Origin of the sequence: Dyella nitratireducens, assembly GCF_014642835.1 — a bacterium.
Lineage (GTDB): Bacteria > Pseudomonadota > Gammaproteobacteria > Xanthomonadales > Rhodanobacteraceae > Dyella_B > Dyella_B nitratireducens.
In genome coordinates, this window is the sequence record NZ_BMJA01000002.1 from 398,891 (window position 1) to 486,219 (window position 87,329).

The 87,329-nt window shown below is 60.4% G+C and carries 79 protein-coding genes (1 of these 79 cut by a window edge); 42 read left to right on the plus strand and 37 right to left on the minus strand.

What is annotated here, in order from left to right; translation table 11 throughout:
* From IEX75_RS12760 to IEX75_RS12770, 3 genes are all read right to left on the minus strand, one after another.
* Positions 1-109 carry the beginning of an aminoglycoside phosphotransferase family protein gene (locus tag IEX75_RS12760; RefSeq protein WP_188794687.1) on the minus strand. Its footprint begins 905 nt before the window's first position, so only the first 109 of its 1,014 coding nucleotides appear in the window; it begins with the start codon at positions 107-109; the stop codon falls past the left edge of the window.
* Positions 110-238: 129 nt separating this feature from the next.
* On the minus strand, positions 239-1,579 hold the full coding sequence (locus tag IEX75_RS12765; protein WP_229720806.1) for an ammonium transporter: 1,341 nt from the start codon (positions 1,577-1,579) through the stop codon (positions 239-241).
* 25 nt (positions 1,580-1,604) lie between these two features.
* Positions 1,605-1,943, minus strand: coding sequence for a P-II family nitrogen regulator (locus IEX75_RS12770; RefSeq protein WP_188794688.1), 339 nt, complete (start codon positions 1,941-1,943; stop codon positions 1,605-1,607).
* A 253-nt stretch (positions 1,944-2,196) separates the two neighbouring features.
* Here IEX75_RS12770 and IEX75_RS12775 point away from each other — a divergent pair, with 253 nt between their 5' ends.
* The 7 genes from IEX75_RS12775 (at position 2,197) to IEX75_RS12805 (ending at position 8,344) form a co-directional block, all read left to right on the plus strand.
* Entirely contained in the window at positions 2,197-2,655 is a 459-nt protein-coding gene (locus IEX75_RS12775) for an SUF system Fe-S cluster assembly regulator (RefSeq protein ID WP_188794689.1), read from the plus strand.
* Entirely contained in the window at positions 2,652-4,118 is a 1,467-nt protein-coding gene (sufB, locus tag IEX75_RS12780) for a Fe-S cluster assembly protein SufB (RefSeq protein WP_229720807.1), read from the plus strand. Before IEX75_RS12775 ends, sufB begins: the two co-directional genes overlap by 4 nt.
* An 87-nt stretch (positions 4,119-4,205) precedes the next feature.
* A complete protein-coding gene (locus tag IEX75_RS12785; RefSeq protein ID WP_188794690.1) occupies positions 4,206-4,556 on the plus strand; it encodes a DUF2442 domain-containing protein in 351 nt (116 codons plus the stop codon).
* A complete protein-coding gene (locus tag IEX75_RS12790; RefSeq protein ID WP_188794691.1) occupies positions 4,553-5,002 on the plus strand; it encodes a lysozyme inhibitor LprI family protein in 450 nt (149 codons plus the stop codon). The genes IEX75_RS12785 and IEX75_RS12790 overlap by 4 nt, the downstream gene beginning before the upstream one ends.
* 1 nt (position 5,003) lies before the next feature.
* Positions 5,004-5,777 (plus strand): Fe-S cluster assembly ATPase SufC, encoded by a 774-nt coding sequence (gene sufC / locus IEX75_RS12795; protein ID WP_188794692.1) that lies wholly within the window; start codon positions 5,004-5,006, stop codon positions 5,775-5,777.
* Positions 5,774-7,087, plus strand: coding sequence for a Fe-S cluster assembly protein SufD (gene sufD, locus IEX75_RS12800; protein ID WP_188794693.1), 1,314 nt, complete (start codon positions 5,774-5,776; stop codon positions 7,085-7,087). The genes sufC and sufD overlap by 4 nt, the downstream gene beginning before the upstream one ends.
* A 9-nt stretch (positions 7,088-7,096) precedes the next feature.
* Positions 7,097-8,344, plus strand: coding sequence for a cysteine desulfurase (locus IEX75_RS12805; RefSeq protein WP_188794694.1), 1,248 nt, complete (start codon positions 7,097-7,099; stop codon positions 8,342-8,344).
* On the opposite strand, the gene IEX75_RS12810 is transcribed toward IEX75_RS12805, so the two are convergent.
* From IEX75_RS12810 to IEX75_RS12820, 3 genes are read right to left on the minus strand one after another with little or no spacing between them, the layout of a single operon-like run.
* On the minus strand, positions 8,275-8,781 hold the full coding sequence (locus tag IEX75_RS12810; protein WP_188794695.1) for a hypothetical protein: 507 nt from the start codon (positions 8,779-8,781) through the stop codon (positions 8,275-8,277). The two genes, IEX75_RS12805 and IEX75_RS12810, sit on opposite strands and share 70 nt — an antisense overlap.
* Entirely contained in the window at positions 8,778-9,347 is a 570-nt protein-coding gene (locus tag IEX75_RS12815; protein ID WP_188794696.1) for an RNA polymerase sigma factor, read from the minus strand. Before IEX75_RS12815 ends, IEX75_RS12810 begins: the two co-directional genes overlap by 4 nt.
* Before the next feature lie 15 nt (positions 9,348-9,362).
* Positions 9,363-9,704, minus strand: a complete 342-nt coding sequence (locus tag IEX75_RS12820) for a hypothetical protein (protein ID WP_188794697.1) — start codon at positions 9,702-9,704, stop codon at positions 9,363-9,365.
* Positions 9,705-9,912: 208 nt separating this feature from the next.
* On the opposite strand from IEX75_RS12820, the gene IEX75_RS12825 reads away from it, so the two are divergent.
* From IEX75_RS12825 to IEX75_RS12845, 5 genes are all read left to right on the plus strand, one after another.
* Positions 9,913-10,281, plus strand: a complete 369-nt coding sequence (locus IEX75_RS12825; protein WP_188794698.1) for a hypothetical protein — start codon at positions 9,913-9,915, stop codon at positions 10,279-10,281.
* Positions 10,282-10,324: 43 nt separating this feature from the next.
* On the plus strand, positions 10,325-10,864 hold the full coding sequence (locus IEX75_RS12830) for a GNAT family N-acetyltransferase (protein WP_188794699.1): 540 nt from the start codon (positions 10,325-10,327) through the stop codon (positions 10,862-10,864).
* Positions 10,861-11,178 (plus strand): non-heme iron oxygenase ferredoxin subunit, encoded by a 318-nt coding sequence (locus IEX75_RS12835; RefSeq protein WP_188794700.1) that lies wholly within the window; start codon positions 10,861-10,863, stop codon positions 11,176-11,178. The genes IEX75_RS12830 and IEX75_RS12835 overlap by 4 nt, the downstream gene beginning before the upstream one ends.
* A 503-nt stretch (positions 11,179-11,681) precedes the next feature.
* On the plus strand, positions 11,682-15,686 hold the full coding sequence (locus IEX75_RS12840) for a non-ribosomal peptide synthetase (RefSeq protein ID WP_188794701.1): 4,005 nt from the start codon (positions 11,682-11,684) through the stop codon (positions 15,684-15,686).
* Positions 15,679-16,989 (plus strand): glycosyltransferase, encoded by a 1,311-nt coding sequence (locus IEX75_RS12845; RefSeq protein ID WP_188794702.1) that lies wholly within the window; start codon positions 15,679-15,681, stop codon positions 16,987-16,989. Before IEX75_RS12840 ends, IEX75_RS12845 begins: the two co-directional genes overlap by 8 nt.
* Positions 16,990-17,109: 120 nt before the next feature.
* Here the strand turns inward: IEX75_RS12845 and IEX75_RS12850 are convergent, their stop codons facing one another.
* The 4 genes from IEX75_RS12850 to IEX75_RS12865 are packed head-to-tail and all read right to left on the minus strand — an operon-like array spanning position 17,110 to position 21,404.
* Positions 17,110-18,015 (minus strand): HlyD family secretion protein, encoded by a 906-nt coding sequence (locus tag IEX75_RS12850; RefSeq protein ID WP_188794703.1) that lies wholly within the window; start codon positions 18,013-18,015, stop codon positions 17,110-17,112.
* Between the two features lie 10 nt (positions 18,016-18,025).
* On the minus strand, positions 18,026-18,781 hold the full coding sequence (locus tag IEX75_RS12855; protein WP_423373020.1) for an ABC transporter ATP-binding protein: 756 nt from the start codon (positions 18,779-18,781) through the stop codon (positions 18,026-18,028).
* On the minus strand, positions 18,778-19,911 hold the full coding sequence (locus tag IEX75_RS12860; RefSeq protein WP_188794705.1) for an ABC transporter permease: 1,134 nt from the start codon (positions 19,909-19,911) through the stop codon (positions 18,778-18,780). Before IEX75_RS12860 ends, IEX75_RS12855 begins: the two co-directional genes overlap by 4 nt.
* Positions 19,911-21,404: an efflux transporter outer membrane subunit gene (locus IEX75_RS12865; protein ID WP_188794706.1), complete on the minus strand. Its 1,494-nt coding sequence runs from the start codon at positions 21,402-21,404 to the stop codon at positions 19,911-19,913. The genes IEX75_RS12860 and IEX75_RS12865 overlap by 1 nt, the downstream gene beginning before the upstream one ends.
* 172 nt (positions 21,405-21,576) lie before the next feature.
* Here IEX75_RS12865 and IEX75_RS12870 point away from each other — a divergent pair, with 172 nt between their 5' ends.
* Positions 21,577-22,278 carry an HAD-IB family phosphatase gene (locus IEX75_RS12870; RefSeq protein WP_423373019.1) on the plus strand — a complete coding sequence of 234 codons (702 nt, stop codon included), beginning with the start codon at positions 21,577-21,579 and terminating at the stop codon, positions 22,276-22,278.
* 248 nt (positions 22,279-22,526) lie between these two features.
* Positions 22,527-23,936: an aspartate aminotransferase family protein gene (locus IEX75_RS12875; RefSeq protein ID WP_188794707.1), complete on the plus strand. Its 1,410-nt coding sequence runs from the start codon at positions 22,527-22,529 to the stop codon at positions 23,934-23,936.
* 179 nt (positions 23,937-24,115) lie between these two features.
* Here the strand turns inward: IEX75_RS12875 and IEX75_RS12880 are convergent, their stop codons facing one another.
* Both IEX75_RS12880 and IEX75_RS12885 read right to left on the minus strand, forming a co-directional pair.
* Positions 24,116-25,501, minus strand: a complete 1,386-nt coding sequence (locus IEX75_RS12880; protein ID WP_188794708.1) for a sensor histidine kinase — start codon at positions 25,499-25,501, stop codon at positions 24,116-24,118.
* Positions 25,502-25,596: 95 nt separating this feature from the next.
* Entirely contained in the window at positions 25,597-26,271 is a 675-nt protein-coding gene (locus tag IEX75_RS12885) for a response regulator (protein ID WP_188794709.1), read from the minus strand.
* A gap of 237 nt (positions 26,272-26,508) precedes the next feature.
* On the opposite strand from IEX75_RS12885, the gene IEX75_RS12890 reads away from it, so the two are divergent.
* Complete coding sequence (locus tag IEX75_RS12890) at positions 26,509-28,731, plus strand: M1 family metallopeptidase (RefSeq protein WP_229720810.1); 2,223 nt, start codon at positions 26,509-26,511, stop codon at positions 28,729-28,731.
* 11 nt (positions 28,732-28,742) lie between these two features.
* Positions 28,743-29,627 carry a hypothetical protein gene (locus tag IEX75_RS12895; protein ID WP_188794710.1) on the plus strand — a complete coding sequence of 295 codons (885 nt, stop codon included), beginning with the start codon at positions 28,743-28,745 and terminating at the stop codon, positions 29,625-29,627.
* A gap of 79 nt (positions 29,628-29,706) precedes the next feature.
* Here the strand turns inward: IEX75_RS12895 and IEX75_RS12900 are convergent, their stop codons facing one another.
* The 4 genes from IEX75_RS12900 to IEX75_RS12915 form a co-directional block, all read right to left on the minus strand.
* Entirely contained in the window at positions 29,707-30,249 is a 543-nt protein-coding gene (locus tag IEX75_RS12900) for an REP-associated tyrosine transposase (protein ID WP_229720811.1), read from the minus strand.
* A 116-nt stretch (positions 30,250-30,365) separates the two neighbouring features.
* Complete coding sequence (locus tag IEX75_RS12905) at positions 30,366-30,908, minus strand: GNAT family N-acetyltransferase (protein ID WP_188794711.1); 543 nt, start codon at positions 30,906-30,908, stop codon at positions 30,366-30,368.
* Positions 30,905-31,384: an SET domain-containing protein-lysine N-methyltransferase gene (locus tag IEX75_RS12910; RefSeq protein WP_188794712.1), complete on the minus strand. Its 480-nt coding sequence runs from the start codon at positions 31,382-31,384 to the stop codon at positions 30,905-30,907. The genes IEX75_RS12905 and IEX75_RS12910 overlap by 4 nt, the downstream gene beginning before the upstream one ends.
* Before the next feature lie 106 nt (positions 31,385-31,490).
* Positions 31,491-31,844 carry a ComEA family DNA-binding protein gene (locus tag IEX75_RS12915; protein ID WP_188794713.1) on the minus strand — a complete coding sequence of 118 codons (354 nt, stop codon included), beginning with the start codon at positions 31,842-31,844 and terminating at the stop codon, positions 31,491-31,493.
* 264 nt (positions 31,845-32,108) lie between these two features.
* Here IEX75_RS12915 and IEX75_RS12920 point away from each other — a divergent pair, with 264 nt between their 5' ends.
* The 5 genes from IEX75_RS12920 (at position 32,109) to IEX75_RS12940 (ending at position 37,478) form a co-directional block, all read left to right on the plus strand.
* Complete coding sequence (locus IEX75_RS12920) at positions 32,109-33,530, plus strand: M20 family metallopeptidase (RefSeq protein WP_188794714.1); 1,422 nt, start codon at positions 32,109-32,111, stop codon at positions 33,528-33,530.
* Entirely contained in the window at positions 33,527-34,222 is a 696-nt protein-coding gene (locus IEX75_RS12925; protein WP_188794715.1) for a YggS family pyridoxal phosphate-dependent enzyme, read from the plus strand. Before IEX75_RS12920 ends, IEX75_RS12925 begins: the two co-directional genes overlap by 4 nt.
* Before the next feature lie 256 nt (positions 34,223-34,478).
* A complete protein-coding gene (locus IEX75_RS12930) occupies positions 34,479-35,213 on the plus strand; it encodes a C40 family peptidase (protein WP_188794716.1) in 735 nt (244 codons plus the stop codon).
* A 218-nt stretch (positions 35,214-35,431) separates the two neighbouring features.
* Positions 35,432-36,085, plus strand: coding sequence for a rhomboid family intramembrane serine protease (locus IEX75_RS12935; protein WP_188794717.1), 654 nt, complete (start codon positions 35,432-35,434; stop codon positions 36,083-36,085).
* Positions 36,086-36,110: 25 nt separating this feature from the next.
* Positions 36,111-37,478 carry an amino acid permease gene (locus IEX75_RS12940; protein WP_188794718.1) on the plus strand — a complete coding sequence of 456 codons (1,368 nt, stop codon included), beginning with the start codon at positions 36,111-36,113 and terminating at the stop codon, positions 37,476-37,478.
* Positions 37,479-37,593: 115 nt separating this feature from the next.
* Here IEX75_RS12940 and rapA read toward each other — a convergent pair whose 3' ends face one another.
* From rapA to IEX75_RS12995, 11 genes are all read right to left on the minus strand, one after another.
* Positions 37,594-40,434, minus strand: coding sequence for an RNA polymerase-associated protein RapA (gene rapA / locus IEX75_RS12945; RefSeq protein ID WP_188794719.1), 2,841 nt, complete (start codon positions 40,432-40,434; stop codon positions 37,594-37,596).
* A gap of 126 nt (positions 40,435-40,560) precedes the next feature.
* Positions 40,561-41,022 carry a type IV pilin protein gene (locus tag IEX75_RS12950; protein WP_188795663.1) on the minus strand — a complete coding sequence of 154 codons (462 nt, stop codon included), beginning with the start codon at positions 41,020-41,022 and terminating at the stop codon, positions 40,561-40,563.
* Between the two features lie 68 nt (positions 41,023-41,090).
* Positions 41,091-45,317 carry a PilC/PilY family type IV pilus protein gene (locus IEX75_RS12955; protein WP_229720812.1) on the minus strand — a complete coding sequence of 1,409 codons (4,227 nt, stop codon included), beginning with the start codon at positions 45,315-45,317 and terminating at the stop codon, positions 41,091-41,093.
* A gap of 17 nt (positions 45,318-45,334) precedes the next feature.
* Positions 45,335-45,913, minus strand: a complete 579-nt coding sequence (locus tag IEX75_RS12960) for a pilus assembly PilX family protein (protein WP_188794720.1) — start codon at positions 45,911-45,913, stop codon at positions 45,335-45,337.
* Between the two features lie 29 nt (positions 45,914-45,942).
* Positions 45,943-46,692, minus strand: a complete 750-nt coding sequence (locus tag IEX75_RS12965) for a PilW family protein (RefSeq protein ID WP_188795667.1) — start codon at positions 46,690-46,692, stop codon at positions 45,943-45,945.
* 3 nt (positions 46,693-46,695) lie between these two features.
* Entirely contained in the window at positions 46,696-47,244 is a 549-nt protein-coding gene (pilV, locus tag IEX75_RS12970) for a type IV pilus modification protein PilV (RefSeq protein ID WP_188794721.1), read from the minus strand.
* Complete coding sequence (locus tag IEX75_RS12975) at positions 47,241-47,855, minus strand: GspH/FimT family pseudopilin (protein ID WP_188795669.1); 615 nt, start codon at positions 47,853-47,855, stop codon at positions 47,241-47,243. The genes pilV and IEX75_RS12975 overlap by 4 nt, the downstream gene beginning before the upstream one ends.
* A 277-nt stretch (positions 47,856-48,132) precedes the next feature.
* Positions 48,133-48,819 carry a Fe2+-dependent dioxygenase gene (locus tag IEX75_RS12980; protein WP_188794722.1) on the minus strand — a complete coding sequence of 229 codons (687 nt, stop codon included), beginning with the start codon at positions 48,817-48,819 and terminating at the stop codon, positions 48,133-48,135.
* A 249-nt stretch (positions 48,820-49,068) separates the two neighbouring features.
* Positions 49,069-51,321 carry a TonB-dependent receptor gene (locus IEX75_RS12985; RefSeq protein WP_229720813.1) on the minus strand — a complete coding sequence of 751 codons (2,253 nt, stop codon included), beginning with the start codon at positions 51,319-51,321 and terminating at the stop codon, positions 49,069-49,071.
* A 329-nt stretch (positions 51,322-51,650) separates the two neighbouring features.
* Positions 51,651-52,493 (minus strand): substrate-binding periplasmic protein, encoded by an 843-nt coding sequence (locus IEX75_RS12990; RefSeq protein WP_188794723.1) that lies wholly within the window; start codon positions 52,491-52,493, stop codon positions 51,651-51,653.
* A 240-nt stretch (positions 52,494-52,733) separates the two neighbouring features.
* Positions 52,734-54,860, minus strand: a complete 2,127-nt coding sequence (locus tag IEX75_RS12995) for a M13 family metallopeptidase (protein WP_188794724.1) — start codon at positions 54,858-54,860, stop codon at positions 52,734-52,736.
* A 598-nt stretch (positions 54,861-55,458) separates the two neighbouring features.
* Between IEX75_RS12995 and IEX75_RS13000 the strand changes: the two genes are divergently transcribed.
* The 4 genes from IEX75_RS13000 to IEX75_RS13015 all read left to right on the plus strand — a co-directional run bounded on the left by IEX75_RS13000 (position 55,459) and on the right by IEX75_RS13015 (position 61,215).
* Positions 55,459-55,650, plus strand: coding sequence for a hypothetical protein (locus IEX75_RS13000; RefSeq protein WP_188794725.1), 192 nt, complete (start codon positions 55,459-55,461; stop codon positions 55,648-55,650).
* A gap of 228 nt (positions 55,651-55,878) precedes the next feature.
* Positions 55,879-57,441, plus strand: coding sequence for a phospholipase C (locus tag IEX75_RS13005; protein ID WP_229720814.1), 1,563 nt, complete (start codon positions 55,879-55,881; stop codon positions 57,439-57,441).
* A gap of 375 nt (positions 57,442-57,816) precedes the next feature.
* Positions 57,817-59,499, plus strand: a complete 1,683-nt coding sequence (locus tag IEX75_RS13010; protein ID WP_188794726.1) for a phospholipase C — start codon at positions 57,817-57,819, stop codon at positions 59,497-59,499.
* A 99-nt stretch (positions 59,500-59,598) separates the two neighbouring features.
* On the plus strand, positions 59,599-61,215 hold the full coding sequence (locus tag IEX75_RS13015) for a multicopper oxidase family protein (protein ID WP_229720815.1): 1,617 nt from the start codon (positions 59,599-59,601) through the stop codon (positions 61,213-61,215).
* Between the two features lie 252 nt (positions 61,216-61,467).
* On the opposite strand, the gene IEX75_RS13020 is transcribed toward IEX75_RS13015, so the two are convergent.
* Both IEX75_RS13020 and IEX75_RS13025 read right to left on the minus strand, forming a co-directional pair.
* On the minus strand, positions 61,468-63,267 hold the full coding sequence (locus IEX75_RS13020) for a M14 family metallopeptidase (RefSeq protein WP_188795676.1): 1,800 nt from the start codon (positions 63,265-63,267) through the stop codon (positions 61,468-61,470).
* 2 nt (positions 63,268-63,269) lie between these two features.
* Complete coding sequence (locus IEX75_RS13025; protein WP_188794727.1) at positions 63,270-63,938, minus strand: DUF502 domain-containing protein; 669 nt, start codon at positions 63,936-63,938, stop codon at positions 63,270-63,272.
* A 104-nt stretch (positions 63,939-64,042) separates the two neighbouring features.
* On the opposite strand from IEX75_RS13025, the gene IEX75_RS13030 reads away from it, so the two are divergent.
* Both IEX75_RS13030 and IEX75_RS13035 read left to right on the plus strand, forming a co-directional pair.
* Positions 64,043-64,567: an RNA polymerase sigma factor gene (locus IEX75_RS13030; protein WP_188794728.1), complete on the plus strand. Its 525-nt coding sequence runs from the start codon at positions 64,043-64,045 to the stop codon at positions 64,565-64,567.
* Positions 64,568-64,584: 17 nt separating this feature from the next.
* Positions 64,585-65,238 carry a hypothetical protein gene (locus IEX75_RS13035; RefSeq protein WP_188794729.1) on the plus strand — a complete coding sequence of 218 codons (654 nt, stop codon included), beginning with the start codon at positions 64,585-64,587 and terminating at the stop codon, positions 65,236-65,238.
* Positions 65,239-65,295: 57 nt separating this feature from the next.
* Here IEX75_RS13035 and IEX75_RS13040 read toward each other — a convergent pair whose 3' ends face one another.
* Both IEX75_RS13040 and trxA read right to left on the minus strand, forming a co-directional pair.
* Positions 65,296-65,748, minus strand: coding sequence for a DUF4442 domain-containing protein (locus tag IEX75_RS13040; protein WP_188794730.1), 453 nt, complete (start codon positions 65,746-65,748; stop codon positions 65,296-65,298).
* A gap of 62 nt (positions 65,749-65,810) precedes the next feature.
* A complete protein-coding gene (gene trxA / locus IEX75_RS13045; RefSeq protein WP_188794731.1) occupies positions 65,811-66,683 on the minus strand; it encodes a thioredoxin in 873 nt (290 codons plus the stop codon).
* A gap of 93 nt (positions 66,684-66,776) precedes the next feature.
* Between trxA and IEX75_RS13050 the strand changes: the two genes are divergently transcribed.
* From IEX75_RS13050 to IEX75_RS13065, 4 genes are read left to right on the plus strand one after another with little or no spacing between them, the layout of a single operon-like run.
* Positions 66,777-67,427, plus strand: a complete 651-nt coding sequence (locus IEX75_RS13050) for a paraquat-inducible protein A (protein ID WP_188794732.1) — start codon at positions 66,777-66,779, stop codon at positions 67,425-67,427.
* Entirely contained in the window at positions 67,424-68,047 is a 624-nt protein-coding gene (locus IEX75_RS13055) for a paraquat-inducible protein A (protein WP_188794733.1), read from the plus strand. Before IEX75_RS13050 ends, IEX75_RS13055 begins: the two co-directional genes overlap by 4 nt.
* Positions 68,040-69,740, plus strand: a complete 1,701-nt coding sequence (locus tag IEX75_RS13060) for a PqiB family protein (RefSeq protein ID WP_188794734.1) — start codon at positions 68,040-68,042, stop codon at positions 69,738-69,740. The genes IEX75_RS13055 and IEX75_RS13060 overlap by 8 nt, the downstream gene beginning before the upstream one ends.
* Entirely contained in the window at positions 69,737-70,348 is a 612-nt protein-coding gene (locus IEX75_RS13065; protein WP_188794735.1) for a PqiC family protein, read from the plus strand. The genes IEX75_RS13060 and IEX75_RS13065 overlap by 4 nt, the downstream gene beginning before the upstream one ends.
* An 82-nt stretch (positions 70,349-70,430) precedes the next feature.
* Here IEX75_RS13065 and IEX75_RS13070 read toward each other — a convergent pair whose 3' ends face one another.
* Positions 70,431-71,357 carry a Rieske 2Fe-2S domain-containing protein gene (locus IEX75_RS13070; protein ID WP_188794736.1) on the minus strand — a complete coding sequence of 309 codons (927 nt, stop codon included), beginning with the start codon at positions 71,355-71,357 and terminating at the stop codon, positions 70,431-70,433.
* A 349-nt stretch (positions 71,358-71,706) separates the two neighbouring features.
* Here IEX75_RS13070 and leuS point away from each other — a divergent pair, with 349 nt between their 5' ends.
* The 4 genes from leuS to nadD are packed head-to-tail and all read left to right on the plus strand — an operon-like array spanning position 71,707 to position 76,610.
* Complete coding sequence (gene leuS, locus IEX75_RS13075; protein WP_188794737.1) at positions 71,707-74,340, plus strand: leucine--tRNA ligase; 2,634 nt, start codon at positions 71,707-71,709, stop codon at positions 74,338-74,340.
* A gap of 4 nt (positions 74,341-74,344) precedes the next feature.
* Positions 74,345-74,938: an LPS-assembly lipoprotein LptE gene (locus tag IEX75_RS13080; RefSeq protein ID WP_188794738.1), complete on the plus strand. Its 594-nt coding sequence runs from the start codon at positions 74,345-74,347 to the stop codon at positions 74,936-74,938.
* A 12-nt stretch (positions 74,939-74,950) separates the two neighbouring features.
* A complete protein-coding gene (gene holA / locus IEX75_RS13085; protein ID WP_188794739.1) occupies positions 74,951-75,961 on the plus strand; it encodes a DNA polymerase III subunit delta in 1,011 nt (336 codons plus the stop codon).
* Positions 75,962-75,974: 13 nt separating this feature from the next.
* Positions 75,975-76,610 carry a nicotinate-nucleotide adenylyltransferase gene (gene nadD / locus IEX75_RS13090; protein ID WP_188794740.1) on the plus strand — a complete coding sequence of 212 codons (636 nt, stop codon included), beginning with the start codon at positions 75,975-75,977 and terminating at the stop codon, positions 76,608-76,610.
* Between the two features lie 157 nt (positions 76,611-76,767).
* Here nadD and msrB read toward each other — a convergent pair whose 3' ends face one another.
* Positions 76,768-77,394, minus strand: coding sequence for a peptide-methionine (R)-S-oxide reductase MsrB (gene msrB / locus IEX75_RS13095; protein ID WP_188794741.1), 627 nt, complete (start codon positions 77,392-77,394; stop codon positions 76,768-76,770).
* Between the two features lie 20 nt (positions 77,395-77,414).
* On the minus strand, positions 77,415-79,139 hold the full coding sequence (locus tag IEX75_RS13100; RefSeq protein ID WP_188794742.1) for a cytochrome c biogenesis protein DipZ: 1,725 nt from the start codon (positions 79,137-79,139) through the stop codon (positions 77,415-77,417).
* 216 nt (positions 79,140-79,355) lie between these two features.
* On the opposite strand from IEX75_RS13100, the gene IEX75_RS13105 reads away from it, so the two are divergent.
* Positions 79,356-79,937 (plus strand): RNA polymerase sigma factor, encoded by a 582-nt coding sequence (locus IEX75_RS13105; RefSeq protein WP_308422137.1) that lies wholly within the window; start codon positions 79,356-79,358, stop codon positions 79,935-79,937.
* Positions 79,938-79,942: 5 nt separating this feature from the next.
* Positions 79,943-80,605 carry an NrsF family protein gene (locus IEX75_RS13110; RefSeq protein ID WP_188794743.1) on the plus strand — a complete coding sequence of 221 codons (663 nt, stop codon included), beginning with the start codon at positions 79,943-79,945 and terminating at the stop codon, positions 80,603-80,605.
* A gap of 25 nt (positions 80,606-80,630) precedes the next feature.
* Here IEX75_RS13110 and shc read toward each other — a convergent pair whose 3' ends face one another.
* Complete coding sequence (gene shc / locus IEX75_RS13115) at positions 80,631-82,637, minus strand: squalene--hopene cyclase (RefSeq protein WP_229720816.1); 2,007 nt, start codon at positions 82,635-82,637, stop codon at positions 80,631-80,633.
* Positions 82,638-82,953: 316 nt separating this feature from the next.
* Here shc and rsfS point away from each other — a divergent pair, with 316 nt between their 5' ends.
* From rsfS to IEX75_RS13135, 4 genes are read left to right on the plus strand one after another with little or no spacing between them, the layout of a single operon-like run.
* Positions 82,954-83,343, plus strand: coding sequence for a ribosome silencing factor (rsfS, locus tag IEX75_RS13120; RefSeq protein WP_188794745.1), 390 nt, complete (start codon positions 82,954-82,956; stop codon positions 83,341-83,343).
* A 13-nt stretch (positions 83,344-83,356) separates the two neighbouring features.
* Positions 83,357-83,827 carry a 23S rRNA (pseudouridine(1915)-N(3))-methyltransferase RlmH gene (rlmH, locus tag IEX75_RS13125; RefSeq protein WP_188794746.1) on the plus strand — a complete coding sequence of 157 codons (471 nt, stop codon included), beginning with the start codon at positions 83,357-83,359 and terminating at the stop codon, positions 83,825-83,827.
* 36 nt (positions 83,828-83,863) lie between these two features.
* Positions 83,864-84,316: a GNAT family N-acetyltransferase gene (locus tag IEX75_RS13130; protein ID WP_188794747.1), complete on the plus strand. Its 453-nt coding sequence runs from the start codon at positions 83,864-83,866 to the stop codon at positions 84,314-84,316.
* A gap of 53 nt (positions 84,317-84,369) precedes the next feature.
* Positions 84,370-84,945: a Maf family protein gene (locus IEX75_RS13135; protein WP_188794748.1), complete on the plus strand. Its 576-nt coding sequence runs from the start codon at positions 84,370-84,372 to the stop codon at positions 84,943-84,945.
* A gap of 41 nt (positions 84,946-84,986) precedes the next feature.
* Here IEX75_RS13135 and IEX75_RS13140 read toward each other — a convergent pair whose 3' ends face one another.
* Positions 84,987-85,793, minus strand: coding sequence for a CPBP family intramembrane glutamic endopeptidase (locus IEX75_RS13140; protein ID WP_188794749.1), 807 nt, complete (start codon positions 85,791-85,793; stop codon positions 84,987-84,989).
* Positions 85,794-85,804: 11 nt separating this feature from the next.
* Positions 85,805-86,200 (minus strand): MAPEG family protein, encoded by a 396-nt coding sequence (locus IEX75_RS13145; RefSeq protein ID WP_188794750.1) that lies wholly within the window; start codon positions 86,198-86,200, stop codon positions 85,805-85,807.
* 100 nt (positions 86,201-86,300) lie between these two features.
* Between IEX75_RS13145 and ypfJ the strand changes: the two genes are divergently transcribed.
* A complete protein-coding gene (gene ypfJ / locus IEX75_RS13150; protein ID WP_188794751.1) occupies positions 86,301-87,164 on the plus strand; it encodes a KPN_02809 family neutral zinc metallopeptidase in 864 nt (287 codons plus the stop codon).
* Positions 87,165-87,329 lie beyond the last annotated feature (165 nt).

The window sequence follows — 87,329 nt, forward strand, 5'->3', positions numbered from 1 at the left end:
TGCGAAAGCTGGCGTCGGAGGAGGCGGGTTCGAGTGTTAGCGAAGGATCGCCAAGCGCTGCGCGCGTCCAGGCGAGGCGGGCAGCAGAGCGATCGGTGGTGCTTTGCATAGGGAGATTGGTTGCGGACACGCGCAAAGCTTAGAGCCTGCATGCATCAAACGCACCGTGCGTAATGTTTGTCTCCCAGAGATCAACTCCCTCCCCTGTAAGCAGGGGAGGAGAAAATGAGATGCAACATCAGGACAGGTTGTACGCCCGTTCCTCATGCTCCGCGATATCCAGGCCCACCTGCTCCTGCTCAGGCTCAATACGCAAACCAAGCGTCACATCCACCAGTTTCAGGATCACCCAGCTGAGCGCGCCGCTCCACACGATGGTGAAGCCCACACCCTTCGCCTGAATCCACAACTGCAACAGCGGCGAGGTCACGGCGCTATCGAAACCGCCCAGTTTGGGCGCAGCGAATACCCCGGTCAGCAGTGCGCCGATGATGCCGGCTATCGCGTGTACACCGAAGACGTCCAACGTATCGTCATAGCCCAGCTTGTGTTTGAGGCGCGTCGCGGTGAAGAAGCACACCGCACCCGCTGCGAAGCCGATGATCAGCGCTCCGGCAGGCCCTGCCGTGCCCGCTGCCGGCGTGACCGCCACCAACCCGGCTACCGCACCCGACGCGGCGCCGAGCACGCTGGCGCGCTTGTGCACGAACCACTCCACCGCCACCCAGCCGATCACCGCGGCAGCCGTAGCGATCTGCGTCACCAGCATCGCCATGCCGGCGTTGCCATTGGCGGCTACCGCGGAACCGGCGTTGAAGCCGAACCAGCCCAGCCAGAGCAGGGCTGTGCCGATCACCGTATAGCCCAGGTTGTGTGGCGGCATATGCGTATGCGGCCAACCCCGGCGCTTGCCGATCACCAGGCAGGCGACCAGCCCCGCGATGCCAGCATTGATGTGCACCACCGTGCCGCCCGCGAAATCCAGCACGCCCAGATCGCCCAGCAGCGAACCCGGACCGCTCCACACCATATGCGCGATCGGGAGATAGACGAACGTGAGCCACAAGCCGGAGAACCACAGCATGGCGCTGAATTTCATGCGCTCGGCATAGGCGCCGATGATCAGCGCCGGCGTGATGATGGCGAAGGTGAGCTGGAACATCACGAACACGCTTTCCGGCACCGTCTGGTAAAGCGTGTTGGGTGTGAGCCCCGCCAGCATCACGCGGTCGAAAGCGCCGAGGAACGAATGCCAGTTGGTGACACCCGCGTGCATGCCTTCGGTGCTGAAGGCCAGCGAATAGCCGTACGCCATCCACAGCACCGTCACCAAGGCGGTAAGGGCCAGGCACTGCATCATCACCGATAGCAGGTTCTTGGCCCGCACCATGCCGCCGTAGAACAGCGCCACACCGGGAATCGTCATCATCAGCACGAACGCGCTGGCAACGATCATCCAGGCGGTGTCGCCCGCATTGAGCGCCGGTGCAGGCGTGGCCTGCGCAAAAGCCGGCATGGTCAACCCGGCTGCGAGTACGGCGGCGGCAAGCCGCAAAACATGTCGATACTTACCCATCATCCCCCGTTCCCCGTTTTCCCGCATGTCAAAGGGCATCTGCGTCCACTTCCTGCGTACGGATGCGAATCACCTGTTCCAGGTCGCTCACGAAAATCTTGCCGTCGCCCACCTTGCCGGTCTTTGCCGCGCGGATGATCGCCTCGACGGCCAGCTCGACCTGGTCGTCGGCCACGGCAATCTCGATCTTCAGCTTGGGCAGGAAATCGACGACGTACTCGGCGCCGCGGTACAGCTCGGTGTGGCCGCGCTGCCGGCCGAAGCCCTTCACCTCGGTCACGGTCATGCCTTGCACGCCGGCTTCGCCCAGGGCCTCGCGCACATCGTCCAGGGTGAAGGGTTTGATGATCGCGGTAACCCATTTCATGCGCGGCGGCTCCAGATGGTTTTGTTGCAACACAGCAGATTGCGTGCCAAGCGCAGCATGGGCTCAGCGGATCGCTTAGTGGCGCCAGTTCCTGGCATGTTGATGGAGCGCGGGCGAGCCATATGCGAACAATCTGGTGCATTCATTGCTCCATCATGGTGCAAGCCGTATACGGCCGCTTGCCGGCTATTTGACCGTTTCGTGTCGAATCAGTACCATTTCAGTCCGAATTAAGCGGTGTCCTCCTTTCCCTATGTTTCGTGTCAGCCGACTGACGGACTACGCCACCGTGGTGATGACTTGCATCGCCGCGCACCCGGGCGATGTCGTCAGCACGGCCCAGATCGCCGAAGAGGCGCATCTGGAACTGCCGACGGTCAGCAAACTGCTGAAGTCGCTGGGGCATGCCGGGCTGGTGGACTCCTTCCGCGGCGTCAACGGCGGCTACCGCCTGGCGCGGCCGGCGCAGGAGATCAGCCTGGCTGACATCGTCGAGGCGATCGAAGGCCCGCTCGGCATGACCGAATGCACCCTCAGCGAAGGCCAGTGCGAGCGCGAAGCCCAATGCGGCGTGCGCGGCAGCTGGCAACGTATCAACCACGTACTCGACAACGCCCTGCGCGCGATGAGCCTGGCCGACATGCTGCACCCCGCGCCGCCGGCCGTTGCCACCGTGGCGCTTACCGAATTGAAAGGCAGGACAGCATCATGACCATCGAGAACGATAGCCCCGTCGTGCTGCGCGACAACGCCGAAGTCGCTGCCGCGCTCGGCCGTCGCTACGAAGCCGGCTTCGTCACCGAGATCGAAACAGACAGCCTGCCGCCGGGCTTGTCGGAAGACATCGTGCGCCAGCTGTCGGCATTGAAGGGCGAGCCGGCGTGGATGACCGAGTGGCGCCTGAAGGCCTATCGCCACTGGCTGACCATGCCGATGCCGAACTGGGCCAAGCTCAACATCGCGCCGATCGATTTCCAGGCGATCAGCTACTACGCCTCGCCGAAGAACAAGCCGAAGTCGCTCGACGAGGTCGATCCGAAACTGCTGGAAACCTACGACAAGCTCGGCGTGCCGCTGCATGAGCGCGCCAAGCTCGCGGGTGTGGCAGTGGATGCTGTATTCGACTCGGTGTCGGTAGGCACCACGTTCCGCAAAGAACTGGCGGAAGCCGGCGTGATCTTCTGCTCGATGAGCGAAGCCATCCGCGAACATCCAGAACTGGTGCAGAAGTACTTGGGCAGCGTCGTGCCGACCGGCGACAACTACTTCGCCGCGCTCAACTCGGCCGTGTTTTCCGATGGCTCGTTCGTGTTCATCCCGAAGGGCGTGCGCTGCCCGATGGAACTGTCCACATACTTCCGCATCAACGCCGGCCACACCGGCCAGTTCGAGCGCACGCTGATCATCGCGGAAGAGGGTGCCTACGTTTCCTACCTGGAAGGCTGCACCGCGCCGATGCGCGACGAGAACCAGCTGCACGCTGCGGTGGTGGAACTGGTCGCGCAGGAAAAAGCGCAGATCAAATACTCGACTGTGCAGAACTGGTATCCCGGCGACGAAGAAGGCCGCGGCGGCATCTACAACTTCGTCACCAAGCGCGGCGATTGCCGCGGCGATGATGCCAAGATTTCCTGGACGCAGGTGGAAACCGGTTCGGCGATCACTTGGAAGTATCCGAGCTGCGTGTTGCGCGGCGACCGCTCGGTGGGCGAGTTCTACTCGGTGGCGCTCACGCACCATCGCCAGCAGGCCGACACCGGCACCAAGATGATCCACATCGGCAAGGGCACCAAATCCAAGATCGTGTCCAAGGGCATCAGCGCCGGCAAAAGCTCCAACAGCTATCGCGGCCTGGTGAAGGTGGAAAAGGGTGCCGAAGGTGCACGCAACTACACGCAGTGCGATTCGCTGCTGATCGGCAAGAAATGCGGTGCGCACACCTTCCCCTACATGGAAGTGAAGAACCCCACCGCCATCGTCGAGCACGAAGCCACCACCTCGAAGATCTCCGACGACCAGCTCTTCTACTGCCGCTCGCGCGGCATCAGCGAGGAGGACGCGGTGTCGATGATCGTGGACGGCTTCTGCAAGCAGGTCTTCCGCGAGCTGCCGATGGAGTTTGCGGTGGAGGCGAAGAAGTTGTTGGAGATTTCGCTGGAAGGAGCGGTGGGCTAACCCTTCTTCTGCCTCTCCTCTGGAGTGGGGGCGAATCTCGCGACAACGCTGCTTCTTGGCAATGAATTAAAAGACAAACCATTCGTTATGACTACATGCGTTACAGCAAGCGCAGCCCCTCACCCCAACCCTCTCCCCGGCGGGGAGAGGGGGGCTGCATCGTGGCGCGTGGTGGCTGTTACAGCCATGCCTGCTTATCGCCTGGATGTGCGTTTTCGCGATGGGACGTCCGGTATTGTCGATATGTCGGCCCTGGTGAACAGCGATTCAGCGGGTGTGTTTCTGTCGCTTCGTGAGCCGGCCGTGTTCTCGGCGGTTCGAATCGAGTTGGGCGCCTTGGCATGGCCTGGCGAGATTGACCTTGCACCCGATGCGCTCTATGCGTCGATCAAAGCGAAGGGTGACTGTGTTCTTTCTGCGGAAGGAGTCGTGCAATGAAAGCCGTATCGATGTTCTTGCTGATCCTCGCACTTCCCGTCAGTGCGCTTGCGGCAGGTGCGGACGTTGCTTGCTACGCAACACCTTCGCAAGCCGGCCTCAATGCCTGTGCTGCTTCCGAATTGACCAAGGCAAACCAGCAGCTCAACAAGGTGTGGAAGGCCATCCTGGTCAAATACAAAGACCAGCCGGTGTTCCTGGAAAAACTCAAGGCGTCGCAAAAGCTGTGGCTGCAATTCCGGGATGCGGAAGTCGCCGCGCATTTTCCGGTGGGCAAGGGTGAAGATCCCTCCGCTCAATTCGGTTCGGTTTACCCCATGTGCGTGAGCCAGTTGCAAACGGACCTCACGCAGCAGCGCACCCAGCAACTGCAAGCTTGGCTAAATGGCGCACAGGAAGGTGACGTGTGCGCGGGTTCCATCAAAAATTCTGCGGATTTGAAGTGACATGCTGAAGATCGAAAACCTGCACGCCCGCGTCGAGGGCAAGGACATCCTCAAAGGCCTTACGCTCACGGTGAACCCGGGCGAGGTGCACGCCATCATGGGGCCGAACGGCGCCGGCAAGTCGACGCTGGGTAATGTGCTGTCCGGGCGCGATGGCTATGAAGTCACTGCCGGCTTCGTCAGCTTCGAAGGCCGCGATCTGCTCGCGCTGGAACCGGAAGAGCGCGCCGCCGCCGGCGTGTTCCTCGCATTCCAATACCCGGTGGAAATCCCCGGCGTGAACAACACCTACTTCCTGCGTGCCGCGCTCAACGCACAGCGCAAACAGCGTGGCGAGGCGGAACTGGATTCCATGCAGTTCTTGAAGCTGGTGCGCGAGAAGTTGAAGATCATGCAGATCTCCGACGAGCTCTTGCATCGCGCCGTCAACGAGGGTTTCTCGGGCGGCGAGAAGAAGCGCAACGAGATCTTCCAGATGGCCGTGCTGGAGCCGAAGCTGGCGATTCTCGATGAGACCGACTCAGGCCTCGACATCGACGCGCTCAAGCAAGTGGCGCAGGGTGTGAACGCATTGCGTTCGCCGGATCGCGCCTTCCTGGTCATCACGCACTACCAGCGCCTGCTCGACTACATCGAGCCGGATTTCGTGCACGTGCTGGCGGATGGCCGCATCGTGGAGAGCGGCGACAAGACGCTGGCGCTCAAGCTGGAAGAACATGGCTATGCCTGGGTCGCCGAGCGCGACCCTGCTTTGACCAGCGAGGCGCGTGCATGAGCCAGTCGCCGGCATCCGTGCCTTTTATCGACGCGTTGCGCGAGGCATCCAGCCTGCGTTTGCCCGGCAGCGGGCTGGCCTGGCTGGATACGGCGCGGCGCGAAAACCTGGAGGCGTTCATCGCGGCAGGCTTGCCGGATACGCGCGCGGAAGCGTGGAAGTACACCGCGTTGCGCGCGCTGGCGCAGCGGCGTTTCGCGCTGGGCGATTCGGCGGCGGCTACGCATCCGGTCGACTCCTATGCGCTGGCGTTGCCGGGCATGGACGGTCCGCGCCTGGTGTTCGTCAACGGCGTGTTCCGCGCCGATCTGTCGAAGCTTGAAGCACTGCCGCCTGGGCTGTCGCTGCAGCCGCTTTCCAAGGTGCTGCAGAACGATCCTGAGCCGCTGCGCTTCGCACTCAGCCGCCATTACCGAGAAGCCGGCGACGCGTTCGCGCGGCTCAACGCAGCGCTGGCGGGTGATGGCGTGGTGTTGCGCGTGGCGGCGGGCGCGCGTATCGGCAAGCCGATTCATCTGTGTTTTGTGGGTACGCCTGCGCAGACCGATGTCGCCTGGCATGTGCGCAACGTGATCGAACTTGGCGAGGGCGCCGAACTCGACCTGGTCGAGCATCATCTGGCCACCGCACAACACAAGCACCTTGGTACGCTGGTGAGCGAGATCATGGTGCGCGACGGCGCCAAGCTGCAGCACACGCTGTTGCAGAACAGCGGCGATGAAAGCACCTTGATCCGCCGCGGCAGCGTGCATCTCGGTGCCAAATCGCAAGCCATGCTGCACGTGCTGGAACTGGGCGGTGCATTGGTGCGCCATGACCTGCACGCCGAACTACGTGGCGACGAAGCGCGTTTCGATACGCGCGGCGTATTCGTTCTGCGCGGTCGCCAGCATATCGATACGCAGCTCTCGATCAACCATCAGGCGCTCAACACCGCTTCCGAATCCATCTGGCGTGGCGTTGCGGACGAGCGTGCACGCGGCGTATTCCGTGGCGCGATCGTCGTGGCGCAAGGTGCCGACGGCAGCGATGCCAGCCTCAACAACAAGAACCTGTTGCTGTCGCCGCTGGCCGAGATCGACACCAAGCCGGAACTGGAAATCTACGCTGACGAAGTGAAAGCCGCGCACGGCGCCACCGTCGGCCAGCTCGACGAGCGCGCGCTGTTCTATCTGCGTTCGCGTGGCCTGCCGCAAGCCGAAGCTCGCGCGCTGCTCACGGCCGCATTCTGCCGCGCCGTGTTTACGGCGCTACCGAACGAAACGCTGCGCGATCACTTCTCCAACGCCTTGCTCGCGCATCTGCCCTGATTTGCCGATATGAACCTCAAGCCCAGCCATCCCTCCACCCACTTCGATGTACAGCGCGTGCGCGCGGATTTCCCGCTGCTGTCGCGTACCGTGCATGGCAAGCCGCTGGTGTATTTCGACAACGCCAACACCAGCCAGAAGCCGCGGCAGGTGATCGAAGCGGTCGACAGGCACTATCGCGAACACAACGCGAACGTGGCGCGCGCAGTACATCAGCTGGGCGAGGAAGCCACGGCTGCGTACGAGGACGCGCGCGACAGGCTGGCCGGGTTCATCAACGCCACCTCGCGCAACGAATTGGTGCTCACCTCCGGCACCACGCAATCGATGAATCTGGTGGCGTACAGCTATGCGCTGCCACGGTTGCAGCCGGGTGATGCCATCGTCACCACCGTGATGGAACATCACGCCAATATCGTGCCGTGGCAGCTCGTTGCCGCGCGTGCAGGCGCGACGGTGAAAGCGGCGCCGATCGATCAGAATGGCGAGCTGATCCTCGAGAAATTCTTCGAGCTGCTCACCTCGGATGTGAAGCTGGCCTGTGTCGCCCATGTGTCCAATGTGCTGGGCACGGTGAACCCGGTGCGCGAGATCGCACGCGAATGCCGCAAACGCGGCATTCCGCTGGTCGTGGATGGCTCCCAGGCGCTGCCGCATCGTCCGGTGGACGTGCAGGCGCTGGGCTGCGATTTCTATGCGATTACCGGCCACAAGATGCTGGCCCCCACCGGCACCGGTGCGTTGTGGGCGAAGCGAGAACATCTGCAAGCCATGCCGCCGTTCTTCGGCGGTGGCGAGATGATCCGTGAAGTGCGCTTCAATGGCACCACGTTCGCCGATCCGCCGCACAAGTTCGAAGCCGGCACGCCGAACATTGCCGGCTTCGCCGGCGTGGGCGCAGCGATCGATTATTACCAGGGCCTCGGCTTCGATGCGATCTGCGCGTGGGAGTCCGAGTTGCTTGCCTACGCCACTGAGCGCCTGCGTGATATCCCCGGCGTGCGTATCTTCGGCGAAGCCAAAGAAAAAGAACCGGTGATTTCCTTCCTGATCGAGGGCGCACAAGCCACCGATATGGCAACGCTGCTCGACCTGGAAGGCGTGGCGGTACGTTCAGGCCACCATTGCGCGCATCCGCTGATGCAGTTCTACGGTGTGCCGGCAACGCTGCGGGCATCGCTCGCGTTCTACAACACGCGCGAGGAAGTGGATGCGTTTATTGCCGCGCTGCTGAAGGTGCGCAAATTGCTGATGTAATGAAGAAGGCGATGTTGGGGTTTGCACCCCAACCTACGAGTCACAGCTGGCAGCTTGCCAAGCAGCGCAGGCAACGTGAAACAGATCGCCAGCGCCACCAGCCACGGGTTGGACAGCCAGGCCTGCAACAGGCTGCTGTAGCGCACGATCAGTCCAAGCAACACAACGGCCAACGTGCCGAGCAACGCCCAGCTCAGGTAAAGCTCCAGCCGCATAGTGTCGGCTGGGCGACGACGAATTTCCTTGGCGACCTGGCTGGCGAAATCGGGCGGCAAGTCTTCGTCCAGCGGTTGCCGCAACGCACGTACGACAGCTCGATAACGTTGCAGTGTTGCATCATCGCGGGCGTCCAGCCCGAGACGTTCGGCTCGAGCGGCTTGTTCCTGCAACGCCCATTCGCGTTCCATGGCGTCATCGCGTGGTGTTTCGTGATTCATGGCGACACCCCATATACAGTCTCCAACTGCTCGCGCAAGCGAAGCCGCGTGCGGAACAGATGGCTCTTGATCGTGCCGGTCGCAAGCCCGGTGATATTGGCAATCTCGTCGATGGACAGCTCGTCCAGATGATAAAGCGTAAGCACGGTGCGTTGCAGCGGGGGCAGGGCTTCAATGGCCCTGTGCAGGCACGCCGCAACTTCACTGTCGCTATAGGCGGTTTCCAGGTCGAAACCATCGCTCAGGTTCTCGACCGGATCGAGTGAGTCTTCGCCCCGGCCGGGATCGAGCACCGTAATGCGCTTTCGTTCCAGATAACGCAGCGCCACGGTATAAGCGATACGTCCAATCCAGGACTTCAAGCCGCTTTCGTAGCGATATTGCCTGAGATGCTGATGCACGCGCAGAAACGTCTCCTGGCATAACTCGCGTGCGTCCTCCGGATGACGCACCATGCGATAGATGATGTGCCAGCACAACCCCTGATACTCGCGCACCAGCCGTTCGAACGCACTGGGTGCGTTCGCCAACACAGCTTCGACAAGCTGTCGATCCTGATGGCTCATCCGCTGTGATGCCAATCAGCTGAAACGTCGTGCGAGCATGAAGAACAGGAGAGAACCAAGGCCGAAGGCGCCCAGCAGCATCGCCACCACGCCTGGATTGATCTCGTTCCAGCCCATGGCCTGGATGATGCCAAAGCCGACGGCTTCCATGAGGGTGAGAATGCCCCAGCGCAATGCCGACATCTGGTCGCGATGCGCATCGCCGTGCACCACGGATTCCACCAGTTCCTTCGAACTGCAGACCTGCAGCATCTTGACACGCAAGCGTGCAGTCACCAGCAGTCTCACGGCGTACGTAATACCAAAGGTGATACACAGGAACAGCACGATCGGAATGATCTCGCCTTTGTCCATCATCTACTCCCGATAAAGCGCGTCGAACACGACGCCAGTGAGTATAGAGATACGGCCGGCAGCCGATCGGTTGCAGGCGAATGCCCCGCAACCGTTTTCCCGCCAGGCGCATCTACCTTCCTGTAGCCCGCAACCCCTAGCAGCCATCCATCCCGCCGCATGCCATGCATGCCGGCCAAGGGTTTGCTGCGCCTTTCATAAGGAGATCGTCATGCGTTCTTGCTTAGCTGCGTTGTGCCTTGCCAGTCTTCCCCTCACGGTGCTGGCCGATTCGTTGCATACCCTCGAAGTGATCAACGACACCCGCAGCAGTATCGACTCGTTTGCGGTGGCTCCGGCCGGAAGCGGGCGCTGGACCGAGGTGCGCTTCAAGTCACCGATGCAAGAGTCCTGGTTCGACTACGAACTTGCCGTAACGGTGCAATTCCACGACGACGAGGGCTGTTTTCGCGATCTGCGCACCATGTTGTCGGACGGGCGCCGAATTTTTGCCCGCAACTTCAATATCTGCCAATACGATAGCTATCGGCCTGGCATACGCTTTCGCAACGGTCATCCTGGTTCGCGGATCATGCCGTAACCCAACCTATCAGGCTTTAGCCGGCGCGGATTATCATGGATGGATGAATACCGTCATCGCTCCTGTTTTCCGCCAGGCCGTCGCGGCCGACATCGATGCCATCGTCGCCCTCGTCCAATCCGCCTATCGCGGTGATTCCAGTCGCCAGGGCTGGACCACCGAGGCCGATCTGCTCGACGGACAGCGCACGGACCCCGCCGATGTGGCACAGGTACTTGCCGGTCCGGACAGCGCCGTGCTGCTGGCCTATTTGGATGGCCAGCTGCTTGCCTGCTGCCAGGTGGAACGGCATGGCGAGTCGGCGTATTTCGGCATGTTCGCCGTGCATCCGCCACGCCAGGGCGGTGGGCTGGGCAGGCTGGTGCTGGAAGAGGCAGAGCGGTACGCGCGGCAAACCTGGCGGTGCAGGGCCATGCACATGAAGGTCATCGACGTGCGCAGCGATCTGATGGCCTGGTATGAACGCCGTGGCTATCGCCGCACTGGCGAATACTCGCCTTTCCCTTATGGCGATGAACGCTTCGGCCTTCCACGCCGCGACGATCTCAAGTTCGAATTGATGGTGAAGGACCTGACGGCATGAGCGAGGCATGGGTGGAAGTCGGTACGCGTTCCGAACTGCTGCCGGGTGAATTCAAAGTCGTGTGGGACGGCGACACCGCCATCGCCGTCTTCAACATCGACGGCGATCTCTATGCGGTCGAGGATATCTGCACGCATGACGGCGGCGAACTTGCCGGCGGCGACATTCATGGCCACGAAGTGGAATGCCCACGTCACGGTGCGCGTTTCGATCTGCGTACCGGCGCGCCTACGTGTCCGCCGGCGTATGAGCCCATTCACCGTTTTCCCGTCAAGGAAGAGAGCGGACTGATTTGGACGCGCGATGATCGTTGAGCGCCATGCTCAGTCATCTGTTTGCAACGAATGCACTTGCTTTGTGCCTTGGTTCTCAAAACAAGCACGCGTGTGTGAGCTGTTGACAGATCTTTCATCCATGGATTGCTACACCGCAACATAAGTTTGTTGATGTTCGCAAGTGGAGTGATGTTGCACACGTGGATACGCGCGTGTGTGGCGGAGTAGTCAAGACGCGAGTCGGTCCCCATCGCGTCTCACGTAAGCAGGTCAAGTGGATGACGTTTGCCGGCTGCGTGCCGGTGACCGTCCTTTTTGCAGCACCCATCGTGCAAGCGTTCCTTTCATGGCTGATATCAGCCGTGACGGCCTGCTTGCGCCATGAAAAGAGAGCGCAGTCCGATGCGCCGGGAAGCATGTGCTTAGGGGTAACAACGATGAATCACGAGTGCGAGTGCAACGCAGGCGGAGCAGGCACGTGCGAGTGAGAGCGTAAGTCGCCAGCCGGACCTGAGTGTGCGCATTCGCAAGGAGATTGCGCCATGAGTCACGAGTCACCTGTGTCGCTGCCGTTGACGACTGCCCAGCGTGGATTGTGGGTAGGCCAGAAGATCGGCGCGGCAGATGCCACCTTGAACATCGCCGAGATGCTGGAAATTTGTGGACCTGTGCAGCCAGATTTGTTCATCCGTGCGTTATGGCAGATCACTCGCGAAGCCGAAACGCTGCGCGTTAGCGTGGTCGAACATCAAGGCCGTCCACGGCAGATCGTGCGGCCGGTCTATGCCGGTGAGTTTCCCTATCTGGATGTCAGCCAGGAAACCGATCCACGCGCAGCAGCCGAAGCGTGGATGATGGAAGAACTGTGCCGACCTGTGGATCTGGCCAACGATCCCCTGTGGGTGAGTGCGCTGTTCAAAGCGGCGGACGATCGCTACTACTGGTACCAGCGCGCGCATCATGTGATTTACGACGGTTACAGCGGCGGGGTGGTCGCGCGCAGACTGGCCGAGCTCTATAACGCCTATGTGGAAGGGCGCGAACCGGAAGCATGCGATTTCGGTTCCTTGCAGGAATTGATCGAGGCCGAAGCCGCCTATCGCGATTCGGATCGGCTGCGGCGCGATCGGGATTACTGGAAGGAAAAACTCAGCGACTTGCCTGAAGCCGGCTCGTTGTCGCGCCTTGGACCACACAGCAGCATGGGTGGCCTGCGGCGCAGTACCGGACATTTATCCATCGACACCGTGCAGCGGTTGCGCGAACTGGGCAAGCAGACCTCGACCAGCTTGCCGCAAATCCTGATCGCTCTGGTGGCTGCGTACTATCACCGTGCCACCGGTGCACATGACCTGGTCATCGGCATGCCGGTCTCCGGGCGCATCAATGCAACCTTGCGCAAGACGCCGGGCATGGTCGCCAATATCGTGGCCATTCGCTTGCGCTTTACACCCGAAACGACGGCGGTCGATTTGTTCACCCAAGTGGCGCAGGTGGTCAGGCAAACGTTGCGCCACCAGCAATATCGTTATGAGGATCTGCGCCGCGATCTCGGCATGATCGGGCAGGGCAAGCACATCGCCTGGCTGGGCGTGAATATCGAACCGTTCGACTATCAGCTGACGTTCGCCGGTGCCCGCGTGATTTCGCACAACGTGTCGAACGGTTCCGGCGAAGACCTTACCGTGTTCGTCTACGACCGCGGCGACGGCAGCGAGTTACGCTTCGACTTCGATGCCAATCCAGTGCTGTACAGCATGGCCGATCTGGATGAGCATCGCCGCCGCCTGGGCACGCTGGTGGATGGCGTGCTGGCGGAACCGAACCGTCCCCTTGGTGAGATCGATATCCTCGGCATCGAGGAACGTCGGCGCTTGCTGTACCAATGGAACGACACGGCTGCGCCTATCGCACTGGAAAGCTTGCCGGCACTCGTGGCACGGCATGCAACGTTAACGCCGGATGCGCCGGCCGTATTTTTTGAAGACCTTGTCGTGACCTATCGCGAACTGCACGAGCGCAGCGTGCGGCAGGCGCGGCAATGGATCGCCGATGGCGTGCTGCCCGGTGACATGGTGGCCGTGATGCTTCCGCGCAACGAGCAATGGCTGGTTGTGCTGCTGGCGATCATGCGCACGGGAGCCACCTTTCTGCCGCTCGATCCGGATGGGCCGCCGGAGCGCATTGCGATGATGCTGGACGATGCCTCGCCCATCGCCCTGATCGCCACGCCCGCACTGTGCGAGCGCTTCGGTCTGGGCGGCATGCTGCTGCTGCACCCGGAGGATCTGGATATCGCGTTGGAGGGGAATACCGAAGAACCGGATTTGTCGCGGTCTGACGGTACGGCTTATGTGCTCTATACCTCCGGCTCGACCGGACGTCCCAAAGGTGTGGAGGTCACGCATCGCAATCTGTGCAATCTGCTGCAAGGCATGCGCACGCAGCTTGTGCTTGCCCCAGGCGATCGTTTTCTGGCCATCGCGACCATGGTGTTCGACATCGCCTTGCTGGAGCGCTTCCTGCCGTTGACGGCGGGTGCAAGCGTGGTGATCGCAGGTGGCGAAACGGTGCGTCATCCGCCCAGCTTGCTGCGTCTGCTGCAGCGTCAGCGTGCGACGCACATGTGGGCGACGCCTTCGCTCTGGCGTGTACTGCTGGCTGGTGCGGATGCCCATCTCGACGATTTGCACGTGCTCATAGGCGGTGAAGCCTTGAGCGCGGAGCTGGCCAAGCAGCTGTTGCAGCGCGCTGGACGCGTGACGCAGCTTTATGGTCCGACGGAAACCACCGTTTTATCCACCGCCATTGAGTTGAAGGAGGTGAGTTCCAAAGCGCCGCCGATCGGCCGCCCCATTCTCAACACACGGTTGTATGTGCTGGATCAGCATCAGCAGATCGTGCAGACGGGCGCTATCGGTGAGCTCTACATCGCCGGTGCGGGTGTTGCGAAAGGCTATCTCAACCATCATCAGCTGACGGAGGCGCGGTTCCTGGCAGATCCGTTCGCGGACGATGGCAGCCGCATGTATCGCACCGGCGATCTGGTGTACTGGGACAACCACGGTGTGCTGCATTTCGTTGGACGCGCCGATGGTCAAGTGAAGATCCGTGGCCATCGCGTCGAACTGGGGGAGATCGAATGCCAGTTGGTCCGGCACCCTGCGGTGGCCGAAGCGGCGGTTGCGGCGCATCGCGAGGAAGATGGCACCCTGGCGTTGGCGGGCTACGTGGTGATGCGCGAAGGCCAGTCAAGGATGGCCGATGAGCTGCGCAGCTACCTGGCCAAGTTTCTGCCCGACTACATGCTCCCCGCGCACTTCGTGGAACTGGATGGCTTGCCGCTGACACCCACCGGCAAGCTGGACCGCAAAGCGTTGCCGGCACCCGTGCGTACGCAGCGCGTCGCCTACGCCGAACCTGTCTCGGATGTGGAAAAGAAACTTGCCGCGCTATGGCAGCAGGTTTTGGGCGTGGAACGCGTCGGCCTGCACGACAATTTCTTCCAGTTGGGTGGTGATTCTTTGAGTGCTGCGGAAATGATTGCGCGCTTTCCGGAGTATTTCGGCATGGAGCTGCCGCTGGCCAGCCTGTTCGAAGCGTCGACCATCGCGGGCCTTGCTGCGTATTTGCAGCGTGCCGAAAGCAAGAGCGATCCATTGGGCATCGTGCTGCCATTGCGCATATCGCATCGCGAACGCCCCTTGTTCTGCCTTCACCCGGCCGTGGGCCTCGGCTGGGGGTATACCGGTTTGTTGCGCTATCTCGATGACAAGGTGCCGGTGTACGGCCTGCAGTCGAGCGGATTGCGCGGCGGTGTGCCGCTACCCGGCAATATTGCGCACATGGCCGCCGACTATCTCGCGCAGATTCGGCGCATTCAACCGGAAGGCCCTTACCGGTTGCTCGGCTGGTCACTGGGTGGACTGATCGCACACGAGATCACCGCGCAGCTGCAGGCAGATGAGCAGGCAGTGGAATTCCTTGCCTTGCTGGATGCCTATCCGTTCGTGGTGGATGGCACGCCATCACATGCCGATTCGAGGGAGGAAATCAGGGCAATCTTGCGATTCCTGGGCTTCCATCGCCATGCAGAACATCCGCCTGCCGATCTGGCTGCATTGACCGATCTGCTGTGCAGGGAATACGGCGTATTCACGATGCCGCTGGTGCAGGAGATCTCTCGCCATAATCCGCAACTGGTCGAGCACGTTTCCGCCGTTACGCTCAATAACCTGCGTCTGGCACGCAAACACGTACCGCGGCAGATCGATGCCGATGTGATGTTCTTCCGTGCCGCGCAGAAGGAGGCGGTCGACCTCAGTGCGCAGTTGTACGACCGGCCCGAAGCCTGGCGTCCCTATGTCGATGGTCGGCTGGAGATACATGAGATTGCGTGCCACCACCAAAGCATGCTGGATGCGGCACCGGCTGCCGAGATCGGGCGTCTGGTTACGCAGCGGCTGCACGGGTTGCAGACGATTCGTGGGCGATCCACTCAAGCCGTCCGGAATGCGCCTGCAGGGAGCATGGCCGCGTATGCCTGAGTCCAACGCACCGATTGCGATCTTCACCATCGGCACGCAAGGCGATATTCGCCCTTGCGTCGCCCTGGGTGTTGGCCTGCAGCGTGCGGGTTACCCGGTGCGGATCGTCACCAGCGACAACTTCGAAGGCATGGTGCGTGCGGCGGGGTTGGCCTTTTTTCCGCTGACGGCGAATTTCCAGACGCTACTCGATTCCAATCGCGAGATCGCCGACAAGGGATTGGACATGTCGGCGATGGCGCGCATCTCCCGCCACTTTTACAGCGAGTGGGCCACGCATTGGGCACGCGAAGGCATGGCGGCAGCGCAAGGCGCAGGCTTGCTGATAGGCGTCGCCAACAGCACCTTGCTGGCCAAGGCCGTTGCCGAGGCACAGGGCATTCCCTTCGTGGGCGCGCAGTTGCAACCGCTGACGCCGTCACGCTACATGTCGCCGCTGGTGCTGGTCGGCGGACGCAAGCTGCCGCCTGCCTTGAACATGGCGGCGTACAACGTATTGCGGCTGCTGGTGTGGCACGTGATGAAACCGGCCATCAACGACATCGTGCGTCCGCAACTCGGTTTGCCGAAATATCCGTGGTACGGGCCGTATTTCAAGAATCGGCATCATCGGGTGCTTTACGGCTTCAGCCATCACGTCGTGCCAAGACCGGTCGACTGGCCGGATACCGCGCAGATCACCGGTTACTGGTTTCTCCGCCAGCCGGATTGGCAGCCGCCGGATGCGCTGCGTGCCTTTCTTGATGCAGGACCCAAGCCGATCTACGTGGGTTTTGGCAGCATGGTGAGTACGCGTGCCGAGTCGTTCACCGCGATCGTGCTGGATGCCGTCCGGCGCAGTGGGCAGCGCGCCGTGCTTGCGACGGGCTGGGGTGGTTTGGCCGGTGAAGATGGTACGCAGGATGGACAGATTTTCTTTACGCGCGGCGCGCCGCACGACTGGCTGTTTCCGCGCATGGCAGCTGCCGTTCACCACGGTGGCGCCGGCACCACGGCGGCGGCGGTTCGCGCAGGGATTCCTTCGGTGATCGTGCCGTTCTTTGGCGATCAGCCGTTCTGGGCGCGTTGTTTGCAGCGGGAAGGCGCGGCACCGCCGATCGTGGAGCGGCGTTCCATGCGTGCGGATACCTTGCTTGCAGCGATCGATGCGGCGCTGAAGCCATCCATGCGCAAGGCAGCTGCGTCGCTAGGGACGAAAGTGCGTGCGGAGGATGGGGTCACGGAAGCAATAGTGTGTCTGCGCAACTGGGGCGTATTGAAGCCAGTGCACGATGAGGAACTGGTGTTTGCGTTGGCAAGGTGATGTGCAGGCTGTCGAATCCGCATAGCGATCATGCATCACTTTATCCATGATGTCTCCGGCCCACACCGGAATCACGACGAGACAAGATGGACGCTTATGGCAAGTGTTGCGACAAGCGCATCACTTCGGCGCAAACCTCACCAGTACGCGCTGGCCGATGCGCAGCGGCATCGACGGCGCCTGATCGAACGTCAGCACGCATTCCACCGAGCGCGTATTGGCACGCACCTGCGGATCGTCTTCCAGCGTGCTGGCGCCGAACACCTTGCCGATGCGCAGCACGTGCGCCTTCAACGGCGCCATGCCGCTGCCGCTGTCGTCATCCACTTCCGCGGCCATGCCGTCGTGCACGACGCCGACAAACGACTCGTTGAGCTCGGCGCGCACGATGCGCGGTGAATCGGGCAGCATCACGAAGATGGGACCGCCCGCCGGCGATACCGTGCTACCGGGCTGCACCATGCGTTGCACGATCTCGCCGTCGGCCGGTGCATGCAGGCTGCGCAGTTCCAACTGGTAATGGGCACCGGCCACTTTCTGTGCGGCGAGCGCTGCGTTGGCGCGCGCGTTGGTCAATTCGGTCTGGGCTTGCTGCGCGGCTTCACGAGCATCGTCTGCACTCTGCACGTCGCCCGCGCCTGCCCTGGCAGCTTGCTGCAGTCGCGAGGCCCGCTGTTCGGCCGACTTGGCGCGCTCCTCCAATGCACCGATCTGCGCAGTGGCTTGCTGCTGTTCGGCGAGTGCCGTATCCAGGGCGAGCTTGGCAGGTTCCAGGTCGAGCTGCGCCAGCAGCTGTCCTTTGTGCACGTGATCGCCTTCGTGCACGTCGACCAGCGCGATGACGCCTTCGCTGGGCATGGTGAGCTTGAGCAGACCGCCTTCGATGTCGATACGTCCACGCGCTACCGCTGCATAAGTCTGTGTGGCAGCAGCGCTGGGTGTCGCCGGAGCATCGTCCTGCGAGCAGCCGGCGAGCAGCGCCGCGGCAAGCAGGGTGAGCGGAAGACGGAGCGGGCGCAGGGTCATGCTTGGGTTCTCAGCGGGGCTCAGTGGCGGTGGCAAGTGGCGAGGGTGGAACATGGTCGCTCAGAATGCGGCCGTCTTCCATCGCCAGTACTCGGTCGGCGTGGTGGACCAGGCGCGGGTCGTGGCTGACGCATAGCACCGTGGTGCCGTGCGTGCGGGCAATGCGGTGCAGGATATCGATCACGATCTGCCCGTTGGCGGCGTCCAGTGCGCTGGTGGGTTCGTCGGCGAAGAGCAGTTCCGGCTCTTTGGCGAGTGCGCGGGCGATAGCGACACGCTGCTTTTCACCGCCGGACAATTCGGATGGCAATAACCGCATGCGCGGACCGAGGCCGACTTCCTCCAGCGAATCCACCGCACGCTTGCGTACCACGTCCTTGGCCAGCCCCATGTAGCTCAGCGGCAGTTCTACTTGCTCCAGCGCGGTCAGTGCCGGAAACAGATTGAAACCCTGGAACACGAAACCGGTGTGCTGCAGGCGGAAGCTTTCCAGTGCGCGCGCGCTCAGGCCGCTCAGATCATGGCCGAGTGCGTGCACCTGGCCCGAGTCGGCGCTTTGAAGGCCACTCAAGATAGCCAGCAGCGTGCTCTTGCCGCAGCCGGAAGGACCGGAAATCAGGGTGAGTGCACCGGCTTGCACATCCAGCGTGAGATCGTGCAGCACGGTGCTTTCGATGCGGCCGGAAACGAACGTCTTGCGCACGCTGCGGGCGTGCAGCGTGACCGTGTTGGTGGCAGTGGTTGGAGCCGATAGGGACATGCTCATCTCAGCAGGCTCGCCGGATCGGCACGGCGCAAGGTGCGCACTGCGGCCAGGCCGGAAACGATGGCGAGCGCCATGCTCAACGCCAGGCAGGTGATGGCCGTGATCGGATGCAATTCCATCGGCACACTGCGGTTTTTCGCGATGACCAGCAAAATCAATCCGATCACGATGCTGCACACCAATCCCAGTGCTCCCACCCAGAAGGCTTGCTCCATCACCACCTTGCGCAGCGAGCCACGGCCGACGCCCAGTGCATTCAAGGTGGCGTATTCGCGGATCGAGCCGATGACCGCGGCGATCAGCGTCTGGCTGGTGATCACCGAGCCGACCAGGAACACGATGCCGGCGAGGAATAGCACACCCGCGCCCGCGCCCGTGTCGAACATCCAATACAGGCTCGATTCGCGCGCGAACGCATTGGCCGTCCAAACGGTATAAGGCCCGAACGCATTGGAGCCGTTCAAGCGTTTCGCCACGATCCGTGGTTTCACGCCGGGGCGCACCTTGGCGATGAAGTAGGTCATCATGCCGGCATCGTCGGGCGAGACGTCCAGTACGCGAGCCGTTTCCAGCGATGCGACGATGTTGACGCCACCCAGTGCGCGCAGCCCCTTGCTTACGCCGACTACTTTTACGCGCTGACCATTGATGGCGGCAGTGCCGCCGATGCTTACACCTAGGCTGTCCAAATCCGCTTCATCCACGATCACCGCGCCGGGCTCGCTCAGGCGTGCGCGTAGCGCGGGAGGAAGCACGCGCGAGAACATCATGCCGTCGGGGCGCGCGTCGATGCCGGATACGAACACCGACACGCCGCCGGTATCGCTGGGGCCGCGCCAGTCGGCATCCACCCAGCGAAACGGTTCCACTTTCACCACATCCGGGTCCATGCGCAGGCGCATCGCCACGTCTTCGCTGATCGGCCGGCCGAGATTGACGCTCTGCGTGCCCGGATAACCGGCCCACAGGTCAGCGGAGGAACGGGTGATGTACACGCTCGCGCTGCCGAAGATGCCCATCACCAGCGCGGCCTGCAGCAACTGCAGCAAGCTGGCGAAACCCACGGCAAGAATCGCCGGCAGAAAACGGCGCCATTCATAGATCAGGGTTTTGCGTGCCAGCGCCACCATTACTTGGGCCCTTGCTTGTTGCCGAGCGCCTTGTAGTCGGCGGTGACATTGACCGGCGGCAACGGTGCGCCGCCCAATGCCTTGTACAGCGACACGTAAGCGAGGTCGCGTTCGGCACGCGCGGATACCAGTGCGAGCTGTGCGTTCTGCTGTGCGATCACGGCATCTTGCAGATCGAGCGTGCTGGAAAGGCCAAGGCTGCGGCGCTTGTTCAGCGCGGTCACGTTGTCGTCGAGCGCCTGTGCAGCCTGCTGGGCCGAGTTCTCGCGCTGATGCGCCTGCTGCAGATCGCCCATCGCGGTTTCGGTTTCGGCGACGCCTTGCAGTACCGCCTGACGATAGGCGTACACCGCGGCGAGCAGTTCATGTTTCTGCGAGTGCGCCTTGGCGACGCGCATGCCCCAGTCGAACAGCGGCACGTCCATCACCGGGCCGGCTGAGAAAATGCCGTCACCGGAACGAATGAAGTTGTGATGGCTGAGCAGGTTCACCGACCAGTCCAGCGAGGCGCCCAGTCCGATGTGCGGATAGATGTCCGCCCGGGCAATACCCGCTTGCCCAGCCGCACGCAGCACCTCGGCCTCCGCCGCAGCGATCTCGGGACGCGTGCGCAGCAGCTCGGCCGGCGCGTGCGTCATCTGCCAATCGCCCAGTTGTGGTTGGGTGCCACCGTCCAGCCACGCTGGATCCGGCTCGCTTTGGCCGAGCAGCACGGCCAATTGCTGCGCATTGGCATTGATGGCCCGTTGCGGATCGATCAGCGCCATGTCAGAACGCGCCAGTTCTGCTTTGGCCGAGGCGACCTCGGTGGGAGAGGCGAGCTTCAAACGCTCGCGCACTTCAAGCAGATGCAGTTTCTCGCGGTTCGCGTCGCGCGAAGCGGTCAGCAAGCTTGCCTGTTGCTGCGCCGAGCGCAGCGAAATCCAACAGCGCGCCACTTCGGCTACGAGCGTGACGTAAGCGCTCTGCAAGTTTGCCCGGGCTGCATCGAGATTGCCGGCGGCGAGCCGGTGCGTACTTTTCAATGCGCCGAAAAGCGGCAGTTCCCACAACGCATCGAAGCCCACGATGAAGTAGGAGGCGCTGGCGTCGGGCTCGATCACCTGGTTGGTGTCCAGACGCAGGTTGGGCAGGAACGGGTCGTTGGTGTGTCGATACAGCGTGCGCACCGCTTGCAGTCGCTCGGTGGCAGCCTTGATGTCCAGGTTATTGCCCAGCGCGCGCTTCTCCAGCGCGTCCAGCTCAGGGTCGTTGAAGGCCTGCCACCAATACCTGAGGTCCGGTTGAGCGGGGCTTGGGGCATTGACCACTGGCGCGTTGCGCCATGTTTGCGGTACCGGCGGCTTCAGGGCCGGCAAGGGGGCCGCGGCGCAGCCCGCCAGCGCAGTCAGCACCAGCGCGGCGAACAGGCTTAGAGCAGAGGAGGCATGACGCGGTGCGGGATCGAGCACGGGCTGGGAACCGTCGATGAAAGGCGTGCAAAAGCTAAGCATACCGGCTCAGCCTAAGATTTGGCTTATTCCTGTACGCGTCGGTTTCGTTTCTGTCTTGTCCTTCGCCAGGCCGGCCGGCGTTGACAAGGCAAGGAACGGGAAAATGATGGAAAGGAGACCGAAAGGGGGGGCTCGTCAAGATGCACTTTGTCTTGTGTGGGAGTGGGTGCGAGTGGCTGCTTGGAACATCCTGTGCGATTTCGACGGAACCATCTCCGTCGAAGACGTGATCGATTCGCTGCTGGATCGTTTCGGCCGCCCTGGCTGGGAAGCGTTGGAGCAGGATTGGCGTGCTGGCCGCATCGGTTCGCGCGAATGCATGAGCGGCCAGGTGGCCTTGCTCGACGTGGGCCGCGAAGACCTGGATACCCATCTGGACGGCTTGTGGATCGATCACGCATTCCCCGCTTTCGTGGCGCGCACGGTCGAGCTCGGCACGCCGATGCGTATCGTGAGCGATGGCCTCGACTACGCCATCCACCGCATTCTTGGGCGCTACGGTCTGGATAATCTCCCGCTGGCCGCGAATCACCTGGCGCCGGGTGTCCCGCCGCGTCAATGGCAGCTCACCTCACCGTTCCAGAGCGAAGGTTGCCGCAGCGGCACCTGCAAGTGCGCATGCGTGGCGCAAGCGCGCGAGGGCGGCGGCAAGACGTTGTTGATCGGCGATGGCGCATCGGATTTCTGCGCGGCTGATCGTGTGGATTTTGTGTTCGCCAAACACCGCTTGATCGAGCATTGCCGCGCTTCCGGCATTCCGTATGTGCCGATCACCGGTTTTGAAGATGCGCTGGAACTGCTGCCGCGTTTGCTGGATGGCAGTTTGCTGGCCGAGCACATGCCGCGGGTATTGCCGGCGGTTTCCAATTTTTGATCATGAAGAACGATGTGCTCTTTTCTGTTTGAGCGTAGAAATTCGTTTCTTCGTGATGTTCGATTTTTCCGCACCGTCATTCCGGCGAAGGCCGGAATCCAGTTTCAATAAACCGTGCGAAGCACTCAAAGCCGGTTTTGTGTCCTTCGGACAACGTGTTTCAACTGGATTCCGGCCTTCGCCGGAATGACGACAAGGCGAGAGCAGATGTCGCCGAACCGCTTTCCATCCATTCCTTTTTCTCTTGCATGAATACCTACGATCCCAACGCCGCCTCCTACGTCATTCCCGACGACGAACTTCTCGCCGACGAAGCGCAATACAGCTCCTTCGGCGATACCGTGCACTACGTCGATCCGCCGAAGATTTTCCGCCACGGCCAGGGCAGTTACATGTACGACACGGCCGGCGTGCCGTTCCTGGATCTGCAGATGTGGTATTCGGCGGTCAACTTCGGCTATAGCAACAAGCGCCTCAATGACACGTTGAAGCACCAGATCGACGTGCTGCCGCAAGTCGCCAGCCAGTATCTGCACCAGACGCGCATTGAGTTGGCCAAGACCATTGCGGTGGATGCGCAGAAAAAATTCGGATTGAAGGGCCGCGTGCACTTCAACGTCGGCGGTGCGCAGGCGGTGGAAGACTCGCTCAAGCTCGTGCGCAACTACAAGAACGGCAAAAGCCTGATGTTCGCCTTTGAAGGTGGTTATCATGGCCGTACGCTGGGTGCGTCATCCATCACGTCCAGCTATCGCTATCGCCGCCGCTTCGGCCACTTTGGCGAGCGCGCGATGTTCATTCCGTTCCCGTATCCGTTCCGTCGCCCGAAAGGCATGACGCCGGAAGAATATTCCGATCATTGCGTGCGCCAGTTCGCGCGCTTGTTCGAAACCGAATACAACGGCGTGTGGGATCCAAAGGTCAGTCAGGCTGAATACGCTGCTTTCTACGTGGAGCCCATCCAGGGCACCGGCGGCTACGTCGTGCCGCCGCGCAATTTCTTCAAGGATCTGAAGAAGGTGCTGGATCAATACGGCATCCTGATGGTGGTGGACGAAATCCAGATGGGTTTCTGGCGCACCGGCAAGCTATGGTCGATCGAGCATTTCGGCGTGACGCCAGACGTGATCGTATTCGGCAAGGCGCTTACCAATGGTTTGAATCCGCTCTCCGGTTTGTGGGCGCGCGAGGAGATGATCAATCCGACCATCTTCCCGCCTGGTTCCACCCACTCCACGTTCAATTCCAACCCGCTCGGCACGTCGCTGGGCCTGGAAGTGATCAAGATGGGCTACGAGCTGGATTACGAAAAAACCGTGCCGGAAAAGGGCGCTTATTTCCTCGAAGGTCTGAAGGACCTGCAGAAGCGCCACAAGGAAATCGGCGATGTGGACGGTTTGGGCCTGGCGCTGCGTGCCGAGATCTGCACTGACGACGGTTTCACGCCGAACAAGGCACTGTTGGACAAGATGGTCGACATCGGCCTGGCAGGGGACCTGGAGCACAACGGCAAGAAGATCGGCCTCGTGCTGGACGTGGGCGGCTGGTACAAGAACGTGATTACGTTCGCGCCGTCGTTGGACATCAGCTACGAAGAGATCGATCTGGCCATGGCGCTGCTCGATCAGTTGCTCACGAAGGCGAAGAAGGCGATGTGACGCTTTCACTCCTGCTCATCTTCGATGGGGGAGTGAAGAGTAATCTCGCTGCGCAGCATGTTTATGGCCGTCATGCCGCTTTTGCAGGAATGGCGGCATCAAAACAAAGATCAGGTTTTTGTCGATGTTCCCATGCAGGGGAAGCTGACAAACACGGCGGCGCTCAGCGCCGCCTTTTTTTAGGTTTGGTCCGCTGCGGGGAAAATGATTTCCACGCGCAAGCCGCGTCCGTCGCTGCCGCTGCGATAACGCACGCGCGCCTCATGCCACTCCGCAATCCGTTGCACGATCGCCAGCCCTAGTCCGCTGCCTTGCTCCTCGCTGCCGGGTACGCGGAAGAAGCGTTCGCCCAGGCGCTCGATCCATGAGGGCGGCACACCGGGGCCGTTGTCTTCCACCGCAAGGCAGATGTGTCTGTTTTCGCGATCAAGCGATACGGTCATGACGCTGCCGCGGCCGGCATAGCGCAAACTGTTGTCGATCAGGTTGTCGAGCAGCTCCTGCAGCCGATGGCGGTCGCCGTCGATATGCAGCGGACCGGCGGGGCCTTCGTAGCCCAGGTCGATATGGGCGGCCAGCGCTTCGTGTACGCGCTGGCCGACCAGTTCGGGAATCAACGTGGCCAGATCCAGCCGCTCGGTATCACCCGCCTCGTGCTCCGCGGTTTGCGCACGCGTCAGTGCGAGCAGTTGGCTTGAGGTGCGGTTGGCGCGCAGGATCAGGCGCTGGATGTGATTGAGTGCATCTTTGATGGTGGTTGGATCGGAGCTGGCTTGTGCGCGTTCCGCATGCACGCTCAAACCTGCCAACGGCGTGCGTAATTGATGCGCGGCGTCGGCGATAAAGCGTTCGTGCAAGGCGAGCATGCCGCGCAGGCGCGCGAACAGGCCATCGATGGTGCGTGTAAGCGGGAGGATTTCCACCGGCACGTCGGCGTCACCGATAGGTGCCAGGCCGTGCTCACGGTTGGCCAGCTGATTGGTGAGCGGTTCGAGCTGGCGCAAGCTCGTACTCACACCCAACCAAACCAGCAGAAATGCCGCAACAATCAGCAGCGCCTGCGCGGGAATGCTCAGAAGCAAGATTTGCCGCGCTTCCTGGTGCCGGTCGTGCAGGGTTTCAGCGATGGTCACCTCCAGCTGGTCATCCGGTTCGCGCGGATTGACCATCTGGATGCTGGCCGCGCGCAGCGCATGTCTTTCGATCTGGATGTCGTAGAGCTGCGGTGCATGCCCATCGGCGAACAAGCCACGGGGAGGCTTAAGCACGGGGTTGCCGGCGATCAGTCCGTGATGTTCGCTAAACACGCTGAAGTAATTGCGTCCTTCCGGCTCGTATTCCAGCAGGAACTGGGCTTGCGGCGTGACTTGGCCATCCGGGCTTTTGTTGGTCATCAGCTGCACCAGGGTCAGCGTGTCGTTGACCAGATTCACATCGTGCACGTGGTTGGCGTAGATCAGCGCACCCAGGTAGGTGATCAAGCTGTTCAACAGCAGCAGTGCGGTGAGCGGGACCAGCAGCGTGGTCAGCAGGCGCCTGCGCAGGCTTTGGCGTCTAGCCCGCATGTCTCACACTGCTCCTGCTGCGGCAGCCGGCCTACTCGCCCTCGCTACGGAAGAGTGTGAGAAAGACGGGCTGTGGTGGCGCCACCGGCGCTGGCTCATGCTTCCTTGACCTCTTCCAGCAGATAGCCCAGTCCACGGATGGTGCGTACCTGCGTGCCGGAATCGGTGAGCTTGCGGCGCAGGCGATAGATGGCGATATCCAGACCGTTGTCAGTGAGTTCCTGATCCCAGCTGCACAAGGCTTCGATCAGTTGCGCGCGGCTGGTGACGCGATCCGGGCGAGCAGCGAGCGCTTCGAGCAGGCCGAATTCGCGTGCGGTGAGTTCCAGCGGCTTGTCGTCCACCCAGGCGCGATGGCCGGGCAGATCCAGGCGCAGGCGGCCGATGGTGATTTCCGGCGCACCCTGGGTGGTGTAGCGCCGCAACAAGGCGCGTACACGTGCTTCGAATTCGGCCAGGGCGAAGGGCTTCACCAGGTAATCGTCAGCGCCCAGATCCAGTACGCGTACGCGCTCACGCAGGCCTTCGCGCGCGGTGATCACCAGCACCGGCAAGCTGCTGCCGCGTTTGCGTACACGCTGCAATACTTCGCTGCCATCCAGCCCCGGCAGGCCAAGATCGAGCACGAGCAGGTCATAAGGTGTGTCTTTCAGTGCTGCGTCTGCACGCACCCCGTCGACCACGTGATCGACCGCATGGCCGCCCTGACGCAGCGCCGCGCTGACGCCGGCGGCAATGGAGGGGTCGTCTTCGGCAATCAGGATGCGCATGGTCGAAGGGCTCCGGCAGGCCTTGAGTGTTGCAATATGGCCATGATTTTCAGCGAGTTCCGGTCGAGTTGGCTGAACAGTTGGATAGGTTGGGTTAGCGCAGCGTAACCCAACAAAGCCGCATCGAACACGTTGGGTTACGCTGCGCTAACCCAACCTACGCCATGACGTTTGGCGGATGTCTTGGTTGTCGCGTTTGGCGCACGCTCGTTCTTCAACGTGTAGGGGAGACCATCGATGAGCTTTGCAATGGGCAGTAGCGGGCGATGGCTCGCGGCTTGCGTCATGCTGTGGTCGTGCCAGGCGATGGCGCAGACCACGGCACCCGTCGCGCCACAGACCAGCGCAGCATCGGCGGCGACGGCACAAGAAATTCCGTTTGCGCCTGCGCACGACACCATCATCACCACGCAGAGTGCACCGAATGCATGGGGCGGCGAGCGCACCGGCAACGAACCGACGCTATCCGATCGCGTGGTCAGCTACACCATCGACGCGGACCTGGATGCTGCCAAGCATGCTGTCACCGGCACGGAGCACATGACGTGGCGCAATCGCAGCGATCGCGAGGTGCATAGCGTTTATTTCCACCTTTACCTCAATGCTTTCCAGAATGAAGGCAGCACGTTCTTCACCGAGCGCAAGGTGCTTACCGCACACGGCAGCTCGCGCGGCAATGCGGAGCTGGAGAAAGGCCAGTGGGGTTGGGTTCGCCTGCAGAGCGTGCAACAGAACGGCACGCCGGTGACGTGGAGCTTCGTGCATCCGGACGGTGGTCCGTCGACGGATGAAACGGTCGTGCGCATCGATCTGGCACAGCCGGTGCCGGCGGGTGGCACGCTGGCGCTGGATATCGATTTTCTCAGCCAGCTGCCGCGCGTGGTGGAACGCACCGGATGGTGGGGTGATTTCAATCTGGTGGGCCAATGGTTCCCGAAGATCGGCGTGCTTGAGTTGCCCGGCGAGCGCGGTGCCACGGAGGTGCGCTGGAACGTGCACGAGTTTCATTTCGAAAGCGAGTTCTATGCGGATTTCGGCTTGTATGACGTGCATCTGACGGTGCCCAGCGATTACACCGTGGGTGCGGTCGGCAAGCTGCAGGGCACGCCGGAGCAGAAGAACGGCAAGACCACCTATCACTTCGTGCAAGGGGATGTGCACGATTTTGCATGGGTGGCCGCTAAAGGCTTCAAGACGATGGACGGCACGTATGAAGGGCCAGGCAGCCCGAAAGTGGCGGTGCGCGTGATTTACCCTGCGGAATACGAAGCGAGTGCAGCACCTACGCTGAAATCGACCATCGATGCGCTCGGTTATTTCTCGCGCACGCTGGGCGCTTATCCGTATGAAACGGTCACGGCGGTTATTCCGCCCTATAACGCGGATGAAGCAGGTGGCATGGAGTATCCAACCTTCTTCACTTCCGAGGGCTATAAAGTGGTCGAGCCCGATACGGCGTATCAGATGCTCAGCGATTTCGTGAATATCCACGAATTCGGCCACGGTTATTTCTACGGCATTCTCGCGTCCAATGAATTCGAGGAGCCGATCCTGGACGAAGGGCTCAACGAATATTGGGACAACCGCATGCTGCGTGAGCGCAAGCAGGACCTGGTGCTGGCCACACCCTTCACCAAGTCATTGGGCATCACGCCGCGCATCAGCGGCTTTGCTTTCGAACGTGCGACCGCGACGCTGTTCCATCCCGCCGATCCGCTCGCGCAGAACAGCTGGGATCGTCTCTCCGGTACCAGCTACGGCACCGTTTATTCACGCACGGCCACGGCCATGCATGATCTCGAGGAGCGCCTTGGCCGGCCGGCATTGGAGAAAGCCTTCAAGCTCTACTACCAGCGCTGGCACTTCCGTCATCCCTCGGTTGCGGATTTCCGTGCTGCGCTGATCGATAGCTCCGGTAATGCCAAGGATGTGGATGCCATTTTCAATGAGTACGTCTATGGGACGGCTTTCATCGACGACAAGGTGGCCGACATCGACAGCTACGAAGTGCAGCCGCAGGCGGGCGTGACCTGGAAGGATGGCAAGCAGACCGAAGTCGATGCCGAGGAGCTCGACAAGCAAATCGACAAGCAGCGCAGTGACTGGGAAAAGGCGCACAAGGACGCCAAACCGGGTGCGCCTGGCCCGTTCCCCTGGCACAGCACGGTGACGGTGACACGCGATGGTGCGTCTGCACCAGAGTTGCTGCGCGTGACCTTTGAGGATGGTACGCACGAGGACGTCACGTGGAACGATGACCGACGCTGGGCACGCTTCGAGTTCGTCAAGCCAAGCAAAGTCGTATCGGCAGAGCTTGATCCAGACCAGCACGACTTGTTGGATCGCGGCCGGCTCAACAATAGCCAGACCACGGAGCCGGATGGTGCCGCATCGCGACGCTGGACGGCCGATGCCGCCGCGTTGATGCAAAGTATCTCCGCCTTGCTGACAACCTTGTGAGGGCCGCCATCATGTCTCGTTCCGTAAGCTTTGCGGCGCTGTGGTCCGGCATGCGCGCTGCCGTGCAGTGGCGATTGTTGTTGCTGTGGCTGCTGATCATGCTGATTCCCGCCACGCTGTTCGTCTTGCCGCTGTGGAAGATGCTGGGCGGGTTGCTCGATACCTCGGTACATTCGGCCGAATGGGCGCAACAGTTCAATGCCATCATGTTCACCGACGTGGTCACCAGCTTTTTCGATCACCCGCAATGGCTGGCGACGGGCTTCGTCGTTGCATTGGTCTGCAGCGTGTTGCTGTCGCCATTTCTGGCCGGCATGGTGATCGGCAGCGGCCGGGCAGGGCGAGTGCTGGGCTTTGGGCCTTTGCTGCAGAGCGGCCTGGTGGAATACGGCCGCATGTTCCGTTTGTTGCTGTGGTCGCTGATTCCCTACGGCGTGGCGATCGGCGTGCACTTGTTGGGTACGCACCTGGCGGATAAGCATGCAGAACAAGCCGTGCTGGAATCGCAGGCAGATCGGTATGCCCACGTGGCGCAATGGATATTCTTGATCGTGTTCGTGCTGATGCAATCGATCGTGGAATCGGCGCGGGCGGCGTTCATTGCCGATACCTCGCTGCGTTCGGCAACACGTGCGATGTGGCGCGGCATCAAGCAGCTGTTCAAGCAGCCGGTGAAGACCTTGCTGTTCTATTTGGCGGTCACGTTAGTGGGGCTGATACTGGCGTCCGTGTTTGGCTTGCTGCGCATCCATGTGACGGCCGTAGGCGTGGGTGGATTTGTGCTGGCTTTGTTGCTTGGTCAGCTGATCGTGCTTGCCGCCGGCTGGATGCGTACGGCACGATTGTTTGCACTGGCGGAAGTGGCGCGTGTCGTCATGCCAGCGCGAATTGCATAGTAGCGGCGTAGGTTGGGTTAGCGAAGCGTAACCCAACATTTCAGAGCGACATTGTTGGGTTACGCTTTGCTAACCCAACCTACGTTTTACCGCATTGCTTCACCTTTCTGGCCAGCATCATCAGGATCGCACGCCCAATTAAGGGTGATAAGCCCTCGCCGTATATGTATCGGTGTATGGATGAGTAGGGCCAATCACTTGCTCTGGCTACGTGGCCGTGTTTGACGGGATTGATGTGTACGTAATCAACATGGCTCTGCAAATCGCTTTCGTCCCGTATCTGATGTTCCCAAAAACGGCGCTGCCAGATTTCGCGTTCACCCTTGTGTTGTCTTGAAGAACGGATCACCTCTTCTCGTTCGACGGACTTTGAAAAATGCTGCTTTATTAGTCGCCAGCGTTTTGAATAGTCAGGATCATGGTCCGGCATGCTCCAGATGGCATGCATATGCTCGGGGAGTACGACCCAGGCGATGATATGGAAGGGATGGTGTGTTTTTACGTGTCTAACTGCTTGTCGGAGAGTATCGATTCGATCAATAAGCAGTGAGCTGGTGCGATTTGCGAGATTGACGGTAAAAAAGTAGGCGGCACCTGGCGCTTTGATGCGTCTGTAGCGCATTCGTCTCTCCTTAGACGTTGTTGTACGTAGGTGTAGGTTGGGTTAGCGCAGCGTAACCCAACGTTGCTTCGATCGAAGATTTGTTGGGTTACGCTTCGCTAACCCAACCTACGTACTCACGCAAAGGCGTGGCGCCGGAAGTCGCGGTGCGGTGGGTAGTAGGCAAAAACATGGTTGTCGCTACCGAAGAAATCGATGTCTTCGATGTGTTCGCCACCGAGCCGTTCGGCGACGCGATCAGAGGCTTCATTACCGACACGCACCAGACTGATCACGCGCTGCAACTGCAAGTGGTTCCAGGCGTAATCCAGGATGGTGGTGCCCGCCTCGGTGGCGTAGCCATGGTGGCGATGGTCGGGTTTGAGCATCCAGCCCATTTCCACGTCCGGCCAGCCCTCCGGATGCAGCAGTCCTGCGCGGCCGATGAATTCGCCGGTGGCTTTCAGTTCCAACGCCCACATGCCGTAGCCGCGCAATTGCCAGTGACCAATCAACATGGCTAGCGAACGCCATGCATTGGTGCGGTCCAGCGGCAGGCCATCGCCGATCCAGCGTGTGCTCTCCGGATCGGCAAGCATCGCGGCGTAGTCGTCAAAGTGGCGTTCGGTCAGCGCGCTAAGGCGGAGGCGTTCGGTCTCAAGGGTGGGAATCTCGATCATTGCTGGTCAATCGCCAAGCTCGCACTATCCAGCACTCTGGCCAGGGCACGGGTGCTGGTCATCAGGCTCTCGTCCCAGGGCAGACCCACAATTTTCTCACCGGTGGCGGTGTCGATGAAGTCTTCCTCCTGCCCGGGCGGCAGCAGGTGACGGTAATCCACGGTGATCTCGCTGCCGGCGGGCAGGTCGTGCAGGGCGAATACAAAGCCCAGGTGCCATAGGCCCGTCGGGGCAAAGCTGTGATTGATGTAGCACTCGTCCGGCCACTCCGGTGACAGCGTGTAGCGGTCTTCGAACCAGCGGGCGCTGGCGTACATCTGGTCGGGTTTAGCCAGCAGTTCATCCAGCCGGTAAGTGCGCTCGATGGTGTCCGGCGCGGTGATGATGCGCCCAGTTTCCACGTCTTCTTCCAGAAACAACCCCTTGCCCGCACCACGGATCGTGGAGGCATCAATGCGATAGCGGGGCAGGATCATGGTTGGTTGGCGGCGGCGGATAAGGTTTCGGCGCGGCGGAGTGTAGCGCAAGCGATGCATGAAGATACGACCCGCGCAAGCGGGCCGTATCGAGGTTTCCGAGCGATTAGTCCTGAGTGGCCTCTGCCGTGGCCGCTTTGGACTTTTTGGCGTGTTTGGGCTTGGCCGGTGCATCGGCGGGCGCCTTCGCACCCTCGCCACTGAGCAGGATCGCGTCGTGATTGCGCTCCAGCGTGGCAGGGCCGATGCCCTTTACCTGCGACAATTCGTCCGCGCTCTTGAACGGGCCGTGCTCGTCGCGGAAGGCGACGATGGCTTTCGCCTTGGCCAGGCCGATGCCGTCCAGCGACTTGGCAATGGTCTCGGCGTCCGCGGTGTTGATGTTGACCGGCGTTGCAGCGAAAGCGGGCAGCGCGAGCGACAAGGCCAAGCCGGCGATGGCGGCGAGTTTTTTCAGCATGATGGTTCTCCCTGAGGTATGAGTGAGCGGCTTTTTCCTGCCGCGCATTCACTTTGCGTTGTTGCATACGTGGGAGCCCAGTCGGTGAAGCGCGTACCGAAATAGCTGAGTTGCGCCCCTGTGAGTGTCATCCAGACACTGTCAAGGTTGTGAGCGCGGATATCGCACCGTTGTGACGAAGCGGTGCGGCATGTTCTCCTGCAGCAAGAGTTGCGATGCTCCGCGCTGTTAAAATCGCGCTTTCCTTTACCTCATGGAGTCCGTATGGATACCGCGCGCATCACTCGTTACATCAGCGATCTGTGGGATGCCGACATCGTTCCGCAATTGGTGGACTACATTCGCATACCCAACAAATCGCCGATGTTCGACAAGGATTGGGCGGCGCACGGTTACATGGATGCAGCGGTGAAGCTGATGGAGACCTGGGCGCGCAGCAAGCTCTCGCAACTGCCGGGTGCCACGTTGGAAGTGGTGCGCCTGGAAGGACGTACGCCACTGATCTACATCGAAGTGCCGGGGCAGAACGACGATACGGTGGTGCTGTACGGCCACCTCGACAAGCAGCCGGAGATGACCGGCTGGGCCGAAGGCCTGGGTCCGTGGACACCGGTGCTTAAGGGAGACAAGCTCTACGGCCGCGGCGGCGCGGATGACGGCTACGCGATCTTCGGTTCGCTCGCTGCCTTGCTCGCCCTGCAAGAGCAGGGTATTCCGCATGCGCGCTGCGTGGTTTTGATCGAGGCTTGCGAAGAGTCCGGCAGCTACGACTTGCCGCATTATGTGGATCATCTTGCACTACGCATCGGCAATCCGTCGCTGGTGGTGTGCCTGGATTCCGGTTGCGGCAACTACGACCAGCTATGGCTCACCACCTCGCTGCGTGGCATGACCGGCGGCGAACTCACCGTGCAGGTGCTGGAAGAAGGCGTGCACTCGGGCGATGCATCCGGGGTGGTGCCTTCCAGCTTCCGCATCCTGCGCGAGTTGCTGTCGCGGTTGGAAGACCCGGAAACCGGCGACATCAAGCCGAAGGAATTGCATGTGGAGATTCCGCCGCAGCGTATCGAGCAAGCCAGGGCGGCTACCGGCGTGCTCGGCAAGGCGGTGTACGAGAAATTCCCGTTTGTCGCGGGCATGCAGCCGGTCACGGAAGACCTTGCCGAACTGGTGCTCAACCGCACCTGGCGCCCGCAACTGGCGGTGACGGGTGCCGACGGGCTGCCATCGCTGGAAAGCGCTGGCAACGTCTTGCGTCCGAAGACCAGCGTAAAGCTCAGCCTGCGCCTGCCGCCGACGCTGGATGGCGCCAGGGCCAGTGTCTTCGTGAAGCAACTGCTGGAGAAGGATCCGCCCTACGGCGCCAAGGTCAGCTTCAAGCTGGAGAAGGACGGCAGCGGCTGGAACGCGCCGCAGCTGTCACCGTGGCTGGAACAGGCGGTGGCCGAAGCCTCGCAGCATTACTTCGGTGCGCCGGCTGCGTACATGGGCGAGGGCGGCACCATTCCCTTCATGGGCATGTTGGGCGCCAAGTTCCCGCAGGCGCAGTTCCTGATCACCGGCGTGCTGGGGCCGCATTCCAACGCGCACGGCCCGAACGAATTCCTGCACATCCCGACTGGCAAGAAAGTGTCGATGGTGGTGGCCGACGTGGTGGCGAAGCATTTCCAACAAGGCGCGCGATGAGCGATATCGCCGCCAATTGGGCTGCGGTGCGCCGGCGGGTAGACGCGGCTTGCCGCGAGGCGGGCCGCAACCCGGCGGAAGTATCCGTACTGCCAGTGAGCAAAACCTTCGGCGCGGATGTGGTCCGGGCCGCACTGGGGCTGGGCCTGTATCGCTTCGGCGAAAACAAAGTGCAGGAAATTCGCGAGAAGGCGGCTGCCTTGGCTGGCGAGACGATCGACTGGGTGGTGATCGGCCACCTGCAAACCAACAAGGCCAGGGACGTGGCGCGGCTGGCCAGCGAGGTGCAATCGCTGGACCGGCTGGAGCTGGCCGAGGCGCTGCAGCACCGCCTGGACGTTGAAAATCGTAGCCTCGACGTGCTGGTGCAGGTCAAGACCGCCCGCGAGGAGACCAAGCAGGGTCTACCCGCGGACGCATTACCGGACTTCCTCCAGCAACTGCGCGCCTTCCCCAGGCTGCGTGTGAAGGGCCTGATGACACTGGCAACTCTTTCCGAGGATACGGGGGAGGTGCGGGCGTGCTTCCGCCAACTGCGTGAATGGCGCGACCGCTGTGCTGCGGAAGGGTACGAGCTCCCGAAGCTTTCCATGGGCATGAGCGGCGATTTCCCGCTGGCGATTGCCGAAGGCGCCACCGAGGTGCGGATCGGAACCGCTATTTTTGGTAGCCGTTCGTACGCCTCTGCATGAGACTTCGCCCGCAAAATCCGTAAATGTTCCGAAAAATTTTTGAGCGAGCGCTTACAGGTAAACCTAAGTTTCTTCTGATAAGCCTTGTAAATCAAATGGTTGAAGTGATTCAAAACGGAAATTCGACTTTCCAAACGATAGGGTTCAGTTAACCTGATCCGAACAAGTCGCCGATAGGGCTTTGTTACCTTCACTGCTTCGTCACGGCCGCCGCAGGGGGCGACGGCCGGACTGGTAACCGCCCAGAGATCACCGAATGCCAAACACGCGACTTGTACTCGCCGCGCTTGCCACGGCTATGTGCTTTTCAGGCACCGCTTTCGCCGCCGACACGAGCAGCAGCATTCAGGCCCAGGTTTCCGGAAAGTTTTCCTCCGTCTTGATGAGCCCGCTGGCCGCCTTCACGCCCGCCGCGGCAATGGCCCAGTCCACGCTTCCCACCCAGCTTCCCTTCACCACGGTGACGTCTGCCAAGGACATTACCGCCGGCAATGCCGCTGCCAAGGCGGATGATGGCGACGACGCTGCGCAGTTCAGCGATGCCAAGACCAGCCAAGGCCTGCGCGACATGCTGATCGGTTTGGCGATGGAGCTGCGCCACGTGCGCTACGTGCGCGGTGGCCGTGATCCTTCCACCGGTTTCGATTGCAGCGGCTTCGTCCGTTACGTGTTTGAACGTGCCATCGGCCTGCAGTTGCCAAGCAATTCGGCCTCGCAGTATCTGGTCGGCAAGATCATTCACCGCGACGACATGCAGCCGGGCGACTTGGTGTTCTTCCGCAACACCACCACCAGTCGCCATGGCCGTAGCAAGGGCGGCATCTCGCACGTGGCGATCTACATTGGCCAAGGCCGCTTTATCCATTCTCCGCGCCGCGGCGAGTCCGTGCGCGTGGACAATCTCTCCGACAGCTACTGGGCCAAGCGCTTTGCCGGCGCCCGCCGCCCGGAAGCCATGGCCCAGATCGATGCGGGCGCGCACAACGGTTGATTTTCCGGTAATGACGCTTGTGAAAGGCCACCCTCATGGGTGGCCTTTTTTTGTTTGTTGTGCGCGTCGCGACGCGTAGGTTGGGTTAGCGCAGCGTAACCCAACAAGTCCCAGTCAAAGCAGTTGTTGAGCTATGCGGTGCTGGCGCCAGCATTGGTTGGGTTACGCTGCGCGAACCCAACCTACGTGCTCATTACAAACCTAGAAAACTCGCCCTTATGCCCACCCGTCTTCCACCCGTCACGCTTTATCTGCTTATCGCCAACATCGTGGTGTTCCTGCTGCAGCAAGTGATGCACGACACCTTGGTCGCGCATTTCGCGCTATGGCCATGGGGGCCGGACCAGGTGGCGCAGTTATCAGACGGCAGCATCACGGCGATCGGCTTCCGGCCGTGGCAACTCGTTACCTATGCTTTTATGCATGGCAGCATCCAACACATCTTTTTCAACATGTTTGCGCTGTACATGTTCGGCGGTGCCATCGAGCAGACCTTCGGTGCCCGCCCTTTCACGCTTTATTACTTCGTGTGCCTGATCACCGCCGCGCTGACGCAGCTGCTGGTGGTGAAGTACTTCACGCACGGCTTCGAGCCTACGCTCGGCGCATCCGGCGCCATCTTCGGGCTGCTGCTGGCGTTCGGCATGCTTTACCCGCACGAGCGCCTGATGCTGATCTTCCTGCCGATACCCATTCCTGCATGGCTGTTTGTGATCGGCTATGGCGCCGTGGAGCTGGTGCTGGGCGTGGGTGGATGGCAGGCGAACGTTGCGCATTTCGCCCACCTTGGCGGTATGCTGGGCGGCTTCTTGATGATCGAGTATTGGCGCGGCAAGTTTCCAATTAAACCCAAACGCCGTTTGATGCGCTGAACCATTTCCATAGGGCGGGAAAACCATGACGCAACACTTGCAGCGCCGGCTGATGCCGCGCCACATCACCTTCATGGCGCTGGGCATGGCCATTGGCACGGGCCTGTTCCTCGGCTCGGCCAGCACCATCCAGCTGGCCGGCCCTTCGGTGTTGTTCGCGTATATGTTTGGCGGCCTGATGATCTTCATCATCATGCGCGCGCTGGGCGAAATGGCCGTGCATGATCCGGTCGCCGGTTCGTTCAGCAGCTACGCGCATCGTTACCTGGGGCCGTTCGCCGGCTACGTCACCGGTTGGAACTACTGGTTGCTGATGGTGGGCGTAGGCATGGCCGAAAGCACCGGTGTCGGTATCTACATGAGGCAGTGGTTTCCCGACTTGCCGCAATGGATCTGGGTGCTCGGCAGCGTGGTGATGATCGGTTCGTTGAATCTCATGGCGGTGAAGGTGTACGGCGAGATGGAATTCTGGTTCACCATGATCAAAGTGGTGACCGTGGTGCTGATGATTCTGGGTGGCGCCGGCATGATCTGGCTGGGTTGGGGCAATGGCGGACACCCGGTGGGCCTTTCCAACCTGTGGAGCCATGGCGGGTGGTTCCCTCATGGATTCGTGGGCATGGTGTTGGCGTTGCCCGTGGTGGTGTTCTCGTTCGGTGGCATTGAAACGGTCGGCATGGCAGCGGGCGAAGCTTCGCAGCCGGAACGCACCATTCCGCGTGCCGTCAATTCAGTGTTGTGGCGCATCCTGATTTTCTACGTGGGTGCGCTGTTCGTCATCATGGCGATCTATCCTTGGAACCAGATCGGCACCCAGGGCAGCCCGTTCGTTACCACCTTCGACAAACTCGGTATAGCGCAGGCGGCGGGTGTGATCAATTTCGTGCTGATCACTGCCGCGTTGTCCGGCTTCAACAGCACGACTTTTAGCGGCAGCCGCATGCTCTACAGCCTGGCCAACAAGGGGCAGGCGCCGGCCTTCCTGGCCAAGGTGAGTACACATGGCGTGCCAACCCGCGGCGTATTGGTCTCGCTGGCGTGCCTGCTGATCGGCGTGGTGCTCAACTACGAGCTGCCCAAGCGCATTTTCGAGACGATGATGTCGATCCTCTCGTTCAATACCGTGTGGACGTGGTCGATGGTGCTGATTGCGCACTTCAGCTTCCGCCGCCGCTTTGGCAAGACCGCGTTTCCGCTGCGTGGCTGGCCGATCACGAGCGCCATCTGCTTGGCGTTCCTGATGTTCGTGCTGGTGATGTTGGGCTATCACCCGGACACGCGCGTAGCGTTGTACGTGGGCGCGGCGTGGGTGGTGTTGCTCACGGTGGCGTATTTTGTATTCGGCATCGGGAAGCGGATGGCGGTCGCTGCAGTGGATGCGAATGCGGCTTGATGGCTGCGTGATTTATTCTTCTCCGTGGAAATTTACCAATATGGCCGCCATTCCCGCTCTGGCGGAAATGGCGGCCATAAGGAAACAGAAAGTTCTTGGTCCGGAGCAGAACGGCTTATCGCAACGCCAGAAAATCCGGACTCACCACGAACCGCACCGCATCCAAGCGCAAACGCGCCTGCGGTAGTGCTTCGAGCAGCGCCGAGCGCTCCTCTTCCACACGCACTATTTCCGCTTCGCTGATCGACGGATTCACCGCACGCAACGCGTGCAAGCGCGCCAATTCCGCATCCAGCGTTTCCCTGGCTTCCGTCACGGCAGCGGCAATACTGCTTTGCGCACGCAAGCTTGCCGCAGCCTCCGATTTTTCCAGCATTGGCGGCACCAGCTTGGCGAGGAATTTGCGGTAGCGAGGTACTTCGATCGTACGATCGCCCGCTTTGCGCACGGCCATATCGCTGGGCTGAAAGCTTGGCCGTTCGGTGAGCTTGGTATCGATGGTGGCCATGATCGGCTGCGTGGGCAGGAAACGCTCCGCATCCAGGCTACGTTCTGCCACGCATTCCAGCACGTATACGGCCTGCAATAGCGCATTGCGTGGCGGCAGCGCGTCGTCCACCATGAAAGTTGCATTGCCTCGCTCGTTGGAAAGCACCAAGTCGATGGCGCCGGCGATCATCGGATGATCCAGGCGCAACAGCGGCAATTCTTCGCGCGAGAGCGCGGTATCGCGGGAGAACGTCACCGAGACCGGGCCTTCGGCAAAACCGGGCAGGGCATCGGTGGAAAGGTATTGCGGATCGAGCAGCAGCACGTTGGCGCTGAGTTCTTCCGCGTGGATGCCGAAGGACTCCAACAAGCGCTGCTGGAAAGCATCGCGCGACGGATCATCATCTTCACGGCGGAATGCCTGCGCCAGTTCGTCCGAATGCAAATCGCGGCTTGCCGCCAACTCAAGCAAATGATCGCGACCGGCACGCATCAGCTCGGCCATCTGCTCGTGCGCAGCGCGCGTTTCGGCGAGCAGCACATCCAACTCCTGATCGCGTTGATCGTCTCCGCGTGCATGTTCTTCAGCAAGCTTCGCCAGGGTTTCACCGAAACGGCGCAGCAATTCGCGGCCGTCGGCAGGGCTGGTGCGGAAGGCATCGATGCCTTCGTCATACCAGCGCGCCAGCACATGTTGTGCGCTATCGGCCGCGGCAATGATATGGATGCTGATGTCCTGCTTCTGCCCAATGCGATCGAGACGACCGATGCGTTGCTCGAGCAGATCCGGATCCAGCGGCAGATCCCACAACACCAGGCGATGCGCGAACTGGAAATTGCGTCCTTCCGAACCGATCTCCGAGCAGATCAGCAGGCGCGCGCCATCCGGTTGAGCAAAATAGGCGGCATTACGGTCGCGCTGCACTATTCCCAAGCCTTCATGGAAACGCGCAATGCCAGCGCCAGTACGCGTACGCAGCGCTTCTTCCAATGCCAGTACCTTGGGCTGGCTGCGGCAGATCAGAAGGAATTTGTCTTGCGGATGGCGCTCGAGCAAAGCTACCAGTGTGTCAATGCGCGGGTCGTTGGCGTAATCCACTTCGAGCACCGGTGGCGGTTGCTGGATGTCTGCGTGGAATTCGACAAGTAGTGCCTGACGTGCGGTTTCATCCAGACGCTCGGCATCGACCAGTTCCCACACCGGCACGCGTTTCGGAAAGCCACCAATGCTGGCGCGGCGATTGCGGAACATCGAACGGCCGGTGCCATGGCGATCGATCAATGCCGCCAGCAGTTCGCGGCTGTGCTCTGGCTTGGTGGTATCGGCAAGGCAGGCTTGCAGCGCTGCATCGCCCTCGAAGGCTTTGCGCAACTGAGCCAGCTCGGAAGTTTCAAGTGCTGTGCGTGCCAGCAATTTGTCGGCGATGTGTGAAAGTGCCTGGAAGTGTTCCGACTCGGCGAGATAAGCGTTCAAATCGTGATAGCGCTGCGGATCGAGCAAGCGCAAACGGGCGAAGTGGCCGCTGCGGCCGAGTTGCTCCGGCGTGGCGGTCAGCAGAATCACACCGGGTGTTGCTATGGCCAATTGCTCCACCAGGGTATAGCGCGGACTGGCGCTTTCCGGTGTCCACGCCAGATGGTGTGCTTCGTCCACCACCAGCAAATCCCAACTTGCGTCCAATAGCTGCGCAGCGCGCTTAGGATTGTGTTCCAGGAAGCCGAAGTCGGCGATGACCAGTTGCTCATCTTCAAAAGGATTGGCGTCGCTGCCTGATTGCTCCAACGCCTCGCAGCGCTCTTCGTCGTAGATCGCAAAGCTCAGATTGAAACGGCGCAGCAGCTCCACGAACCACTGATACACCAGCGTATCCGGCAGCAGCACCAGCACCCGCGATGCGCGGCCGGCTGCAATCTGGCGCGCAATGATCATGCCCGCCTCGATCGTCTTGCCCAGGCCTACTTCGTCCGCCAGCAACACGCGTGGCGGACGACGTGCCGCGGCAATGCCCGCCACCCGCAGCTGATGCGGTACCAGTCCGATCCGCGCAGAAGTCAGGCCCCAGCTTGGCGAACGCCGGGCCTCTGCCCGGCGCTTCAGGCTCTCCAAGCGCAATTCGAAATGAGGCACCGGGTCGGTACGCCCGCCAATCAGCCGATCATCCGCCTGGCTGACACTCTGCTCATCATCCAGCTGTCCCTCGTGCAGCTCGCGCCCTTCGCCGCGATAGACCAGCAACCCCTCGCGCTCCTCGACCCGCTCCACGAGAAAGGCAATCCCCTTGCCAGCCACCCGCTGCCCGGCCCGAAACTCCGCCCGCACCAGCGGCGCGGAATCCACTGCATAAGGGCGTAACACCCCCGACTTGGCAAACAACACCTGTACCCCGCGCCCTTCGACGCGCAGTACGGTGCCCAGGCCGAGCTCAGGCTCGGCGGTGGAGATCCAGCGTTGACCGGGTGTGAACATCAGCCTGCATTGCGTGGTTTCGAGGGGTGTCGATTATCCGCGCAACGCTTCATGCTGGCTATGCCTCGTTGTAACAGAGGCGGTATTGGACAGGGAGGCTTGTTCAAAGCCCCCCAAGTTTCTTGCTTACCAACAACTGGTCCCGCCGCTACCAGTCGCGGTTGCTCCGGTGTTTGTCTGATTGCCGAGGTAGTCGATCTGGTAAGTCCCGCATACATCACCGGCCTGGGTGCTGGTCGATACCGGCGTTGCCGTGGCGGTGTAAGTTGAAGCGGTGGTACCACCGGAGGCAGGGGCAGTGATCGTCACGCTGTAGTAGTCCTCACCGGTGTTGTTGGGGACTTGGATGGTGTTGCTGGTCACGTTTGAATAGCCAAGCGTAGCCATCTCAGCGGTGTAATAGTTATTGGTGGAATAGAACGTTTCTTCACGCCGCGCCAGGTCGAGCAATGCCGACTTGGCGGACGATTCGCGCGATTGCTGGATCTGCTTTTTGTAAGCAGGAATGGCAATCGCAGCGAGAATGCCAACGATTGCCACCACAATCATCAGTTCAATCAACGAGAAGCCATCGTAATCGCGCCACATTACGCGTGTGGCGCGACGATGACTGGGTGCTTTGTCGAATGTCTTAGCCATTGCCATATCACCTTGTCTCAGCGCAATTGCAGCCACGTCAACCGCTGCCCGGTTTGTCCGCCGGGGGGGTTGATCTGATTGACGGTACCAACACCCGAAACGGTCTGATTGACCAGATAAGGTTGGCCTTTCGCCGTCACTACTGACGGACTGCCTACCGCACTGAGTGCGATGCCGCTAATGGAGCCGCTGATCACAACGCCCGTGGTATCGGAGAAGAAGGAGTTGGTGAAGCCGCCGCCCGTTGCCGGATTCAACGCCATCGTCCAGCCCGCCGTTGTCACCACGGTGCAGCTCAGCGGGGAGTTGTTCGCCGGAATCGTCGTATTCACGATAAAGGCACCTTCGGATTCGATCGGGCTGTAGATGACCTGTTCGGTCTGATTACTGCCGCCCACCCAGGACACGCCGTTATAAGCAGGCAGGTTCAGATACCAACCGAACTGGCTACCGGCTACGTTAACGAGGTTACCGCTCGAATTGGTCGTTGCGCACGTTGAGCCTTCCATGCATACGGTGTTCTCGCTCACCGTGCGATAGCCCAGGATGGTGGAAGTGGAGCTGCTTGATGTCGTGGTGCTGGTTATCGTCTGTTGTTCCAGGTTGCTTTGCGTAATAGGCGAAGATGCCGTGGGTGTACCTGTCGAGCCGACACTCAGGCCGGCATAGCCTGCGCCTGCTGTACCTGCCACCCCCATGCCCCAGTCCCAAATGCCGTATAGCGTTTGCGGTCCGCCCGAATAGGTGGCGCTGGACGTTACGGATTGCGGCTGGATGGAGCCAGTGCCGAATTCCACCAATACGTAAGGTGTATTGGAGCTTGAACTCGGCTCCGTCGTTGCGACCACGACCAACTGGGTGGTAATCGGCTGCGGACTGATCACCGTGTAAGTGGTGGTGTTGCCACTCGTCGTACTGGTGGTGCCGTATGCATAGGTGGATTGTTGCGACGGTGCCACCGGCGACAGAACGGTAATCGTCGGTGTCGATGTGGTGGTGGTCGTGGTACCGCCGCTGGTTGTCGTGGTGGTGGTGTACACCGTCTTGATCGGCGGCGTGGTGAACAATGGTGTGGCTGAGCTGTTCCCGTAGCTGGAAACCCCCCAGTTGGCAGGGTTGCTGCTGGTCAGGTCAAAACGCCAGATATTGCCGTACGCGTCGCCTGCATAAACGTAGTCGGCAATGTGGTCGCCATCGAGGTCGACGGCGGAGACATAACCAATGCCGTTGGGATTGCTCGCACTGCCCACACCCGTATCCAGGAAATAGACGGTCGACGAGGTTTGGCTGCTAGCGCTGATGGCACCGTTGCCGTTGATCAACATGACATAGATGCCGGCATGGCCTGTGACGCTGTTGAAGCCGTTACCGAAGATGATCGCCCACCCGCCATTGTGCAGGCGGCGGATCTCCGGCGTGCCGACGGTCTGGCCTAGCGACTTGCCGCACACGCTGCTGGATGTATCGGTCTTGCATACGAGTGTAGTGGCGACCGAACTGCCTGTAACGGCCGTACTCCACTCGCCAATCACGCTGCCGGTGCCGAAAGCGTTGGTACCGAGATCCGTGATATCAAGCGCGAAGATGGCATTGCCGCCGACACCCAGTCCACTTACCAGCCAGGTGTGCCAGGCGTTGCCGTAGAACAGGTCGCCGGTACCCGGTGTGGCATCCATGTAGAAGTTGTGCGCGTAGTTGACGGAGGAGTAATCCAGCGTCGAGGTGGCAGCGTTGTGGATCGTCGACAGTACTGCGCCCGGGATATAGGCAAGCACTTCCTTGCCGTCGTTCGCGGTGCCGTTGGCGCAAAGGTTATAGATGCCGTTGGTGTTTTGGCTTGCACATGCATAGGTACCGTCGGTGTTGTAGTAGCCGGACTCAAAACCATGCATGAAACCGTCGTTCGAACCCACATAGACCACGTTCAAGCGCTTGGCTTCGCCGTTGGTGCCGCCGCCGGCGAAGGTTCCATAAGTAATGGCGCCAGTTGCGTTCTCAGCCATCGTTTGTGTGGGGTAAAGCAGGTCCGACCAGGTGTTCGGATAAGGCGACAATGGTGGTCCCACCCAAACGGGGCTGGAGTCGATGATGTCGCCCAGCACGCTGGTACGCGCACGGAAATTGTCGTAAGACCCCGCCGCATTGACCACCGACTTGCCTGATTGGGTCACTTCGTTGGTGCGATCGCCACCCAGGTAGGCGACGCGGTCCTGCGCCACCTGACTGGCGTTTGTGACGCCACTGTCATTGGAGCCCAGCCAGCTTTGTTCGTTCGTGGTCAGGCGACCCCAGCTAAAGGGCGCAGCGCCCGCGCTGGAGGCATTGTCATTCGGGCCGCCAGTCCAGGTCACCATGTTGCGACTGCCAGTCCCTTGTGCCGTCATGCCGGTTTGACCGGTTGCCGTACAGCTACCACCGGTGAGGACACATGAAGCGTCCCAGTTCGCCGCGCTTGAAATCGATACCGTGCCAGTGGTGGCGTTGTAGACGAGATTCTGCGAATCCAGCTCGCCCCACCAGTTGTTGGGATGGTAGTAAGCCAGGTACACCTGCGTACCGGTTTGCACTTGGCCGGTCTGCTGGGTGTTGATACCGGCCGAGCTGGCCGATACGTTCGCCGGCGTGGCCTGGAAGCAGGTGATCTCGTGAACGTTTTGGCTGCCGCCGGTGGAGCCACCGAAGCCAAACAGGAAATTCGCCGGCATGGCGCCATTGGACGAAGAAATATCTTGTGAGGTCAGCACGGGCACATAGTTGCCGCCGTTGTAGCTGTACCACAGGCTTAGCAGACCGGTCTGAGTGATTTGCAGCTTGTACGCGATAGGTGTGGCGGTAGCACGCGTCAATGCGTTTTCGTTGGCGATCGGTGTTGTACTGGGCAGATTGATGTAAGCGTTAGGAATCGCCGGATAGTCGGGAATGGTCGCTACGTTGGTGTTAGTTGTTGTTGGAGTGACGCTAACGGGATAGTAAGAACCACTGATCAGTGCGAACGGGGTGCCTGTGCCGGTGTAGTTGTCGTTTTGGGCTTGCGTAGTCGATGCCAACGTTGAGCCCGCAGTCGCATAGCTATAGGTTGTCGTCGTTACGGTCCCCGAAATACTGCAGACTGTCCCATCGTTAGGGTCGGTATAGGTAGAAGGCGTTGGCGTAAACTTCTGGCTCGATACTGATTGATTCTGCTGATATAGCTGTGTTCCTGCCGATAGCAGGATCTGACTTCCGGTCAACGGGCCCGCTCCACCCGTTGATGTGGGTGCGGGTTGATCGTTGCTGCAAGTACTTCTGTGGCCACTCACCTTGGTATAGGTGTAAGAAGTGGTAACCAGATTGGTGTATGCGTTGTTGGTCAGGTAAGAGTACGTATACGTGTAATAAGCGGGGCCGTAACGGTAAGTGCCACCATTCAAGCACGTAGCCTGCACATCTGATTCGCTGGCCTGCGAGTTATAAGTCTGTAATGTCGTGAGGTTGACGTTGCCGTAGCCGCGCAAGCCAATGCGTTGAGGCTGATACTGCACGCCATTGCCGCCATTGCTATTGGTTGCCTGCTGGCCGGTCGCTGTGTTGTCACCGTTATAGGTATAGCCAAGGCCGGTCACCGAACCGTTGAGATAGTTGCCGTACTCATCCATGCCCAGGCCGATATACCCGCCCACCATACCGTCATAGGGGTTGTTGACGTTCGAACAGCTATAGCCAAGGCTGCCGCCGAATGCGCCAATTTGGGGGGCGTAGGTCTTGGTGCCATTGCTGGTTGTGGATGAAACCTTGGAGGCATCCAGCAGGTAAAAACCGATACCGTCAGCACCATCGCCTGCGCCACCGCCCCCGTTGCCGGTGTAGGCGTAGGTGGTAAAGGTGACCTGGATGCCTTGGCTCGACGAAAACGGTGTGTTCGAAATAATGGCGCCGTTCTGGCTGCCATAGCAGTTGCCACCCGGACCGCCCACGCAACCGTTGGTCAGTCGCAGTGCACCGCTGCCTGCGCTGTCGACATTGTTGGTCAGGCCCGCCTGGGTTTGACCGCTGTAATAGCTAAGTCCATTGCAGGCAGGAATAGTGCCAGTACCGTTGCCAGCGGTCAGGCAAGCTCCGTTGGAGGGAATCCAGTTCAGGGCGGCTGACGTGCCGGTAAAGCTGTCCTGCACGACATTGGTAGAAGTTTGTGCATGGGCCGCGGGCCACGCTGCCGCAAGACCGATAAGTGCGAGCCAGCTTGCGAATATCCGAATGGTTTTCATGTGATTCGACCCTGTATTTATGGTCCGCAAGACAAGCACTTGGTATTGGTCGACAACTCATACGTGCTCTGCACCACCGCAATGGCACTGGGCGTGCTGCCATAGCTCAGGGCGGTGACTTGATAGATCTGGCCGGCACCACCCGGTGCCGCACCGAGGTACTGGTAGTAGTACTGCGGGTTGGCGTAATACGAGTTGTTGCTGCTCGTCGTCGATACGGTGATAGCCGGTTGCATGCTGGTGTACGCCTGGTAAGCGGCCAGTGTGGTGACGCCAGTTGCCGACGTGGGGTTTGTAATGCTGTATGCGTTCGTGCAGATCGTCAGCGTGGTGAACACCGTGCCTGATGCACAACTGGTCGATGAAGGCAGGCTCGCTGCGTTATGTACCAATACGTATTCGGCGTACTGCAGCGTGCTTTGCGCAAGTTGGAATGAACGCCCCTTTTCCTTGGTGTTCGAAGCAACGTTTTCCTGCAGGGTGAAATTGTGATACATGCTGACAGCCAGCAACGTCATCACGATCAGCATCAACAGGCTGGCGATCAGCACGAAGCCGCCTTCTTTTTGTGCTCTGGTTTTGAGGGTGCTTGGCATGGAAGTTCTCTTGATCGTCACAGCGGCAATCACTTCGCCTGCTGTGGCAGCGAAACGATTCGACTAATCACCGGTAGCGTCGATGACGTTTGGCCGGCTTGGCCAGGTAGCCCGTATAACGGGTTTACAAAGGTGAGTTGCAAGTTGACTGACTGTACATAGCCCCACTGAGCAGAGGACATCTGGTCGGCAGTCAGGTATTCAACGACCGAATTGTCTTGTTGCGAGCTGGATACGCCGTAGTACACCTCGAAGCCCTTGACACCCGTAACGATCGTTTGTGCCGTATTGCTGTTGACGGAGCAGGTCAAATTGTTATTAGTGATCTGAAAGGTGTTGGTGACTACCGTTTGTGCGGTATCGGTCTGGCCCAGGCAATCAAGCGTATTGCCCGAGGTCGGATCAGCCATGAAACGCAGCGCCAGCGTGTCGTTAGTCGGGTTCGAGCTCGAATGGGTGCCGTAAATCACCTGTCCCGCGGTGGCGAATGTGCTGTTGGTAATAAAAACGTTGGTCTGTGTGTAGGGCGTGCTGGGTGGGCTGGTACCGTAGTTCGCCGCTACGGGGTAATAGCCAGCCGTTTGCACGGCGTTACCCAGAATGATCAGCGCCATGCGCTGGTTGTCCTGCACCTGCGCCAACTGACTTTGTGCCGAGAACGTTTGGCGCGTCTGAAACCATACGGCGAACAGGCCGGCGAGCAGGAATGTGCCGATGAGCAGTGCGATCATCAGCGAGATCAAACTCAAGCCGCGCTGGTTATGACGATGCATATTCATGGCTCAGATCTGGTTGACCAGCGTGTAGGACATGGGTATCGACGTAGCAGTGGTGGCGTTTTTGGTGCCACTGTTGAGTGCCGCCGCGGACTTCTCTGACCAGGTGATGTTGATGCTGCAACCTACTGGTGCGCTCGATTTGCACGTGATGGTGGCGCTTGCACCGGGTACCTGCCCGAGCAATTGATTTGCCCATTGCTGCACGTCATAGCCAGCCAGAGTGGTGGCTGTACAAGTGGTGTTGAGGCAACCGCCAGATGGCGCGGAGGGGGCGTTGCTACTAATGACCGGCGTCGTAGGGCTGCTGGAGGAAGGGGTGATGGTGAAAGTAGGTGAATTGTTGGCCCAATAATCAGGGTTGGCACTCATGGCATCGGCCAGGCTACGCGCCTGGATCGCCACCAGCGATTCAAGTTGCGAGCCGTGCGTACTGGATAGCGCCGAAGCCTGCATGGCAGCAATGCCAATCAGGCCGATGGAGAGAACCACTAGCGCAACCAGCACTTCCAGCAGACTGAAGCCGCGCGCCCGATGGCGATCAAGATGGATCATGGGCAAGCCCCCTGCTGGCTATTCTGTTCGGAATCCACAGTGATGTTGCCGGCCTCGGACAAGATCACACAGCGGCGCCAGGTCGCGTTGTTGGTGGCGTCGTGCAAGGTCAGCGTGCCGGTATTGCCGAAATTGGTCGCGGTACCGAAGCTGTTTGTGCCGCCCATGCGGTTGAAGGTGATGCCAGTCGTCGTGCCCGCCGTTGAGGAATACACCAGGGTATCGCTACCGGTGAAGGGGCCATGGATGCGCAGCAGCGTGTCACCGCTGGTGGTGAAGGTTTGATTGTTGGCGGTATCGATAAAAACGATCCAGCCAGTGTTCCACTCGGTGCTGTTGGCGCAGGCAGGGGTCGTGGTTGACGGTGTGGCGGTAGGGTTGGCCGAAGGACAGATGGTTACTGTCAAGCCTTGCTTGATCGCTGCAGAACGCGCCAATTCGATGCTGGTGGCCAGATCATTGATCTCGCCAGCCATCCTGCCTTGCGTTGTAACGCTCTTATAGGAAGGAATGGCAAGAGCAAGCACAACGGCGATGATCGCTATCACCACCATCAACTCGACGATGGTGAACCCTTCCGTCGGCCTGCGATGCGCCCGCATCGTACTCATTGACCGCCCCTGTATCGCGTTGGCTAGCGCTCGTTTGTATTTACCGGACGAGGTCCGGTCCCCTGTTTACCCTGGCGGGCCTGCCGGCTATGTGCCAGGCGTTGTCACCAAGGGCTAAGCATGTAAGTCTCGGGACAATTATCTTGTAGGGGTGCACTGAATTGAACGACCGCTGGTCGGGGGAAAAGCGCCGCCTGTCGCCGAAATGTTGACGCACATCAAAAAGACACGGCGCTGGGATGCGTCAAAGGGCCAGCGCGGAGCTGGTCGCAGGCGTTCAGACGTCTGACCACATCCGCAGCAGGTTGTGATAGACCCCGGTAAGTCGCACACGCGCAGCATCATCCGCATTCGTCGCAGCAAGCCGCTGTATCGCGTTATCCATGTCGAACAGCATCGTGCGCTGCCCATCATCACGCACCATGCTTTGCACCCAGAAAAAACAAGCTAATCGCGTGCCTCGTGTGACGGGATTCACGCGATGCAGGCTGCTGGCCGGATAAAGAATCATGTCGCCGGCAGGGAGTTTTACGGTCTGCGTGCCGTAGGTATCTTCGATCAGCAGTTCGCCGCCGTCATAGCTGTCGGGTGATGCCAGGAAGAGGGTGGCGGAGAGATCGGTGCGGATTTTTTGGCCGGTGCCTGGGAGGAGGCGAATGGAGCCGTCGACGTGGTTGCCGAAGTGCATGCCGCCTTGGTAGCGGTTGAACATCGGTGGATAGATGCGGTTGGGTAGTGCTGCGCTGATGAAGAGCGGGTGGCGTTCCAGTGAGGCGAGCACGATGTTGCCGAGTTCGATGGCGAGCGGAGAGCCTTCGGCGAGTTGTTGGTTTTGTTTGACGTGGACGCCCTGGTGGCCGGCGGTGATGCGGCCGTCGGTCCAGGGGGCGTCGGTGGCGTCGAGGCGTTGGCGGAAGTGGGCGACTTGGTTGGTGGCGAGCAGAGTGGGGATGTGGACCAGCATGTTGAAGTCCTTGTAAATATCGACTCTGAATTTAGGGCTAGCTGAAAGGCACCAAGTTGCCTGACGTCATTCCGGCGAAGGCCGGAATCCAGTTTTAATAGGTTGTGCGAAGCACTCAAAACCTTTATGTCGTGCGCTACGCACGTCATTCTTGACTGGATTCCGGCTTTCGCCGGAATGACGATTCGCTCTGACATAGCATGGATGAGGATATTAAGTCCGGAGCCATTGTCAGCGCTGTAAGAGACGTTAAAACTTATAAGTAAACATTGCCAACGCCGTACGCCCAATCCCCGGTACCGCACGCCCACCATCCGACGGAATCAACGCATCGAAATAATGCTTGTTGGCGAGGTTCAACAGATTGAGCCGAATGTCGTAGGTCGGTTGATGGTACGCCACCATGGCATCCCAGCGCGTGTAGCCGCCTACGCTGGTCTTGTCCGTATTGGCGGCAAAGCGTTGCGACATGTAAGTGGGGCCGCCACCGGCTTCCCAGTGCTGCGCGAAGGTATAGGTGGTCCATGTGGTGAAGGTATGGCGTGGCGTGTTGGCGGGCACGTTGCCCTGGGTGCCATCCAATGCCTTCACGATTTTGCCGTCCATGTAGCTGTACCCGGAGAATATCTGCCAGTGGTCGGTGACATGCCCAACGGCGCTGAGTTCTGCACCGCGCACGCGGATGTTGCCGTCCAGCGTGTACTCCCCCGACGATGTCTGCGTGCGCGCGTTGGTCTGGTCCAGGTTATAGAGCGCAGCGGTAAGGCCCAGCATGTCATCCGCCAGGTTCCACTTGCCGCCGATTTCGTAGGAACGATTCTTGGTGGGCGCAAGGTTCTGCGTGCCGCTGGTGAGCGTGAGCTGTTCAAGTACCGGATCGAACGAGGTGCCGTATGACACATAGTAAGACTGCTTTTCGCTAGGCTGATAGATCACGCCGCCGCGCACGCTGGTGAAATACACCGTCTGCTGCGCGTATGCAGGCGCGGAAATCGTGTTGCTGATGTGCGCATCGAAGCGGTCACGGCGCACGCCAGCCACGACCATCCAGTGATCGTTGAACTTGATGGTGTCGTTGGCGTAAACGGCAGCTGTTTTACCGACCGATTGCGCATAGTTGCCTACCGTGGTGGTGACGTTGGAAGGCGTGGCTTCTTGCACGGGATCCAGCAAGGAAAGCAATGGCAGACCATTCCGCGTGTAAGCCTGGTTGTTGTAGGTTTCGCGCGCCAGCTCCATGCCCGTGACCAGCGTGTGCTCCCACGTACCTGTGGAGAATTTGGTAGTCAGGTCAGTCTGGCTGTCCAACAGTTTGTCGTGAATGACGCGATCGTGGCTGGCAAGCTGCGCGTACAAATCCTGCAGCGGCAGGTTGGTGGGATTGCCGAGCGTCTTGTTGAGCGTCACGCCGCTGGCAGTAACGATGCTGTTGGCGGCGGTTTCACGCGCATCGGTGCGGTAATCGCTGTATTGCAGCTGCGTGCGCAGGCTGATGCTGTCGGAGAACGTGTGTTCCAGGCGTGCATTGAAGGCGTTGACGCTCTGCACGGTGCGGTCATCGGTGAGGCCGTACCAGTTTTTGGGGTTCACATGCGCCGGACGTCCATTGATCGGCGGCAGGCCGTAGTCGGGCATGTCGTGGTTGCGCTGAATCAAGGCCGATAGCGTGATTTGCGTCGGTGTGCCGATGCCAAAGCGCACCGCGGGCGCAATGCCGCCGTCGCGATTGTTCAACACGTCGCGCGTGGTGTGCATGTCTTGCCCGTAAATGTTCAAGCGTGCGGCAGCGGTGTCCGACAGCGGTTGATTGATGTCACCCGTCAGGCGGTAGCGATCGCTGGTGCCCACGGTTGCGCTGATTTCTCCAAAGGGTTTCAGCTCCGGCTCCTTGGTCACCTGGTTGATCACGCCACCGGTGGAGCCGCGGCCAAACAGCATGGAAGAGGGGCCTTTCAGCACTTCGACGGCGTCGAGATCGAACACATCGCGGTAATACTGGCCAGGGTCGCGGAAACCATCCAGATAGATGTCCGTACGCGCAGTAAAACCGCGCAGATTGATGTTGTTGCCGATCTGTCCGCCTTCCGCGGCGCCGATGGTGATGCCGGGAACATTGCGTAACGCATCCTGCAGCGACGTGGCGCCTTGCGCTTCCATTAGATCGCGATTCACTACCACCACGGTCTGCGGGATATCGCGCAGCGATGTCGGCATTTTGGCGCCCACGCTGGATGTGTCGGTGGTGTAGTCGTTACCGATAACGCTGCCGGTAACGTGCACCGGCTTCAGGGTTCGCGAATCGGGCGGCGTGTCGCTGGAGGAAGGGGTAGTTTGCGCGTGGGCGGCAACGGGAAGGCTCAGGGCCAGCAGCAGGGCGGTTTGCAGGGGTGAAGTGCGGAAGTTAGCGGGCATGGGCAACGATGTCGGCAAGGTGGGAAGGAGCAGAACCGGCTTGGCTGGCTGCTTGAGTGCGCTGCGGCGAATGCCTTTGACGCGTCTCAATCCCGCTTGCCGCCACGAAAGGCGTTCTGCAAATGCGAATCGTTACTATTCTTACATGCGGTTAGATAGATGTGAAGCGGTTTGTAGGCCCTCACCGGAATGGAGGGGCTGTTCAAAGAAGGCGAGTAAGTGGCTATACGCGAAGAAAAAAACATCCGCCACGCTTGGAGGTGGCGGCGCTGAGGCTAATGCGTATGTTTGCTGGTGCCGGACGGGGGCGGCAGCAATCAGCGGCGCAAGCGTCTATTCGGCTGGCGAAAGTCGAGGGGGCGGTGATGGCCAGAGACCCCGGAGACCCCGGCGTCGCCGGAGTCTCTGGTCCTAAAGCCTCACTGCATCAATTGCACCCAAACCGCATGGTGGATCCAGAAATCCTCGCGTGACCGAATCCAGCCGGAGGCCTGCTGGTAAATCAGCCATGCATTGATCACGTCGAGCAGATCGTCATCGCTGCGGCGTACGGCGAATCCATGGGCTGTCCTGCCATACGTCTGCACGTCGAGCGTACGCAACTGGTTTGCATAGGTTTTCGCCAAAGCAGTCGGCACCGGTTCTTCGGCCATGAATCCATCCAGCTTGCCGTTGCGCAGATCCTTGATGGCCTGTGCTTCGTCCTGCACTTCGACGATTTTGCTTTGTCCGAAATAATCTTTGGTGGTGGCTGCGGTTACCGTTCCCGACAACACACCGATGGTGTGCGAGCTGCCGCTTTGCAGCTTGGTGGCATCGTCCATGCCGATGGCTTGCCGGTTCACCACCATGCCCAAGGCATAGTCGCCATAGGGATGGCTGAATTTCAACAGCAGCGCGCGTTGAGGTGTGATGCTCAACCCCGAACTCAATAGATCGAAGCGATGTGCGCGCAAGTCATCAATCGCGTGCTCCCAGGTGGTGGGAACGAATTCGAGCTTCCAGTTCATGTCTTGTGCAAGCTGCCTGAGCAAGTCGATTTCCAGGCCGCTCCATTGCCCGCTGCTATCGCGGAATACCCAGGGTGCATTGATGGCGACACCTGCTCTCAGAACACCGCTCTTCTGGATGGCGGCCAGGCTGTTTTCTTGCGCCTGGGATGCGGCCGGGTGATCCGCGGCCAATGTCGTGCAAGAAATGTGAAAGAGCCCGAGTGCAACAACAAACAACATCAACCGCCGACATGCACCAAGTAAGTTCATGGCGAAATCTCGCTATGGTGGGTAGGGATGTGATGGATCGTGTAGCGGCTTGATGATTGAGCGATGGCGGAGTGAACGCAAGCGGGCCGCGTTTGACGATTGTAGGTTGGGTTAGCGCAGCGTAGCCCAACGGTCGAGGCGGCATCGTTGGGTTACGCTGCGCTAACCCAACCTACAGCTAAAGAAAAAGCCCTGCATTTGCGTGCAGGGCTTTAGTTTCTAGTTCGAAGATCGCGCGACTTACCAGATCTTCACCTGCTTGTCGCCATCGCGAACCATGGCATCGCCAGTCTTGCACTGGAACGCTTCCGAAAACGCTGCCATGTTCGATGGTGCGCCAATAGCGCGCAGCGAAGCAGGTGCATGCGGATCGATGTTGAGGTACAGCTCGGCCTGCTTTTCACGTGTGTTGTTGCGCCACACGCGTGCCCAGCTCAGGAAGAAGCGCTGATCCTGGGTGTAGCCGTCGATCTTGTCCTGTGCCTCGCTCGGGTTCTTCTTCAGCGCATCCTGCAGTGCGTCGTAAGCCACATTCAGGCCGCCGAGGTCGGCGATGTTTTCGCCCAGGGTCAGTTGGCCGTTGACGTGCAGGTCCGGCTTGTCCTTGAGCGGTGCATAGCCGTTGAACTGGTCGACCAGCTTGCCGGTGCGTGACTTGAACTGCGCCTTGTCCTGCGCCGTCCACCAATCGGCCTTGTTGCCGTCGCCATCGAACTGCGAACCCTGGTCGTCGAAGCCGTGGCTGGATTCGTGGCCGATCACCGCGCCGATGCCGCCGTAGTTGATCGCGTCGTCGCCGCTGGCATAGAAGAACGGCGGCTGCAGGATCGCGGCCGGGAAGTTGATGGTGTTGGTGCTGGGGTCGTAGTAGGCATTCACCGTTTGCGGCGTCATGCCCCACTCGGTGCGGTCGGTGGGCTTGCCGATGTGGCCGATGTCGTACTGGTAGTTGAATTTGGCGGCGGCCTGCACGTCGCCGTAGTAGTCGCCCTGCTTGATGTCCAGGCCATCCCAGCTACGCCAGTGGTCCGGATAGCCGATCTTGGGCAGGAACTTGCCCCATTTGTCCAACGCCTTCTGCTTGGTGGCATCGCTCATCCAATCCAGATGCTGGATGCGATCCTTCAGTGCGTCACGCACGTTGGTCACCAAGACCTCGGCACGCTGCTTGGCTTCCGGCGTGAACTCCTTGGCCACATACAGCTGGCCCAGTGCTTCACCCATGGAAGCGTTCACGGCGCCCAGCACGCGCTTCCACAGCGGCTTCTGTTCCGGCTGGCCGGACAGCGTCTTGCCGTAGAAGTCGAAGCGGTTGTCCTGGAAGGCGGTGCTCAGGTACGGCGACGCACCGCTGATGGCATGGAAGCGCAGGTAAGCCTGCCACTGCGAGATCGGTGCGGTGGTCATCAGCTTGTCGAATGCGGCGAAGAACTTCGGCTGCGACAGCGAGAAGCCCTTGTCGATGGTCACGCCCTGAGCCTTGAAGAAATCGCCCCAGTTGAAGTGCGGGGTGATCTTGTCCGCTTCGGCCACGCTCACGAAGTGGTATTGGTTGTCCAGGTCGCGCATTTCCGTGGGCGAGAGCGAGGCTTGCGCCAGCTTGGTCTCGAACGCCAGCACGTCATCGGCCTGCTTCTTGGCATCCGCTTCGGACACGCCGGTCAGCGCCAGCGACTTGGCGATATAGCCTTTGTAAGCGTCGCGGATGTCCGCGTATTTCTTGTCGGTGTAGTAGTCCCGTGTGGGCAGGCCCAGGCCATCCTGGTTGGCGTAGCCGATCTGGATCTTGGCATCCTTGAAGTCGGCGCCAGAGCCGAAGTCGAATACCTGGTTGTCGCCCTCGGCGAAACGGTCGGTGATGTACTTGGCCAAGTCGCTCGGCGTCTTCAGCGCATCGATCTGCGCCAGCTGCGGCTTGATCGGGTCGTAGCCGAGCTTGTTGACGGTGTCCTGGTCCATGCCGGCCTGGTACAGGTAGCCAATCTTCTGCTCGATCGAACCCGACTTGGCCTGTGAGGCATTCTTGGCTGCGGAGTCAACGATGTCGTGCTGGGTGTTCAGGCTCTTCTCGGCCAGCGCGTCGAACGCGCCCCAGCGGGTGCGGTCCTGCGGAATGGGATTGGCGGCGATCCACTTGGCATTGACGAAGCTGTTGAAGTCCTGGCACGCGTTGATGGCGGTATCCAGTTCGCTGGCATCGAACACGCTGACCGGCTTGGCGGCGCTGGCGGTGGTGGATGCAGCGGCGGGCGCGGTGGACGCCGGGGCAGGGGCCGGTGCCTGGGCTTGTTCCTGCTTGCCGCAGGCGGCCAGGGCAAAGGCGACGCTGGCGGCCAGCAACAGTGGCTTCAAATGCTTGATGGTCATGTATATCCCTCTGTAAAGAGTCGAATGATTCGCCCGCAGGCGGTCCCAGCTATGGCTGGCCGCGCAGTGGACGTTCCCCGGGTATCGCGGCCATGACTCTCCAAGCTAGGCCAAAGGTCACGGGGGACACAGTGTCAAAGGTCAGGGTAGGGGTGTAGGTACAGGCAACGACTATTTGTACGTCATGGCTATGAGTTGCCGGCGAACAAGCAAGCGAGCCCAGAGCTCTTGCACCGTGTTACGGGCAATTAACTGCGATTTCGGTAAAGTTGCCGACCGGGAACGACGCATGCGCAAATCACAGGTGGGAGCAAAGGCCTACACAGCCCTCGCGCATTCGTGTTTATCCCGGTAGATCGCCGCAGCAACGAGGGGGCCTGAGCGCGTAGCAGGGTTTTTGCTTCAGGTTTTTGGGAACGCACGGCTGGCGTTCTCATGAGAGCGATCGTGGTTTGTGGGCGTTGCGTACTGCAACAAGCACCACGTACGTCACGCGCGATGCAAAGCTCTGTACGGTCTTCACATGCAATGCCAGCGGCCGCTCGCGATGCGAACGGCCATCCATCGCGATTCCAGTGAATCAGTAAGGAGAATGGCCATGCTTAATGACGAAGAGCAGCTGTTAGCCCCTTATCTCGTACTTCTCCTCGGGAAGTTGACGGGATGGAACTATCCAACCGGTGATGGCGGCGATCCGGTCACTTCAGCGATTGAGCGGCTGCCCCGCCCGGAATACATCGCTCCTAACTCGAGCAAATCCTTTATTTCTCCACATCATTGCCTGGGATAAAGCGGGGATCGCCATACCCACGTGCGCTGTTGATTCAACAGCACCCGGGTGTCGTCGCATCGTTGTTATGAGGCTGTCATCGCCACTGCCTATGGTCGCGCATCACGCTGAGGAGAGCGTGCCCATCGATCGTTATCGGAGCCTGCCTTGCGTTTACGTCCTGCCGTTTGTCTTGCTGCTTGTTCGCTTGTTGTCTTTTCGGCTCTCGCGTTGGCTGCTCCGGAGTCCGTGGCCGATGTTCATTCGCGGCATACGCATAAGCCCACATCCACGGCCACGCCGATCAAGCACCTGGTGGTGATCTATCAGGAGAACGTCTCCTTCGATCATTACTTCGGCACCTATCCGCATGCCGCGAACGCGTCGGGCGAGCCACCGTTTTATGCGGAGCCGGATACGCCGAAGGTCAATGGCTTCACCAAGGAACTGCTCAACAACAACCCCAACGCCAACAACGCGGCCAACGGCAAGGGCGCGATCAATCCATTCCGCCTGTCGCGTGCACAAGCTGCAACGGCGGACCAGGATCACGACTACATGCCGGAGCAGCAAGCGTTCAACAACGGCGCGATGGATCTGTTCCCGAAATACACCGGTTCCGGCGAAACCCTGCCTGGCGGCACGCCTGAGCAGAACAGTACCGGCCAGGTGATGGGTTATTACGACGGCAACACCGTCACTGCGCTGTGGCATTACGCACAGCATTTCGCGATGAGCGACAACAGCTATGGCACCACGTTTGGTCCATCCACGCCGGGGGCGATCAACCTGGTTTCCGGCCAGACCAACGGCGTTAGTGATCAGCTTGCCGCCGCCGGTGATGTCGTGGCGGATGGCCAGGGCGGTTACACGTTGATCAGCGATGCCGACCCGATCGACGACGTATGCTCTCCCTCCAGCGGCTCGCGTGTACGCTTGAGCGGCAAGAACGTAGGCGATCTGCTCAGTGCCAAGAGCATCACCTGGGGTTTCTTCGAAGGCGGCTTCGATCTCACGGCCGTGAATGCGAACGGCACCACGGGCTGCAAGCGCAGCACCACCTCTACCGTTACGCAGGTAACGAAGGTGGATTACATCCCGCATCACCAGCCATTCCAGTACTACGCCAACACTGCCAATCCGACGCATGCGCGTCCGACGTCGGTGGCGATGATCGGCCACAACGGTGACGCGGCCCATCACCAGTACGACATCAACGATTTCTACGCCGCGGTGGAAGCGGGCAACATGCCGGCGGTGAGTTTTCTCAAGGCACCGGGCTACCAGGACGGTCATGCCGGCTATTCCGATCCGCTGGACGAACAGCAGTTCGTCGTGCATGTGCTGAACTTTTTGCAGAAGCGCCCGGAATGGCGCGATACCGCGGTGGTGATCGCCTATGACGATTCCGACGGCTGGTACGACCATCAGACCGCGCCACAGGTGAATGCATCGCATAGCAGCCAGGATGCGCTCAATGCCCTGGGCGTATGCAACGGTCGCAGCACGTTGCCGGGCGTGAATACCACCGAGCCGGTGCAGGGACGTTGCGGTTACGGCCCACGTCTGCCGCTGCTGGTGATTTCACCGTGGGCACGTCGCAACTATGTGGATCACACCATCACCGATCAAACCTCCATCACGCGCTTTATCGAGGACAACTGGCTCGGCGGCCGGCGCATGGGTGGTGGTTCGTTCGATGCAATGGCCGGCAAGCTGGACGCCATGTTCGATTTCAGCCATTCATCTTTGGAAAGTCGCCGTTTGCTTCTTGATGAGACGACCGGCGAACCTGTTGGTGCAAGTCGCTAAGGATTTTGGGGCGGAGTTATTTCTTCTCCCCTTCATGGAGATAAATCTACGCTGTCATTCCGGCGAGAGCCGGAATCCAGTTTAAGTATGGCGCGCGAAGCGCACAAAACCTCTTTATGTTGAGTGCTTCGCACAACATGTTTGTACTGGATTCCGGCCTTCGCCGGAATGACGAGCATGCAAGATGTCGTCTCGCGGCGAACCGCGGGTCTGTGGGTAGGGAATCAAGCGTCGGCAGTGAATGTTTCTTATGCCGATTGTCAGCGTGCGCTGATTTTGTGTCAGTGCGCTGCGCTTTGTTACCGCATTGTCACACCGGCTGCCTAAGGTCATCGGCGCGCGCTGATGGAGCGTGTCGACCACTAAGGAGGTCTCATGCGCAGTCGTCTTTCCATTTGTCTTGCTGTTGCCTTGCTCGCGTTATCCACGGGTTGTTCGGCACTGCAAAACACGCCAACGAGGCTGCAGGCCGATAGCGGCCCGCTGCTGTACAAGGTCAATCCCATCAGAGGACCCAGCATCGGCGTGCAGGATACTGCCACCCCCATCAAGCACCTGGTCGTGATCTTTCAAGAGAACGTGTCCTTCGATCATTATTTCGGCACGTATCCCAATGCGGTGAATACATCTGGCGAACCAGCATTCCATGCTGCACCGGGCACACCCATGATCAACGGGCTGACACAGGCGTTGCTGACCAACAACCCGAACGCGAACAACACGGCCAATGGCAATGCAGCGATCAATCCCTTCCGCCTGTCGCGTGCGCAGGCCGCCACCTCCAGTCAGGACCACGATTACACCGACGAGCAGCGCGCCTTCAACAACGGCGCGATGGATCTCTTCCCCAAATACACCGGTGCCGGCCAAACCTTGCCCGGCGGCACACCCGAACAGAACGGCAAAGGCCAGGTGATGGGCTACTACGACGGCAATACCGTCACCGCCATGTGGCATTACGCGCAGCACTTCGCAATGAGTGACAACAGCTACGGCACCAATTTCGGGCCCTCCAGCGTGGGTGCGATCAATCTGATTTCAGGACAGACCAACGGCGTCACCGAATCACTCAGTGCCGGTGGCACGATCGTGGCTGATGGTTTGGGCGGCTATACCTTGATTGGCGATGCGCTGCCGCTGGGTGACGTATGTACGTCCTCCAACGCCCCGCAGGCGCACCTGGGTGGCCGCAATATTGGCGACCTGCTCAACGAAAAGAACATCACCTGGGGTTTCTTCCAGGGCGGTTTCGACCTGACAGTGGTCAATGTCAACGGTACGACCGGGTGTCAACGCAGTACGTACTCCAGCGTCACGCAATCAACCAAAGCCGATTACGTGCCGCATCATCAACCATTCCAGTATTACACCAGCACTGCCAACCTCGCCCATGCGCGACCCACTTCTGTGGCGACGATCGGGCGCAGTGGCGATGACGCCAACCATCAATACGATGTCAACGATTTCTTCGCCGCGGTCGACGCCGGCAATATGCCTGCGGTGAGTTATCTGAAGGCCGCGGCTTATCAGGATGGTCATGCCGGCTATTCCGACCCGCTGGACGAGCAGCAGTTCGTGGTGCGTGTGATCAATTTTTTGCAGCAGCGTCCAGAGTGGGCTAGCACCGCGGTGGTGATTGCCTATGATGACTCGGACGGCTGGTATGACCATCAAGCCTCGCCGCGCGTCAACGCCTCATACACCGGCGCCGATGCCTTGACCGGCGCGAATGGCTGCGACGCGCGCGATAGCTTGCCCGGCATCGCTCCCAACAGCCAGCACGCGCAAGGTCGTTGCGGTTTCGGCCCGCGTTTGCCCTTGCTGGTGATTTCGCCGTGGGCACGCAAAAATTATGTTGATCACACGCTTACCGATCAGAGTTCGATCATGCGTTTCATCGAGGACAACTGGTTGAACGGCAAACGCCTGGGTGGCGGTTCGTTTGACGCCCTGGCCGGCACTATCGAGAGCATGTTTGACTTCAGTCAGGCCAATACGGCTGGCCGCCGCTTGATTCTGGACGAGCAAACCGGTGAAGTGGTCGAAGCGTCGCCTTGATGCAAGCCTCGAATGGGATTGTTTCGCGCACCGCTCGAAAGACGGGCGGAACGCGACGGCACACGCCATGATGTGTAAGCAACACAAATGGAAAAGAGCATGCCGTCGTCTCGCCGTCAATTCCTGAAATGGTCCGCGTTGGGGCTCGGTGCGGGCCTGTGGCCGTATCGCCTGCAGGCTCATGACATGACGTCCATGCCGAAGATGGGTGGTGGCGAGTTGTGCAAGCACATGGTGGTCGATGACCATCATGTGGTGCCGCGTCTCATCGACCCAGGCCAATTGAAGCCATTTGTCGATACTCTGCCGCTGCCTTCGGTACTGCGTGCAGATGGCAAGCCTCTGCGCATTGATATGCGCGAAACCGAGCAGCGTTTGCATCGCGATTTGCCCCCTACACGGGTGTGGACTTACGGCGGCTGCATGCCCGGTTCGACGATTGAAGCTCAAAGCGGCAAGACTCTGCGCATCGATTGGCGCAATGAACTGCCTGGCAAGCACTTCCTGCCGATCGATCATCGTATTCATGGTGCCGAGGCGGACAATCCCGAGGTGCGTGCAATCGTGCACGTGCACGGCGCCTGCGTGCCGACGGATAGCGATGGCTATCCCGATGATTGGTACGTGCCTGGTCAATCCCGCCTGCACACTTACCCCAACAAGCAGGATGCTGCGGCGCTCTGGTATCACGATCATGCGATGGGCATCAATCGCCTGAATATTTACGCGGGCATGTTTGGCCTTTATCTGTTGCGTGACGAGCACGAACTATCGCTCGGGCTGCCGCATGGCGAACAGGAGATTCCGCTGGTATTGAGCGATCGCCTGCTCACCCATGACGCGCAGCTTTACTACCCGGTATCGGGCAACAGCCAGGCGCCGTGGGTGCCGGAAGTGTTCGGCAATGCCATGCTGATCAACGGCGCGTTGCTACCGTATCTCGACGTCGAACCACGCCGTTACCGCTTCCGCGTGCTCAATGCGGCCAATGCACGCTTCTTCAACCTCAAGCTGCGGGATGGGCGGCCTTTTCTGCAGATCGGCAGTGACCAGGGTTTGCTCGCCGCGCCTGTTACCCAGCGCAACCTCTTCGTCGCGCCGGGCGAACGTGCCGACCTTATCGTCGATTTCGCGCCGCTGGCGGGGCAGCAGATCGAATGGTTCAATGACGCGCTGCCGATCATGCAGATCCGCGTTGGCAGTGGGCGCGTGCGTGATACCAGCAAAGTGCCTGCCGTGCTGCGCGACCTGCCACGCATGCCTGAATCAGCCGCTGTACGCGAACGCTTGCTTACCCTCGATGCCTATCAGGATTGCGTGGCCGAGCCGATGCTGATGCTGCTCAATGGCAAGCGCTGGCACGAACCGGTGACGGAAAAGCCGGTGCTGGGCAGCACCGAGATCTGGAGCCTGGTCAACCTTACCGACGATTCGCATCCCATCCATTTGCACCTGGTGCGTTTCCAGATTCTGGATCGCCGGCCTTTCGATGGGGGTGAGTGGATGGATTCCCAGACTGTTCGTTATACGGGGCCTGCGCAAGCACCGTCAGCTGGTGAAGCCGGATGGAAGGATGTCGTGCAAGCGTGGCCAGGGATGATCACGCGCATCATCGTGCACTTTGATGGTTATGCAGGGCGTTACGCGTGGCATTGCCATTTGTTGGAGCATGAGGCGAACGAGATGATGCGGCCGTTTGAGGTGGTACCTGCGTAGGTTGGCGTTTGCACCCTGATATATCCCAACGTTTTTTGCCTTCGAATCGTCGTTCGTCGAAAGAAAATCAGTCTTGCCTCGACGTCATTCCGGCGAAGGCCGGAATCCATGCTTCGTACTGGCGATGGATTCCGGCCTTCGCCGGAATGACGACTCGCTCTGAAAAAGTATTAACAAGAACTGCGGCTCTTGCCGGAATGAAGGAAAAACGTGGGGTACATCAGGATTTTCATCCAACCTTGCGAGCTTTGCTTATTTGGTGGCGATATTCGCCAACTGCCCCGCATCCACTCGCAGCACCGGATAAGCCCCCACACGCTGTACCGTGTACCACGGCGATCGCATGAAGAAGAAGTCCAGCCGCTCCCTACCATTCGCCGCAAACGCCGGATCATCATGCAGCTTCTGCTCGAACTCCGCCTTCAGCTTTGGGTCCTTCGCCATCATGTCGCGAGCCAGCTTCTCCAGCACACGCGGCTCGCCGAATTCCTTGGCTTCAAAGATTGCATTGAGATAACCCCAGTGCAGCAGTGAATCCGGCGCCTGCGGTTCCAGCAATTCCATGGCGACGTTCGCGGCGCGCTGATTCATCGGCACAATCACCGAGCCGGCCGGCAGCGTCACTTCCACCGGGTGCGCGTGCAGCGTAAAGCTTTGCAGCATCAGATGCCCTTCAAACGGCTCGCTTGCCCATTGAGGTTGATCGATCTGATACGCGGTGGCTTCCACGTCTTTCATCGGATGGCCGATACGCCGATAGGCGATACCATGCGCATCCAATTTGTCGATGATGGTTTTCCATTCACCCGGTACGACGTAAGCAACCGGTGGCGTCGTCGATACGTCGGGCAACAGGCCGTTCCAGTTCTCGATGTGATAGGTGACAGGTTTGCTCGGGTCGTACTGAATCCAGGTGTCGTTGGAAATGTCGCTATGCGTTTGCGTAAAGGCATAGCCCTTCAGCTCGAACGGCGTCGATGTGGGATCGGGCTTGAAGGTCAGCGGTACGTGTGCGTGCACATCATTGGCGCGAGCGATAGTGTCGGCTTCGGCCCGGCTAGTAGCTGCCAGCAAGGCGGCGGGATCACGATCGATCTCGTCCAGCACGACACGCAGTAGGTCATAAACCGCATGTACGCGCACTGCGTAGGATTTCAGCATATGCGTTTCGATCAGCAACGCCGGGCGATTCTGCAAGGCTGCATAGCCGGTCGAGAAGCGCGGCCCGGAACCAAAGTTCTCGATACCTTTGCGTGGATCGCGGCCATCCTTGAATTCCAGATAGATAGACGCCAGATGGCCGAGGTTTTCATAAGCCGGTATGGCCTGTTCCACCATCAGCTTGTGCTGCCAGGTGGCGACCACCGGGTCGAGCTTGTGCGGGTCCTCGGTGTACCAAGTGAGGTCGTACTGGTAGTCCGCGCCGTCGGTGGTGTGCACGTCGATCAGGAAATCCGGCCGCCATGTCTGCCACAGCTTCAGCCACGCCAGCGTTTCCGGCGCATCGGCCTTGATGTAGTCGCGATTGAGATTGAGGTACTGCGCCTGGCCGCGAAAGCCCATGCTTTCCGGACCATTCTGGTTGATGCGATTGTAGGGCGAGCTGTATTCATGCCCATCCACGCTGTAGACCGGGATATAGACCAGCACCACGTGATCGAGCAGGTGCGGGTACTTGCCGGTGACAGCGATATCGCGCAACAGCATCAGGCCGGCATCCTTGCCTTCGATTTCGCCGGGATGGATGCCGGCCTGCACCAGCACGACAGGTTTATGTGCGGCACGCGCAGCGTCGGGAGTGAACGTGCCGTCGCTGCTCGCAATCACCGCCGTCATAGGACGGCCCTGTGGCGTGATGCCAAACGTTTCGAGCTTGAGCTTGCCCGGGGCGGCTTGCTGCAGATGTTGCAGATACGCCAGCGTCTGCGCGTAGCTGGGCGTGGTGCGGAACTGCGAGGCTTCCGCGGGTGTGATCCAGTTGCCTTGAGCGTCGGCGGCGTGCGTGCTCATGGCCATCGCGCCCAATAAAAATGCCAGCCCGGCGCGACGCATGCTCATGAATGGCTCTCGGTCGGCAAGGCAGTCGATGCTGCGGGCAAGGTATCCGGCGCCACTGCGCCGCCGGAAATAATGAAAGCCATGGCCTGGTCCATGGTCCAGTCGGTAGGTGTCAGCTCATCCAGGGGCACCACTTCCAGATAGCCGCCGGTGGGATTGGGTGTGGTTGGGATGTATACCGCCGCCATATCGCGACCGGTGCCTTCTTCCTGCATCACCCGCGTGACGAAGCCGACCACTTTCATGCCCTTGCGTGGAAAATCCACCAGCACAACGCGTTGCGCACCGCTGGGTTTGTTCTGCAGCACCGTCATCAACTTCTTGGTGCCGCCATAGATGGTCTGCACCAGCGGAATGCGCTGCAAAACACTATCGAACGCGTGCAACAGACGCTGACCGATCATGCGGTTGGCGAGGAAGCCGAGCAGATACAACGTGATCAAGGTGAGCAGCAACGCCAGTACGTAGGTCACCCAACCGTGGCTGAGTTGGTTGGCCGCCTGGGGCGATACCCAACCCAGCGCACCCACGAACGCAGCCACCAACGGCGCGCCCAGATCGGCCAGAAAGCCAACGATAAATTTGAAGACCAGCCAGGTCACCCACAGCGGCATGAAGGTAAGCAGGCCGGTGATGAGATAGCGTTTGAGGCGCAACGGGGGCATGAAGGGGGCTCGGGGCGGGGAGGGCGTCTTATTGTAGGGCTGATTGCCGGGCTGTGATTTTTTTGCGCGTGTCGCGAATAACAAGGTAACTACGGGGACAGGTCATGCGCGGACGGGAACAACAGCGGGCATTCGAGACATTGCTGCGGGAGCACCAGCGCATTGTGTTCAAGGTGGTGTCGGTATATGCCCGTCATCCGGAAGATCGCCGTGATTTGACGCAGGAAATTTGTGTGCAGTTGTGGCGCTCGTTTCCCCGCTTTGACGAGAAGCGCGCGCGGTTTTCAACCTGGATGTATCGGGTGGCGCTTAACGTCGCCATCTCTCAGATGCGCCGTCCATCACGGCAGGATGAGCGGTTTGAGAGGCTCGATCAGCAGCAAATCGATGCAGCAGGAGGCACGGTCGGCATATTCGAGCCGGATGAGCGCCTGGAAGTGTTGTATCGCTTTATCGATGAGCTCGACCCGCTCAATCGTGCGTTGATCCTGCTGTATCTGGAAGATCGCAGTTACGCGGAGATCGCCGAGATTCTCGGTATCAGCGAAACCAGCGTTGCTACCAAGATCAGCCGTATCAAACAGAAACTTCGTTATCAGATGACGGGCGCCATGCCTGTGGGAGCTTAATTATGGAGCTGGAAGACATGAAAGCCGCCTGGCAAGCGTTGAATCAACAGCTGGCGCGGCAGCAGGCGTTGAATACCCAGCTGTTCGTGGAAAGTCGGCTGGACAAAGTGCGCCACGGTTTGCGTCCCTTGATCGTAGGACAGTGGATCCAGTTCGCGTTCGGTGTGGTCTTCATGATATGGGGTATTGCGTTCTGGGTTGTGCGAACCGATGTGTTGCATTGGCTGGTCATAGGTGTACTGGTGCAACTGTTCGGCATGTCGATGCTGCTGGCTGCTGCACGCAATTTGCACCTGATCCAGCAAGTCGATTACGCCGCGCCTATCGTGGAGATCCAGCAGCGACTTGCTGCGTTGCGTGCGTGGCGCGTGAAGTTTGAAGCGCCTATCTTTGCAGCGATCGGTTCGTTTGCCTGGATTCCGCTGCTGCTGATGGACATCCAGCAAGATGCCGAGCCTGTTTCGTCAAAGTTTGATTTGCTTAAGGAGATGCCATCGCTGCTGCCCAACCTCGTTCTTTGCGGATGTGCTTCGCTCGTGCTGGTATTTATCGTTTACTGGCTGGTGCGCCGCGTTGGATATCGTCGCTGGCTCGAAAACAATTTCGCCGGTAAGAGCGTGCAGAGAGCAGAAGCCATGCTGGAGCAGATTGCGCAGTTCAAGCAGGAATAGCTGCGGGCCGCCGAAAGAACTTCGCCATCGTCATCGACTTGCCTGGCAACAACATGCTCAGCGATGCCTCGGTTTCAACCGCACATAAAGCTGCTTGCGCACTAACGCAACCACTTCACCTGTCGCTGTCTTGATCGGCACATCAAACCAGCGCAGCACTTTCTCGCCATTCGCAGCGGCAGCACGCAGTTCATTGAGCATGCCGGGTTCGAGCTTGAAATGCGCATAGACATCCTCACGGCCCGGTGCAACGAAATCGATGGTTCCTGCCTTGTCCCACACGAAGTGATCCTTGCCCAGGTGATGCAGGATCAGCAGCATCCAGAACGGATCGGCCATCGCAAACAAGCTGCCGCCAAACTGCGTACGCACGTAGTTCCGATTCCATGGCCGCAACCGCAACACCACTTGGGCTTCGGTGTAATCGTCATCCAGGCGCAATAGACGAATGCCACTGAATAGGAAGGGCGGCCACAGATTCAGAAGAAAGCGGAAGGTGGATGCGCGCATTGAGAGCTCCGGAAAGAAGCCCTCAATCTACCATACCTGTGCGTATGGAATGCTTTGAAGCCTTAGAACAACAGCGAAGCCATCCGTCGACGATAACGACCCACCAGTTCTGCATCGTCCAACGTATTAAATGCTGCAAGCAGACGCTTCTTCGCCTGACCTTCATTCCAATCGCGTGCTTTCTCAAGCATCAGCAACCAGTGCTCGAGGCCAGTAGCGGGATCGTTGCCGAGCAAGAGTCGCACGCCGAGCAAATCATGTGCTTCCCAATCCTGCGGATTGGCATGCACACGCTGCTGCAGCACTTCCATCGCCGGCGTGCCTTCAAGTGAGCGGGCCAGGTCGAGCTGGCTGCGCAGGCGTACGGCGCGGGTATCGGCGGCGAGGTTGGCGGGTAGGGCGTTGAGTTCGTTTTCGGCGGCGGCGGCGTGGCCGGCTTGGGCCAGGGCGATGGCCAGGTCGAGCTTGAGTTCGGGCTGGTTGGGGCTAGCGGCAATTTCTTGCTGCAGGCGGTTGATGGCCTCTTCCGGCGATTCGGGGGCGAGGTCTTCCAGTACTTCTGCTTCTTCTTCGAGCTCGCCTTCCAGCGGCTGCACGTGGCGTGACAGGAACTGGCGCAACTGGCCTTCGGGCAGGGCGCCGGCGAAGCCGTCGAGGATCTGTCCGTCTTTCACCAAGATGACAGTAGGAATGCTGCGAATGCCGAAGATGCCGGCCAGTTCCTGGTTCTTGTCGACGTCAACCTTGCCCAGGCGGAAGGCGCCGTTGTATTCGACGGCAAGCTTTTCCAGCATCGGGCCCAGCGACTTGCAGGGACCGCACCATTCGGCCCAGAAATCCACCAGCACGGGCGTCGTGAGCGAGGCTTGCAGCACCTCGGTTTCGAAGTTGGCCTGATCGACGTCGAAGATGTGCGGGGAGACGGCGGCGTTCACAGTGGACTCCAAGGATTAATCCGAGCAAATCGGGGCGGCGCGCAGCATATCAAGAGCAGGCGCATTTGCCCCGGATTTGCGAGAATCCCATGCATGAGCACCACGCCCCCCGTCAATGTGGAACACGCGCACAAGGCGATCACGTCGGATCTGCTGATCTGCGAGCACTGCGACACGGTCTACCGCCGCCGGCCATTGGCACGTGGCGACGTGGCGCGCTGTGCGCGTTGCCACGCGGTATTGGAGCGCCATCAGCGCATCGGCCTGAATGCGATGTTCGCGCTGGTGATCACGGTGATGGTGGTGTTCGTGCAGGCGAACGTGTGGCCGATCATCACGCTTGGGCTAAACGGTACGGAGATCCATGCCACGCTGTGGGGCATCATCATCATGATGTGGAAGGATCACTCGCAGGTGGTGTCGGTGCTGGCGGCGGCTACGCTGTTTTTCTTTCCGCTGTGCAAGATGCTGGTGCTGGGCTGGTTGCTGGTCTATGGCCGCAAGGGGCAGCGCGCCCCCGGCTTCAGGCCGTTGATGGTGACGCTCCACTACATCGGTCCCTGGACCATGAGCGAGGTGTTCGTGCTTGGCATATTGGTGTCCATCGTCAAGGCACAGCTGTACTTCGACGTCACGCCTGACATCGGCGTGTTTGCCTATGCGGGACTGGCGATACTGATCACTGTTTTCTCCAGCATCGATATGCGCCAGTTGTGGGACAAGATTCCCGAGTCGTCGACATGAGTGCACTCCCTCGCGCGCGCGAACTCGGGTTGATCAGTTGCCACGTGTGCGGTCTGGTCTGCCGGGACAATCAGTTGGAAGACCCCGCCTGCCCACGCTGCAGCAGCGCGTTGCATCGGCGCAAACCCTACAGTTGTGCGCGCACCTGGGCGCTGCTGATTGCTGCCTTCCTCTTGTACATTCCCGCCAACGTGTTGCCGATCATGCGCACGGTCAGCCTGGGCGATGTGGACGACAACACCATTCTCAGCGGCGTGATCGAGCTGTGGCAGAAAGGTTCGCCGGATCTGGCGATGATCGTGTTCACCGCCAGCATCCTGGTGCCGATGACGAAGTTCCTGGTGATAAGCACTTTGCTGTTGAGCTCGCAGCGGGGTACGCCCTGGGCGCGCCGTCAACGGGCCATGTTGTACCGGTTGGTAGAGTTCATCGGCTACTGGTCCATGCTGGATGTGTTTGTGGTGGCCTTGCTGACGGCGCTGGTGCAGTTCGGCTTCTTCAGCGAAGTGGAGCCATTGCCCGGAGTGGTGTATTTCGGCCTCACCGTGGTACTTACCATGCTGGCCTCACAGAGTTTCGACCCCCGCCTGATATGGGATTGCCAGGACCAAGATGACTGACCAGAACCCTCTCAACGTTGGCGGCAACTTGCCCGAACCGGTGGTCAAGCACCGTCGCGTCAACGCGTCGTGGATCTGGCTGGTACCGGCGGTAGCGGCGTTGATCGGCCTGTCGCTGGTGATCAACGCATGGCGGCAACAGGGCCCCACCATCAATATCAGCTTCCAGACCGCGCAGGGCCTGGAATCGGGCAAGACGGTGGTGAAGTACAAGGATGTGGTGATCGGCAAGGTTGTCGGCATTCGCCTGAGCCAGGATCACAGCAAGGTGATCGTGAAGGTGGATCTGGAAAAGAGCGCCGGCGATATCGCGGTGTCCGATTCGCGTTTCTGGGTGGTGCGTCCGCGCATCGGGCTGGGTGGTGTGTCGGGTATCGATACACTGTTGTCGGGCTCCTTCATTGGCGTGGACGTGGGCAAGTCCACGCAGACGCAGACGGATTTTGTTGGCCAGGAAACCCCGCCTTCGGTGCTGCACGACTCGCGCGGCAAGAGCTTTACCTTGCACTCCGGCGACCTGGGTTCGCTGGATATCGGCTCGCCGGTGTATTACCGCCGCATCCAGGTCGGCCGCGTGGCGTCGTACAAGCTGGATGACAATGGCAAGGGCGTCACCATGAAGATCTTCGTGGACAGCCCTTACGATAAATTTGTGAGCAATGAGTCGCGCTTCTGGAACGCCAGCGGTGTGGACGTGACCATTAGCGCGGACGGTCTGAAGCTCAACACCCAATCGCTGGCCACGGTGCTGGCAGGCGGTGTGGCCTTCAACGATGCACCCGGTCCGCATCCGAATGAGAAGGAGGCCGACGAGAACGCCACGTTTACGCTGTTCGATACCGAGTCCAATGCGATGGCACCACCGGATGGCGAGCCGCGTTACATCGTGATGCGTTTCGACCAGCCGCTGCGCGGCCTGGCCGTAGGGGCACCGGTGGAGTTCCGCGGCATCAATTTCGGCAGTGTCGTATCGGTTCGCATGGATTACGACGAAAAGACCGGCCACTTCCCGATCTATGTGGGTGCCGTGGTCTACCCCGATCGCCTTGGCCGCGCGCACAAGAAACTGGCCGAGATCGCCAAGTCCAAGGGCGACAACGACTACATGTCGTACCTGATCGGTGGCCTGGTGGCGCATGGCCTGCGTGCGGAAGCCAAGACGGGCAATCTGCTCACCGGGCAGCTCTATATTTCGATGGATATGGTGCCGAACGCACCGAAGATTGCGTACAACCCCAACGCGCGTCCGCTGGAAATTCCCACGGTGCCGGGTAGCCTCGACAAGTTGCAGGAGCAGATGGGACAGATCGTCGACAAGCTCAGCAAGATCCCGTTCGATGCCATCGGCAACAACCTCAATCACACGCTGGCCGATCTCGATAGCACCATCAAGCAGGTCAATGGCAATGTGCTGCCGGCGTTCCAGGAGACGCTCAAGGGCGCCAACCGGACGCTGAGTACGGCGAACCAGACGCTGGGCACGGCCAACAGTGCGCTGTCACCCGACTCGCCGCTGCAACAGAACCTTGCCGGCACCCTGCAGGAACTGCAGCGCATGGCTCGTTCACTGCGTACCTTGACCGACTACTTGAACGCCCAGCCCAGTTCATTGATCCGCGGACGCAGCAAGGACGCACCGCTGCCCGATAACGGCACGCCCACCGCCCAGCCGCAGCAAGGGAGCAAGCCATGATTCGTATGCGACACGTCACTGCGGCACTGGGTGCAATAGCGCTGGCGGCTTGCGCCTCGGCACCTGTGAATTACTACACGTTGATTCCGGCGCCGAGTGGTGAACAGGCCCAATCCCCCGTGACGCCCGCGGATTACCAGTTCGAGCTGATGCCGATAGGCATCCCGGCGCAGGACGATGTGCCGCAGCTCGTGGTACGCCAGGGTGGTCAGGCAGTGGCTTTGCTCAACGGTGAACGTTGGGTCGCGCCGCTGGCAGATGAAGTGCGTGGTGCCTTGGCGGTGGAGCTGGTGCGACGTACCCAGGCTCAGGACATCAGCGGCACCACCCCCACGCAAGGCAAGCGAGTTTTGCGTATCAAAGTCGACCTGCGCCGCTTCGACTCCTCGCCTGGCAACTACGCACTGATCGAAGCTACCTGGACGATTCGCGAACTCGGCAGCCAGGCCGTACTCACCTGCAGCAGCCGCATCAACGAAAGCGCGGGGCAGGGCTACGCCGGACTGGTGGCTGGGCATCAACAGGCGTTGGCGACACTTGCTGGGCAGATCGCGAGCGTGGCACCGGCTATGGCCGATGGGCGCATGCCGGCCTGTCCTGCTGGGTGATGCTTTGCAGGAAACTTAAGATTGCCCAGGATCAAGTCCTGGGTAACCCAACTTGCGACTGAAAGTGCGCGGGAGCGGTGTTTCAATCGCGCAGATAGAACTGCATCATCCAGCGACGAAATGCGGCAATGTGCATTTCACCTTGCATAAGTTTCGGATCATTGACATGACGTCGATGGTTCCAGATTCGGAAATCTTTTCGTATCTCCTTTACGGTCAACCAGTGCATGAGTGCTCCCACCAATGCCTGGGGCGGCCAACGCAGCACGCGTGGTAGCGCATCGAGCCACCTCACGTGAGTGCTGTCCAGCAGTGTGTATGTCCACTTTAGAGGCGCGATGGGCGTTCCGAATGAATACGATTTCATGAACAGGCCCCATGCAGGCAGTTCACTTTCGGCATAGGCACACCCAACGCCGTAGTTGATCATTCGCACTTTGATCTGCCATCCGAACCAGGATGCTGTCAGATTGACTTCCATCTGGTGTTGCCTGATTTCATGAGACATCGCGACATCGGTCAGATGGTGTACCTGCATGAAATGCGTCGCGTCAGCGGTATTTTCTGGGCCGTAATACGAATAACCCTTCAATTCAAAGCAGGCCTCTTGCGCAGCAGAGAACCCAGCCATGTTGCTGTCCGGTACCTCCCAATCTGGCGCTTTTCCCTTGTTATGGCGCCACACCAACACAGCGCCTGCGCGTTCTTGCACAAGCCATTCATCCAGTTTCGCCCGCGGCGGCGTTCGGCTACGGCCCGCACCTATACAGACGCCGTTCGGCCCGAACACCAGGCCGTGAAACGGGCATACAAGATTTTCACCGTCAACCTTTCCGCCGTAACCGAAATGAGCTCCAAGGTGCGGGCAGTGGGGTTCGATCACACGTACTCGCCCGGAACGTGTTCTGTACACGAGCAACTCATTGCCCATAAAAGCTACGGTGCGCAGCCTGCCGGGCTTGAGGCTGCTGCTTAGGCATACCGCAAACCAGCCGTTGGGATAAAGCATTGGATCAGCATTCCCCCTATCTGGCCTAGTCATATGCATTGCTTTGCCTGCGCTTGAATGTGCATGACCGCTGCAGCGATCGGGTCTAATCGCCGCGAAGTGAAAGCCTTGTGTTTAAAGCTGGTCTGGTCTGTAGAGCTATTCCATACAGCCAAGGTCATTGCCAGGCATTTGCGCCAACTCAGGAAAAAGCCAAAAGGGAAGCAGGCGGGCAGTCAAGGGAAGGGGGGCGTAAATCCTTGACCCGCAGACCCAAGCCAGGCCTCATTTCTGCTAGTCTGCCGGGTCCCACGCAGCGCATGGGCGATGGACGCCTGCGCTGCCGAATACGCATCAACGGCGCCGGATCATGCAGGACAACCAAGACCAGGGTTCACCCAACGACTACAGCCCGCAAGCGGTGGAAGCCGCTGCGCAGCAGTATTGGACCGCGCAGCGCGCGTACGAGGTGAAGGAGGATCCCTCCCGCCCGAAGTTCTACTGCCTGGCCATGCTGCCGTACCCCTCCGGCGCGTTGCACATGGGGCATGTGCGCAACTACACCATCGGCGACGTGATCAGCCGCTACCAGCGCATGAACGGCAAGAACGTGCTGCAGCCGATGGGCTGGGATGCATTCGGCCTGCCGGCGGAAAATGCGGCGATCAAGAACAACACCGCGCCGGCTACGTGGACATACAAGAACATCGACCACATGCGCGACCAGCTCAAGTCGCTGGGCTACGCCATCGACTGGTCGCGCGAGTTTGCCACCTGCCGGCCGGACTACTACCGCTGGGAACAGCTGATGTTCACCCGGCTGATGCAGAAAGGTTTGGCCTACCGCAAGAACGCAGTGGTGAACTGGGACCCGGTCGACCACACCGTGCTGGCCAATGAGCAGGTGATCGACGGCCGCGGCTGGCGCTCCGGCGCGCTGGTGGAAAAGCGCGAGATTCCGCAGTGGTTCCTGAAGATCACCGACTACGCGCAGGAACTGCTAGACGGCCTGGACACCCTGCCTGGTTGGCCGGATGCGGTGAAGACCATGCAGCGCAACTGGATCGGCCGCAGCGAAGGTGTGGACATCCACTTCGCGGTGGAAGGCGAGGTGGAACCGCTGACGGTGTTCACCACGCGTCCCGATACCTTGATGGGCGTCACCTTCGTCTCGATCGCCGGCGAGCATCCGCTGGCGCAGAAGGCTGCTGGCACCAATGCGCCATTGGCTGCATTCCTTGATGAATTGCGCCATGGCGGCGTGTCCGAGGCCGAACTGGAAACGCAGGAAAAGCGCGGCATGGCCACCGGCCTGTTCGCGATCCATCCGGTCACCGGCGATAAGGTGCCGGTGTGGGTGGCCAACTTCGTGCTGATGGGTTATGGCACCGGCGCGGTGATGGCCGTGCCCGGTCACGACGAACGTGATTTCGAGTTCGCGCACAAATACAACTTGCCGATCAAGCAGGTGGTTGCGGTGAGCGGCGATGATGCCGCCTACGATCCGCAGCACTGGAAAGAGTGGTACTCGGACAAGACGCGCGCCGATATGCGCGTGATCAACTCCGGTGACATGGACGGCAAGAATTACCACGACGCTTTCGACTTCATCGCCGGCAAACTGGAAGCGGCCGGCAAGGGCCATCGCCGTGTCAACTGGCGTCTGCGTGATTGGGGCGTAAGCCGCCAGCGCTATTGGGGCTGCCCGATTCCGGTGATCTACTGCGCCAAGTGCGGTGCGTTGCCGGTGCCGGAAGACCAGTTGCCGGTCGTGCTGCCGGAAGATGTGGCGTTCTCCGGCGTGCAGTCGCCGATCAAGGCCGACCCCGAGTGGCGCAAAACCACCTGTCCGCAGTGTGGTGGCGCGGCGGAGCGCGAAACCGACACCTTCGATACCTTCATGGAATCGAGCTGGTATTACGCGCGCTACACCAGCCCCGGCGCAAATGGCCTGGTGGATGAACGCGCCAACTACTGGTTGCCGGTAGACCAATACATCGGCGGTATCGAGCACGCGATCCTGCATCTGCTGTACTTCCGCTTCTATCACAAGCTGATGCGCGATGCGGGGCTGGTGAAGTCGGACGAGCCGGCGACCAATCTGCTGTGCCAGGGCATGGTGATTGCGGAAACCTTTTATCGCGAAAATGCGAATGGTTCGAAGGACTGGATCAACCCCGCCGACGTGGAAATCCAGCGCGATGAAAAAGCGCGCGTGATCGGTGCGGTGCTGAAAGCCGACGGCAAGGCGGTGCTGATCGGCGGCACCGAGAAGATGTCCAAGTCCAAGAACAACGGCGTCGATCCACAGGTGATGGTGGAGAAATTCGGCGCCGACACCGTGCGCCTGTTCTCCATGTTCGCCGCGCCGCCGGAGCAGTCGCTGGAATGGAGCGAGGCCGGCGTGGAAGGCATGGCGCGCTTCCTGCGCCGCTTCTGGCGCGAGGTGATCACGCACGTCGGTCAGCCGGATCATCCGGAAGTCGATCCCTCCAAGCTGGATGTCGGCCAGAAAGCGCTGCGCCGCCAGTTGCACGAAGCCATCCAGAAGGTCAGCGACGACTTCGGCCGCCGCCATGCCTTCAACACCGCCATTGCCGCGCTGATGGAACTGCTCAACGCGCTCGGCAAGTTCACCGACCAGAGCGAACAGGGCCGTGCTGTGCGCCACGAGGCGCTGGAAGCCATGGTGCTGCTGCTCAACCCGGTCGTGCCGCATGTCAGCCACACCTTGTGGCAGGCATTGGGCCATCCGCAGGCCGTGCTGGATGACCAGCCGTGGCCGAAGGTCGACCCCGCCGCGCTGGTGCGCGATTCGCTGACCCTGGCCGTTCAGGTGAACGGCAAGCTGCGCGGCACCATTGAGGTGGCCGCCAACGCGCCGAAGGAAGAAGCCGAAGCGCTGGCGCGCGCGCATTCCAATGTGGCAGCCTTTCTGGAAGGGCAAACGGTGCGCAAGGTGATCGTGGTGCCTGGCAAGATCGTCAACATCGTCGCAGGATGAGTTCATGAACCGCATGCTGAAACTGATCGTGCTGCTGCTGCCCGTGCTCGCACTTGCGGGATGCGGTTTCCACCTGCGTGGCAGCGCGGCCTTGCCCCAGGGCATGCAACGCCTGCACTTGACGGTCGGCGGCGGCGGCGATTTCCAGCGCAAGCTGGCGCGCGCCTTGCTCGCCTCCAACGTCACGCTGGAAGACAAGCCCGGCCCTGGCATTGCCGAATTGCACGTGCCGGCGCAGAACTTCACGGTGCAATCGCTCACCATCAACGGCGCCGCGCAGGTGACGGAATTTGCGGTGCGCTTCCACGTGGTGTTCACGGCGACGGATCCCAACGGCAAGGTCATCGCGCCGGATCAAACCATCGATCTGCAACGTGAATTCAGCTACGACGCCAGCCAGCCGGTGGGTACGCAATCGCAGATGGAACAGATCCAGGGCAGTCTGACCGACGACGCCATCCAGGCCGTGCTGTTCCGACTGCAGGCGATTGCGAAGAACGGCGAAACGGCGGCCGCGAAAGCCGTCGGTCCGTTGCCGGCCAACGCAAGCACCACGCAGAAACCGCCGGAATACATGCCGACACCGATCGGCGATTAAGCAGGCTCCGATATGCCGCTCAATCACATCCAGTGGCAGAAGGCGCTGGCTGCGGATCACCTCAGTCCCGTCTATCTGCTGGCCGGCGAGGAATTGCTGGTGCTGGAAGCCGCCGATGCCTTGCGTGCACAGGCGCGCAAGCTCGGTTATAGCGAGCGTCAGGTACTCGATGTGGGCGCGCATTTCGATTGGGACGATCTGGCGCGTTCGGCAGCGGGCATGTCGCTGTTTGCGACACGCCGCCTGCTCGATCTGCGCTTGCCCACCGGCCGCCCTGGCGTGGAAGGTGCCAAGGCCATCACCGAGTTCTGTCGCAATCCGCCACCGGATGTGAGTCTGCTGATCACTGCCGTGGAATGGAGCAACAAGCACGAAGGCGCGTGGACCAAACAGATCGACAGCGCCGGCAGTGTGGTGATCTTCAACGCACCGCGCCCGAACGAGTGGGAGGCATGGATCGGCGCACGCCTCGCTTCGCGTGGCCTTACCGCCACGTCCGATGCGGTGGCCCTGCTGGCCGAACGCGTGGAAGGCAATCTGCTTGCCGCCGCGCAGGAAATCGACAAGCTGGTGATGCTGCATGGGCAAGGCAAGATCGATGCGGCGGAGATGGAAAGCCTCGTCGCCGACAGTGCCCGCTATGACGTTTTCAAGTTGACGGATGCCGCGCTGGGCGGTGAAGGTGCGCGTGCGTTGCGCATCCTCGATGGCTTGCATGCGGAAGGCGACGAGTTGATCGCGTTGATGGGCTGGCTGGTGAATCAGTTGCAGTTGGCGCTGCGTCTGGCCAATGCACACGACTTCGGTGCGCAGGCGCGCGCGGAACGTCTATGGCCAGCGCGCGAGCAACTGTTCCGCAAGGCGTTGCGCCGTGCGCCGCGCGAGCATTGGATGCAATGCCTGGCGCGGGCGGCGCGCATCGATCGCATGGCCAAAGGACGCGAGGGCGGTGACGCCTGGTTGGAAACGCAGCGACTGATTGCTGCGATGGCCGAGCCGCGTGCTGCGCAAGCGTTGATATAAGCGAGACACAAGCATGAAACCGCTGGCCCTCTTTGGCGGCACCTTCGATCCGATCCACATCGGCCATCTCAGCGTCGCCTGGGAAGCTTCCGAACTGCTCGATGCGGAAGTGCGACTGATGCCAGCCAACGTGCCGCCGCATCGCCCGGCACCGACAGCCAGCGCGACGCAGCGCGTGGAAATGCTGCGTGCTGCTTTGCGCGGTCAGTCGCGCCTTACGCTCGACACGCGCGAGCTGGAGCGCAGTGGTCCGTCCTACACCTACGACACGTTGGAAGAACTGCGCCGTGAAGCCGGTGAACGGCCGCTGGTGTTACTGCTTGGTGCGGATGCGTTTGCAGGCTTGCGTAGCTGGCATCGCTGGCGTGAGTTGTTCAACGTCACGCATATCGGCGTGATTAATCGCCCCGGCATTGATGCATGCGTTCCGGCGGAAGTCGAGCGTGCGGTGGCGGCGCGGCGTACGGATGATCCTGAGGTGATCCGTTCTCAGGCGGCGGGGAAGGTGATCGAGTTGGCGGTGACGCCGCTGGAAGTGTCTGCCACGCGCATTCGCGAGTTGCTGGCGGCGGGACGTGATCCGCGATACCTGCTGCCAGCGGGGTTGTTCGATGATGCGGCGCTGTTGGCGCCGTATCGAGCTCCGTAGGTTGGGGTGCAAACCCCAACATTGCCATATCGATCAGCACCGTGATGTTGGGGTTTACACCCCAACCTACGCATGACGCTGAGTTAACCATCACGCGGGATTCGCTTCTTACTTCAGCCCTCTCCTCGAAAGGGAGAGGGACTGTGGTCAGCAAGCTTCAACCCGCAAACGCCACAAACCGCATTGCCACCGAATTCATGCAATAACGCAACCCGGTCGGCTGCGGACCATCATCGAACACGTGTCCAAGGTGGCCGTCGCAGCCCGCGCAGCTCACTGCGATGCGTTCCATGCCATAGCTGGTATCGCGGATCTCGATCACGTTGCGCTTGGCAATCGGCTGCCAGAAACTCGGCCAACCGGTGCCGGAATCAAATTGCGTGTTGGCATTGAACAATGCCGTGTCACAACCGGCGCAGCGATACATGCCTTTGTGGTTCGGCTTTTCGTGCGGGCCGCTGAAGGCCATTTCCGTACCGGCACGGCGGAGCACATTGAAGGCAGCGGGAGAAAGACGTTGCTGCCATTGCGCATCGGTCAGCACGAGCTTGCGTACATCGCACAGGCCGAGATCGCGGCCGTCCTCATCTGCAAAACATTCGAGCTGCAGCACTTGAAGCGGAGCGGCTGCCATCGGTGTTGCTGCTGCCATAGCGTTACCTCCTTTGCGACCCATCAAGCGTGCGGCTGTCACGGCGCCAAGTGCCACCGCGGCGCCACCTCCAAACAAGGCGAACAGGAATCGCCGGCGATCCATCGCCTTGTCGTCGAATGCGGATGTCATGCCAGTCTCCTGTGAGGGATTCAGCCGAACGTGAACGCGTAGACGTGTACGCCCGGATCGAGAAAGGTGATTTCGAACACGCGCTCGCCGGTGCCATGCGCTTGGCGTACGAGCTGATACAGACGCTGTCCGTTGATGACGCCGTTGCCATCGGCGTCGATGTCCGTGCCGTGATCGTCGCCCGGTGCTTTGCCGTCGAGCGTGACCCGGAAACGGATCGGCTTGCCGTTTTCGCCGGGGCCGAGCACCAGGTGCAGATCGCGGCCGCGGAAGCGATAGACGACGCTGCCATTCGGTTTGTCGAGCGTGGCTTGCTGGGCTTGCACTGTCCACGTGCCATTCAAAGCCCATTGATTGGCAGTGAGCGTATCCGGTGCGCGGTAGTGCCAGCTGTCGCCGTGCGCAATCTGGCCGCCGGCAAAACCTTCGCTGCGCGCATAGCCCACGTAGGTTTCCGGTGAGCGATACATGTCGCCCGAACCTGCTGCTTCCGCACCGGAGGCACCCGGTTGCACGTAGCCGCCCGGCAGATTCTTGTAGCCCGCGTCGCTCAGCAGGCGGCGGATCATGTCTTCGCTGCCGGTGTAATCACCTTCGCCGAAATGATGCGCACGGATCTGCCCATGCGCATCGACAAAGTAATGTGCCGGCCAATATTCGTTGTTGAAGCCTTTCCAGATCGCGTAGTCGTTATCCATCGCCACCGGATAGGTGATGTGGAAATCCTTGATCGCCTTGGCAACGTTGGCGGGATCTTTCTCGAAGGCGAATTCCGGCGAATGCACGCCGATCACCACCAGCCCGTGATCGCGGTATTTCTGCGCCCACGCATTCACGTATGGCAGCGAGCGGATGCAGTTGATGCAGGAATACGTCCAGAAATCGACCAGCACCACCTTGCCGCGCAAGGTTTCGGGCGAGAGTGGCGCGCTGTTGAACCACTGCGTGGCGCCGGATAGCGAAGGCAGTTCGCCTTCCACCGGGAGTGACTGACCTGCCTTGGGTGCGGGTGCGGCTTGCACCGGGGCCGGGCTTACGGCGTCGATCAACTTCTGCTCGATACCTCCCGTGCTGGCCAGCGAAACACGCGTCAGCACACCCGTATCGGCGCCCAAAGCGATGACCGCCACACCGGCCAACACCAGCGCGCCCAAGGCACGGCGCAGCCATTCGCCGGCTCCGAGCGAGCGCTTCATCAGCGCGAACACGCGACCGCCAACAAGCAAGGCTAACGCGAGCGACACGGCCGCGCCGGCAGCGTAAGTAAGCAGCAAGAGCGTTGTTTCCACGCTGGCGCCTTGCAACGCCGCGCCGGTCAGCAGCAAGCCGAGAATGGGCCCGGCACACGGCGCCCACAGCAAGCCAGTGGCGACGCCCAGCCCCGCGGCAGACCACGGTGAATCCTGCTTGGCATCTGCTTTTTCGGTCAGCCGATTGCCGAGCGTGACGAACGGGCGGCTGATCCACTCGGCAAAATGTGGCAGCAACAAGGTCAAGCCAAGCACGGCGAGCACCGCCAATGCGATGTAGCGCCCATATTGATTCGCATGCACGGCCCAGCCGCCACCCACTGCCGCCAAGGTGGCGACCAACGCAAACGTGACGGCCATGGCGATCAGCATCGGTAAACCGTTGCGCGCGAAGGGGCGATCCGCACGTGCGAACACGAACGGCAGCACCGGCAAGATGCAGGGACTGAGGATGGTGACGATGCCGCCGAAGAAGGCAAGGATCAGCAGAAGCATGATGGGCTCGCGTGTCTTGTTCTGACAGGGTATTCGTTGCGCAGGTTTGTGGGTTACATCCTCGTAGGCAGGTAACCAAAGCGTTATGACGTTCGAATCACCTCATGTAACCCCACATGCTTGCAGGCCATGCCCGCTACCTCATCCTTGACCTTTGACGGCCCATGGGTCCTACTACGCCAGCCTTCGCCGAGGAGGCTGATTAGCGACAAGGCCGTGCCCACCGACACCCCAAGTGCCAGCGAACAGGCTGACCAGCAACGGTCCGCATGGATGGCCGCCGCGCAAGCGGGCGACCAGCGCGCCTACACGCGCGTGCTGAACGATTCGGTGGCGCTGATCCGCGCGGTGGCGAGAAGGCAGGGCGTAGCGGTAGATACGCTGGATGACGTGGTGCAGGAAACCCTGCTGACCGTGCATCGCGTGCGGCATACCTTCGATCCCATGCGTTCCTACGATGCATGGCTGTCGGCCATTGCTGCACGCCGCGCCATCGATGTGCTGCGCAGCCATGGGCGCCGCGAGCAGCGCGAAGTGCACGACGAATTTGCCTTCGACATGCATGCTGACCGCGATGACGCCAGCGCCGGTGCCGAGCGCGTGCAGGAGGCGCAGCGCCTGCGCAAAGCGATCAAAACCCTGTCGCCTGGACAGCGCGAGGCGGTGGAACAACTGGGTCTGAAGGAGCACTCGCTGGCCGAGGCTGCCGAACGCACAGGGCGCAATACCGGCGCGTTGAAAGTCAACTTGCATCGCGCTTTGAAAACGCTGCGCGATCGTCTGAATGGAGACTCCTGAACGCAATGTCCGACGCAGCACGCCATGAAGCCTTGATCGACGCGCTTGGCGCGGAGCTGACGCCCGTGCGGCGTCTGCTGCCGCCGTGGCGGCGTGCGCTCGGCTGGCTGCTGGTGGTGTCGGCCATTGCCGCGGTGCTGCTCATGCGTTATGGCTGCAGCACCATGTTGCATCGCTGGGATGCGGCGCCCGATCTGGGCGTGGCGGCGTGCGGTGGCGTGATCACGGCGATCACCGCGGCGCTTGCGTCGTTCGTGCTGGCGGTACCCGGACGCTCCCTCAAATGGGCCTGGTTGCCGGTGCCCAGTGCCTTGCTCTGGATCGGCGCCAGCGGCATGGGCTGCCTGCGTGCCCACATACCGGGCATGCCGGTGATGGATCTGCGTGGTGCGAACGACTGCCTGATCTTCATCATCAGTTTTTCGATTCCGCTGTCCGGCCTGATGATCTGGCTGATTCGGCGCGCTTGCCCGTTGCGTCCGGTCCTTACCGCCGTGCTGGTGGGGCTGGCTAGTGCAGCAGCCTCGGCGAGCTTGCTGGAAATCTGTCATAACTTCGATGCCACGGCCTCGGATCTGATGATGCACGCGGTGGCGGTGGCGATTGTGGTTGGCGCGAATGCCGCGATGGGCGGGCGGTTGTTATTGAAAGGGTTTTCTCAGCGGTAGCAACGCTTGTTTCCCTGTTCGATGGTTACATGCCCATGGCGACACGCGTGACACCGTCGCGTCGCAGGTTTCGGTAGCGGGCAAGCGCCCATAACGGGAAAAATTTAGGGTAGCCGTGATAGCGCAGATAAATGACGCGCGGAATGCCGGTGCCGGTGACGGACGCGTCCTCCCATAGATCGTCCTGGCCCTGTGTAGCCAATAGATAGGAAATGCCGCTGGCAACGGCGGGATGGCTGACTTGGCCTGCGGCCATCAGTCCAAGCAATGCCCAGGCCGTTTGTGACGCCGTGCTCGAGGCCTGCGCAAAATGGCGAGAGTCGTACTCGTAGCTGGCGCAGCTCTCGCCCCAACCCCCGTCCTCGTTCTGGGTGGCTATCAGCCATTGCACTGCCCGTTGCAAGCGTGGGCTGTCATGCGCCACACCGGCGGCGTTCAAGGCGCAAAGGGCTAGCCAGGTGCCGTAGATGTAATTGACGCCCCAGCGGCCATACCAGTTTCCATTGGGTTGTTGTTTCCGCCACAGGTAATCGATTGCGCGATTAGCGGGCTTGCTGTTGGCCGGTAATTGGCCAAGCTGGGAGAGCAGAGATAAGCACCGGGACGATACATCTGCCGTAGGTGGGTCGGTCATGGCGCCGTGATCGGAGAACGGGATGCTATCCAGATAGCTGTGTGTGTTTTCTGCCTCGAAGGCACCCCAGCCCCCGTTATGGCATTGCATGCCCATGATCCATTCCAGGCTGCGTACCACGGCTTCCCGATAGGCTTCGCCGTGGGTGGACTTGTCCGCGCGGTCCATCGCCGCGGCGACGGTGGCGGTATCGTCGACATCGGGGTAATGGACATTGGCGTATTGAAACGCCCAGCCGCCGGGTCGTACGTTCGGTCGGCATGTTGCCCAATCGCCACGTACGTCCAGAATCTGGTGCTGACGCAACCAGTCAAGTCCGCGCATGGCTGCCGCCTGGGCGACGGGCGTGCCTGCTTCAAGCAGGGCATGCGCGATGAATGCCGTATCCCATACCGGCGATCGGGAAGCCTGGCAATACGCCTCGCGATCACCTATGGCCAGGAAATGCTCCACCGCCTGGCGCGCCATCGCAGGCAAAGGATGATTTCGTGGGTAACCCAGCGCGTCGTACATCATGACCACCATGGCTGCGGCGGCAAAAATGCCCCCTAGTCCTTCTTCGCCATCCAGCCGTTCGCCGACGAAAGCCACCGCGCTGTCGATGGCGCGCTGTCGGTTGTGCTTTGGAAATAGATGTTCCATTGCCCTGAGCATGGCATCGAGGCTACGAAAAAGCGCAAACAGCCCGGCGCTTTGGTGCGGTGTGCGTGGCAGCAAATGCAAGCTGGACGGCGCGACATTGAACAGTTCGTCGATCCCGACCTTGTATGCGTTTCTGGCTTGAGGTCGTTTGGCATTCACGACAAGCAGCGGCACCAGGAAGGAGCGCGCAACCGGCGACATTTTCCACAAATGCAACGGAAACCATGCCGGCAATTGCATGATCTCCACGGGCATCATCGGCACAGCCCGCCACGGAACGATGCCATGCAAGGCGAGCAGCGTGCGTGTGAACACGTTCGATGCCTCGGCGCCTCCATGCGAGAGAATGGCGCGCCGGGCGCGCTGCATGGGCTCGCTGTCTTCAGCCTCGCCCATGATCTTGAGCGCGTAATAGGCTTTGGCGCTGCTGCTTATGTTGATTGGACCACCGGTATACAGCGGCCAGCCGCCGTCCGCGAGTTGCCTGCGGTGAAGATAACGCGCGATCTTTTGATGCAGTTCGAGCTTGGGCGCTTCGCCCAGGTAATGCGTAAGCATGACGTATTCGGCGGTGCCGCTGGCGTCGGTTTCCAGCTCGTAAACCCAGTGGCCGTCCGGCTGCTGTGCGTTCATCAGGCTTTGCGCCGCGCGATCGATGGCGTTTTCAATCGAGAAAAGATGTCCCGTATCCGCCTTCCGTTGCCCATGCGGAGTGCTATGTGTAGCGGACGCAGCGGTGGACGTCTGAGTATCCAATCCCAGCCCCATACCGAATTCGCTTCTTGGGGCGCATAGATATGAAGGGCGCCCTGTAAATGGTTTGTCTGGATGCTGTGAACCGGCAGAGAATCATTCCAGTGGTGTGATCCAGGCGGCGAAAGTCGGTTTTTGCGCTACGCCACGCGGGTTCGAACTGGCGTCCGACATCATCATCCCAGATGTTCGCGAGACGGCCTCTGGGGTGCTTGTCAGTCTGGCCGACCACAGAGCGCTTGACGTCCCGTCATGGCAGGGCGGATATACTGTACTCGCGCGATCCTGCGCTGCCGAAACGCCTAAGAGGCCCTAACTCTTGACCACCATTCGTCATACCAAGGCCGTCAACACGGCCGCCCTGCGCAAGACCGTCATCGCCGCCCTTGAAGACCTCAAGGCCAAGGACATCCGAGAAATTGATGTACGCGGCAAAACCTCTATCGCCGACCTGCTCGTGATTGCTTCCGGCACCTCGGCACGCCACGTGAAATCTATCGCCGACGAAGTCGTCAAGTTCGCCAAGCAGGCGGGCGTGATGCCGCTGGGTGTCGAAGGCGAACAGGAAGCCGAGTGGGTGCTGGTGGACCTGGGCGACGTCATCGTGCACGTGATGCTGCCGCGCATTCGCGAGTTCTACGGCCTGGAGCGCCTGTGGACCGTGGGTGACCGCGACGCCGAGGGCGAAGCTGCCTTAGCGACAGGCTGAGAGAAAAACCGGCATGCGCGCCCGCCTGATCGCCATCGGCGAACGCATGCCCGCATGGGTTGCAGAAGGGTTTGCCGAATACCGTAAACGGCTCTCCCACGATTTGCCCCTCGAATTGATCGAACTGAAGCCCGGCGTGCGCGGCAAAGGCCGGGACGATGCGCGTGCGATGCAAGATGAAGGCGCCGCCATCCTCAATGCGCTGCCGCGCGACATCCATGTGATTGCGCTCGATGGCCGCGGCAAAACGTGGTCCAGCGAGGAATTGGCCGAACAACTGGCGAAATGGCGCATGGCGGGGCGTGACCTGGCTTTTCTTATCGGTGGCCCTGACGGCCACGCGGCGGAAGTGTTAGCCCGCGCCGATCAAAAGTGGTCATTGGGACCGCTTACCCTCCCCCATATGCTGGTGCGGCTGGTGCTGGTGGAGCAGCTTTATCGCGCGACCACTTTGCTGGCAGGGCATCCGTACCATCGCGCATGAAGGCGGTGGCGTCACTGCATTGTCATGGGAGTTGTCATGCGCTTTCAGGTTCGGCTGGCGAGCATCCACGATCTCGACATGCTCGTACCGTTGTTCGACGGTTACCGGCAGTTTTATCGGCAAGCTGCCGATCCGGCAGGTTCGCGCGCTTTTCTTGCGGAGCGTTTTGCGCACCTTGAATCGGTGATTCTCCTGGCGAGCGATGAGCAGGGCGAAGGTCTTGGTTTCGTGCAGCTGTATCCGTTGTTTTCATCCGTACGCACAGTACGCGTTTATCTGTTGAATGATCTATTCGTGGCACCGCTTGCGCGTAGATATGGCGTAGCGAGCGCCTTGCTCCGCGCAGCGGCCGATCATGCGCGCGCGCTTGGTGCAGCCCGCTTGTGGCTGCAGACAGCGCAGGACAATACGCCCGCACAAGCACTTTATGAATCGCTCGGGTGGCAACGCGATCATGAATTTTGCGATTATGGTCTGCCGTTGAGGTAGACGCGCACGCATCGCTGCACGCTGTGCGCACAGGTGAGCAAAGGGAGAACATCGTGCTTTATCTGGCTTCGCAATCCCCGCGCCGACGCGAGTTGCTCGGGCAGCTCGGCGTTAGCTTTTCCATTCTTGACGTGAACGTGGTCGAGGTGCCGTTTCCGGAAGAATTGCCAGTGGATTACGTGCAACGCGTAGCTCGCGACAAGGCTCAAGCGGGATGGGAGTCGCTGAATCGTGAGACGCAAGCCCATGCGCTGGTGCTCGCCTCGGATACGGAAGTGGTCTTGGGTGATCGAATTTTCGGCAAACCGAAAGATGCCGACGATGCCGTACAAATGCTGCAGGCCCTTTCCGGCCGCACACACGACGTGATGTCGGCGGTGTGTGTGATGTCGGCCAAGCGGGAGCACGGCGATGTGTGCATCTCGCGCGTACGTTTTGCAGAGTTGGATGAAGCTGACATTGCTGCCTACGTGGCGACAGGTGAGCCATTCGGCAAGGCGGGGGCGTATGCGATCCAGGGCAAGGGGGCTACGTTGATCCAATACCTGGAAGGGAGTTATTCGGGAGTGATGGGGCTGCCGGTGTTTGAGACGGCCAGGTTGTTGCGAGGTTTTGGTTTGTCTGTTTGAGCTTCAACCTGTAACCCGGCCATGGAGGCTGCGATTGAAAGTCACGCCGCCGCAAATAACGCCACTAGCGCAAACAGGTTGTACAACCCATGCGCCAGAATCGCCGGCCATAGTGATCCGGATTTCAAACGCAGCCAGCATAAGGCCACCGCGAACAGCATCAGGTTAGGTAGCGCGTACCACTGAAAATCCAGGCCAGACAGATGTACCAGACTGAACAGCGCCGCACATAGGGCGACGGACAGCGCGGTAGACATCCGACGCATCAGTGCGGAAAGCAGCACACCGCGAAACATCAGCTCTTCAATCATCGGTCCTACCGTTACCGCCACGATGGCCAACGGCAAACGCAGATGATCCGACGCGTGCTGGGTGAGTTCTTGCACGTTCTGCGTCACTTCGTGGCCATGTGCCAGCAGCTGCGTGAGCAGTGCACCCACGGGCGGCATCACCACGCCGACCAGCAGGGCCGTGACATACCAGCGCGAATTTGCCGGCGTGTTGAAACCGAAGCCGGGTGGTTCGGCTTGCAACCACAGCTGCGGCCACTGGCGGCGCACCAGCCAGAACAAGAGCAGTGCAATCAGCGGCAGCGCAACGATCATCAGCATGGCGCTGCTGTCCACGTGTCGCAGCACGTTCATCACATGCTTGTGCACGCCGGCGAACGAGAGCTGTGGATGACGTATTTTTTCCAGCACGCCAACAGCCAGGCCCATCAGTACGCCAGCACCAACCTGCAACAGGAAATACAGCAGCACCAAGCCGAGCGCGTGAAGCACACCGGGGGGATTGGATGGAGGCTGCGGTACGGCCGGTGGGGCCGGCTTGAGCGTCGGCGTTGTCATCGATACGCGTGTCAGCCGGCCAGCAGTGCACGCCCCAGGCCCAGTACACCCATCACCAGTGCTGCCGCCCAACCCACCATGCTCACCATGTAGCCCGGGCCACGCTTGCTAGCGTTACCCAGGTAAGCCATGGCATACCACACGCGCCCGATGACCCACACCAGTCCGGCGATGCCACCCCAGAACACATAGCCGTAATGTGCCGCCAACCATAATGTCGGCAGAAACATCACCGTGCTCTCCAACGTATTCATCTGCACGCGGTAGGCCCGTTCGAAGGCGGGGTGGCCGCTGACGGCAGGGGCTTCGATGCCGTACTTGCCTCGCGCATGACCTACCGCCCACATCGTGCCGAATTGTAGAAGGACCGTCAGCAAGGTGACCAAGGCGGGTAGGTTCTGAGTCATAAGGCGCATATCTAGGGGAAAGAAGCGCCACTGTAGCGGTTTGGTGCCATGCTGTGGGGGTGACTGATGGCTGCATGGCGCAGCCTGTGAGGGAGGCATTATGGACTGGCAGAAGGGCGAAGAAAGTCAGAATGTCGAAGTCGACCAGGGCGGTGGCGGTCGCGGGTTTGGTGGATTCGGTGGTGGACGACTGGGGATCGGTGGTCTGCTGATCCTGGCGTTGCTGGGCTGGATTTTTTTCAAGAATCCACTCGCGCTGCTTAGTCAAGGCGGCGGGCAACCGAGCACCGCCGTACCCAACAGTCAGCCGGCGCAGGTGGATCCGCAGCAGATGGAGTTCGTACGCCGCGTGCTGGGTTCTACCGAGAAAACCTGGGGCGATATTTTTGCGGGCATGGGACGCACGTATGTCGATCCCAAGCTGGATCTGTTCAGTGGCGGTGTGAACACCGCATGTGGTGCGGCGTCGACGGCTGTGGGGCCGTTCTACTGCCCTGCAGATCAGAAGGTTTACCTGGATCTGGACTTCTTCCGTGAACTGGAAACACGGTTTCATTCCAGCGGCGATTTCGCGCGCGCCTACGTGATTGCGCACGAAGTAGGCCATCACGTGCAGAACCAGCTGGGCATCTTCGCCAAGACCACCCAGATGCAACGCCAAGGCGCAACGATGCAAGGCGCTACCGGTCTTTCCGTACGGCAGGAACTGCAGGCCGATTGTTTCGCTGGCGTGTGGGCCAATCGCACGCAGCAGCGCTTGCAGTGGCTGCAACCAGGCGATGTGGAATCTGCCCTCAATGCGGCCAGTCAGATCGGCGATGACACCTTGCAGCGCGAGGCGCGAGGCACGGTGGTGCCGGATTCGTTTACACACGGCACCTCGGAGCAGCGGGTGAAGTGGTTCAAAACTGGGTTGCAGAGTGGGGATATTCGGTCGTGCGATACGTTTAGTGGTGCACTGTAATGGCTCCCTAGCCAGGAACATCCGTTTGGCGAAATGCTTCATGGCCGTCATTCCCGCTTTCGCGCACTGCTGTCCGGGAAACTTTTAGCTTGCCGGATCGCCCCCTCCCCTACGTGTAGTAGGGGAGGGTTGGGGTGGGGTGAAGCAACCTCGCGAGAGGTTCCG

Coding starts and splice junctions, on each gene's coding strand:
- IEX75_RS12810 (WP_188794695.1), bottom strand. CDS start 8,781: ATGAATCACGAAACACCACGCGATGACGCCATGGAACGCGAATGGGCG.
- rapA (WP_188794719.1), bottom strand. CDS start 40,434: ATGTTCACACCCGGTCAACGCTGGATCTCCACCGCCGAGCCTGAGCTC.
- IEX75_RS12990 (WP_188794723.1), bottom strand. CDS start 52,493: ATGAACTTACTTGGTGCATGTCGGCGGTTGATGTTGTTTGTTGTTGCA.
- IEX75_RS13035 (WP_188794729.1), top strand. CDS start 64,585: ATGAAAGCCGCCTGGCAAGCGTTGAATCAACAGCTGGCGCGGCAGCAG.
- IEX75_RS12940 (WP_188794718.1), top strand. CDS start 36,111: ATGACGCAACACTTGCAGCGCCGGCTGATGCCGCGCCACATCACCTTC.
- IEX75_RS13080 (WP_188794738.1), top strand. CDS start 74,345: ATGAACCGCATGCTGAAACTGATCGTGCTGCTGCTGCCCGTGCTCGCA.
- IEX75_RS12915 (WP_188794713.1), bottom strand. CDS start 31,844: ATGCTGAAAAAACTCGCCGCCATCGCCGGCTTGGCCTTGTCGCTCGCG.
- IEX75_RS12865 (WP_188794706.1), bottom strand. CDS start 21,404: ATGCTTAGCTTTTGCACGCCTTTCATCGACGGTTCCCAGCCCGTGCTC.
- IEX75_RS12995 (WP_188794724.1), bottom strand. CDS start 54,860: ATGACCATCAAGCATTTGAAGCCACTGTTGCTGGCCGCCAGCGTCGCC.
- IEX75_RS13140 (WP_188794749.1), bottom strand. CDS start 85,793: ATGACAACGCCGACGCTCAAGCCGGCCCCACCGGCCGTACCGCAGCCT.
- IEX75_RS12850 (WP_188794703.1), bottom strand. CDS start 18,015: ATGACCCTGCGCCCGCTCCGTCTTCCGCTCACCCTGCTTGCCGCGGCG.
- IEX75_RS12955 (WP_229720812.1), bottom strand. CDS start 45,317: ATGAAAACCATTCGGATATTCGCAAGCTGGCTCGCACTTATCGGTCTT.
- IEX75_RS12820 (WP_188794697.1), bottom strand. CDS start 9,704: ATGATGGACAAAGGCGAGATCATTCCGATCGTGCTGTTCCTGTGTATC.
- IEX75_RS12805 (WP_188794694.1), top strand. CDS start 7,097: ATGAACCTCAAGCCCAGCCATCCCTCCACCCACTTCGATGTACAGCGC.
- IEX75_RS12975 (WP_188795669.1), bottom strand. CDS start 47,855: ATGAGTACGATGCGGGCGCATCGCAGGCCGACGGAAGGGTTCACCATC.
- IEX75_RS13100 (WP_188794742.1), bottom strand. CDS start 79,139: ATGCTTCTGCTGATCCTTGCCTTCTTCGGCGGCATCGTCACCATCCTC.
- IEX75_RS13050 (WP_188794732.1), top strand. CDS start 66,777: ATGAGCACCACGCCCCCCGTCAATGTGGAACACGCGCACAAGGCGATC.
- IEX75_RS12830 (WP_188794699.1), top strand. CDS start 10,325: ATGAATACCGTCATCGCTCCTGTTTTCCGCCAGGCCGTCGCGGCCGAC.
- IEX75_RS13070 (WP_188794736.1), bottom strand. CDS start 71,357: ATGCTTTATCCCAACGGCTGGTTTGCGGTATGCCTAAGCAGCAGCCTC.
- sufD (WP_188794693.1), top strand. CDS start 5,774: ATGAGCCAGTCGCCGGCATCCGTGCCTTTTATCGACGCGTTGCGCGAG.
- IEX75_RS12890 (WP_229720810.1), top strand. CDS start 26,509: ATGAGCTTTGCAATGGGCAGTAGCGGGCGATGGCTCGCGGCTTGCGTC.
- rlmH (WP_188794746.1), top strand. CDS start 83,357: ATGCGCGCCCGCCTGATCGCCATCGGCGAACGCATGCCCGCATGGGTT.
- IEX75_RS13130 (WP_188794747.1), top strand. CDS start 83,864: ATGCGCTTTCAGGTTCGGCTGGCGAGCATCCACGATCTCGACATGCTC.
- IEX75_RS12860 (WP_188794705.1), bottom strand. CDS start 19,911: ATGGTGGCGCTGGCACGCAAAACCCTGATCTATGAATGGCGCCGTTTT.
- IEX75_RS12885 (WP_188794709.1), bottom strand. CDS start 26,271: ATGCGCATCCTGATTGCCGAAGACGACCCCTCCATTGCCGCCGGCGTC.
- IEX75_RS12895 (WP_188794710.1), top strand. CDS start 28,743: ATGTCTCGTTCCGTAAGCTTTGCGGCGCTGTGGTCCGGCATGCGCGCT.
- IEX75_RS12790 (WP_188794691.1), top strand. CDS start 4,553: ATGAAAGCCGTATCGATGTTCTTGCTGATCCTCGCACTTCCCGTCAGT.
- IEX75_RS12950 (WP_188795663.1), bottom strand. CDS start 41,022: ATGTGGCGCGATTACGATGGCTTCTCGTTGATTGAACTGATGATTGTG.
- IEX75_RS12900 (WP_229720811.1), bottom strand. CDS start 30,249: ATGCGCTACAGACGCATCAAAGCGCCAGGTGCCGCCTACTTTTTTACC.
- IEX75_RS12965 (WP_188795667.1), bottom strand. CDS start 46,692: ATGAATATGCATCGTCATAACCAGCGCGGCTTGAGTTTGATCTCGCTG.
- IEX75_RS12920 (WP_188794714.1), top strand. CDS start 32,109: ATGGATACCGCGCGCATCACTCGTTACATCAGCGATCTGTGGGATGCC.
- IEX75_RS13055 (WP_188794733.1), top strand. CDS start 67,424: ATGAGTGCACTCCCTCGCGCGCGCGAACTCGGGTTGATCAGTTGCCAC.
- IEX75_RS12875 (WP_188794707.1), top strand. CDS start 22,527: ATGAATACCTACGATCCCAACGCCGCCTCCTACGTCATTCCCGACGAC.
- ypfJ (WP_188794751.1), top strand. CDS start 86,301: ATGGACTGGCAGAAGGGCGAAGAAAGTCAGAATGTCGAAGTCGACCAG.
- leuS (WP_188794737.1), top strand. CDS start 71,707: ATGCAGGACAACCAAGACCAGGGTTCACCCAACGACTACAGCCCGCAA.
- sufB (WP_229720807.1), top strand. CDS start 2,652: ATGACCATCGAGAACGATAGCCCCGTCGTGCTGCGCGACAACGCCGAA.
- pilV (WP_188794721.1), bottom strand. CDS start 47,244: ATGATCCATCTTGATCGCCATCGGGCGCGCGGCTTCAGTCTGCTGGAA.
- IEX75_RS12925 (WP_188794715.1), top strand. CDS start 33,527: ATGAGCGATATCGCCGCCAATTGGGCTGCGGTGCGCCGGCGGGTAGAC.
- IEX75_RS12825 (WP_188794698.1), top strand. CDS start 9,913: ATGCGTTCTTGCTTAGCTGCGTTGTGCCTTGCCAGTCTTCCCCTCACG.
- IEX75_RS13025 (WP_188794727.1), bottom strand. CDS start 63,938: ATGCCCCCGTTGCGCCTCAAACGCTATCTCATCACCGGCCTGCTTACC.
- IEX75_RS12785 (WP_188794690.1), top strand. CDS start 4,206: ATGACTACATGCGTTACAGCAAGCGCAGCCCCTCACCCCAACCCTCTC.
- holA (WP_188794739.1), top strand. CDS start 74,951: ATGCCGCTCAATCACATCCAGTGGCAGAAGGCGCTGGCTGCGGATCAC.
- sufC (WP_188794692.1), top strand. CDS start 5,004: ATGCTGAAGATCGAAAACCTGCACGCCCGCGTCGAGGGCAAGGACATC.
- IEX75_RS13030 (WP_188794728.1), top strand. CDS start 64,043: ATGCGCGGACGGGAACAACAGCGGGCATTCGAGACATTGCTGCGGGAG.
- nadD (WP_188794740.1), top strand. CDS start 75,975: ATGAAACCGCTGGCCCTCTTTGGCGGCACCTTCGATCCGATCCACATC.
- IEX75_RS12960 (WP_188794720.1), bottom strand. CDS start 45,913: ATGCCAAGCACCCTCAAAACCAGAGCACAAAAAGAAGGCGGCTTCGTG.
- IEX75_RS12930 (WP_188794716.1), top strand. CDS start 34,479: ATGCCAAACACGCGACTTGTACTCGCCGCGCTTGCCACGGCTATGTGC.
- IEX75_RS12910 (WP_188794712.1), bottom strand. CDS start 31,384: ATGATCCTGCCCCGCTATCGCATTGATGCCTCCACGATCCGTGGTGCG.
- IEX75_RS12880 (WP_188794708.1), bottom strand. CDS start 25,501: ATGCGGGCTAGACGCCAAAGCCTGCGCAGGCGCCTGCTGACCACGCTG.
- IEX75_RS13060 (WP_188794734.1), top strand. CDS start 68,040: ATGACTGACCAGAACCCTCTCAACGTTGGCGGCAACTTGCCCGAACCG.
- IEX75_RS12855 (WP_423373020.1), bottom strand. CDS start 18,781: ATGAGCATGTCCCTATCGGCTCCAACCACTGCCACCAACACGGTCACG.
- IEX75_RS13065 (WP_188794735.1), top strand. CDS start 69,737: ATGATTCGTATGCGACACGTCACTGCGGCACTGGGTGCAATAGCGCTG.
- IEX75_RS13145 (WP_188794750.1), bottom strand. CDS start 86,200: ATGACTCAGAACCTACCCGCCTTGGTCACCTTGCTGACGGTCCTTCTA.
- IEX75_RS13000 (WP_188794725.1), top strand. CDS start 55,459: ATGCTTAATGACGAAGAGCAGCTGTTAGCCCCTTATCTCGTACTTCTC.
- IEX75_RS12775 (WP_188794689.1), top strand. CDS start 2,197: ATGTTTCGTGTCAGCCGACTGACGGACTACGCCACCGTGGTGATGACT.
- IEX75_RS12765 (WP_229720806.1), bottom strand. CDS start 1,579: ATGATGGGTAAGTATCGACATGTTTTGCGGCTTGCCGCCGCCGTACTC.
- IEX75_RS12770 (WP_188794688.1), bottom strand. CDS start 1,943: ATGAAATGGGTTACCGCGATCATCAAACCCTTCACCCTGGACGATGTG.
- IEX75_RS13020 (WP_188795676.1), bottom strand. CDS start 63,267: ATGCGTCGCGCCGGGCTGGCATTTTTATTGGGCGCGATGGCCATGAGC.
- IEX75_RS13010 (WP_188794726.1), top strand. CDS start 57,817: ATGCGCAGTCGTCTTTCCATTTGTCTTGCTGTTGCCTTGCTCGCGTTA.
- IEX75_RS12980 (WP_188794722.1), bottom strand. CDS start 48,819: ATGCTGGTCCACATCCCCACTCTGCTCGCCACCAACCAAGTCGCCCAC.
- IEX75_RS12835 (WP_188794700.1), top strand. CDS start 10,861: ATGAGCGAGGCATGGGTGGAAGTCGGTACGCGTTCCGAACTGCTGCCG.
- IEX75_RS12935 (WP_188794717.1), top strand. CDS start 35,432: ATGCCCACCCGTCTTCCACCCGTCACGCTTTATCTGCTTATCGCCAAC.
- IEX75_RS13015 (WP_229720815.1), top strand. CDS start 59,599: ATGCCGTCGTCTCGCCGTCAATTCCTGAAATGGTCCGCGTTGGGGCTC.
- IEX75_RS12815 (WP_188794696.1), bottom strand. CDS start 9,347: ATGAGCCATCAGGATCGACAGCTTGTCGAAGCTGTGTTGGCGAACGCA.
- IEX75_RS12840 (WP_188794701.1), top strand. CDS start 11,682: ATGAGTCACGAGTCACCTGTGTCGCTGCCGTTGACGACTGCCCAGCGT.
- IEX75_RS13110 (WP_188794743.1), top strand. CDS start 79,943: ATGTCCGACGCAGCACGCCATGAAGCCTTGATCGACGCGCTTGGCGCG.
- IEX75_RS13040 (WP_188794730.1), bottom strand. CDS start 65,748: ATGCGCGCATCCACCTTCCGCTTTCTTCTGAATCTGTGGCCGCCCTTC.
- IEX75_RS12845 (WP_188794702.1), top strand. CDS start 15,679: ATGCCTGAGTCCAACGCACCGATTGCGATCTTCACCATCGGCACGCAA.
- IEX75_RS12905 (WP_188794711.1), bottom strand. CDS start 30,908: ATGATCGAGATTCCCACCCTTGAGACCGAACGCCTCCGCCTTAGCGCG.
- msrB (WP_188794741.1), bottom strand. CDS start 77,394: ATGACATCCGCATTCGACGACAAGGCGATGGATCGCCGGCGATTCCTG.